This window comes from Streptomyces sp. 3330, assembly GCF_031456635.1.
In the GTDB taxonomy this organism is placed as follows: domain Bacteria; phylum Actinomycetota; class Actinomycetes; order Streptomycetales; family Streptomycetaceae; genus Streptomyces.
This window is the reverse complement of sequence record NZ_JAVDVA010000008.1, coordinates 115,344-230,686: the sequence shown is the minus strand read 5'-3', so window position 1 is coordinate 230,686 and position 115,343 is coordinate 115,344. Positions and strand designations below refer to the sequence as shown.

Below are 115,343 nucleotides of genomic sequence, written 5' to 3'. Positions count from 1 at the left end.
GGACAGCCTGCACGCTCCGGACAGCCCGGCCGGTCCGGACAGCCCGGCAGCGAAGTGGTCACGAGTGTGGGGGGCGCGCGACACGCACACGTGCGCGTGCGTGATGATCCTTCGAGCACCGTCACGAAACCCTAGGGATCACTCATGCGCGCCGTTCCCCTCACCGTCACCGCTCTCGCCGCGGCCCTGCTCCTCACCGCCTGCGGCGGCGGGGACGACAGCGGCTCCGGCACCGACGAGAGCAAGGCCGCCGAATCGACCGGTACCACCGGCAGCGCCTGCGACCTCGGCCAGGAGGTCGGCCCCGTCAACGCCGCTCCCGCCGCCGGTGACAGCGGCAACGTCACCGTCACGCTCACCAACAAGGGCGCGGAGTGCACGCTGGACGGCTTCCCCACCGTCGAACTCACCGCCGACGGCGCTTCGGCGACCGTGCCGAAGGACGAAGCCGCCGAGGCCCAGACGCTGACCATTCCGGCGCAGGGCACCGCCACCTTCACGATCACCTACGTGCGCGGTGAGGACGGCGGCGACAAGAGCCTCGCCGTCAAGACGGTGAAGTACGGCCTGCCGGGCGGCTCGGCCGACCAGAGCTTCCCCTGGTCGTACGGCGATGTCGCCCTCAAGAGCGGGAAGACGCCGGACGCGACGGTGAGCGCCTTCCAGCAGGCGGGCGACTGATCCACCGGGCGCCGGGGGTCCGGCGCCGACCGGGACCGGGTACTGGGACCCCTGCCGGGTATCGGGTACCGGACCTCCACGAGGGATCGCGCGGCCGCCAACCGGGAGTGTCACGGCAGCCGGGATCCCACGGCAGCCGGGATCCCACGGCGGCGTAGGAGGTAACGGCGGCGTGGGAGGTCACGGCAGCCGGTATCCCACGGCAGCGCGCGGTGTCAGGGCAGGCGGGATCCCACGGCAACGCGCGGTGTCAGGGCAGGCGGGGCCGGGAACGCATCCTGGCCCGGTCCGCCGCTTCGGCGCCCTCCGTCCAGCCCGCCTCGTCGGTGACTCCGCGCAGACGGGTGGAGACCGTCTCCGGGAACATCCGGTCCGTCGCGGCGGTGACCGCGACCGCGCGGGAGGCGAGCACCGGCAGCAGTTCGTCGGTCACCTGGGTCTCGGCGGCGGCGGTGACCTCGCCCAGGCGGGCGCCGATGCGGTGGGCGTAGGCGGCGAGGAAGGACTGCCGGAAGGTCTTGGTCCGCTTGCGGCCGCCGGCCCGCTGGGCCGCCTCCGCCTTCGCCATGGCGGACTGCGCCTGCACCAGGAGCGACGTGTAGAGCAGCTCCACCGCCTCCAGATCGGCCTCGAAGCCGACGACCGTGGAGAACGCGAAGGTCTCGTTCCACACCGCCCGGCAGTGGTTCGCGTCGGCGACCGCGCCCAGCAGCACCGCCTTCGCCTGCTCGTACGGCGGCTCGACGCCGATCCGGCAGGCGCCCGGCGCGTCCGGGGCCGGGGCCTGGGCGTCGAGCAGCGCCTCGTCGACGCTGTGCCGGGCCATCAGTTCCTGCGCCTTCGCCGTGAGCGCCTCCGCCTCCTGCGCGAACCCGGTCGCCTCGGCCTTCGCGAGCAGCGCGCGGATGCGGGTGAGCATGCGGGAGTGCGATCCGGGGCGGGACTGCCGGTGCGGTTCGGACTCCTGGAGGGGCTCCAGGGCGGGCAGGCGCAGCAGCAGGCGGTAGAGCTCCAGGACCGTGGTGGCGTACGAGAAGCGGTCGGTGGCGGGCCGGGGCGCTGTGTCGGCGGACAGCTCCGCCAGCTGGGCCGCCCAGCGCCGCCCGCGCGCCCGGTCGTCGCGCGCGTGCGTCCGGATCAGCTCCGCCACCAGGGCTACGTGGACGTCGTCCAGCTCGCGCCGAACGAACCGTACGAGATCGGCGGGCTGCCAGCCCCGCCGCCAGGCCGCCGCCACGAACTCCACGCCCCGCCGGACCAGTTCGGCGTCCGCCGCGCGGTCGGCGGCGAGGAGCGAGGCGCCGGTGTCGAGGCCGGCGTCGGCGGTGTCGTAGAGCGCGGCCCGGAAGGCGCGTTCGACGGTGCCGGCGGGACCGCCGGACGCGTTGGCGGACGAGCCGCCGGGCGTGTCGCCGCTGGTCCTCCCGGACGCGCCGCCCCGGGGTCCGCCGGACGCGTCGCCTTCGGAGTGGCGGAACGCGTCGTCGCTCGGGCTGTTGTGGTCGGTGCTGCTCACCGGTCGATCGTGTCACGGAGTGGGGCGACGGAGCCCACGGGAGTGACAACCTCGGGTTGACACTCCCCTACTGTCAACCTACGGTTGACACATGACGTCTCCACGACCCGGCACCACCTCGTCCGTCCGTCTCGACGACCTCATCGACGCCATCAAGAAGGTCCACAACGAGCCGCTCGACCAGCTCCAGGACGCCGTCATCGCCGCCGACCACCTCGGCGACGTGGCGGACCACCTCATCGGTCACTTCGTCGACCAGGCCCGCCGCTCGGGCGCCTCCTGGACCGACATCGGCCGCAGCATGGGCGTCACCCGGCAGGCCGCCCAGAAGCGTTTCGTGCCGAAGGAATCGACCGACCTCGACGCCAGCCAGGGCTTCACCCGCTACACCCCCCGCGCGCGGAACACGGTCATGGCCGCGCACAACGCGTCCAAGGCGGCCGGAAACGCCGAGGGGCTGCCCGCACACCTCGTCCTCGGTCTGCTCGCCGAGCCGGAGGGCCTCGCGGCGAAGGCGATCACCGACCAGGGCGTCTCCCTGGACGCGGTCCGCGAGGCCGCGACCGCCGCGCTCCCGCCCGCCGTGGAGGAGGCGCCCGAGCTGGTTCCCTACGGCCCGGACGCCAAGAAGGTCCTGGAGCTCACCTTCCGCGAGGCGCTCCGCCTCGGCCACAACTACATCGGCACCGAGCACATCCTGCTGGCGCTGCTGGAGTTCGAGAACGGTGAAGGCGTCCTCAGCGGCCTCGGCATCGACAAGACCGGCACGGAACGGTACGTCGCGAAGGTCCTCGCCACGCTCTCGGTGAAGCCTGAGCCTGAGCAGGGGCAGGGGCAGGGGCAGGACGCGGAGTAGCAGGTGGAGGGGGCAGGGGCCTGAGCGGCCGACGGAGGCGTTGTCAGACCCCCCTGCCACACTCGCAGCATGGCCGACCGGTGGGCACTCGCTCCGGCCGAGGACGGTGGCGTGGAACTCGCCCCCCTCGGTCCAGGCGGGCTGCCCATCGGTCCGGTGCTGCGGGAGCCGGACCTGGCGCGGGCCGTGCGCGAGCGGCCCGAGGTCAGCCGGTGGGTCTGGCGTTCCACGGCCGAGGTGTATCCGCGTCTGCTCGCCACGGGGGTGCGAGTGGAGCGGTGCTACGACGTCGAGGACGCCGAGACCCTTCTCCTGGGTCACGAGGGGCGCTCCGGGGAGCCCCGCTCGGCAGCCGCCGCGCTGGCCCGGCTGCGCGGCGGCCCCGTACCGCCGGACCCGCCGCAGCGCTCCGCCGCGCCCGGCGCGCAGTCCTCGCTGTTCGAGGCGCAGGAGACCGCCGTCCGGCTGCCCCTCGATGACCTCCTCACCGTCTACGCCGAGCAGCAGCGGCGTCACGAGCGGGCCGAACACCCGGCGCGGATGCGGCTGCTGACGGCGGCCGAGTCGGCCGGGATGCTGGTGGCCGCCGAGATGAACCGGGCCGGGCTGCCGTGGAGCGCGGAGGTGCACCGCGCGGTCCTGCACGACCTGCTGGGCGAGCGGTACGCGGGCGGGGGCGAGCCCCGGCGGCTGGCCGAGCTGGCCGACGAGGTGTCGGCCGCCTTCGGGCGCCGGGTCCGCCCCGACCTGCCCGCCGACGTCGTCAAGGCCTTCGCGCAGGCCGGTGTCCGGATCAAGTCGACCCGGCGCTGGGAGATCGAGTCGCTCGACCATCCGGCCGTGAAGCCGCTGATCGAGTACAAGAAGCTGTACCGCATCTGGGTGGCCCACGGGTGGTCCTGGCTCCAGGACTGGGTCCGGGACGGGCGGTTCCGGCCGGAGTTCCTCGCACACGGCACGGTCACGGGACGCTGGGTGACCAACGGCGGGGGCGCCCTCCAGATCCCCAAGGTCATCCGGCGGGCCGTGGTCGCCGACCCGGGCTGGCGGCTCGTGGTAGCCGACGCCGACCAGATGGAACCGCGCGTGCTGGCGGCGATCTCCCGCGACCCCGGGCTGATGGAGGTCGCCGGCCGGGAGACCGACCTCTACCAGTCCGTCTCCGACCGGGCGTTCTCCGGCGACCGCGCCCAGGCGAAACTCGCCGTCCTCGGCGCGGTCTACGGCCAGACCTCCGGGGACGGTCTGAAGAACCTGGCCGCGCTCCGCCGCCGCTTCCCGCGCGCGGTGGCATACGTCGACGAGGCGGCGCGGGCGGGCGAGGAGGGCCGGCTCGTGCGGACCTGGCTGGGCCGGACCTGTCCTCCGGCCAGCGGGTCCGGGGACGAGGGCACGGAGGAGGCCGGCATCCCCGTCGACTCCGCCGCCGGTCCCGGCAGCCCTGGCGGTCGCGGTGGTTCGGGCGGTCGCGGTGGTCTTGGTGGTTCCGGCGGAGACGAGGAAACCGGCGCGGACCGCCAGTGGGTGCCGGGGTACGCCTCGACCGACGCACGCGCGCGTGGCCGGTTCGCCCGCAACTTCGTCGTCCAGGGCAGCGCCGCCGACTGGGCGCTGCTACTGCTCGCGGCCCTTCGGCAGGCCTGTGCGGGGATGGCGGCCGAGCTGGTCTTCTTCCAGCACGACGAGGTGATCGTGCACTGTCCGCAGGAGGAGGCCGAGACGGTCGTCGCCGCGATCCGTGAGGCGTCCGCCCTGGCCGGACGGCTGACGTTCGGGGAGACCCCGGTGCGGTTTCCGTTCAGCACGGCGGTGGTGGAGTGCTATGCCGACGCGAAGTGACCGGGCTCGGCCGGGGGGTGGCTGAGCGATTCGGGCTGAGGAGTCGGGGAGCCCGCCAGCGCGGGTTCGCCTCACTGACCTTCGCAGCGTCGGATTTTCGCGCGCTCGGCCTCCGCCCCGCCGGATGCCTCGCCGCCGGCTTTCGCGTCATCGGCCCCTCGCGTCGTCGCCCCTCGCGTCGTCGGCCCTCGCGTCGTCGGCCCTCGCGAGCTCGCGGGCGAAGTCCCGTACCAGGTCGTGTGGGGTGTAGTGGCCGTACGCGTGCTCCTCCAGGAGTGCCACGTCGACGAGTCTGTTCAGGGCTGCCTCGGCACGGGGTTCGTCGGTGCCGGTGAGACGGGCCAGGAGGGGGACGCCGTACGTGGGCAGGTCCAGCGCGCCGATGCGGCGCAGGGCGAGCGCCGCGTCCCGGTCGGCCTCGCGCCCGGAGGCGGCGAGCGCGTCATGGGCCACGGCGAGGGAGCGGCGGACGCTGAGATCGTCGTACTCGAGGTGGGGCAACCTGTTCTCGGTGTCGGCCAGTTGCCCGGCCAGGCCGTCCGGGGTGAGGGCGCTGCGCGCGGCGAGTCGGGCGGCGACGACGCGCAGGGCGAGCGGGAGGCGACCGGTGAGGCCGATGAGGGGATGGGCGGCGTCCAGCCCCGCGCGCCCCTCGCCCGGCCCGGACGCCGCGCGCAGCAGGGCCGCGCTGTCCTCGCCCGACAGCGGCCCGAGCGGCAAGCGGTGGGCGCCGTCGAGCGTGGTCAGCGGCGAACGGCTGGTGACGATCACCGCGCAGCCGGGGCCGGCCGGCAACAGCGGGCGGACCTGGGAGGCGGTCGCGGCGTCGTCCAGTACGACGAGCGTGTGCGTCGGCGCGAGCAGGGTCCTCAGCAACGCGGAAGCCGCGTCCGGGTGTTCGGGGATGTGCCGGGGTTCGGTACCGAGGTCGCGCAGCAGGACGGCGAGCGCCTGGGACGCGGTGAGGGGCGCCATGCCGGGGGTGGCGCCATGCAGGTGGAGGTACAGCTGCCCACTGGAGAAACGTTCCTTCAAAGCGTGGGCGACATGCAGCGCGAGCGCGCTCTTGCCCACTCCGGCCATACCGCTGAGCACGGCGATCCGGCTGCCGCCCGCAAGGGTGCGGTGGAGAAGGCCCAGGGCCTCGACGCGGCCGGTGAAGTGGGCCGGCGGCGGGGGAAGTTGCGCCGGTGGGGTGCGCGGGCGATCGAGATGGGGCGCGAGCCCGGATGCGGGCGCAAGCTCGTCCTCCGGCTCGGGCGCGAAGGCATCCTTCGGATCGGGCTTGAGCACCACCTCGGCCTCGGGTTCGGGCTCGGACTCGGGCGCAGGCTCGGGCTCCGGGGCGGGCGCAGGCTCGGGCTCGGGCTCGGGCTCGGGCTCGGGCTCGGGCTCGGGCTCGGGCTGGGGGGCGGGCGCAGGCTCGGGCTCGGGCCGGGGGGCGGGCGCAGGCTCGATGTCGGGCTCGGGCTCGGGCTCGGGCTCGGCGGCGGGCGCAGGCTCGGGCTCGGGGGCGGGCGCAGGCTCGGGCTCGGGCTCGGGCCGGGGGGCGGGCGCAGGCTCGATGTCGGGCTCGGGCTCGGGCTCGGGCTCGGGCTCGGGCCGGGGGGCGGGCGCAGGCTCGATGTCGGGCTCGGGCTCGACCAGGGACTCCGGCTCGACCATGGGCTCGGCCGCCAGGGAGGGCGGTGAGGTCCGAACCTCAGCCGCAGGGACAGGTGCATGCGCAGCCGCAGCCGCAGCCGCAGGATCAGGATCAGGATCAGTCGGAACCAAGATCGGAACAGGAGCGGGAGCGAGGACAGGGACGGGAGCAGGCTGTGGCTTCGGTGTCGACGGCCGGTGGTCGACGGCCGTCGGGGCCAGAACCTCCACGTGGGCATCGCGTATCGACGGGCCCGGTTCGATGCCGAGTTCCTCGACGAGGCGGGCCCGCAGGTCACGATGGACGGCGAGGGCCTCGGCCTGACGGCCGGTGCGGTGCAGGGCGAGCATCAGCTGACGGTGGTACGCCTCGCGCAGCGGATGTTCGGCGGCCAGAGCCGTCAACTCCGGGACGAGCCGGTCGAACCGGACTCCGCCGAGGGCGAGTTCGGCGTCGTAGCACCACTCCAGCAGGAGCAGCCGGGCCTCCCGCAGGCGTCGTACGAAGGCGTATCCCCCCAGGTCCGCCTGGAGTCCGCTCAGCGGGGCGCCTCGCCACAGCGCGAGTGCCGCCGCGCACTCGCGCGTGACGCGTTCCCAGTCACGGGCGGCATGGGCCCCGCGTGCCGCGGCGACGTGCCGCTCGAACACATGGACGTCGAGTTCGCCGTACTCGACCCGGAGCCGGTAGCCGGGCGGCACCGCGCGCAGTCGTTCGGGGTCGTCGAGCAGCCGACGCAGCCGGGTCACGTGATTGTGCAGCGACGCCTGCGCGGACGCCGGCGGCGCGCCGCCCCACAGCGCCTCCTTGAGCGACTCGACGGGGACGATCCGGCCCGCGTCGAGGAGCAGGGATGCCAGCAGCGCTCGCACCTTCGGGCTCCGGACGGTGTCGTAGGGAGGGACGCCCGCCTCGCACTCGGCATCCGACGCGTCGGCCGTGTACAGGACCGGTGGGCCCAGCAGCCCGAACCGCAGCCCGTACCGCCGCATCACGCCGTCCGTCACCTTCCGCGCCCGGTCCGTACCGAGCGCCCGTAGCTGAGTCACCTTGCAGAGTCGTATCGCCGAGTCGCCCGGGCCGGGCCGCTCCGCCGGGCCGCCTTGCCGAGTTGCCGCGTCAGGTCGCCGTGCCCAGGGGCTCGGGCGGGTCCCGCTGCCGAGTCCCCTGAGCGGATCTCTCTGCCGAGTCGCTCGGGCTGGAGCCGTACCCGACTACCCGCCGCCCACGGCCCGCCGTTCGCTGCCCACGGCCAGCCGCCCGTCCGCTGCGCGCCGCCTGCCGCCTGCCGTCCGCCGCCCTGCGAGAACATCAAGTGACCAGCGGAGACGCGGGAAACGGTTGGCGACATGTTAGCGATTCGTTGGCGCGATCTGATGTGATCACATCATCGGAATCGGCCCGACGGTGCGCGCGTGTCGACGCGCAACTCGGGGGAGTGCCGCCGCCGCGGCCGGATCCGGGGGTGCGCGGGGTCTCGGTCGGCGGAGGTGACCGGCCGGGCCCTGCGCCCCGCTTGCATGCGCGCCGGTCCGATCAAGTCCGTTGGCCGAAGATCCTTTTGCAGCACGGTCCATCGCAGCACGGTCCATCGCAGCCCGGTCCATCGCAGCCCGGTCCACGGCGATCCGAGCCGTCGGGCCCCATGGCGTTGAGGTCCGAGCCGGTGGGCCGGTGGGGGCCGAGCCGGTGGGGGCCGAGCCGTTGAAGCGCGTTTCCTTACCGGTCCGGTGCTGGGCCGACGGGTGCTCAGATGACCGGCGGCCTTCCCAGCCGGGTCAGGCGCCACACCGTCCGCCACTTCATCGGTCGCCGGTGTCCGGCCGGCTTGCGCAGGCCCTCCGCGAACCCGCCGAACCACGCCTTGAGACCGCCGAGCGAGCGGGTCCGCAGCAGGGTGACGGCGATCCAGACCCCCAGGTGGACGGGGATGAGGGGCAGCGGAAGGTTGCGGCGGACCAGCCAGACCCGGTTCCGGGCCGTGACACGGTGGTATATGGCGTGCCGGGCGGGTGAGGTCTTGGGGTGCTGGAGGAGCAGCTCGGGCGCGTAGAGGATCTTCCAGCCGGCGTCGGTGGCCCGCCAGGCGAGGTCGGTCTCCTCGTGCGCGAAGAAGAACTCGGCGGGCCAGTCGCCGGTCTCCGCGAGCATGGCCATGCTCAGGGCGTGACCGCCGCCGAGGAAGCCGGTGACGTACCCGCCCTGCATCGGGTCCGAGGCGCCGACGCGCGGCACGTGCCGGCGCTGTGTCTCCCCGTGTTCGTCGGCGATCCGGAAGCCGACGATGCCGAGGCGCGGGTCGGCGGCGTACAGGTCGCGGACGCGGCTCAGCACGTCGACGTCGACGAGCAGCCCGTCGTCGTCCAGCTCGACCACGATGTCCACGTCGCCGTACTCCCTCAGCCGGGCGAGGGCGACGTTGCGGCCGCCGGGGCAGCCGAGGTTCTCGTCGACGTCGATCGCGGTGACCTCGCCCGGCAGGAACAGGCGTTGGGCGAAGTCGGGCAGCTCGCAGCCGTTGCCGACGATCACGATGCGGGCGGGCGCCAGGTCCTGCTTGGCCACCGACTCCAGCAGCGCGTCGACCTCGGCGGGCCGGTTGCCCATGGTCACCACGGCCACGGCGATCCTCGGCTCCGCCGCGTCCCCGATGTCACCCACGTCCACCACGTCCCTCACTCCGTCCGGCCCTCGACGTGACCGCGCCGTCCCGTCCACGCGCGGGCCCGTCGTTCACCTAGATGTTGCCTCAGGTGCGGACGTTGCTCCGACGCCGCCTCATTTTGCTTCCCTTTGATGCCGGTTCTGCCTGAACACGCTTCCGCGTGAGCCGGTTCCACCTGTCCGCCTGTGCCGGCGTACCTGTCCCAGTGTCCGACCCGATGGGGCCCCGGCTCCGCCGACCCGGCTCTCAATACGTCGGCGCCTGACGCGTCGGTTCAGCCGCGTCGGTTTTCCCTGCGTCGGACGAACTTGAGCCCCGACCAGTCCTCGCCCAGCGCGGCGACCTTCACGTCCACGACGCCGAGGGGGAGGAAGAGGTCGCGGAGGGCGTTCTCGGTGATGTCGCTGACATGTCCGGCCGCCTTGCCGGGCCAGGCGACCCAGAGCATGGCGTCGTCGGCGAGGTCACGGACGAGAACCGGGGTCTCGGCGGCGAGGTCGGCGTGCTCGCGGTAGAAGGCGACGGTGATGTCGGCGTCGCGGGGCCCGCCCGGGGCGAGATGGACGTCGTCGGGGAGTCCGGGCACGTCCCAGCCGGGCGGGGCGTGTCGCAGCCGCACGCGGTGCCCGGGCCTGACGCCGAGCTTCTTGGCGAGGGGGGTGCCGGAGCAGCCGCCGGTCGCGGCCGAGTCGCTCACGGTCCCACCGTAGCCTCGGACCCGGACCGCCCCCGGTCGGAATCACCTCACCTGGAGGAAAAGCCGTGCCCTTCCGCTGTGCCGTACTCGACGACTTCCAGAACGTCGCGACGACTCTCGCCGACTGGTCGGCACCTGAAGCGGGCGAGGAGGTGGAGGCCGTCCCCTTCACCGAGCACTTCGGCGACGAGGAGGAACTCGCCGCGGCGCTCGCCGACTTCGACTGTGTGGTCACCCTGCGCGAGCGCGTCCCCTTCCCGGCGTCGCTGCTGGACCGTCTCCCCCGGCTGCGTCTGCTGATCGCCTCCGGCATGCGCAACTCGGTGATCGACTACGCGGCGGCGAAGGCGAACGGCGTCACGGTGTGCGGCACGGAGAGCTCCTCGACTCCGCCGGTGGAACTGACCTGGGCGCTGCTGCTGGGTCTCGCGCGCGGGCTGGTGCAGGAGAGCACCGCGCTGCGCGAGGGCGGGCCGTGGCAGTCCACGGTGGGCGCGGACCTGCACGGGCGGCGGCTCGGGCTGCTGGGCCTGGGCAAGATCGGCGCGTCGGTCGCCCGGGTGGGCCTCGCGTTCGGCATGGAGGTGAGCGCGTGGAGCCACCATCTGACGGCCGGGCGGGCGGCTGAGGTGGGCGTGCGGTGGGCCGCCTCGAAGGAGGAGCTTCTCGCCGAGAGCGACTTCGTGTCGATCCACCTCGCCCTCGGCGACCGCACCCGGGGGCTGCTCGGCCCCGCCGAGCTGGCCCTTCTCAAGCCGACGACCTACCTGGTGAACACCTCGCGGGCGGCGATCGTCGACCAGGACGCGCTGCTCGCGGCGCTGCGCGAGGGTCGTATCGCGGGCGCCGGCGTGGACGTCTTCGACGTCGAGCCGCTCCCCGCCGACCACCCGATGCGAACGGCTCCCCGCCTGCTGGCGACTCCCCACCTGGGATACGTGTCCCGCGCGAACTATGAGCGGTACTACGGGCAGGCGGTGGAGGGGGTCCGGGCGTATCTGGCGGGGGCGCCGGTACGGGTGCTGGGCTAGATCCGGCCCGTCCCGCACCCTCACGCACACATCCGGGCTCCCCGACAGAGTTCCCGGACCGAGCTCCCCGACAGAGTTCCCGGACCAAGCTCCCGGACCGAGTTCCCGAACCAGGCTGCCGGTCCGTGGGCCGAGGCCCTACGCCCGATGCCGGGCCCGACGCCTCGCGCGACGAGCGGGGGGGGCGTCCGCCAGGGGGCGGCCGGCGTCGCGGTGATCCGCCTACGACTCCGACCGTGATCCGCCGGGCAGACCCCGGCCCTGTGCGTCCGGCTTCCATTCCTGGACGAGGAGACCGAGCAGCACCTCGTCGAGGAACTCCCCCATCACCCAGGCCGAGGAACGCAGCACGCCCTCGCGGACGAAGCCGTTGCGCTCGGCGGAGCGCAGCATCGCGGCATTGTCCGACAGCGTCTCGATCTGCAGCCGCTGCAAGCCGCGCACGACGAAGCCGTAGTGGCACAGCACCGCGACCACATCGGTTCCGTAGCCCTTGCCGCGCGAGGACGGCAGCAGTCCCAGGCCGATGTGCGCGGACCGGTTGTGGGTGTCGATGTTCCACAGCACCGCGGTGCCGACCAGCGTGCCGCCGTCCAGCTCCACCACCGAGAACGGGACGTGCCCTTGCTCCTTGTCGTCCACCACGAGCCGCGAGTCGTTCGAGCCGGGGGTGATCGGCCGCCATGGCCGGCCTTCGGACCGCGCGGAGTTGACCACGTCGTCGTAGAGCTCGGCCCGCAGGATCGGGATGTCGTCCTCGTGCCGGGCCCTGAGCCCGACCTTGTCGCCCCTCAGCATGCGCACTTCCTATCGGACGGCACTCGCCGTCAGCAAACGATTTGGGCGGCCGCACGGGAGCGCCCCCCTGCCCCGCTGACTGCCTACAGAATGACTGCCTGCCGGCTGCCGGCTGCCGATTGCCGCCCTGGGCGCACGGAAGCGGCCAACGACAGGATCATCACCTTGCTGATCACCACGGCGGCGCTGATCACCGCCCGGCCGACGATCACCACGGGCGCGGCGACCCTGCCACGCCTCCCCCGGCGACCGCACGCGCTCAGCGCCCACGCCCTACGCACCAAAAGCAAAAGCCCCAGGTCACGGCGAGTGAGTCCTGAGGCTTCCACAGAGCCGCCTTCGGGATTCGAACCCGAGACCTACGCATTACGAGTGCGTTGCTCTGGCCATCTGAGCTAAGGCGGCGCGCTGTCCGCACCATGGTGCGATCAGCAACGTCGGTAAGTCTACACAGTTTCCAGGGGTGCTCCGAACAGGCCCCGGGAGCGGTCCCGCCGGGGCCCGCGGCCGTGGCTACTTGCAGCGCTTGCCGTCCGCCGGAGGGGTTCCGTGGAGCAGATAGGTGTCGATCGCGGCGTCGATGCAGGCGCTGCCGCGGCCGTAGGCGGTGTGGCCGTCGCCCTCGTAGGTGAGGAGACGGGCCGAGGTGAGCTGGCGGGCGAGGGAGCGGGCCCAGCGGTACGGGGTCGCCGGGTCGCGGGTGGTTCCGACGACGACGATCGGGGCGGCGCCCTTCGCCTCGATGCGGTGCGGCTCGCCCGTGGGCCGCACCGGCCAGTAGGCGCAGTTCAGGGAGGCCCAGGCCAGGCCCTCGCCGAAGACCGGAGACGCCTTCCTAAAGGACGGGAGCGCCTTCTCGACCTGGCCGGGAGTGGAGAAGGCCGTGGGGAGGTCGAGGCAGTTCACCGCCGCGTTGGCGGCCATGAGATTGGCGTAGCGGCCGTCGGCGTCCCGCTCGTAGTAGCTGTCGGAGAGGGCGAGCAGGCCCGCGCCGTCCTTGTCCTTGATCGCCGAGGTCAGGGCCTCGCGCAGCTGTTCCCAGGTGCTCTCGTCGTACATGGCCGCGATCACGCCGGTGGTGGCGAGGGACTCGCCGAGCTTGCGGCCGTCCCGGTCTCCGGTGGGGATCGGGCGCGCGTCGAGTGTGCGGAAGAAGGCCTTGAGGTTCTCGCCGACCTTGGTGGGAGCCGTGCCCTTGCCGCCGAGCGGGCAGTCGGGCCGCGTGACGCAGTCCTTCGCGAACGACTGGAACGCCGTCTCGAAGCCCGCCGTCTGGTCCAGGTTCAGCCGGCGCGCGGGCAGCGAGGGGTCCATCGCGCCGTCCAGGACGAGCCGGCCCACCCGGTTCGGGAAGAGCCCCGCGTAGGTCGCGCCGAGGAACGTCCCGTACGACGCCCCCACGTACGTCAGCTTCTTGTCCCCGAGGACGGCACGCAGGATGTCCATGTCACGGGCCGCCTCCACGGTGGAGACGTGCCGCAGCAGCCGTGCCGAGTGCGCGCCGCAGCCCTCCGCGAACCCCTTGTAGGCGTCGACGAGTTCGTCGGTCTCCCGCCGGTCGTCGGGGGTGGTGTCCGTCTGGGTGTATGTGTCCATCGCCCGGCCGTCGAGGCACTCCACGGGCTCGCTGCGGGCCACTCCCCGCGGGTCCACGGCGACCATGTCGTAGCGGGCGCGGACCCCGGCGGGGTAGCCGATGCCGGCGTACTGCTGGAGGTAGCCGACCGCCGAGCCGCCCGGCCCGCCCGGGTTCACCAGCAGCGAGCCCAGCCGCTTGCCCGGGCCCGTCGCCTTCTTGCGGGCGACCGCGAGCCGGACGTCGCCCGCGCCCGGATCGGCGTAGTCGAGCGGCGCCTTCAAAGTGGCGCACTCGAAGCCGGGCACACCGCAGCCGCGCCAGCTCAGCTTCTGCCCGTAGTACGGCGCGAGCGCCGACGGCGTGGCCCGCGGCAGCGCGACGAGCGCCGCCACCGCCGTGGAACCGGCGGAGCTCGTCGACTCGGCGGCGGAACAGCCGGAGACGAGCAGCGCGGCGAGCGAGAGGAGGGTGACGCCGGCACGGGACCTGCGGAGAGAGCGCCTGATGTACATCCAGCGAGCGTAACTGTGCGCAACAGCGCGAACGCCTAACGTACACGATGGGACACGGACGAGTGACGCCGTCAACCCGAGATCGGGTGCCCCGAGCCGGTGCCCGCGCCGCGCCTCGGTCGGCCGCGGCCCGCTCGCCGTCAGGTCCGGCCGACCCGCCCTCCGTCGTCGGTGTCAGCCCGCTCTCAGGGAAAGGGTCATCGCCTCGACCGCCAGCAGCGGGGCCACATTGCGGTCGAGGGCGTCTCTGCACCCGGCGATGGCCTCGATACGGCGGAGGGTGGATTCCGGGCTGCTGTTCCGAGCCAGCCGTTCGAGGGCGTCCTCGGCGTCCAGGTTGGCGATCGCGACGCGGGAGCCGAGCTGGAGGGCGAGGACGTCGCGGTAGAAGGCTGTCAGGTCGGTGAGCGCGAGGTCGAGGCTGTCGCGCTGCGTACGCGTCCTGCGGCGCTTCTGCTTGTCCTCCAGGTCCTTCATCACGCCCGCCGTGCCGCGGGGCATCCGGCCGCCCTGGGCCGCGCCCATCGCCGCCTTCAGCTCCTCGGTCTCCTTGCCGTCCCTCTCCTCCGCGAGCTGCTTGGCGTCCTCCGACGCGGCGTCGACCAGCTCCTGGGCGGCACGGAGGCAGCCGCCGACGTCGTCGACGCGCAGGGGCAGCTTCAGCACGGCCGCGCGCCGCTCGCGGGCGGCGGGGTCGGTCGCCAGTCGGCGGGCCCGGTCGACGTGTCCCTGCGTGGCCCGGGCGGCGGCCGCGGCGACCGCCGGCTCGACGCCCTCGCGCCGGATGAGCATGTCGGCGACGGCCTCCACGGAGGGCGTGCGCAGGTTCAGGTGCCGGCAGCGGGAGCGGATGGTGGGCAGCACGTCCTCCAGGGAGGGTGCGCAGAGCAGCCATACCGTCCGCGGGGCGGGCTCCTCGACAGCCTTCAGGACGGCGTTGGCGGACTTCTCGTTCAGCCGCTCGGCGTCCTCGACGAGGATGATCTGCCAGCGTCCCGTCGCGGGCGAGGTGTACGACTTGCGGACCGTGTCGCGCATGTCCTCGGCGAGGATCTGCGAACCGACCGCGGCGACGGTGTTGACGTCGGCGTGGGTGCCGATGAGCGCCGTGTGGCAGCCGTCGCAGAACCCGCAGCCCGGGACACCGCCGAGCGCCCGGTCGGGGCTCACGCACTGGAGCGCGGCGGCGAAGGCCCGTGCCACCTGGGCGCGACCGGCGCCGGGCGGGCCGGTGATCAGCCAGGCGTGGGTCATGCTCGACGCCTCGGGCGGCGCTACGGCGGAGCCTGCCGCGGTGACGAGCGCGTCGGCGTCCCGAGCGGCAGCGGCGAGCTGCTCGCTCACCTTCTCCTGCCCGACGAGGTCGTCCCACACGGTCATGCGTCACGCCGCCCTTTCGTCACGTTTCGCGTTGCGGCTTCCATTGTGCGGGGAGCCACTGACAATCGAGCCACGGGTGAGGCCGGCGTCCCGCGCCGACGACCGGCGGCGGGACGCCCGGCGGCGCCGGCACGCTCAGCGGCGTCGGCCCCGCCCGCGGCCCTCGTCGTTCCCGTTCTCGTCGTCCCGGCGCGGGCCCAGCAGTTCGTCCGCCAGCGTCGGCAGATCGTCGAGCGGGGTCTCCTCGGCCCAGTCCGGCCGGGGTCGCTGGCGGGGCGCGCCCTCCTCGTCGACCTGCGGCAGCTCGCGCGTGCGGTCGTCGGCCCCGTCACGTTCGTCGCGTTCGTCGCGTTCGTCGCGGAAGTACCCGGGCGGCACCCGGTCCGAGGGGTCCCGGTCGCGCACGGGAGGCAGCACGGCCGTCTCGTCGGCGGGGTTCTCGTCGCGTACCGGAGGCAGCACGGCCGTCTCGTCGGCGGAGCCGTCGCCGCGCACCGGAGGCAGTACCGCGGTCTCGTCGGCGGCCCCCGGCGGGATCGAGGGCTGGGGCAGCTCGGCCGTCACCTCGGCGTCGGTCCCGGCCGCGGCGCCCGAAGACCTACCGGCTCGGGACGCGTTCCCGGACGGCCGGGCGGGCTGCTCGGGCTCCTTGTCCATGCGGATCGGCGGCAGCACCGCCGTCTCGTCCACCGGCCCGCCCGACGCGTTCGTCGGCGTCACCACGGGCGTCGGCACGGTCACGGCCTCCGGCGGGACCGCCGGAGCAGCCGGAGCCGCGGGGCGCGTCGGCTTCGGTCCGACCTGGGCCGCGGCCGCCGCCTGCTCGGCGGCGCGCCGGGCCTGCTCGGCCCGCAGCAGCGCCTCCTCGGCCTTGCGCTGCTTCTCCAGGCGCCGGGCCTCGGCCTCGGCGCGCAGCCGCGCCTCCTCCTCGGCCTGCCGGCGGCGGCGCTCCTCCTCCGCCTTGCGGCGCTCCTCCTCCTCGGCGCGGGCCTTCTCCTCGGCGAGGAGCCTGACCCGCTCCTCCTCGGCACGCCTGCGTGCTTCCTCGGCGCGCAGCCGCGCCTCCTCGGCCTGCCGTTCGGCCTCGCGGCGCTGCGCCTCCTCCAGCTCGCGCCGCTTGCGCTCCTCCTCCTCGGCGCGCAGCTTGGCGAGCTGCTCCTGGCGCTCACGCTCCAGGCGCTCCTCCTCGGCCTTGCGCGCGGCCTCCTCCTCGGCCTTGCGCCGGGCCTCCTCCTCGGCCTTCCTGCGCGCCTCCTCCTGGGCCCTGATCTCGGCCTCGGACAGGGGCAGCAACTGGTCGAGCCGGTGCCGGACGACGGTCGTGACCGCCTCGGGCTCCTGGGCCGCGTCGACCACCAGGTAGCGACCCGGGTCGGCGGCGGCCAGCGTGAGGAAGCCGGAGCGCACGCGCGTGTGGAACTCGGCCGGCTCCGACTCCAGTCGGTCCGGCGCCTCCGTGAACCGCTCGCGGGCGGCCTCGGGCGACACGTCCAGCAGGACCGTCAGATGCGGGACCAGGCCGTTCGTCGCCCAGCGCGAGATCCGCGCGATCTCGGTCGGGGACAGGTCGCGGCCCGCGCCCTGGTAGGCCACGGACGAGTCGATGTACCGGTCGGTGATGACCACCGCGCCCCGTTCCAGGGCGGGCCGGACGACCGTGTCGACGTGCTCCGCGCGGTCCGCCGCGTACAGCAGCGCCTCCGCGCGGTGCGAGAGCCCGGCGCTGGAGACGTCCAGCAGGATCGAACGCAGCCGCTTGCCCACGGGCGTGGCGCCCGGCTCGCGCGTGAGGACGACCTCGTGGCCCTTGGCCCTGATCCACTCGGCGAGCGCCTCGGCCTGCGTGGACTTGCCGGCGCCGTCACCGCCCTCCAGGGCGATGAAGAACCCGGTCCCGGCCGGTACCGGAGCCGGGTCGTCGCCGCCGAGCAGCGCGTCCCGCAGGTCCTGCCGCAGGGGTACGCCGGAACGGTCGTCGACCTTGGCCAGCACGAGGGCGGCCACCGGCAGCAGGAGCGCGCCGACCAGCATGAGCGTGAACGCCGCCCCGCCGTGCGTGAACACGAACTTGCCGTTCTCCAGCCGGTGCGGCCCGATGAGCGCCGCCACCAGCGGGGCGATCACCACGCCCAGCGCCACCACGACCCGCACGACGGCGTGCAGGTGCTCCGTCGTCCGCGTCCGGCGGTGTTCCTCGGTCTCCTGGTCGAGCAGGGCGTGCCCGGTGTTGGCGGCGACGCCCGCGCCGACGCCGGCGAAGCCAAGGATCAGCAGCACGCTGGTGACGTCGGGGACCAGCCCGGCGGCCAGCAGCGCCACGCCGGTGAAGGCGATGGCCAGCGCGAGCAGCCGGCGCCGCGACAGCGACGCGAGGACCTTCGGCGCCGTACGGATCCCGACGACGACGCCGCCGGTCAGCGCGAGCACGAACAGCCCGTACATGACCGGGCCGCCGCCCAGGTCCTTGGCGTGCAGCACGGCCACGGCGACGGCGGCCGCGACCGCCCCGGCGACCGCGGCGCAGGCGAGCACCAGCAGCGGGATCGCGCCGGTGCGGCCCGCGTCGACGCCGGTGGCTGTCCTGGGGCGGCGCAGCCCCTCGAGCGGCGACCGCGCGCGCGGGGTGCGCAGCGCGGGCAGCTCCAGGAAAGTCACGATGGACAGCGAACCGGCGAAGAGACCGCCGGCGACGTACGAGGCGAGGGCGGCCTGGTGCTGTCCGAACCAGTCGATACCGGCGCCCAGAAGATTGTTGAACAACGCCGCGACGACCAGGGTGGCCGCACCCAGCGGAATCGTCACGAAACCCGTGCGCAGCGACAGACGGCGCAGGGCGTCCATGTGGTCGGGCAGCGGCCGTACGGTCGCGCCCTCCAGCGGCGGGGCGGGCAGCAGGGCCGGGGACGCGCTCTCGCGGGCGACCGTCCAGAACCGCTCGGCCACCCCGGTCACGAAGACCGTGACGAGCAGCAGGGCCAGCGCGTCGTCCGGCGTCCAGTCGATCCACAGCGGGGCGACGATCAGCAGCGCCGCGCGCACACCGTCCGCGCCGACCATGGTCCAGCGGCGGTCGAGCGGGCCGTCCGGCGACGTCAGAGAGGTCAGCGGGCCCAGGAGGACCGCGCCGAAGAGGAGGGTGGCCAGAATGCGCACCGCGAAGACCGTCGCCACCGCGAAGGCCACGCCGCGGTAGCCGCCCCCGAAGGCGCCCTCCACGATGGCCGCCTGGAGGACGAGGAGGACGAACACCAGGAGTGCGAGGGCGTCTCCCACCCCGCTCACCAGCTGTGCGCTCCAGAGCCGCTTGAGCTGCGGCTCGCGCAACAGGGCGCGCACAGCGCGCTCGCGGGAGTCCGCCACCAAGGCGTCGTCCGGTGCCGGGTGGTGGGCCGTTGGCTGCTCGGCTCGCGTCATGCATTCAGCCTATCGGCCGCGACTGACACCCTGTCGCCCCCGTCCACGCGCGCGACCGCCCCGACACCAAAGTGATGCCGGGGCGTGGGTTTGACGGACCGCCGTTGAGGAACGGCGACCGAACTCCGCGGTGATCGGGCGGCCCGCCGGTCGTCCCGACGGGCACCCGATCCCTCGGTCGCCGAGCCGGACGGCCGGCCGACCGACCAGCCGGGCGACCGGCCGTGCGGTCAGTCCTCCGACGAAGCCGGTGAGGCCGCCGCCTTCTTCGCGGCCGCCGTCTTCGCCGTCGTCTTCTTGGCCGTCGTCTTCTTGGCCGTCGTCGTCTTCGTGGCGGTCTTCTTGGCGGCCGTCTTCTTCGCCGGGGCCGCCTTCTTCGCCGTCGCCTTCTTCGCGGGCGCCTTCTTGGCCGTCTTCTTGGCCGGCGCCTTGGCGCGCTTCTCGGCGAGCAGCTCGAAGCCGCGCTCCGGGGTGATCTCCTCGACGCTGTCACCGGAGCGCAGGGTCGCGTTGGTCTCCCCGTCGGTGACGTACGGCCCGAAGCGTCCGTCCTTGACGACGACCGGCTGGCCGCTGACCGGGTCCGCGCCCAGCTCCTTCAGCGGCGGCTTGGCGGCGGCACGGCCACGCTGCTTGGGCTGGGAGTAGATCTCCAGCGCCTCTTCGAGGGTGATCGTGAAGAGCTGGTCCTCGGTCTGGAGCGACCGCGAGTCCGTGCCCTTCTTCAGGTAGGGGCCGTAGCGGCCGTTCTGCGCGGTGATCTCCACGCCCTCCGCGTCGACGCCGACGACACGCGGCAACGACATCAGCTTGAGGGCGTCCGCCAGCGTCACCGTGTCCAGCGACATCGACTTGAACAGCGAGGCCGTACGCGGCTTCACGGCGTTCTTGCCGGTCTTCGGGGTGCCCTCGGGGAGCACCTCGGTGACGTACGGGCCGTAGCGGCCGTCCCTGGCGATGATCTGGTGGCCGCTCTCCGGGTCGGCACCGAGCTCGAAGTCGCCGCTCGGCTTGGCGAGCAGCTCCTCCGCGAGCTCGACGGACAGCTCGTCCGGGGCCAGGTCCTCGGGCACGTCCGCCCGCTGGTGGCCCTCGGCGTCCTTCTCTCCGCGCTCGATGTAGGGGCCGTAGCGCCCGACCCGCAGCACGATGTCGTTGCCCACGGGGAACGACGACACCTCGCGCGCGTCGATCGCGCCCAGGTCGGTCACCAGCTCCTTGAGGCCGCCGAGGTGGTCCCCGTCGCCGTTGCCGGCGTCGGCCGCGCCGCCGTGGCCCGCGCCTTCGCCGAAGTAGAAGCGCTTCAGCCACGGCACGGCCTGCGCCTCACCGCGGGCGATGCGGTCGAGGTCGTCCTCCATCCGGGCGGTGAAGTCGTAGTCGACCAGCCGGCCGAAGTGCTTCTCCAGGAGGTTGACCACGGCGAAGGACAGGAAGGACGGCACGAGTGCCGTGCCCTTCTTGAAGACGTAGCCGCGGTCGAGGATCGTGCCGATGATCGACGCGTACGTCGACGGGCGGCCGATCTCGCGCTCTTCGAGCTCCTTGACCAGGCTGGCCTCGGTGTAGCGGGCCGGGGGCTTGGTGGCGTGCCCGTCGACCGTGATCTCCTCGGCGGTCAGCGGGTCGCCCTCGCCGACCTGCGGCAGCCGGCGCTCGCGGTCGTCCAGCTCGGCGTTCGGGTCGTCGGCGCCTTCGACGTACGCCTTCAGGAAGCCGTGGAACGTGATCGTCTTGCCGGAGGCGCTGAATTCGACGTCCCGGCCGTCGGCCGCGGCGCCGCCGATCTTCACCGTGACGCTGTTGCCGGTCGCGTCCTTCATCTGCGAGGCGACCGTCCGCTTCCAGATCAGCTCGTAGAGCTTGAACTGGTCGCCGGTCAGACCCGTCTCGGCGGGCGTGCGGAAACGATCACCCGAGGGGCGGATCGCCTCGTGCGCCTCCTGCGCGTTCTTGACCTTGCCGGCGTACGTGCGCGGCTGCGGCGGCAGGTAGTCGGCGCCGTACAGCTGCGTGACCTGGGCGCGGGCGGCGGTGATGGCCGTCTCGCTCAGCGTCGTGGAGTCCGTACGCATGTACGTGATGTAGCCGTTCTCGTACAGCTTCTGCGCGACCTGCATGGTGGCCTTCGCGCCGAAACCGAGCTTGCGGCTGGCCTCCTGCTGAAGCGTCGTCGTACGGAACGGGGCGTACGGCGAGCGGCGGTACGGCTTCGACTCGACGGAGCGGACGGCGAACCGCGTGTTCTCCAGGGCGGCGGCCAGGGCGCGGGCGTTCGCCTCGTCGAGGTGGAGGATGTTCGCGCTCTTGAGCTGTCCCAGGGAGTCGAAGTCGCGGCCCTGCGCGACCCGCCTGCCGTCGACGCTCTGAAGGCGGGCGACCAGCGACGACGGGTCCGACGGATCCCCGGCGCGGCCGGTCGAGAAGGTGCCCGTCAGGTCCCAGTACTCGGCGGAACGGAACGCGATGCGCTCGCGTTCCCGCTCCACCACGAGACGGGTGGCGACGGACTGGACACGGCCGGCCGACAGGCGCGGCATGACCTTCTTCCACAGGACCGGCGAGACCTCGTAGCCGTAGAGGCGGTCGAGGATGCGGCGGGTCTCCTGGGCGTCGACGAGCTTCTGGTTGAGCTGGCGCGGGTTGGCGACGGCGGCCCGGATCGCGTCCTTGGTGATCTCGTGGAAGACCATCCGCTTGACCGGGATCTTCGGCTTGAGGACCTCCTGGAGGTGCCAGGCGATCGCCTCGCCCTCGCGGTCCTCATCCGTGGCGAGGAAGAGCTCGTCGGATTCCTTGAGGAGGTCCTTGAGCTTCTTGACCTGCGCCCGCTTGTCGGCGTTGACCACATAGATCGGCTGGAAGTCGTGTTCGACGTCCACCCCGAGACGGCGGACCTCGCCCGTGTACTGGTCCGGCACCTCCGCGGCGCCGTTGGGAAGGTCACGGATGTGCCCGACGCTGGCCTCGACGATGTAGCCGGGGCCGAGGTAACCCTTGATCGTCTTCGCCTTGGCAGGCGACTCGACGATCACGAGTCGGCGGCCGCCCTTCGCGGTCTCGCTGGTCGGGGACAACTTCGCTCTTCTCTCCGGTCGACGCTGGGGGCCTCACCCAGGCCTTGCTCCCGGGGTCGGGTCATGGTGACGCTGCGGAGTGTGACGGTACATCCCGCCCCCGTGTCAAACGGGAAAAGCCCGCAACGGCCACTCGAACGGTAACCCGACTACCGCCATTCCTGCCGCCCGGAGTGCCGACCGGCCCTTTTCCCTACGACCGGAACCCGTCTTCCCCTTTACCGGCGGGACCGCGTCCACGCGGTTCGAACGGGGGTCCTGCGAGATCCGCGAAGGCGGCCCCGGAGTCGGCTCCGTGGGTGGTCCCCCCGGTGGTCACGGCGCCGGCTTCAGAGCCGGGTGAAGCACCACACCCCGACCGCCAGCGCTCCGACGGAGGCCAGGGTCGCCAGGGCCGCCGATGCGACGGGGCTCACATCTTCGGCCACGGGCTCACGGTGTCGCACCCGGATCGCCGTCCACATCAGCAGTGCGCCCCCGAACAGGGCGAACACCGTTCCCGTGAAGATCGTCGGCCCGCTCTCCATTGTCGTCCCCGCCCCTTTTCCTCGGCCCGCGCCTGCCCCGGCCCCGGGAGGCTGTCACGCGCGGGCGGCGCCCCGGCGAACCCGAGGTGAACGCCAGGCCCACGGGCGGGGTCGGAGATCCCGGCGAGCCGCCGGAGGGGTCCGTCGAGACCCGCCGGGACGCGCTGGACGTGCCGGGACGCGACCTGCGGGCGCCCCTCGGGGCACGGCGCTGAGCGAGCCCGGAGTGCGATGGGGCACACCGGGCCGGGGTGCGGGCCTTTCCGGCCGTCTTCGCGGTGGTCGCGGTCATCGCGGCGATCACCCTGGTCGCCGTGGTCGCCCTGGTCGCCGTGGTCGCCGTGGTCGCCGTGCTCATCGCTGTCGATCGGCTCACACTGCATACGATCTTGGCGAATCCGTGCCGAGAGCGAAGAGGACAGGGAGAGCGGCGAAGATCCGGCCCGAGCGGACCCGCGTGACCCGCGTGGCCGGTGCGGCGCGTGGCCGGGCGAAGCTCCGGAACATTTCCGGGTGAAGTCCCGGAACGTCCCGGGGGCAAGGCCCTCGAAACGTCCCGGGGTCAGTCCGGAAGGCGTCGTCGCCGCGCCCTCCCGGGGGTGAATTTTCGGACGGTGTCCGGGAGCCCGCTCCGACGGTTCGGGGTCGTCCGGATCAGGTCGGGTCACTCGGCCGGTTCGAGGAAACCCTGCTCCACCAGAAGGCGGATCTGGGCCGGAGTGCGGTCCCGCAGCAACACCGGATCCTCGCCGACCAGTTGGGCGATGGCGTCGAGAATGCGACCGGCGCTCAGCGAGCCGTCGCACACGCCGGCGAAGCCCGCGCCGACCGTGTCGACCTTGGTGGCCCGGCGCATCCCACGGTGCTGGCGCAGCACGACGTGCTCCGGGTCCTCGGCGCCGGGCAGCCCGACCTGCTCCTGGACGACCTCGGTCACCAGCCGGAAGCGCCCGGCCAGCAGCGCCGCGTCGTCGTGGGCCCGCAGGTAGTCCAGCCGTGCGAAGTGCGCCAGGACCGCGTCGCCCAGCGGCTGTTCCACCGCGTGCGGCCACTCCTCCACGGTGATCACGGGCTCCGCGGCCGTCGTCCTGCGCAGGGTGATCCAGCCGAAGCCGACGGCCTTCACCTTGCGCGCTTCGAACTCGTCCAGCCAGGAGTCGTAGTGCGCCTGATACCGGGCCTGGTCGCCCCGGTGATCACCGGCGTCCCTCAGCCAGAGCTCCGCGTACTGCGTGACGTCCTGCACCTCGCGCTGCACGATCCACGCGTCGCACCCGCGCGGCACCCAGGACCTGAGCCGGTCCTGCCAGTTCTCCCCTTCCACGTGCTGCCAGTTGGCGAGGAACTGCGCGAACCCGCCCTCGCTCAGCCGTTCCCCCGCTCCTTGAACGAGCGAGCGGCACAGATCGTCCCCGCCCATCCCGCCGTCCCGGTAGGTCAGCCGGGCGCCCGGCGAGATCACGAACGGCGGGTTCGACACGATCAGGTCGTACGTCTCGTCGTCCCGGATCGGTTCGAACAGCGAGCCCTCGCGCAGGTCCGCCGCCGGAGCGCCGGACAGCGCGAGCGTGAGCGCGGTGATGTGCAGCGCCCGCGGGTTGAGGTCGGTCGCCGTCACGCGCGTGGCGTGCTGGGCGGCGTGCAGCGCCTGGATGCCGGAGCCGGTGCCGAGATCGAGGGCGGCGGAGACCGGCGTGCGCACGGTGATGCCGGCGAGGGTCGTCGACGCGCCGCCGACGCCGAGCACCACGGCCGTGTCGGCCTGGCCGCCCTCGTTCCCGCTGCCGCCCGCGCCGCCGACCGCGCACCCGAGGTCGGACACGATGAACCAGTCCTCGTCGGCCGGCCCGCCGTACGGCCGTACGTCCACGGTCGCGGCGACCTCGTCCTCACCCGTGGGGACCAGCCAGCCGCTCTCCACGCACGCGTGTACGGGCAGGAACTCCTCCACGCGCGCGTGCGACACGGGCTGCTGGAGCAGGAAGAGGCGGACGAGGGTCTCCAGCGGCGTGTCCCCGCGGGTCGCGCGCAGCGCGGGCACGGTCTCGCTGCGGGCCAGGGCGGCGTAGGCGGGCGCGCCGAGCAGTTCGAGGAGACCGTCCGCGGTGAAGGAGGCCGCGAGCAGCGCCTCGCGCAGCCGGGCGGCCACGTCGGGGCGGTCGGCGGAGGGCAGGGGGGAGAGGGTGGCGTTACTCACGCCCCCCATTGTCTCCCGTCACCCGTCGGCGCGCGTTCCCCTCAGCACCCGGCGCGCGTTCCGCCGGATCGCCCCCGGACGCGCCGGCTCAGCTGGTCGTCGCACGGGCCGAGGCGGAGGAGGCGACCTTCTTGCAGCTGGCCTGGTTGGCCATGGCGTTCTTGACGTCACCCTGCTCGAGGTTCTTCAGCGCGGTGTTGCCGCTCTTGCTGAGCTCGCCGAGGTCGGTGGCGATGTCCTGGAGGCCGTCGGCGAACTTCGCCTGGTCCTTCGTGTCCAGCGCGTCGACCTGCTTCTTCAGGCCCGCGTAGGAGGTGGAGAGAGTGGTGAGCGCCGAGACGGCGTCCTTCTGCTTCTTCTCGCCGCCCTCGACACCCGGCGGCGTCCCGGCCTTCTTGACGGCCAGGGCGAGCGCTCCGTAGGCGTCGGACATGTCCTGGAAGGCCTGGGAGTCGGTCTTCTGGACGTTCGCCGGGGCGTTGTTGTCCGTGGCGGCCTGCTTGATGGCGGCGTTGGCCGCGTCGACCTTCGCGTCCTGGGCAGGCAGCGCGTCGCAGACCTGCTTGGCCCAGGCGTCGAGCTCCTTGTTGCCGTCGTCGTCACTGCTGCATCCGGACAGCGCCAGTACCAGTACCGCACCGCCGGACACCATGGCCGCGAGCTTCTTGTTCACCGGGTTGGTCCCTTCCATGGCTCTCGGCCCCGGAACATACACGGCATCGGTGCGAGAACCCCAGAACGAATGTCCGCTATGTAGGTTATTACAGCCATTTGCACCAGGAGAGAGAAGGCTCACGGCTCGGGCACACACCTCACACAACGGGCGGGTGACGCGACAACGCGCGTCACCCGCCCGCCCTTTGAGCTGGGCACCGGTGAACGGCCTACGAAATGACCGCCGGATCGGCGGACTTGGACGACGAATCGGCGTTGTTCTCGTCACCCACGGCGATCCCGCGCCGCTTGGAGACGTACACCGCGACGACGATGACCGCGAGCGCCAGGACCGCGATCAGGATCCGCACGCCGATGCTCTTGTCCTCTCCGTAGCTGAACTTGATCACGGCGGGTGCGATGAGCAGCGCCACGAGGTTCATGACCTTCAGCAGCGGGTTGATGGCGGGACCCGCGGTGTCCTTGAAGGGGTCGCCGACCGTGTCCCCGATGACCGTGGCCGCATGGGCCTCGCTGCCCTTGCCGCCGTGGTGACCGTCCTCGACGAGTTTCTTGGCGTTGTCCCACGCGCCGCCGGAGTTGGCGAGGAAGACGGCCATGAGCGTGCCGGAGCCGATCGCGCCCGCGAGGAACGCGCCGAGGGCGCCGACTCCGAGGGTGAACCCGATGAAGATGGGCGCCAGCACGGCGAGCAGTCCGGGAGTGGCCAGCTCGCGCAGGGCGTCCCGGGTGCAGATGTCGACGACCTTGCCGTACTCGGGTTCCTCGCTGTAGTCCATGATCCCGGGGTGCTCGCGGAACTGCCGCCGCACCTCGAACACCACGGAACCCGCCGACCGCGACACCGCGTTGATCGCCAGCCCCGAGAAGAGGAAGACGACCGCCGCGCCCGCGATGAGGCCGACGAGGTTGTTGGGCTGCGAGATGTCCATCATCAGGCTCATCGGCGCGCCCGCGCCGGAGAGTTTCTCCCCGACGTCCTGCGCACCGGTCGTGATGGCGTCCCGGTACGACCCGAAGAGCGCCGACGCCGCCAGGACGGCGGTGGCGATGGCGATGCCCTTGGTGATGGCCTTGGTCGTGTTGCCGACGGCGTCGAGGTTGGTGAGCACCTGCGCGCCCGCGCCCTGGACGTCCCCGGACATCTCGGCGATGCCCTGCGCGTTGTCGGAGACCGGCCCGAAGGTGTCCATGGCGACGATCACGCCGACCGTGGTGAGCAGGCCGGTGCCGGCCAGCGCCACCGCGAACAGCGCCAGCATGATCGACGTACCGCCGAGCAGGAACGCCCCGTACACGCCCAGGCCGATCAACAAGGCGGTGTAGACGGCCGATTCGAGGCCCACGGAGATGCCGGCCAGGACGACGGTCGCGGGGCCGGTGAGCGACGACTTGCCGATGTCGCGCACGGGCCGGCGGCTCGTCTCGGTGAAGTAGCCCGTCAACTGCTGGATGACCGCCGCCAGGACGATGCCGATCGCCACCGCGACGAGGGCGAGGACCCGCGGGTCGCCGTTCTTGCCCTGGATCGCCGCGTCGGTGACGCCGTCGAGGTCGGCGTACTTGCCGGGGAGATAGAGGAAGACGGCCACCGCGACCAGCGCGAGCGAGATCGCCGCGGAGATGAAGAAGCCCCGGTTGATCGCGGTCATGCCACTGCGATCGGTACGCCGCGGCGCGACCGCGAAGATGCCGATCATGGCCGTGACCACGCCGATGGCGGGAACGAGCAGCGGGAAGGCGAGCCCGGCGTCGCCGAAGGCCGCCTTGCCGAGGATCAGCGCGGCGACCAGGGTCACGGCGTACGACTCGAACAGGTCGGCCGCCATGCCCGCGCAGTCGCCGACGTTGTCGCCCACGTTGTCGGCGATGGTCGCGGCATTGCGCGGATCGTCCTCCGGAATGCCCTGCTCGACCTTGCCGACCAGGTCGGCGCCGACGTCGGCGGCCTTGGTGAAGATGCCGCCGCCGACCCTCATGAACATGGCGATGAGGGCCGCGCCGAGTCCGAATCCCTCCAGCACCTTCGGCGCGTCGGCCGCGTACACCAGCACCACGCAGGCGGCGCCGAGCAGACCCAGCCCCACCGTGAACATGCCGACGACGCCGCCCGTGCGGAATGCGATCTTCATTGCTTTGTGCGAGACGGCGGTGAGATCCTTTTCCGGTTCGCCCGCCGCCGGAGTCGCCTCCCGCGCGGCCGCGGCGACGCGCACATTACTGCGCACGGCCAGCCACATGCCGATATATCCGGTGGCTGCGGAGAACCCGGCACCGATCAAGAAGAAGATCGATCGTCCGGCGCGCTGATTCCAGTCGTCCGCGGGCAGCAGCAAGAGCAGGAAGAACACGACGACGGCGAATACACCGAGTGTGCGCAACTGTCGGGACAGATACGCGTTGGCGCCTTCCTGGACCGCTGCCGCGATCTTCTTCATGCTCTCGGTGCCCTCGCCCGCCGCGAGCACCTGGCGCACCAGTACGCCCGCAACCACGAGCGCGGCCAGTGCCACGACCGCGATGACCACCACGAGCAGGCGGTTGCCGTCGGTCAGCACTGCGGCTGCGAAGGTTGTGGAGTGGTCCAACCGATGAGGGGTAGGAAGCCCCGCCATTCGTCCTCCTTGACGCTTGGGCTGAGCTCAAGATGTGGACGGATTGTAGGTACCGGAACCTGATCAAAACAGTGTGCGGCAAGCGGAATTCGCCTTCGCAGGCAAAACCCGCACGATCTCGCTCGGTAATGCCTTCAGGGCATTCGGCTTCGTGAATTGATTCACGAAATTCATGTCAAGATTCACTGTGCCGAGATTCGCCGCACCGAGATTTCAAGATTCATTTCACGGAACCACTGTAAGCGCGGTCGCGGAGGTCCGCACATGCCGAAGGGCCCTACGAGGTAGGGCCCTTCGGGTGAACGAATCGCGAGGTTCGGTCAGGACAGCGTCGCGGTCGCCGGCGTGGTCGGCCAGGTCATGCGGATCAGTCCGCCGTGCCGGCCCGCGGAGACCTCGACGTCGTCGACGAGACCGCTGATGACCGCCAGGCCCATCTCGTCCTCCTCGGCCTCCACGTCGACGCCCGCGCCGGAGCCGGGCGCCCGGTCACCGGGGGCCGAGCGCGGCGCCTCGTCGCCGACCTCGATGGAGAACTGTTTCTCCTCCTCGATCAGCGACACCTTCACCGGCGCGGTGATGCCGCCGGCCTGATGCAGTCCGACAGCACGGGTGCAGGCCTCGCCGACGGCGAGCCTGACCTCGTCTAGGACGGCCTCGTCCACTCCGGCCCTGCGCGCCACCGCCGCCGCCACCAGCCGGGCGGTCCTGACATGCTCGGGCAGCGCGCTGAAGCGGAGTTCAACGGTGGCCATGCGTCCCCCTCGGAACTACGGGCGTGCTGTCGGGGGGCCGGGCGACCAAGCCCGGACCCCCTCTTTGTTCAACCAGCCGTGCCGGGCCGCGCGGGCCCGGGACGACATGGTCAGTCGGTGGCAGCGACCGCTTCGTCGACCGAGGTGTGGATCGGGAACACCTTGGTCAGACCGGTAATGCGGAAGATCTTCAAAATACGCTCCTGGTTGCAGACCAGACGGAGCGAGCCCTCATGGGCGCGCACCCGCTTCAGTCCGCCGACCAGCACGCCGAGCCCGGTGGAGTCGAGGAAGTCCACGCCCTCCATGTCGACGACGAGGTGGAAATTCCCGTCGTTCACCAGCTCGACCAGCTGCTCGCGCAACTTGGGCGCGGTATATACGTCGATTTCGCCACCGACCTCGACGACCGTACGATCGCCGACGGTACGGGTCGACAGAGACAGGTCCACGGATCCTCCAGCACCTTGCTATCGAGCGGTCGCCCCTCGGAACACCTGGGCAGGAGTCCCCGGGACGGTACGCCAGCCGCCATGGCATTCAATCACTTACCGGCAGGCGTGCACGACGCCTTGGCTCCATTGTCCGTCACGCCAGTGACACACTCGGTGCCGATGGCCAAGAATCACCGATCCGATCGATCCTCGTCCGAGGCCGTGCCCCGCCTGCCCCCGGGCGCGGTTCTGGACCGGCTCGCCCCGGGACCGAGCCGGGCATCGCGCATCACTCATACGGAGCACTTGCCCCCGCGTGCGGGCCGCCATGCCGTCTGGCCGGACCGGATTCGCTCCGAGGTCATCGCGGCCGTGCAGGCCTGCGGCATCGAGGACCCGTGGGCCCACCAGGCCCGGGTCGCCGAGCACGCCCTGGACGGCGAGTCGGTGGTCGTCGCCACGGGCACCGCGTCCGGCAAGTCCCTGGCGTACCTCGTCCCGGTCCTCTCGGCCCTCCTGGACGGCTCCGAGGCTCCGAACGGCCGCGGGGCCACCACCCTCTACCTGGCCCCCACCAAAGCCCTGGCAGCGGACCAGTGCCGCTCCGTGAAGGAACTTTCACAACCGCTGGGCAACGCTGTCCGGCCGGCCGTGTACGACGGCGACACCCCGTTCGAGGAGCGGGAGTGGATCCGCCAGTACGCCAACTACGTCCTCACCAACCCGGACATGCTGCACCGCGGGATCCTCCCGTCCCACCCCCGCTGGTCCTCCTTCCTGAAGTCCCTGAAGTACGTCGTCATCGACGAGTGCCACACCTACCGCGGCGTGTTCGGCTCCCACGTCGCCCATGTGCTGCGCCGGCTGCGTCGCCTGTGCGCCCGCTACGGCGCCTCGCCCGTCTTCCTGCTGGCCTCCGCCACGGCCGCCGAACCCGCCGTCGCCGCCGGCCGCCTCACCGGCCTCCCGGTGGTCGAGGTCGCCGACGACGCCTCGCCCCGCGGTGAACTGGTGTTCGCCCTGTGGGAGCCTCCGCTCACCGAGATGGTCGGCGAGAAAGGCGCACCCGTCCGGCGTACCGCCACCGCCGAGACCGCCGATCTGCTCACCGACCTCGCCGTCCAGGGCGTGCGCACCGTCGCCTTCGTCCGCTCCCGGCGGGGCGCCGAGCTGATCGCGGTGATCGCCCAGGAACGCCTCGCCGAGGTCGACCGCTCACTGGCCCGGCGTGTCGCGGCCTACCGCGGCGGCTACCTCCCCGAGGAACGGCGCGCCCTGGAACAGGCCCTGCACTCGGGCGAGCTCCTCGGCCTCGCCGCGACCACCGCCCTGGAGCTCGGCATCGACGTCTCCGGACTCGACGCCGTCCTGATCGCCGGCTACCCGGGCACCCGCGCGTCCCTGTGGCAGCAGGCCGGCCGTGCGGGGCGGGCCGGACAGGGCGCGCTGGCGGTGCTCGTCGCCCGGGACGACCCGCTGGACACCTTCCTGGTCCATCACCCGGAAGCGCTGTTCGACCGCCCGGTGGAGTCGACCGTCCTCGACCCCGACAACCCCTACGTCCTGGCCCCGCACCTGTGCGCGGCGGCCGCGGAACTCCCGCTGACCGACGAGGATCTGGCCCTGTTCGGCCCCGAGGCCGAGGGGCTGATGCTGCAACTGGAGGCCGCGAAGCTGCTGCGCCGCCGGACCAGGGCGTGGCACTGGACCCGCCGGGAACGCGCCGCCGACCTCGCGGACATCCGGGGCGAGGGCGGCCGGCCCGTCCAGGTCGTCGAGGCCGGCACCGGCCGGCTGCTCGGCACGGTCGACGCGGGCTCCTCCCACACCGCCGTCCACGAGGGCGCCGTCCACCTCCACCAGGGCCGCACGTATCTCGTGCGGTCGCTGGACCTGGAGGACTCCGTCGCCCTCGTCGAGGAGGCCAACCCCCCGTACTCGACGGTGGCCCGCGACACGACGTCGATCTCCGTCCTGGAGACGGACGTCGAGATCCCCTGGGGCCAGGGCCGGTTGTGCTACGGCTCCGTCGAGGTCACCAACCAGGTCGTCTCCTTCCTGCGTCGACGTGTCATCACGGGTGAGGTCATGGGCGAGTCGAAGCTCGACCTCCCTCCTCGTACGCTGCGCACACGTGCCGTGTGGTGGACGGTGACCGAGGACCAGCTGGACGCGGCCCGGATCAACCCCGAGATCCTCGGCGGGGCCCTGCACGCCGCCGAACACGCCTCGATCGGCATGCTGCCCCTCTTCGCGACCTGCGACCGCTGGGACATCGGCGGCGTCTCGGTCCCCCTCCACCCCGACACCCTGCTGCCGACGGTCTTCGTCTACGACGGCCATCCCGGCGGCGCGGGCTTCGCGGAGCGGGCCTTCCACACGGCCCGCGCCTGGCTGACGGCCACCCGCCAGGCCATCGCCTCCTGCGAGTGCGACGCCGGCTGCCCGTCCTGCATCCAGTCCCCCAAGTGCGGCAACGGCAACGACCCACTGCACAAGCGAGGAGCCGTACGACTGCTCACGGAACTCCTGCGGGAGGCTCCCGAGGAGACGGCTCGGGAGGCCACGGATCGGCAGGGAACACCTCCGGAGGCGCCAGCCCGGGAAGGGGTGACTCGGGTGGGGGCGCCTCAGGAGGAGCCGGCACCGGAGGAGACGGCTCAAGGTGAGAAGCCCCAGGAGGAGGCGGAGCCGCCGACCGACCCGGAGCGGGGTCCGGAGGCGGGGACGGGTGCGACCGCAGGGGCATCTGCGGGAGCGGCACCACGTCGGCAGGCCCCGCCCGCGCCCTGACCTCGGTCGCGAACAGCCCCCGTCCCGACGCCGCCGTCACGTCCGAGACCTCACCGACGACCACGCACCGCACCAGTCGCGCTCCCTGCGCCCCGGCCACCCGCTCGGCCCGGTCGCAGGCACGCGCGGGGCCGTCCACGGCGTGATCGGCGGCCGCGAGCGCCGCGAGGTCGGCGGCGCCCGCGGCGCGATGCCGGGCCGCCACCGCCTGTCCGAGCGCGAGCAAGATCCCGAACACCACGCACAGCACGGCGATCGCCCCCACACTCCAGACGGTGGCGGAGCCCCGGTCCGTCTCCCCGTCACGTCCTCCGCGGACCCGGGCCCACACGGCCGCCCCGCCTGCACGTGCCATGCCGCTCACGGCAGGTCTCCCGACGACTGCCCGTGCCCGGCGTCCGCCGCCGCCCTTGGAGGGGCGTCCAGCGCGCCTCGTGGGTCTGGGCCATCTGGTGCACGCGGGTGGTCCGGGGCCCCGCGGGGGACGCCTTGCATGCCTTGGCGGTCATCTGCCGCGTCGGTGTGGTCCGGCGCGCCTCGGGGGGCCTCTGAGGCGCGGGCACCACCCGGCACGCCCTGAGCCTTCTCCGCCCCTCCCACGGCCGTCTCAGCCGCCCCTGTGGCGTCCCCTGCGGTCTTCTCCTTCGTCTCCGAGGCCTTCTCGGTCGCCCTCGCGGTGTCCTCGGTCGTCCCCGCGGTCGGCTCCGTCGCCCCTACGCCCTCCTCCGCCGCCGCGACGGCCTCCTCCCGTACCTCGAAAGGGAGGCCACGCAGCGCCGGCGGCCGGGCCACGACCACGACACGGACCTGGTCGCCCTCCCTGCTGACCGTCACCTCCGCTCCGCGCGGCGCCGTCGCGCGGGTCACCTCCAGGACCGCGTCGGCCGGATCCTGCCGGGCCGCCGCGCGGGCGCCGGTCCTCGCCGCGTCCACACACCGGATCTGGGCCGCCATCACCAACAGCCCCCACACCAGCGCCGTCGCGAACACCACCAGCACCGGCAGCACCACGGCCGACTCCGCCGTCACGAACCCCCGGTCCCCGGCGCACACCCACCGGCTCGCGCGCCGAGGCTGCCGTCCACGGCCCCGTGGGCGTCCCCGTCCGCGCTCACGCCCCCGCACTGAGTGCCCGCTTCACGATGGCCTGGAGCTGAGCCGCGACCACCTCGCTCGTCACCACCTGGTAGAGGAGCACCGCGAATCCCACGGCCGCCACGATCCCCATCGCGTACTCGGACGTCACCATCCCCGCGTCATCGCGCGCCGCACGCATCCTGCACACCAGGGCGCTCAGCCTCGCCCACACCGCTTTGTACATCTCAACCCCCGTGAGGTTCCGTTGCGTTGATCTCTGTTCTGGTTCTGGTTCTGTTTCTGGTCTGGTTCTGTTTCTGGTCTGGTTCTGCTTCTGGCGCCGGTTCGGTCCTGCTTCTCAGGGGTCCTTCGACCACTCGCCGCTCAGCCGCTCAGCCGGTCAGCCGGTCAGCCGGTCAGCCGCCCGATGGTCTATGGCCGACGGCAGGCTCTTCGCCGCCTGTGCACCCGAGCCGTCACCCTCGGTGTTCACGTCGTCCGCGCCCTCATCGACCACCTCCTCCCAGCACCCCGCCCGCGAGCCCGATGACGATGGGCAGCACACCCACCGCGATGAAGGCGGGCAGGAAGCACAGCCCCACCGGCACGGTGACCATGACGGCCGCCCGCCGGGCCCGGGTCGTCGCGGCGCGCGTCCAGTCGGCTCGGGTGTCGGCGGCGAGCCGGGCGACCGGTCCGGCGGCGGGCAGTCCCGAGACGTCGGCCCGCTCCAGCAACCTGGCCAGGCCCGCGGCACCCGGTATCGACGCCAACCTCCGCCAGGCGATGGCCGGTTCACCGCCCAACCGCACCTCGGCCGCGCCACGCGCCAGCCCCTCCCCCACGGGACCACCCAGCGCCTCCCCCACGGCCTGCGCCGCGATCACGGGACCGGCTCCGGCGGCGATGCATGCGGCCAGCAGGTCTGCCGCGAGCGGGAGTTGGCGCGCGGCGAGCCGGCTCTCCACCTCGTTCATCGCGTCCGCGCCCACCGCCGCCTGTTGCCGACGGCGCCAACGACCCAGTCCCGCCGCACCGATCAGCCCCAGGACGAGACCGGCGACACCACCGACCAGGATCCATCCGGCACCGACCACCAGGACGTCGGGAAGCCACCGCCGTACCGTCTTCCACAGCCCGGCCCCTCGGACGGTCGCCGCCCGATCCGATACGAGCAGCTCGGTCACGCGCCGCCGTGCCCAGCGTCGGCGTGACGCGGTCTCCCACCACCGCGTCAGCCCCCAGAAGGCCGTCACGATCCCCACGGCCGCCCCCAGCCTGTGGACAACTTCCGCACTCATGGCTGCTCCGTCCACATCGCCCGCCTCCCTCTCGTCGTCCTCACGTCGCCGCCGCGTGGCGGACGATCCGCAGGGCCCACCACGTCCCCACGCCCTCCAGCACTCCGCCGACGAGCAGGCAGCCCAGCCCGGCTCCGGTGTGCAGCAGGACATGCAGCGGGTCCGCCCCGAGCGCGGCGCCCAGCAGAAGGCCCAGGACCGGCAGACCGGCGAGCATCACCACCGTGGTGCGCGGTCCGGACAACTGGGCCCGCAGATCCGCACGTTGATCGCGTTCCGCACGCAATGCGGCTTCCAGCCGGTCGAGTCCGGCGGCGAGACCGGCGCCCTGGTCCACCGCCACGCGCCAGCACGCGGCGAGTCCGAGCAGGCCGTCGGCACCCGGTTGCCGGGCGGCGGCCGCGAGCGCCGTGGGCACGTCCCCGCCGAACCGTGCCGCCGCCAGCACCGCGGGCTGCGCCGCGCCCAGGCCCCCGGAGTCCTGGGCGGCCCGCCGCAACGCCTCCCCCGGCTGCCGCCCGGCGAGCACCTCCCCGGCCAGCGCCGCGCACAGCGCGATGACCGCGTCCCCCCGGCGCTCCCCCGCGCGCCGGATCTCGGCGGCGCGCCGCGCCCGGCGCAGCAGGGGCACCCCGGCCGCCCCCGCGACGACCGGCAGCACCGAACCCCCCAGCACCGCCAGGACGAGGCCGGCGACCGGCGCCCACCACTCGGGTCGCCAGCGTCCACGGAGCCTGCGGAGTTCGCCGGTGAGCTGCCGCCAGGACGGGGGCCCGCTGCCCGCCGCGCCGCCGCCGGCCAGGAGCAACTGCGCCCGCCTGGCCCCCGGGTGGTGTCCGCCCAGCAGCCAGGCCGCCGCTCCGGCACAGGCCACGGCCGCGGCCGCGGCCATCGGCATCTCACTCATCACGCCCGCCCGTCCCTTCGTTCCCCTCGCCCCGCAGGAGCTCTTGGAGCCGCTCCCATCCCCGCTCACGGGCGAAGGCGTCCGCCCGCCACCGCAGCGCCGGCACGGTCCGCACCAGCCCGGACGGGTCCCGCTCCAGCACGTGCACCTCGGCGATCCGCCGCCGCCCGGCGGGATCGCGCACGAGATGCAGCACCACCGACAGGGCCGCCGCCAACTGGCTGTGCAGCGCGGTCCGATCGAGCCCGGCCGCCGTGCCGAGGGCCTCGAGCCGGGCGGGGACGTCCGCCGCGGCATTGGCGTGGACGGTCCCGCAGCCGCCCTCGTGGCCCGTGTTGAGCGCGGCCAGCAGATGGACCACCTCCGGCCCGCGCACCTCTCCCACGACCATCCGGTCGGGCCGCATCCGCAGGGCCTGCCGTACCAGGTCCTCCAGCGTGACCAGCCCTGCTCCTTCCTGGTTGGCGGGTCTGGTCTCCAGGCGGACGACGTGCGGGTGATCCGGTCGCAGTTCCGCCGAGTCCTCGGCGAGCACGATCCGCTCCCCCGGCCCGACCAGGCCGAGCAGCGCGCTCAGCAGGGTCGTCTTGCCGCTGCCGGTGCCGCCGCTGACCAGGAAGGACAGCCGCGCCCGCATCAGGTCCCGCAGCACCCTGTCCCCGCCCGGCGGCACGGTGCCCGCGGCCACCAGCTCGCCGAGCGTGAACGCCCGGGGCCGTACGACGCGCAGCGACAGGCAGGTGCATCCGACGGCGACCGGGGGCAGCACCGCGTGCAGGCGGGTCCCGTCGGGCAGCCGGGCGTCTGCCCAGGGCCGCGCGTCGTCCAGGCGCCGTCCGGCCACGGCGGCCAGACGCTGCGCGAGGCGCCGTACGGCGGCCGCGTCGGGGAAGGAGACGCCGGTCAGCTCCAGGCCGCCGCCGCGGTCGACCCAGACCCGGTCGGGCGCGGACACCAGGACGTCGGTCACTCTCGGGTCGGTGAGCAATGGCTCCAGCGGCCCGCTGCCGATCAGTTCGGACCGCAGTTGCTCGGCCGCGCCGAGGACCTCCGCGTCCCCCAGGACCCGCCCCTGCTCGCGGAGTGCCTGCGCCACGCGCGCGGGTGTCGGTTCGGCCCCGCTGTCGGCGAGCCACTGCCGTACGCCGTCGAGGAGTGTCCCGGATCCTTTCGCCCGTTCGAGGGCGGCCGGCGTGCTCATGAGCCACCCGCCTCGGTGAGCGCGCGCTCCCAGAACTCCTTGCAGAAGCGGGCGAGCGGCCCGCGCGCGGTCGCCCCGGGGGGCGCCTTGCCGCCGTCCGGGCGGAGGAGCCCCGGCTCGACGGGCACCTCGCCGGCCAACGGCAGGCCGAGCAGTCGGGCGACCTCGCTGTCGTCGAGTCCGGGGGCGTAGGGGCCGCGGACCGCCACCCGCAGGTCGCGCAGCACCATGCCGACGGCGGAGGCCACGCGCTTGCCGGCCGCGACGGCGCGCAGTTCGGCGGGGACCACGAGGAGCCCGAGGTCGAGCTGGGCGAGGATCTCGGCGACGCCGTCGTCGATCCGGCGCGGGAGGTCGACGACGACCGTGCCGCCCCGGCGCCGGGCCGCCGCCAGCACCGCGCGTACGGCCTGGGGCGCGATGGCCACGCAGTCGCCGCGGTCCCAGCTGAGCACCCGCAGCGAGTGCAGCCTGGGCAGCGATTCCTCCAGAGCGCCGCCGCCGACCCTCCCGCGCGAGGCGGCGAACGCGGGCCAGCGCAGGCCCTCCGCGCTCTCGCCGCCGAGGAGGACGTCGAGTCCGCCGCCGAGCGGATCGGCGTCGACCAGCAGGGTGCGCAGCCCTTCTCGCGCGGAGGTGACGGCGAGGGCGCACGCGAGCGTGGACGCTCCGGCGCCGCCGCGGCCGCCGATGACGCCGACGGTGAGCGCGGGCCGTCCGACGCCCTCGGCGACGTCGGCGATGCGGTCGACCAGCCACTGTTCGCCGTCCGGCAGCATCAGGACGTGGTCGGCGCCGATCTCCACGGCGCGTTGCCACACCCCGGAGTCGTCCTGGTCGCGCCCGACGAGGACGACTCCGCGCCTGCGGGCGGCCCCGCGGACCCGGCGTGCCGCGTCGTCGCCGACCAGGACGAGCGGCGCCGACTCCCAACTCCCCCGGCGGTCCGGCACCGAGTGGTGCACCTCCGGTGTGGCGCCCGCGGCGGCGCACAGGCGCAGCAGATCGTCGAGGAGTTCCGCGTCCTCCGTGACGATCAGTGGCTTGCCCGGTCCGCCTCCGGTCGTGGGCGGCGGGTCGTGTGTGACGGCTCCGGTCACGATTTCCATCCCCCTTCACTGCGGGGCGCGCAGTCGCTGCGGTCCCGCGATTCCCGAACGTGTGAAGAACCGGCAGCCGGTCTCCATATGAACGGCCGACAGAATCCGGCCGAACGCCCCCGGCAAACGGAACCGGCCGTGTGAAGCCGGCCCGGAGCGGACGCGTTGGAATCACCGTGCGGCTAGCCCGGAAATCATGTGGATCTTGGTGGAAAACTGTGGACAAGCGAGTGGTTGTGAATATCGCCGTCACCCATACCGGTGAGCCCCGCACCATCTGCTGTGCGACTTCCGCAGAGGAGTCCGACGACTACGCACGGTGACCAGGAGCGGGCAGACGAAAGAGGCGGCCGAGGCCGCCTCGATGCGGCGCAACGGCCGCGTGCAGAACCTGAAAACCCGCCCGGACATGCGACGACCCCCGCCGGGGGGGAGAGCGGGGGTCGCCTTCACGGCCGACTCGGGGGGGGAGGAGTCGGACCGCGTTAGCACGGTCGCGAACGATCCGTGACTTCCATGGTGTACCCGAGAGCCTTCTCAGGCAAACCCACGCGCCCACCTTACGCCGAATGGGCTGCCCCTATGCTCATGGTTGTGGAAAACCACTCCTTGCCCCGCACAGCGGCCTTCTTTGACCTGGACAAGACGGTCATTGCGAAGTCGAGCACGCTCACCTTCAGCAAGTCCTTCTACCAAGGCGGTCTGATCAACCGCAGGGCCGCCCTGCGGACCGCATACGCCCAGTTCGTCTTCCTCGTGGGCGGTATGGACCACGACCAGATGGAACGGACCCGCGAGTACCTGTCCGCCCTCGTGCGCGGCTGGAACGTCCAACAGGTGAAGGAGATCGTGGCCGAGACCCTTCACGACCTCATCGACCCCCTGATCTACGACGAGGCGGCCTCCCTGATCGAGGAGCACCACACGGCGGGCCGTGACGTCGTGATCGTGTCCACGTCGGGCGCCGAGGTGGTGGAACCGATCGGCGAACTGCTCGGCGCGGACCGCGTGGTCGCCACCCGCATGGTCGTGGGCGAGGACGGCTGCTTCACCGGCGAGGTGGAGTACTACGCCTACGGCCCGACCAAGGCGGAGGCGATCAAGGAACTGGCCGAGTCGGAGGGGTACGACCTCTCGCGCTGCTACGCCTACAGCGACTCGGCGACCGACCTTCCGATGCTGCAGGAGGTGGGTCACCCACACGCCGTGAACCCGGACCGCGCCCTGCGGCGCGAGGCCGTCGCCCGCGGGTGGCCGATTCTCGACTTCCACCGGCCGGTGCGCCTCAAGCAGCGGATTCCCTCGTTCTCCGTACCGCCCCGCCCCGCGCTCGTCGCGGCCGCGGCGATAGGAGCGGCCGCGGCCACCGCGGGCCTGGTCTGGTACGCGAACCGACGCCGGGCGGCAGCCGTCTGAACGGGGACCCGCGCGTAACGACCGCCCCTCAGGGGTGACCGTTTGGAACCCGTTTGGGAGCAAAAGCAAAGAACTGATGCCACCACTTCCGCTTGTCGGGGTCCAGGAGTACAAAGGACGTATCGGCCCGCGAGACCAAGGACATCCGAGAGGATCACCTTAATAACGCATTTGGCCCCACGGACCGCGCATGACCACTGGGCACCCACGCGACGTCGACCCGTCGATTACGGGCCAGCCGCACCAGGTCACGGGCAAAGTTCCCGGCCTGATGGGCAATATATCGAGGACGCTTGGTAACCGGGTGAGCATGCCAGCGGCGGTACGAGAACTCGTACCGCCGCAACCCTTTGCAGGGCCCCCGAAAGGGGGCCTTTTCCCTACCCGGGCTTCACGCGCGCGTGCGGCTCACGCCGCCCCGCGCTGAAGCGCCTCGCACACCGCCGTCGACTCGCGGGCGCCCAGTTCGACCGCCCTGCCGCAGTGCGCGATCCAGGCCGCCATGCCGTCGGGGGTCCCGGAGACATAGCCGTCCAGGGCCGCCAGATAGGCCGCCCGTCCCAGTTCGGCGTGCCCCACCTCGGCCGGGCAGACCGACTTGGGGTCGAGGCCGCTGCCGATCAGGACGATGCGCTCGGCGGCCCGGGCGACCAGGCCGTTATGGGAGGTGAACGGGCGCAGGGCGAGCAGCTCGCCATGGACGACGGAGGCGGTCACCAGGGCGGGCGCGGAGCCTCCCGCGATGATCAGCTCGGACAGCCCCTCGAGGCGGCCGGCCACCTCGGCGGCGTCCGGCAGCGGCAGCTCGATCAGCGGCTCGTCGACCGACTCGCCCGCCTGGCGCGGACGTCCGACCTCGTCATCGCTGGTCGCCGCGGCCACCAGATGGAGCCGTGCCAGCACCCGCAGCGGCGACTGGCGCCAGATGGACAGCAGCTGGCCCGCCTCGGCGGACAGCCGCAGCGCTGCACCCATGACGCGGGCCTCGTCGTCGGCGCCGAAGTCGGTGCGGCGGCGCACCTCTTCCAGCGCCCAGTCCGCGCCGGACAGGGCCGCCGAGCCACGGGCTCCGCGCAATGCGGCCTCGGAGGTGATCTCGTTGCTGCGGCGGCGCATGACGCGGTGGCCGTAGACCCGGTCCACGGCCTTGCGCATGGTCTCGACGGACTCGGCCACACCGGGCAGGGAACCCAGGGCCGCGAGCGGATCGGCGGACGCGCCTGTCGTACTCATGAGTACGACCCTACGCAACCAGCGCGCGCACCCCACGAAGGAGTGGTCTTCTTCACGCACGCCTGCCACCCACGGCTATCGCGCCACTACCCTTGGTGAACATGAAAATTGCTTTCGTCGGGAAGGGCGGCAGCGGCAAGACCACCCTGTCCTCCCTGTTCATCCGCCACCTCGTCGCCGACGGCGCGCCCGTGATCGCGGTCGACGCGGACATCAACCAACATCTGGGGCCCGCCCTCGGCCTCGACGAGGCGGAGGCCGCCGGACTGCCCGCCATGGGCGACCGACTGCCGCTGATCAAGGAATACCTGCGCGGCACCAACCCCCGCGTCGGCTCCGCCGAGACGATGATCAAGACCACGCCGCCCGGCGGGGGCTCCCGGTTGCTGCGGGTGTGCGAGGACAATCCGGTGTACGACGCCTGCGCCCGGCCGGTGGAACTCGACGGCGGCGCCGTCCGTTTGATGGTCACGGGACCCTTCACGGACGCCGACCTCGGGGTCTCCTGTTACCACTCGAAGACGGGAGCGGTGGAGCTGTGCCTGAACCACCTGGTGGACGGCCCTGACGAGTACGTCGTGGTCGACATGACCGCGGGCTCGGACTCCTTCGCCTCCGGCATGTTCACCCGCTTCGACGTCACGTTCCTCGTCGCCGAGCCGACCCGGAAGGGGGTCTCCGTCTATCGCCAGTACAAGGAGTACGCCCGCGACTTCGGCGTCGAGCTGAAGGTCGTCGGCAACAAGGTGCAGGGCCAGGACGACGTCGAATTCCTGCACGCCGAGGTCGGGGACGATCTGCTCGTGACGGTCGGCCACTCGGACTGGGTGCGCGCCATGGAGAAGGGCCGGCCGCCCCGGTTCTCGTTCCTGGAGGACACCAACCGCACCGCGCTTCGCCTGCTCCGGACGACCGTCGACTCGGCGTACGCCAGGCGCGACTGGGAGCGCTACACACGGCAGATGGTGCACTTCCATCTGAAGAACGCCGAGTCCTGGGGCAATGAACGCACCGGGGTCGACCTGGCGGCGCAGGTCGACCCCGGATTCGTCCTCGGCGAAAGCCTCACGGCCTCCGTGTGACGGGTGCCGCGCACCGGCTTTCCCGGGGGACAAGGTCCCAGCTGCCGCCCGACGGGTTCTGCCGGTGACGGTTGCCGTCGGATCCCCGACCGCCTCGGGTCCCCGATCCTGTCCGGTCACCGATCGCCGTCGGGGCGCCATCCGGCTGCGGCACCCGTCGGTCCGAGCGCCTACTGCCTGACCGCGGGAGCCCCGGGCACACCCTTCGGGGCCGGGGCGGGGCCGCCGGACAGGAAGGACGACCAGCCCGGCTTCGGGGACTCGCCGACCTCCAGCGTGCGCAGCTTGGCCAGGACGTTCGGGTCCTGGGCGTCCAGCCAGTCGGCGAGCTGGCGGAAGGACACGCAGCGCACGTCCGGCTTGTTGCAGACGTTCTCGACGACCTCCTCGACGGCGCGCATGTACGTGCCGCCGTTCCAGGACTCGAAGTGGTTGCCGATGATCAGCGGCGCCCGGTTGCCGTAGTAGGCCCGGTCGAAGCCCTTGAGCAGGCCGTCACGCATCTGGTGACCCCAGAACTCGCGCTTGTCGGGGTCGCCCTGGCTGGAGGTGCCGGACTGGTTGACCATGAAGTTGTAGTCCATGGTGAGCTGCTCGTAGGAGTGGCCGGGGAACGGCACGAGCTGCATCGACAGGTCCCACAGGCCCTGCTTCTTGCCGGGCCACACCTGGTTGTTGACGCCACTGGTGTCGTAGCGGAAGCCCAGTTCGCGGGCGGCCTTCATGAAGTTCTTCTGGCCCTCGAGGCAAGGGGTGCGGGCGCCGATGAGTTCCTTGTCGTAGTCGAAGGGCAGCGGCGACGCGTCCTTCAGGCCGGTGTTGGTCTTCCAGGTCTTCACGAACTGCTTGGCCTGGCCGATCTCCTCCTTCCACTCCTCGACCGACCACTCGCCGACGCCGCCGTTCTTCCCGCAGAAGTGGCCGTTGAAGTGGGTGCCGATCTCGTTGCCCTCCAGCCACGCCAGGCGCAGCTGCTTCACGGTGTCGGCGATGCCCTGCTCGTCGTTGAAGCCGATGTCGGAGCGGCCCGGCGAGTGCTGCGGCGGCTTGTACAGGTCGGCCTTCTCCTCCGGCAGCATGTACACGCCGCTGAGGAAGTACGTCATCGTCGCGTGGTTGTCCTTGGACACCTGGCGGAAGTGGGAGAACAGCTTCTGGCTGTCCTCGCCCGCGCCGTCCCAGGAGAAGACCACGAACTGCGGCGGCTTCTCGCCCGTCTTCAGGCGCTCGGGGCGGGGCAGGTGGGGCTGTGCCCCGGTGTACGCGGTCGAGCCGTCGCCGATCAGGCGGACGACGCTCTTGGGGGCCGGCACCGGTTTGGCCTTCTGCGGGCCCGGCACCCCCTCCCCCGATCCGTCTGACCCCCCGGTTCCCGTCGCGCAACCGGCGAGCGATGCGGCGACAGCCGCGGCGGCTACTGCGCCGACGGCGATCCTCTGGGTGGCGGCCATCTTCCGCCCACCTTCTTCCTTCTCTCGGCCAACGCCGACGAGGGCGTTCTCTGGTGACGCGCCGGGACGAGCCGGCAGCGCCGTCAAGGTCGCATGGAGTCGAGAAGGAATTAGTACGACAAGCCGATAAAAAGGCCACTTCACTCTCGGGGGTGATTAGCTGCCCCATTTGCCGCAAAAATTCAGGCTTGGCCTTTACTCTGCATTACGATCTATTTACCGAGCGTTGATTTTTCATCCCGCCGCTGCACGCCGTGACCCACGGCCGCGACCGCCCCCGCCCAACGGGGGACCACATGTTCCGCGACCGCGCTGCCCCGGAGGAGACGGGAACCATGTCCGCCTGCGCCCCCACCCGCACCGATCACTCGACGCACACCCACCAGGTCCACCCGCCGCACAGCCCCCCACCGGCCCCGCACCGCCGCTTCCACATCGCGGGCGCGGACGTGTCGGCCTCGATCGCGGTCTTCCTGATCGCCCTGCCCCTGTCCCTCGGCATCGCCCTCGCCACCGGCGCGCCGCTCCAGGCGGGCCTCGTGGCCGCCGCCGTGGGCGGGATCGTCGCCGGACGGGTCGGCGGCGCGCCACTCCAGGTCAGCGGCCCCGCAGCCGGACTGACCGTGGTCACCGCCGAACTCATCCAGCGCTACGGCTGGCGGACGACATGCGCCATCACGGTCCTCGCCGGGCTCGCCCAGCTGGGCCTCGGCTGTCTGCGCGTGGCGCGCACCGCCCTCGCCGTCAGTCCCGCCATCGTGCACGGCATGCTCGCCGGCATCGGCGTCACCATCGCCGTCGCCCAGCTGCACATCGTCCTCGGCGGCACCCCGCAGAGTTCGGTCCTCGACAATCTCCGCGCCCTGCCCGCCCAGTTGGCCGGACTGCAGCCGGCGGCCGTGGCCGTGAGCGCGCTGACCCTGACGCTGCTGCTGCTCTGGCCGCGCATCCCCGGCCGGATGGGCCGCCTGGCCCAGAGAGTGCCCGCCGCACTCGTCGCCGTCACCGGCGCCACCGCCACCGCCGCCCTCGCGGGCCTCACCCTGCCCAAGGTGGACCTGCCGTCCTGGAGCAGCCACGCGCTGGCGGGGCTGCCCGAGGGACCGGTGCTCGGGCTCCTGGCCGCGGTCCTCACCACCACCCTCGTGTGCAGCGTGCAGTCGCTGCTCGGTGCGGTCGCCGTGGACAAGCTGATCGCCTCGCGGCCGGACCTGCTCAGCGTCCGCTCCACCCGTGTCGGCCGCTCCGATCTGGACCGGGAGCTGCTGGGCCAGGGCGCGGCCAACATCGTCTCCGGAGCCCTCGGCGGGCTGCCGGTCGCGGGGGTGGCCGTGCGCAGTTCGGCAAATGTCCAAGCCGGTGCCGTGAGCCGGAACTCGACGATGCTGCACGGCGTTCTCGTAGTAGTCGCCGCGTTGCTGATGGTCCCGATCCTGGATCTCATCCCGCTCGCCTCACTCGCCGCCCTGGTGATGGCCGTCGGCATCCAGATGGTCTCCCTGCACCACATTCGCACGGTGACCCGCCACCGCGAGGTGCTGGTGTACGCCGTCACCACCCTCGGGGTGGTCGTCCTCGGCGTCCTGGAGGGCGTGACGCTCGGCATCGCCGTGGCCGTGGCCGTCGCCCTGCACCGCCTCGCCCGCACCCGGATCACGCACCACGAGAAGGAAGGAGTCCATCACGTACACGTCAGAGGCCAGTTGACGTTCCTCGCCGTGCCGCGGCTGAGCCGCATCCTGCACCTCGTACCCCAGGCCACCCCGGTCGTCGTCGAGCTGGACGGCTCCTTCATGGACCACGCGGCGTACGAAGCCCTGCAGGACTGGCAGAAGACGCATACGGCCCGCGGTGGCTCCGTCGAGCTGACCGGCCGCCGCTCCGGCACGGCGCTCGACACCGGACACGACATCGAGGCGGACGCCGAAGCAGGTCCCGGCGGCTCTCGCAGCTCCCGCACCGGTACCGACACCTCCTCCGGCACCGGCGACGCTGGTGGAGACCCGACCACTGCCCCCGCTCCGGAACCCGTTCGCGCCGGCGAGGTTCCGATCGCGGACTGCCGCTGCCGCCCCTGGACGCCCTGGCGCAACCACCAGTGCGAAGTCCCCCGGGCAACCACACAGACACCACAGACACCACCGGCGACGCAGCCACAGACGTCGGCACAGACACAGACACAGACACCGGCACAGACACCGGCACCGGCACCGGCACCGGCACCGGCACCGGCCCAACAGGCAATGCAGCAAGCAGGATCGACCGGTGACGACGCCCCGGGGGCAGCGACCACGACAGCTACGCCCGGCGCAGCCCGGAGGAGGGACACGACAGAGACGAAGGAATCAGCCACGTCGGGAGAGCCGGGGCCGCCGGCCCAACCGCCCCGGCCTGGCCGGCCGAACCAGGAAGGCCAGGAGAACCAGGAAGGCCGACCGGGCCAGGAAGGCCGACCGGGTCAGGAAAACCAGCCGGGTCAGGAAGACCACCCGGACCGGGGAGCCCGGGCCGGCCAAGGGCGGCAGTCGGTCCAGGACGGGCAGTCAGGTGCGGCCGTCGAGCCGGGCGGGCATCAGCTGGTGCGTGGCATCAGCGCGTTCCAGCGCAACACCGCGCCGCTGGTCCGGGGTGAGCTGGCGCGACTGGCCCGGGAGGGACAGCGGCCCACACAGCTCTTCCTCACCTGCGCCGACTCCCGGCTGGTCACGTCGATGATCACCTCCAGTGGTCCGGGCGACCTGTTCGTCGTGCGCAACGTCGGCAACCTCGTGCCGCCGCCCGGCGAGGAGAGCGGGGACGACTCGGTGGCGGCCGCGATCGAGTACGCGGTGGACGTGCTGGAGGTGCGGTCCATCACGGTCTGCGGGCACTCCGGGTGCGGTGCCATGCAGGCGCTGCTGGGCGCCGAACCGGGCGGCACGCGGACCCCGTTGCAGCGGTGGCTGCGGCACGGTGTGCCGAGTCTGGAGCGGATGGCCGACGACGGCCGTGCACACGTCCGGCTGGCCGGGCGGGCGCCGGTGGACGCGGTCGAGCAGCTCTGCCTGACCAACGTGGTCCAGCAGTTGGAGCATCTGCGGGCCCACGAGTCGGTGACCCGGGCGCTGCGGAGCGGGACGCTGGAGCTGCACGGGCTGTACTTCCACGTGGGTGAGGCACAGACGTACCTGCTCACCGAGGCGGCCTCGGACGACGGCGCGCTGTTCGGCCACGTGGGCGAGGCGGACGTGTCGGCCTGACCGGCGCGACGGCTCTCGACGAAGCGCCGGAGCGGGCGGGGATGTGAAAGGCGTTACACCGGCTGAACTCCGTCCGCTCCGTGTCCGTGGGTACGGATGTCCCCTGGGTCGCCCCGGGGGACGGCCTCCGGCCGCCGTGAACGGGGCCGGGAAGCGACGGCCCCTACAGGTCTAAACCAATTTTTGGTCGGGCCTTGTCACCGGACCCCTGGGTCTGATGAGCTGTGGCCTGGGACACAACGGACACGGACACCCTTCGAGAGGGAGATGTCGTGAGCAACGAATCCTTGGCCAACCTGCTCAAGGAAGAACGCAGGTTCGCGCCGCCCGCCGATCTGGCGGCCGACGCCAACGTCACGGCGGAGGCGTACGAGCAGGCCAAGGCGGACAGGCTCGGCTTCTGGGCCGAGCAGGCCCGTCGCCTGACCTGGGCCAAGGAGCCGACCGAGACGCTGGACTGGTCGAACCCACCGTTCGCCAAGTGGTTCAAGGACGGCGAGCTCAACGTCGCCTACAACTGCGTCGACCGGCACGTGGAGGCAGGGCACGGGGACCGGGTCGCCATCCACTTCGAGGGCGAGCCGGGCGACAGCCGCGCCATCACCTACGCCGAGCTCAAGGACGAGGTGTCGAAGGCCGCCAACGCCCTGCTGGAGCTGGGCGTCCAGAAGGGCGACCGGGTCGCCGTCTACATGCCGATGATCCCCGAGACCGCCATCGCGATGCTGGCCTGCGCCCGGATCGGCGCCGCGCACTCCGTCGTCTTCGGCGGCTTCTCGGCGGACGCGCTGGCCACCCGTATCCAGGACGCCGACGCCAAGGTCGTCATCACGTCCGACGGCGGATACCGGCGCGGCAAGCCGTCCGCGCTGAAGCCCGCCGTCGACGACGCGGCCGACCGCGCGGGCAACGTCGAGCACGTGCTCGTCGTCCGGCGCACGGGCCAGGACGTCGCCTGGAACGGCGAGCGTGACGTGTGGTGGCACGAGATCGTCGAGCGTCAGTCGGCCGAGCACACGCCCGAGGCCTTCGAGGCCGAGCACCCATTGTTCATCCTCTACACCTCCGGCACCACGGGTAAGCCGAAGGGCATCCTGCACACCTCCGGCGGCTACCTCACGCAGACGGCGTTCACGCACCACGCGGTCTTCGACCTGAAGCCGGAGACCGACGTCTACTGGTGCACGGCGGACGTCGGCTGGGTCACCGGGCACTCGTACATCGTCTACGGGCCGCTGGCGAACGGCGCGACCCAGGTCATGTACGAGGGCACGCCCGACACCCCCCACCAGGGCCGCTTCTGGGAGATCATCCAGAAGTACGGAGTGACGATCCTGTACACGGCGCCGACCGCCATCCGGACGTTCATGAAGTGGGGCGACGACATCCCCGCGAAGTTCGATCTCAGCAGCCTGCGGGTGCTGGGCTCCGTCGGTGAGCCGATCAACCCCGAGGCCTGGATCTGGTACCGCAAGCACATCGGCGGCGACCGGACCCCCATCGTCGACACCTGGTGGCAGACCGAGACCGGCGCGATGATGATCTCGCCGCTGCCGGGCGTCACCGAGACCAAGCCCGGTTCGGCGCAGCGCCCGCTGCCCGGCATCTCCGCCACCGTCGTCGACGACGAGGCGAACGAGGTGCCCGACGGCGGCGGTGGCTACCTGGTCCTCACCGAGCCGTGGCCGTCGATGCTGCGCACGATCTGGGGCGACGACCAGCGGTTCCTCGACACCTACTGGGCCCGTTTCGAGGGCCGGTACTTCGCCGGCGACGGGGCGAAGAAGGACGACGACGGCGACATCTGGCTCCTCGGGCGGGTGGACGACGTGATGCTCGTGTCGGGCCACAACATCTCCACCACCGAGGTCGAGTCGGCGCTCGTGTCCCACCCGGCCGTCGCCGAGGCGGCCGTCGTCGGCGCGGCGGACGAGACGACCGGGCAGGCCATCGTCGCCTTCGTCATCCTGCGGGGCACGGCGAACGCCGAGGACGAGCAGCTCGTCGCCGACCTGCGCAACCACGTCGGCGCCACGCTCGGCCCGATCGCCAAGCCGAAGCGGATCATGCCGGTCGCGGAGCTGCCGAAGACGCGGTCCGGCAAGATCATGCGCCGGCTGCTGCGGGACGTCGCGGAGAACCGTCAGCTCGGGGACGTCACCACCCTGACGGACTCCACGGTCATGGATCTCATCCAGGCGAAGCTCCCGGCCGCGCCCAGCGAGGACTGAGCAGGTCGGACCAGGGCACCCGGCGGCAGCCGCGCCGGGTGCCCTTTTCGCACCTAACGTGGGGATCACCGGATTCCTCCCCGCGTACCTTAGGTAGACTAAACAAAAAGGTGCGCCGGGAAGTCTGGTCGGCATGTGTTCCGTGCTGCCCACCGACCGGAGGCCCCCACCGTGTCCGCGCCCCGCAACACCACCCCCCGCAAGGTCTTCGGACGTCTGTCCCTGCCCGAGCGGAACTTCGTCGCGGAGGCGCTGCGCACCGAGACCGTCGGCGGTGTGCTGCTGCTCGTCGCCGCCCTCGCGGCGCTGGTCTGGGCGAACGCCCCCGGGCTGCACGACAGCTACGAGAGCGTCAGCCACTTCCACCTCGGTCCCGAAGCCCTCGGGCTGAACCTCTCGATCGAGCACTGGGCGGCCGACGGACTGCTCGCGATCTTCTTCTTCGTCGCCGGCATCGAACTCAAGCGGGAACTCGTCGCCGGTGATCTCAAGGACCCCAGGGCCGCCGCGCTCCCCGTGGCGGCCGCGCTGTCCGGGATGGCCGTGCCCGCGCTCGTCTACACGCTCACCAACCTCAGCGGCGGGGGCTCGCTGGACGGTTGGGCGGTGCCCACGGCCACCGACATCGCGTTCGCCCTGGCAGTGCTCGCCGTCATCGGCACGTCCCTGCCGAGCGCGCTGCGCGCCTTCCTGCTCACCCTGGCGGTCGTCGACGACCTGTTCGCGATCCTGATCATCGCCGTCTTCTTCACGAGCTCCATCGACTTCGTGGCGCTGGGTGGCGCGGCCGTCGGTCTGCTGGTGTTCTGGCTGCTGCTGCGCAAGGGCGTGACCGGCTGGTACGTCTACGTCCCGCTCGCGCTCGTCATCTGGGCGCTGATGTACAACAGCGGCGTGCACGCCACGATCGCTGGGGTCGCGATGGGCCTGATGCTGCGCTGCACGAGGCGCGAGGGCGAGGAGCACTCCCCCGGCGAGCGCATCGAGCACCTTGTCCGGCCCCTCTCCGCAGGCCTCGCGGTGCCGCTGTTCGCCCTGTTCAGTGCCGGTGTGGCGATCTCGGGGAACGCGATCGGCGACGTGTTCGGCAAGCCGGAGACGCTCGGAGTCGTCCTCGGCCTGGTCGTCGGCAAGACGATCGGCATCTTCGGCGGGACCTGGCTGACCGCCCGCTTCACCCGGGCTTCGCTGAGCGAGGACCTCGCCTGGGCCGACGTCTTCGCCGTCGCGTCCCTCGCCGGCATCGGCTTCACCGTGTCGCTGCTGATCGGAGAGCTCGCCTTCGAGGGCGACGCGGTGCTGACCGACGAGGTCAAGGCCGCCGTGCTGCTGGGCTCGCTGATCGCGGCGACCCTCGCGACGGTCCTGCTCAAACTGCGCAACGCCGAGTACCGCCGGATGTGGGAGGCCGAGGAGCGCGACGACGACCTCGACGGCATCCCGGACGTGTACGAGGAGCACGACCCGGCCTACCACCTGCGGATGGCGGAGATCTACGACGGCAAGGCCGCCGAGCACCGCCGCCGGGCCGAGGAGATCGCCCGAGAGGCCGCCCGCGAGAACGGCCGCGAGGGGGCCGTCGAGGAGCCACGGGGCGAGCCCGGGGAGGGGCCGACACGCGCCACGGGCCTGCCGAAGTGACGGGCGGGGCAGGCGAGGAGGGCAACCGTCCGGCATGATCTGACGGGACGGTACAAAAGAAGCCAGAAGCAGCACAGCAGCAGGAGAGGGAGAACGCGATGAGCGCACCCGACGGCAGCCCGGTCGGCGCCGAACGCAGCATCGGCCAGCTGTTCGCCTCGGCGACGACCGAATTGTCGGCGCTGGTGCACGACGAGATCGCGCTGGCGAAGGCGCAGCTGAAGCAGGACGTCAAGCGCGGAGCGGCGAGCGGCGGGGCGTTCTCGGTCGCCGGCGCGGTCCTGCTGTTCTCCCTGCCGATGCTCAACTTCGCGCTGGCGTACGGCATTCGGACCTGGAGCGACTGGAACCTCGCGATCTGCTTCCTGCTCTCCTTCGCGGCGAACGTGCTGGTCGCGCTCGTCCTCGTCCTGATCGGCGTGGTCTTCGCGAAGAAGGCGCAGAAGGGCAAGGGCCCGCAGAAGGTCGCCGCGTCCATGAAGGAGTCGGCGGGCGTCCTGCAGAACGCCAAGCCGCACCCGCGGTCCGAGCTCCCGAAGGACCGGGTCCCGGAGGCCATCGAGGCTGTGGCACGCTCGTCGTCATGACGGACCCCGCCACTCCTCCGGCCCAGCCCGCTTCGGTCGTCCGGCCGGACGCCGTCTGCGGCGTCAAGGTCACCCACCGCGAGGTCGCCGCGAACGGCGCCCGCTTCCACATCGCCGAGCTCGGCGACGGTCCGCTGGTCATGCTCGTCCACGGCTTCCCGCAGTTCTGGTGGACGTGGCGGCACCAACTGGTCGCGCTGGCCGACGCGGGCTTCCGGGCCGTCGCGATGGACCTGCGGGGCGTGGGCGGCAGCGACCGTACGCCGCGCGGCTACGACCCGGCCAACCTCGCCCTCGACATCACCGGCGTGATCCGCTCCCTGGGCGAGCCCGACGCCGCGCTGGTCGGCCACGACCTGGGCGGCTACCTGGCGTGGACGGCGGCCGTGATGCGCCCCAAGCTCGTCCGCAGGCTCGCCGTCGCCTCGATGCCGCATCCCCGGCGCTGGCGCTCGGCGATGCTCGCCGACGCCCGGCAGACGACCGCGAGCTCCCACATCTGGGGGTTCCAGCGGCCGTGGATCCCCGAGCGGCAGCTCACCGCCGACGACGGCGAACTGGTGGGCCGCCTGATCCGTGACTGGTCCGGGCCGCGCCCGCCGGAGGACGAGGCGCTGCAGACCTATCAGCGCGCCATGTGCATCCCGTCCACCGCGCACTGCTCCGTCGAGCCGTACCGGTGGCTGGTGCGCTCGATGGCCCGGCCGGACGGCTTCCAGTTCTACCGGCGCATGAAGCGGCCCGTGCGCGTGCCCACGCTGCATCTGCACGGGTCCCTCGATCCGGTGATGCGCACCCGCAGCGCGGCCGGCTCCGGGGAGTACGTCGAAGCGCCGTACCGCTGGCGGCTGTTCGACGGGCTCGGCCACTTCCCGCACGAGGAGGATCCGGTCGCTTTCTCCACCGAACTGGTCAATTGGCTGAAGGATCCCGAGCCCGATCGGTGACCGAACGGTCGCGCCCGGCACCCACTCCTGAACATCTGTACGACGAACAGCCAAATGCCCGGCGCATAGGCCAATTGGCCGCTCCGAGCGCGGTTATCGACCTTGGGGCAGGGGCAGACGTCGGTGTATGGGCTGGACGCACGACTACAGTGATGCAGCACGCAACCGTCGCTCGGGCAGTGGCCTGAGCCCCCACCGACGAGGTGCCGACCCGCAACTGCCGGGCTCGGACCTCCGAGTGGGTATTCCGCGCATCCTGCGCCGCCGGGCCCGCTGGGTCTCGGTCCGCCTGCGTCATCCTCGAGGCTGACCCGGCGGAGCATCTCCGAGGGTCCCGCGGAGAGTTCTCTCCGCGGGGCTCCTGTGCGAGGCCCTCCCCGCGGCTCCTCAAAGAGCGCAGCTGTCGCTGTCCACCTGCTGGCCCGCGGTACGCCCCTCGGTGATGTCCTGCTGGATCTCGTCCGCGGTGAGGGCGTAGCCGGTCTCGGCGTCGTCGAGGGACTTCGCGAAGACCACGCCGTACACCTTGCCGTCGGTGGTGAGCAGCGGTCCTCCGGAGTTGCCCTGACGGACAGTCGTGAACAGCGAGTACACGTCGCGGCGCACGGTGGTGCGGTGGTAGATGTCCGGCCCGTTGGCTGTGATGCGCCCCCGCACCCGCGCGGCACGGACGTCGTACGACCCGTTCTCGGGGAACCCGGCGATGATCGCGTCGTCGCTGCTCACCGCGTCCTTGGTGGTGAACTGCAGGACGGGCGCGTCGAGATCGGGCACGTCCAGGACGGCGATGTCGCGCTTCCAGTCGTAGAGGACGACCGTGGCGTCGTACTTGCGGCCCTCACCGCCTATCTGGACGGTGGGTTCGTCGACGCCGCCCACAACGTGCGCGTTGGTCATGACGCGGCGCTCGCCGAAGACGAAGCCGGTGCCCTCCAGGACCTTGCCGCAGCTCTCGGCGGTGCCCATGACCTTGACGATGGAGCGCTGCGCGCGCTTGGCCACCGCGCTGTTCGCCAGGGCCGGGTCGGGCGGCTGGACGTCGGTGATCGGCTCGTTGGAGAACGGGCTGAAGACCTGCGGGAAGCCGTTCTGCGCGAGGACGGAGGAGAAGTCGGCGAACCAGGTGTCGGCCTGGTCGGGCAGCGCGTCGGAGACCCCGTGCAGCACCTTGGAGCTGCGGACCTCCTTGCCCAGCGTGGGCAGGGTGGTGCCGGCCAGGGCGGATCCGATCAGCCACGCCACCAGCAGCATCGCCACGACGTTGACCAGCGCTCCGCCGGTCGCGTCCAGCGCGCGGGCCGGGGACCAGGTGATGTAGCGGCGCAGCTTGTTGCCCAGGTGGGTGGTGAGGGCCTGGCCGATCGACGCGCAGACGATCACAACGATGACCGCGACGACGGCGGCCGTGGTGCTCACCTCGGAGTTGTCGGTCAGCGCGTCCCAGATCACGGGCAGCAGGTAGACGGCGACGAGGCCGCCCCCCAGGAAACCGATCACCGACAGGATGCCGACGACGAAGCCCTGGCGGTAGCCGACGACCGCGAACCAGACGGCCGCGACCAGCAACAGGATGTCCAGCACGTTCACCGCTTCGCGCCTCGCCTCATCAATTCGCGGTCACCACAGGTCGGCCGGGGGTCCGACCCGCCGCGAAGCGGCGATGGGGCAGAGCTTGCCCCCGGCAGACACAGCACGGTGGACACCCTGTCATGACCGCCAGTCGAGCGGGACCTGCTTCTCGCGGTCCCAGGGGTGCTCCCAGCCCGCGAAGTGCAGCAGGCGGTCGATCACACCGGCCGTGAAGCCCCACACAAGGGCGGATTCGACCAGAAACGCCGGACCGCGGTGACCGCTGGGGTGCACGGTCATGGCGCGGTTCTCCGCGTTCGTGAGATCCGCCACGGGAACCGTGAAGACGCGGGCCGTCTCCGCCGGATCGACGACGCCGACCGGGCTCGGCTCGCGCCACCAGCCCAGGACGGGGGTCACGACGAAACCGCTGACCGGGATGTACAGCTTGGGCAGCACACCGAAGAGCTGGACGCCGGCCGGATCGAGGCCGGTCTCCTCCTCGGCCTCGCGCAGGGCGGCCCGCAGCGGCCCGTCGCCGTGCGGGTCGCCGTCCTCCGGGTCGAGGGCGCCGCCCGGGAAGGAGGGCTGGCCCGCGTGGGAACGCAGGGAGCTGGCGCGCTCCATGAGCAGCAGCTCGGGGCCGCGCTCACCCTCGCCGAACAGGATCAGGACGGCCGACTGGCGACCCGCGCCGTTCTCCGGGGGCAGGAAGCGGCTGAGCTGGAGCGGCTTGACCGTCTCCACGGCGTGCACCACCGGGTCCAGCCAGGCGGGCAGGCCCTCTTTGCTGAGCGTCACCGCACCGCCCTGCGTGTTGCTCGCGCGTGTCATCGCCGCACCACCCCCCGTTCTGCCCTGTCCAACGCCCGGGAACCGACAGATCGTTCCGCGAGCCGTCCCCCGAGCGTGCGTGTCCGTGTCCTGTGGCTCGCACGTGCCGTGCGGGTCGCGCATGGCCTCCATGCCGTGCGGGTCGCGCATGGTCTCCATGCCGCGCATGGCGTGCATGCCGTGCGGGTCGCGCATGGCGTGCATGCCGTGCGGGTCGCGCATGCCGTGCGGGTCGCACGCACCCTGCCGGTCGTCATGGTCGTACGCGTCGTACGTGTGCTCCGGGTCGCGGGTGTCGCGCGCAGACATGAGGCGTGCCGCCCCGCGCCGGCCGGCCGTCCCGCGTCGGCCCGTGCAGCCCGTTCGTTCCGTTCCACCCGTACCGCCCGTTCCGCGCGGACCGCCCGGGCATCCCGTTCGGCCCGTGCCGCACAGGCGTCCCGTCCGGCCCGCGCGGCCCGTTCGGTCCGGGCCGCCGTCAGCCCTTCCGTCATCCGGCCCCCAGCGGCGGGGCGGGACGGCCGCCCGCGTCCAGGTAGGACTGAGGCGGCTTCAGGCGCTGGCCGGGGAAGCCGCCCTTCTCGTACTTCAGGAGCTTCTTCGCCTTCTCCGGGTCCGTCTCGCCCTCGCCGTACGCCGGGCAGAGCGGCGCGATGGGGCAGGCGCCGCAGGCGGGCTTGCGGGCGTGGCAGATGCGGCGGCCGTGGAAGATCACATGGTGCGAGAGCATCGTCCAGTCGCTCTTGGGGAAGAGCGCGCCGACGGCCGCCTCGATCTTGTCGGGCTCCGTCGCCTCGGTCCACTGCCAGCGCCGTACGAGCCGCTGGAAGTGCGTGTCCACGGTGATCCCGGGCCGGCCGAACGCGTTCCCCAGCACCACGAAGGCCGTCTTGCGGCCGACGCCGGGCAGCTTGACCAGGTCCTCCAGGCGCCCGGGGACCTCTCCGCCGAACTCCTCCACCAGCGCCTTGGAGAGACCCATCACCGACTTGGTCTTGGCGCGGAAGAAGCCGGTGGGACGGAGGATCTCCTCGACCTCCTCCGGGTCGGCGGCGGCCAGATCCTCGGGGGTGGGGTACTTGGCGAAGAGGGCCGGGGTCGTCTGGTTCACCCGGAGGTCGGTGGTCTGGGCGGACAGGACCGTGGCGACCACCAGCTGGAAGGGGTTCTCGAAGTCCAGCTCGGGGTGGGCGTAGGGGTAGATCTCGGCAAGCTCGCGATTGATGCGCCGGGCGCGCCGGACGAGAGCGGTGTGCGACTCGGGCTTCTTGACGACGGCGCCCTTGTTGCCGGAAGTCTTGCTCCGGGAAGTCTTGCTCCCGGAACCCTTTTTCACGGGCTGCTCGCTCACGGTGTCCTTGTCTGCGGAGTCCTTGGCCGCGATGCGCTCGGCCGCGACCTTCTTGACGGCCGTCTTCCCGCTGTCGGCCGCTTTCTTCGCAGGCATTTCGTTTGTCACCTTTGCCGTTTTCCTACCACGACCGGGGTCCTGTTCGCCCACAGCGGAAACGCGACGTACAACCACCCGCCCAGCCCCCTTGGCCTGTGCTCTCACCGGCGATTTGGACACTCGGCCAGCCTAAAGCCCGGCACGGACATCCGCCCCGGACCCTGAAGATCGGCCCCCAATTGGACCCCTGCCGCTTACCTCGGGACACGTGTGCGGCATCCTTGTGACAGATCACACTGTTTGGACCGTCCAGCAAAATGGGGAACACGGTCCCCTGGTAAGCGGGGGAGCAAGATCCCCTGAGCAGGTCGACAAGGAGAGAACTCGTGGACGACGTTCTGCGGCGCAACCCGCTCTTCGCGGCACTCGACGACGAGCAGGCCGCGGAACTGCGCGCCTCCATGAGCGAGGTGACCCTGGCCCGTGGCGACTCCCTTTTCCACGAGGGCGACCCGGGCGACCGGCTCTACGTCGTCACCGAGGGCAAGGTCAAGCTCCACCGCACATCCCCGGACGGCCGGGAGAACATGCTGGCCGTGGTCGGTCCCAGCGAGCTCATCGGTGAGCTGTCGCTCTTCGACCCGGGCCCGCGCACGGCGACGGCCACCGCCCTCACCGAGGTCAAGCTCCTCGGCCTCGGCCACGGCGACCTCCAGCCCTGGCTGAACGCCCGGCCCGAGGTGGCCACCGCGCTGCTGCGCGCCGTCGCCCGGCGCCTGCGCAAGACCAACGACGCCATGTCCGACCTGGTCTTCTCCGACGTCCCCGGCCGCGTGGCCCGCGCCCTGCTGGACCTCTCGCGCCGCTTCGGCGTGCAGTCCGAAGAGGGCATCCACGTCGTCCACGACCTGACGCAGGAGGAGCTGGCCCAGCTCGTCGGCGCGTCGCGCGAGACCGTGAACAAGGCGCTGGCGGACTTCGCCCAGCGCGGCTGGCTGCGCCTGGAGGCGCGGGCGGTCATCCTGCTGGACGTGGAGCGACTGGCCAAGCGGTCGCGCTAGGCGCCTGCTGGACGAGGGGGAGACCGATCGGGGTGACCGGCGTTCTGGTCGGCACAGTGCTCCCATGACGGGAACGGTCTCCTCCCGAGGTCTCGACTCCCACGGGCACATCGCCCGCGAGGGCTCCCTCGCGGGCGTGGCGGATGCTTTTCGGCCCGTCGTCGCGGCGGCACGGGACCGGATCCCGGGCGTCTTCGGCACTCGGCTGCACAGCGCGTACCTCTACGGATCGATCCCGCGCGGCACCGCGCGCGTGGGCCGCAGCGATCTGGACCTTCTGGTGGTCCTGCGCGAGGAGCCGGCCGACCCGGACCGGGCCGCCGCCCGTGCGCTCGACGAGGCCCTCGACCGGGATTTCCCGCAGATCGACGGCGGCGGCACGCTGCTGGTCGGCCACGCGCGCGTGCTGAGCGACCTGGAGAGGCACGACCTGGGATGGTTCCTGGCGTGCCTGTGCACGCCGCTGCTCGGAGAAGACCTCGCCGCGCACCTCCCCCGCTACCGCCCGGACACGCTGCTCGCGCGCGAGACCAACGGCGACCTCGCCCTGCTCCTGCCGCGCTGGCGCGCTCGCATCGCCGCCGCGGAGGACTCCGAGGAGGCCCTGCGGCCCCTCGTCCGGTTCATGTCCCGCCACCTCGTGCGCACCGCGTTCACGCTCGTCATGCCCCGCTGGAACGGCTGGACGAGCGACCTGCGCGAGATGGCGGAGGCCTTCGGCGCCTCCTACCCGCGGCGCGCGGAGCAGCTGCGGGCGGCGGCCGTCCTCGGGTACGAGCCCAGCGGCAGCCGGGCCGTCCTCTCGTCCTACGTCGACGATCTCGGCCCCTGGCTGGCCGCCGAGTACACGCGCGTGCACGGCGTGAAGGCCGCCAGGCCGGACGGGCCGTGACCGACGGACCTTACGCCGGTCCCTGGATGAGCCCGTGCTCCCTCAGGTACTCCATCTGCGCCCGCACGGACAGTTCCGCGGCGGGCCACAGGGAGCGGTCGACGTCGGCGTACACGTGGGCGACGACCTCGGCGGGGGTGCGGTAGCCGTTCTCGACGGCCGTCTCGACCTGGGCGAGGCGATGGGCGCGATGGGCGAGGTAGAACTCCACGACGCCCTGCGCGTCGTCCAGGACCGGTCCGTGGCCCGGCAGGACGGTGTGGACGCCGTCGTCGACCGTGAGGGACCTGAGCCGCCGCAGGGAGTCCAGGTAGTCACCCAGACGGCCGTCGGGATGCGCGACGACGGTCGTGCCCCGGCCGAGGACCGTGTCGCCCGTCAGCACGGCCCGGTCGGCCGGGAGGTGGAAGCAGAGGGAGTCGGCGGTGTGGCCGGGCGTCGGGACGACCCGTAGCTCCAGGCCGCCCACGGTGATCACGTTCCCGGCGGCCAGGCCCTCCTCGCCGAGCCGCAGCGCCGGGTCCAGGGCCCGCACCTTCGTGCCGGTCAGCCCGGCGAAGCGGACGGCGCCCTCGGCGTGGTCGGGGTGGCCGTGCGTCAGCAGGGTCAGGGCGACGCGCTTGCCCGCCCGCTCGGCGGTGTCGACGACCGCGCGCAGATGGCCGTCGTCCAGCGGGCCCGGGTCGATGACGACCGCCAGGTCGGAGTCGGGCTCGGAGACGATCCAGGTGTTCGTGCCGTCCAGGGTCATCGCGGAGGCGTTCGGCGCGAGGACGTTGACCGCGCGCGCGGTGGCCGGGCCGGAGAGGACCCCGCCTCGCGGCTGGCCGGGGAGAGCGGCTGCGTCGGTCATGCGGAGGGGCCTTCCCTAGGGCTGGGCGGAACGTCATCCCGGCGGCGGACGGCCGGCGCGGCGCATCCGGACGCTCCGGGCGGCATGAGGAGCGCGAGGAGCCGGCTGGAGACCCGTCCTGCGCCGGGCGGCCGGCTCCGAGGACCGCTCGCGCCCGTCCGCCCGCGGACGACCGTCATGCGGGGCCCCCGGGCGTCGCGCCGGTCGCGCCGGTCGCGCCGGTCGAGTCGGTCGAGTCGGTCGCGCCGACCACGGCAGCCGCCTCGGCCGCTCCGGCCGCTCCGGTCGCTCCGGTCGGGATGTGCTTGGTGAACTCGTCGTGCCCGGGCCACGACAGCACGACCTCGCCCTCCTCCAGGCGGGCCTGCGCCAGGACGGGCGTCAGGTCGCGGTCGGGGGCGGCGGCGAGGGCCTCGGCGGCCGTGGTGTACGGGACGAGCCGGCGCAAGGTCGCGACGGTGGGCGGCATCATCAGCAGCTCGCCCTTGTCGTACCCGGCCGCCGCGTCCGCCGGGCGGATCCACACCGTGCGGTCGGCCTCGGTGGAGGCGTTGCGGGTGCGCTGCCCGTCGGGGAGCGCGGCCACGAAGAACCAGGTGTCGTAGCGGCGGGACTCGAACTCCGGGGTGATCCAACGCGTCCACGCGCCGAGCAGGTCGGAACGCAGGACCAGGCCGCGACGGTCGAGGAACTCGGCGAAGGACAGTTCCCGGGCTGCCACCGCGGCCCGGTCGGTCTCCCAGTCGGCGCCCGTGGTGTCACCGACGACGGAGTCGGGCGTCGGCCCCGCGAGCAGGACGCCGGCCTCCTCGTAGGTCTCGCGTACGGCCGCGCAGACGATCGCCTGGGCCGCCGTCTCGTCGACGCCGAGCCGCTCGGCCCACCACGCGCGCGTGGGGCCCGCCCAGCGGACGTGCAGGTCGTCGTCGCGCGGGTCGACGCCGCCGCCCGGATAGGCGTACGCGCCTCCGGCGAAGGCCATGGAGGCGCGTCTGCGCAGCATGTGGACGACAGGGCCGCCGTCGGTGTCCTTCAGGAGCATGACGGTGGCCGCGCGCTTCGGGACGACCGGGGTGAGAGTGCCGGCCGCGAGCGCGCGGATGCGTTCCGGCCAGTCCTGGGGAAACCACTGCCCATTCGCCATGGGCGCGAGGCTATCCCGTGGTGCGCGAATGTTCGAGAGGTCCCCGAGGTCAGAGCGTCCGCGGGAGGCTCCGGGGACGCCCGCGGGAGGCCGGTGGGGCCCCCGCGAGAGACGTCCGCAAGGCACCTACAGGGCGAAGGCGCCCACGGGACGGAAACGACCACCGGACGGCGACGGGACAGCGCCCGCCGGGCAGCCGCCGGACGGCGGCTGCGGAACAGGAGCGGCTACGGAACGAGCTCCACCTGGATCTCGACCTCGACGGGCGCGTCCAGCGGCAGCACCGCGACGCCCACGGCACTGCGCGCGTGCACGCCCTTGTCGCCGAGGACCTCGCCCAGCAGCTCGCTCGCGCCGTTGAGGACGGCGGGCTGGCCGGTGAAGTCCGACGCCGACGCCACGAAGCCCACGACCTTCACGACGCGCGCGATGCGGTCCAGGTCGCCCGCGACCGACTTGACGGCGGCCAGGGCGTTCAGCGCGCAGGTGCGGGCCAGCTCCTTGGCCTCCTCGGGCGTGACCTCGGCGCCCACCTTGCCGGTGATCGGCAGCTTGCCGTCCACCATGGGCAGCTGGCCGGCCGTGTACACGTACGGGCCGGACTGCACGGCAGGCTGGTAGGCCGCGAGGGGCGGCACGACCGCCGGCAGGGTCAGCCCCAGCTCGGTGAGCCTCGCCTCGACCGCGCTCACGCCTTCGCCCGCTTGAGGTAGGCGACGAGCTGCTCCGGGTTGTTCGGCCCGGGCACGACCTGGACGAGCTCCCAGCCGTCCTCGCCCCAGGTGTCCAGAATCTGCTTCGTTGCGTGGACGAGCAGCGGCACGGTTGCGTATTCCCACTTGGTCATGGGCCGACTGTATCCGCTGTCGCCGGAGGCCCCGTTCCACAGGCCATGTGGCCGATATCGCCCCCCCTTGTCCACAGCCTCCCGATTGCCTCGGGCGTCGAATGGTTACGCTCGAAGACGTGAGCAGGCTTCAGGTCGTCAGCGGCAAGGGCGGGACCGGCAAGACGACGGTCGCCGCCGCCCTCGCGCTGGCCCTCGCCACGGCGGGGAAGCGGACGCTTCTCGTCGAGGTGGAGGGCCGGCAGGGCATCGCACAGCTCTTCGAGACACAGGCGTTGCCCTATGAGGAACGCAAGATCGCCGTCGCCTCGGGGGGCGGTGAGGTGTACGCACTGGCCATCGACCCCGAACTGGCCCTTCTGGACTACCTCCAGATGTTCTACAAACTCGGAGGCGCCGGACGGGCTCTGAAGAAGCTCGGCGCCATCGACTTCGCCACCACCATCGCGCCCGGTCTGAGGGACGTCCTCCTCACCGGCAAGGCGTGCGAGGCGGTACGGCGCAAGGACAAGAACGGGCGGTTCGTGTACGACTACGTCGTCATGGACGCCCCGCCCACGGGACGCATCACCCGCTTCCTGAACGTCAACGACGAGGTCGCCGGGCTGGCCCGGATCGGCCCGATACACAATCAGGCACAGGCCGTGATGCGCGTGCTGAAGTCGCCGGAGACGGCCGTGCACCTGGTGACGCTGCTCGAGGAGATGCCCGTCCAGGAGACCGCCGACGGCATCGCCGAGCTTCGGGCGGCGAAGCTGCCGGTGGGGCGGGTCATCGTCAACATGGTGCGCCCCGAGGTGCTGGACGAGACCGGGCTGGAACTCTTGCGGGCCGTGACCCGTTCTTCCGTCGCCCGGTCACTGTCCGCCGCCGGGCTCGGCGGGGCGCGGCGCGGGGGGCACGCCGAGCGGCTGGTGGATCCGCTCCTCCAGCAGGCCGAGGAGTACGCCGAGCGGTACGCGCTGGAGCACGAGCAGCGCGCGGTCCTCGGCGAGCTCGATCTGCCGCTGCACGAACTGCCGTTGCTCGCCGAGGGCATGGACCTCGCGGGGCTGTACCAGCTCGCCAACGAACTGCGGAAGCAGGGAATCGCATGAGTCCGGACCAGGCCGACGACCAGGGAAGCACCCGGCGCCGTCTCTCCCCCGCGCCCGTGCTGGACCTCGATCCGCTGCTCGACGACCCGGCGACCCGCATCGTGGTGTGCTGCGGCTCCGGCGGCGTCGGCAAGACGACCACCGCGGCGGCGCTCGGGCTCAGGGCGGCCGAGCGGGGCCGCAAGGTGGTGGTCCTCACCATCGACCCGGCCCGCCGGCTCGCCCAGTCCATGGGCATCGACTCGCTGGACAACACCCCGCGTCGCGTCAAGGGCGTCGAGGGGGACGGCGAGCTGCACGCCATGATGCTCGACATGAAGCGCACCTTCGACGAGATCGTCGAGGCGCACGCGGACGGCGACCGGGCGGCCGCGATCCTGGGCAACCCGTTCTACCAGTCGCTCTCGGCGGGCTTCGCGGGCACGCAGGAGTACATGGCGATGGAGAAGCTGGGCCAGCTGCGCGCGCGGGACGAGTGGGACCTGATCGTCGTCGACACACCGCCGTCCCGCTCGGCGCTGGACTTCCTGGACGCGCCGAAGCGGCTCGGGTCGTTCTTGGACGGCAAACTCATCCGCGTCCTGCTCGCGCCCGCCAAGGTCGGCGGCCGCGCGGGAATGAAGTTCCTGAACGTCGGGATGTCGATGATGACCGGCGCGCTCGGCAAGGTGCTCGGCGGGCAGTTGCTGAAGGACGTGCAGACGTTCGTCGCGGCGATGGACTCGATGTTCGGCGGCTTCCGCACGCGCGCGGACGCCACGTACAAGCTGCTCCAGGCGCCCGGCACGGCGTTCCTTGTGGTGGCGGCTCCCGAGCGGGACGCGCTGCGGGAGGCCGCGTACTTCGTCGAGCGGCTGGCCGCCGAGGACATGCCGCTGGCCGGCCTGGTGCTGAACCGCGTGCACGGCAGCGGCGCCGCGCAGCTGTCCGCGGAGCGGGCGCTCGCCGCTGCGGAGAACCTCGACCTGTCCCATGCCCGCGCGGCGGAAAATCTTGAAGAGCCCCGCATTGTGGATCAGGACGGCGGGAAAGCTGGTCTTCGTAACTCTCCCGACACGTACGGCAGTTCAGAATCTCCCGCAGCCGATCCGGAGCGCGACGCCCCCACCGGCGCGAACCGGCCCACGGCCACCGACACGGACCGGACAGCGACCGCCGACGCGAACACCGGCACGGACGCGGACCGGACCGTGGACGACCTCACCGCAGGCCTGCTGAGGCTGCACGCGGAACGCATGCACCTGCTCTCCCGCGAGCAGCGCACGCGAGACCGCTTCACCGCACTGCACCCCGAGGTGGCGGTGTCCGAAGTGGCCGCGCTGCCCGGCGATGTACACGACCTCACGGGGCTGCGGGACATCGGGAACCGGCTCGCGACCAACCGGCCGGAGCTGCCCGAGGCTGCCGACGCCTGAGCCGAGGGTTCTCCTCAGCCCACCGCCGCGTAGTTCTCGTAGATCTGGTCGTCGTCGAGCGGCAGGATGCCGGCCCCACGCTCGTACTCCGAACGCGCCGTCTCCAGGAGGCGGCGCCAGGAGGTCACAGTCGGACGCCTGCGCAGCAGTGCGCGGCGCTCGCGCTCGGTCATGCCTCCCCACACGCCGAACTCGACGCGGTTGTCGAGCGCGTCGGCCAGGCATTCGGTGCGTACCGGACATCCGGTGCACACCGCCTTGGCCCTGTTCTGCGCTGCTCCCTGAACGAACAGTTCATCCGGATCGGTAGTGCGGCAGGCAGCCTGCGCACTCCAGTCGGTTACCCAGCCCATACCGGCGCCGTCCTCTCCCGAATCGAGGCTCCCCCACGGCGGCAGCGGCATATTCACCGCCGCCAGTTGAGGACGTTACGGAAGGTGGGCACAGCGCAACACCCCCTTCGGGCCCAATCTTGAATGGCCCGAACGGACTATGCGTAAGCGGCAGATCACCCGGGGGAGTGAGCCCGCGACATATGCGACTTTCCCGGCAACCGGGACAGTTCAGTTGAGTCACAACGGACGCCTGGTGACACACAAGGCGGATTCGGACACGTCCCCACCAGAAAGCCGGGGAACCTCCGGAACGATTCGGGGTCGTCGGACGTATTGATACGTAGTCCTGCTGCTGTGACAGTTGAGAGCAGCTTAGGCCAAGGCATTGACGCGTGTCCGGCGAATGAGAACGTAGGCTGCCCTCATGCCAAAGAAGCGCTCGGGCGGTGGTCTGTCGCCAACGCAGCAGGCCGCCAAGTTCCTCGGTGTCAGTGTGCTCGCGGGAGCCGTGCTGGCCGGTATCGCCCTGCCCGCCTTCGGCGCGCTGGGCCTCGCCGCCAAGGGGTCGGTGGAGTCGTTCGACGAACTCCCGGCCAACCTCAAGACGCCCCCGCTGAGCCAGCGCACCACGATCCTCGACGCCGAAGGCGGCCAGATCGCCACGGTCTACTCGCGGGACCGCACGGTGGTCGATCTCAAGAACATCTCGCCGTACATGCAGAAGGCGATCGTCGCGATCGAGGACTCGCGCTTCTACGAGCACGGGGCGATCGACCTGAAGGGCGTCCTGCGCGCGCTCAACAAGAACGTGCAGAGCAGCGGGGTCTCCCAGGGCGCCTCGACGCTCACCCAGCAGTACGTGAAGAACGTCTTCGTGGAGGAGGCCGGCGACGACCCGACGAAGGTCGCCCAGGCCACCCAGCAGACCATCGGCCGCAAGATCAAGGAGCTGAAGTACGCGATCCAGGTCGAGGAGGAGCTCGGCAAGAAGAAGATCCTCGAGAACTACCTGAACATCACGTTCTTCGGTGAGCAGGCCTACGGCGTCGAGGCGGCCGCCCAGCGCTACTTCTCCACCCACGCCAAGGACCTCACCCTCCCCCAGGCGGCGCTGCTGGCCGGCATCGTCCAGTCCCCGTCCCTCTACGACCCGGTCAAGGACGACGTCACAGCCACCAACCGCCGCAACGTCGTCCTGAAGCGCATGGCGGAGGTCGGCGACATCACCCAGGCCGAGGCCGCCAAGGCGCAGCAGGCCCCGCTGGGCCTGAAGGTCACCCAGCCCAAGAACGGCTGCATCACCGCCGTCCAGGGCGCGAGCTTCTTCTGCAAGTACGTGGAGCGCGTCTTCCTCAGCGACCCGGTCTTCGGCAAGACCAAGGAGGAGCGGGCGAAGGTCTGGAACCAGGGCGGCCTGACGATCCGGACGACGCTCGAGCCGCAGGCCCAGAAGTCGGTCCAGGACTCGCTCAAGGACCACGTCTACAAGTCGGACAAGGTCGCCGCGGCCGCCACGCTGGTCGAGCCCGGCACCGGCAAGATCCTCGGCATGGGCCAGTCGAAGCCGTACGGCTACGGCAAGAACGAGACCGAGTACAACTACTCCGTCAACGCCTCCATGGGCGGCTCGAACTACGGCTTCCCGACCGGCTCGACCTTCAAGCCGTTCGTGGCCGCGGCCGCGCTGGAGGAGGGCCGCCCGGCCAACCAGAGCTACCCGGCGCCGTACGAGATGCCGTACCCGGACACCGTCCAGACGTGCAGCAGCAAGCCGTGGACCAACGAGGGCAACGACAAGCTGGAGAACGAGAGCGAGTCCGAGAAGGGCCCGTACCAGCTGAAGAAGGCCATGGAGCTCTCGGTCAACACCTACTTCGTGCAGATGCTCGCCGACATCGGCATGTGCCCCGTGGTGAAGATGACCGACAAGCTGGGCGTCGTCCAGGGCAACGGCGACAAGGTCCCCGAGGTGCCCTCGTCGATGACCCTCGGCTCCACCGGCCTGTCCCCCCTGACGATGGCGAGCGCGTACGCGGCCTTCGCCAGCCGGGGCATGTACTGCACCCCGGTCGCGATCGAGTCGATCACCCAGACCGTGGGCGGCACCAAGAAGTCGCTGGAGGTGCCGAAGTCGACCTGCTCGCGCGCCATGAGCGAGAAGACCGCGGACACCGTCAACACGCTGCTCAGCGGTGTGACCGACTCCGGCACCGGCCAGCAGGCGGGCCTGACCGGCCGCGCCAACGCCGGTAAGACGGGTACGACGGACTCCCGCAAGAACGCCTGGTTCGTCGGCTACACCCCGAACCTCGCGGGCGCCGTCTGGGTCGGCAGCGCCACCCAGAAGGTCGAGATGACCAACATCACCATCGGTGGCGTCTACCACTCCCAGGTCTACGGCGGCGACACCCCGGGCCCGATCTGGCGCGACGCCATGACCGGCGCGCTGGAGGGCAAGGAAGCCCCGTCCTTCAACCTCGTCAACATCCCGAACCCGCCGGACAAGGACCGCGGCAACGAGAACGACGACGGTGGCAACGGGGACGACAACGGCGACAACGGGAACGACGACGGCTTCCTCACCGGTCTGCTCACCAACGGCACGACGAACGGCGGCAACTCCACCGGCGGCAACGACGGAGGCACCTTCTTCCAGGGCCAGAGCAACGGCAACGGAAACGGCGGCGGACGCGGCTGACACCGCGCACACGGTCCGGCCGCCCGGTCCCCGCAGACCGGCGACATGACGAACGGCCCCCGCTTCTCGTACGGGAACTCTTCTCGTACGGAGAGGCGGGGGCCGTTCGTCATGCAGAGCCGTGCTGGGCGGTGCGGTGCCGTACGGGGACGGGGTGGTGGCCCTGGCGGTCGGTGGCCCTGCCGGGGGCGGGGGCCTGCCGCGGCCGTCAGACGACCGGGGGCGCGAGTGGCCACCGTCGCCGCCAAGGCCACGGTGGCCGTCGCCCATGGCCGTCAGACGGCCACACGGGCGGTGCCGGGCCGTCGTCAGCCCGCGAGCAGCTTCTTGACGACCGCGGCGACGCGGCCGCCCTCGGCCAGTCCGGCCACCTTCGGGTTCACGATCTTCATGACGGCGCCCATCGCCCGCGGCCCCTCGGCGCCGGCCGCCTTGGCCTCGGCGACGGCCTGGGCGACGATGTCGTTCAGCTCCTCCTCGCTGAGCTGCTTGGGCAGGTAGGTGGCGAGCAGCTCGCCCTCCGCCTTCTCCCGCTCGGCCGACTCGGCCCGCCCACCCTGCGCGAAGGCGTCCGCCGCCTCGCGGCGCTTCTTCGCCTCCTTGGTGATCACCTTGAGGACCTCGTCGTCGGAGAGCTCGCGCTTCTCCTTGCCCGCGACCTCCTCCTTGGTGATCGCGGTGAGCGTGAGCCGGAGCGTCGAGGAGCGGAGCTCGTCGCGCTCCTTGATAGCGGCGTTGAGGTCTTCCTGCAGCTTCGACTTGAGCGTGGTCATGGGGTTGATTGTCGCAGGTGTCGGCGGCCGTACGCCCGCCGATTTAAGGGGCGGCGGGGCATGGGCTGTTGGCGGCGTCTGACACGATGGGCGTATGCGCGCGCGATACGGAGTACCTCTGTCCCTTGCGGCGGCCGGCGCCGCCGGTCTGGTGTACGCGGCGGGCTTCGAAGCCCGCTCCTTCCGGCTGCGGCGGGTGACGGTCCCCGTCCTGCCGGCCGGGATGCCTCCCCTGCGCGTGTTGCAGGTCTCGGACATCCACATGGTCGGCGGGCAGCGCAAGAAGCAGCGCTGGCTCCGCTCCCTGGCCGGCCTGCGCCCCGACTTCGTGATCAACACCGGCGACAACCTGTCCGACCCGGACGGCGTGCCCGAGGTCCTGGACGCCCTCGGCCCGCTGATGGAGTTCCCGGGCGCGTACGTCTTCGGCTCGAACGACTACTACGGCCCGACGCTGCGCAACCCCGCCCGCTATCTCTTCGAGAAGGTCCAGGGACGCCACGGCCTGAACGGCAACGCGCCCGCCGTCAACGTGGTCCACAACCCGTGGGAAGACCTGCGCGACGGCTTCGACGCGGCGGGCTGGCTGAACCTGACGAACACCCGGGGCGTGCTGAAGGTCGAGGGCGTCTCGGTCGAGCTCACGGGCCTGGACGACCCGCACATCAAGCGTGACCGCTACGCACGGGTGGCCGGCGGCCCGTCGCCGTCGTCCGACTTCTCGATGGGCGTGGTGCACGCGCCGTACCTGCGGGTCCTGGACGCCTACGCGGCGGACGACTACCCCCTGATCCTGGCCGGCCACACGCACGGCGGCCAGCTATGCATCCCCTTCTACGGCGCCCTGGTCACCAACTGCGACCTGGACACGGAGCGCGTGAAGGGCCTGTCGACGCACACGGCGGAGGGGCGTACGTCCTACCTGCACGTGTCCGCGGGCTGCGGAACGAGCCGCTACACCCCGGTGCGGTTCGCCTGCCCGCCGGAGGTGACCTTGCTGACGCTGGTCGAGAAGGAGTAGGGCGGGGAGCAGCAAGGGCCAGAATCGGACACGAGGACCGGGCGGGAGAGGACCGGACGGGAGAGGACCGGGAAGGCGCCGGCGGCGGGCTTCTCAGCGTGAGGACCACTGGGCCGACCAGGCACCCCCTCCCCTCGCCCCGTCCCCTCGCCCCCTCCCTCCCTCTCGGCCCGTGGGCCCTTGGCCTGTCCCGGCGTTCCCCCGAACGGCTCTCCCATATCGCCCGTTCTGTCCCGCTTGCCTAGCTTGAGGGTATGACCGCGCCGATACCCAGGGACATCCCGGATCTGCCCGCGATCCCGCGGACCCACGCGCTACTGCTCTCCTCCGTCCCCGCCTCGGCGGTGGTCGCCCCCGCACGCCGCCCCCTGGCCGCCGTGCTGCGCCTGCTCCTGGCCGCCACCGCGGCCGCGGGCGTGACGCTCGCCCTCCTGCTCGGCAGCCCCTTGCGCGTGCTGAGCCACTTCGCGATCCAGAGCAACATCCTGCTCGCTCTGGTCACGCTGCTGTCCGCCCGCCGCGCGTGGACGGCCCGCCGACCCCTCCCCGCCGCCCTGACGGGTGCCGCACTGCTCTACGTCACGATCACGGGCCTCGTCTACCACCTGCTCCTGACGAACGCGGCGGCCCCCTACTCGGTGACCGGCACGACGACCGCCCCCACGGGCTGGCACATGGTCGCCGGCCACCTCGTCCACACGGTGACGCCGACAGCCGCCGTCCTGGACTGGCTGCTGCTGACACCCCCGGGCCGGATGCGGCTGCGCCGGGCCGCCACCTGGATGATCTACCCCGTGGTCTACCTGGCCTTCTCCCTCACTCGCGCCCAGCTGATCCCCACGGGCACCCCGGGCCGCTACCTCTACCCCTTCTTCGACGTCGAGGCCCACGGCTACCGACACGCCCTCGCCAACGCCCTCCTCCTCGGCCTCTCCTTCTACGCCCTCGCGGTCCTCCTCGTGGCCCTCGACCACGCCCGCCCGAACCCGATCAGCCACCGCATCAAAACCGGATTTCGTCTCGGGCCACCGGTGGGCTAAAGTAAACGACGTCGCCGCGACAAGCAGGACAAGCAGCGACATCGGGGTGTAGCGCAGCTTGGCAGCGCGCTTCGTTCGGGACGAAGAGGTCGTGGGTTCAAATCCCGCCACCCCGACAGATGAAACACCAGGTCAGGCCCGGTTCTGAGAGATCAGAACCGGGCCTGATTTGCTTTGTGGGCCCAGTTTGGGAGCCATTTGGGAGCCGACCTCAGTGAGCGGCTCCCGGGCGGCTCCCCGAGTCCTAGCGCCAGGGGAGAGACGAGCGTCCAGCCGACGTGGGCTTCCACCCCGCTTCAGACATCGTCGCCTCCGATTGTCAGTGGCAGTCCTTACTCTGAGACGTGCTCGGCCGCACATCTCCAGGAGCACCCGTGGACTACTTCTACAAAGACCTCGGCAACCTCAAGAGAGGTTCCACGGTCATCGTCACCCTGCGCAACCAAGCCAACGTCCAGGTGATGACGCGCAGCGAGTACAGCAAATACAAGTCGGGGAAGAGATACCGGTACCTGGGCGGTCGCATCACTCGCTCGCCTCACCAGATCACCATCCCCAGTAACGGACAGTGGGTCGTGGCCATCGACCTTGGCGGCTATTCCGGTCGCATCTCTGCGTCTGTCCAAGTCCAGCCACCTCCGCGGGGCTTCCTGCCCCCGGCCCGCGACCCACAGGGCAGTCCGGCCCGCTCCGTCGCGGTCCATGAACCGGAGGAGCCTACTGGCGACATACTTGGTGGCCAGACCTGGGACGTCTTCATCTCCCACGCGTCCGAGGACAAAGGAGCTGTTGCCCGCCCCCTTCGAGACGCGCTTACCAAGCTGGGTGTGACTGTCTGGCTCGACGAAGCCCAGATGCGGATCGGCCACAGCCTCCGCCGCAAGATCGATGAAGGGATCAGGGCGAGCCGCTTCGGCATCGTAGTGCTCTCGGCCCCCTTCTTCGCCAAGGGTTGGACCAACCACGAACTCGACGGACTCGTCACCCGTAATGTGGCCGGGGAGCAATCACTCCTGCCAATCTGGCACAACCTGAGTGCAGAAGACGTCCGGCGCTACAGCCCCTCCCTCGCAGACAAAGTGGCGATGAGCACCAGCGACTACTCCATCGAGGAGATCGCGCAGCAGATCGCTGACGTGGTTCAGGAGGAAAGCGCCGCTTAGCTCCAGAGCACCAGCACGCCGCTTCGGTGTGCACCGGTTCCAGCGAGTCGTGGGCTTGTGCCGGAGAGACCACAGACGGTACGACGATCGCCATGCACCCTTGGTCTCCGTTAAATGACCGGCAGCTCGCACTCCTCACCCGCATCGGGGGCGGAACCGACCCCGTCACGTCCAACAGCCCCGAGCTCGCCGTCACGGCTCGCGCGCTCAGGGACCGGGGCTTGGTGACCATGCCCAGGAAGAAGGGGAGGTGGCAGGCGGAGATCACTGACGCGGGACGCTTCTACCTGGAGCACGGGCATCATCCCGACCGTCCGGAGTTGGCTCCACGCAAGCCTCGCGCGGCGGCGTCTGAAGCCGGGGCGCCCGTTGCCGCTGGTCCGTCGCAGGATGCCGATCCTCCGGCCGAGACAAAGCCCGCCCCGAAACGGGCTGTGAAACCCCCGCGCCCGTCGCCAGCAGCTGTCGGGCCGGCGCTCATCGCGCAGGTGCAGGAGGCCGGACGATTTCTTCGGATCCCTGACCCCAGCGCGGAGGAACGGGCTCGGTATCGCAGGGCGTTCGACGCAGCCCGGCAGTGCGCTCCGGATGGGTACCACCTGAAGTACAGCGGGCGGGCGAAGGGGGACTTCTTCCTCGGTCTGCTGAGGGTGTCTGGCGAGGACGACACCGAGTGGAACCGAATCCGACTGGCGCGAAGCCGAGTGATCACCGATATCGAGGACGTGCTCGCCGCGGTCACCAAGGACCACAGCGCCTTCGAGATCTCCGACGAGGTCCTACCGAGGGTGCTCGCGCTGCTCCGGCTGCTCGCCGAACAGGCCCTCGCGCGGTACGGCGAGATCGCGGTGTCCAAGAAGCGCAGGCAGCCGAGGCCGCTGCTCACTGTCCACGGCAGGACGTACGAGGTCGGCTTCCGTGAGCGGCAGAAGCAGGTCCGCTACGTCCCCAAGCAACCAGGTCGGCGCACGTACGACTGGCAGCGGGTCACGCCGACCCACAAGTTCGAGCCGTCCGGCGAACTGGAGCTGCTGGTCAGCGAGAACTCGGGTTACAGCTACAACTACGGCTGGAAGAAGGAATGGGCCGACACGGCCAAGAAGCCGTTGGAGGAGCAGATCGCCTCAATCTTCCGGGCGTTGAAAGCACGTGCGGAGGAGCAGGAGCGGGCCCGGCTGGAACGAGAGGCCGAGCAACGGCGTCTGCGAGAGGAACGGGAGCACCAGGAGGCCGAGCGCCGACGACTTGCAGCGGAGCGGGAGGAACGCGAGCGGCGGGAGTGGGAGGCCGCGGTAAGTGCGGCCTCGATCAAGGCGGTTCACGCGGTACGGGCCGAGCACTTCGGCACGGCCCTGGAGCAGTGGCGGGCCGCCGGTGAGATCCGGGCCTTCTGTGCTGCGCTGGATGACGTCGCCGCCGCATCGGAGGACGCCCTCGAAGTTGAGAGGCTGCGCGAGTGGTCGGCTTGGGGGAACACAGAGGCCGATCAGCTCGACCCCACGACGAATGGCAGGGGTCTGGCCGCCGGTGACTTCAACGTGGAGCCGACGCAGAAGCAGCTGCGACCGTTCCTCGACGGCTGGCGGCCGGACCGGCCGGAGAAGGAGCCTCCGGCTCAGCCAACGCTTCCCAAGCCGGAGCCGGACTCATGGCGCGGCGTCATCGACGCACATCAGGATCAAGGGTGGCGATATGGACGCCAAGGTCGCGCTCAATGGTGGAAGCGATGACGCCGTGACCTCGGTCGCGTAGAGCCTTGACCGCCTTCTCGACGAGTCCCCCGAGCCTGATGACCTCGGCGCGAAGGGCGACCAACTCGTCGTAGCGGTCGGCCTTGTCTTCGCCGCACCAGGCCCGGACGGTTCGCAAGACAGCTGCCTCTGCGTCCAGCTTCCGGTCGTCCCGCCGGCTGTAGGAGTACCAAGAGGACTGGGCACGCTCCTGTTCGATGCCCTGCTGCTTGCGGTCCACCTCCGGAAGGATCTCGTCGGCGAGACGGCCGGCCACTTGGCGGGCGACGCGCTCGGTGACCGGCCACCCAGCCAGACACATGCCGTGGCGGTTCTCGTGCACCATGGCGTCACCGCGGAGTTCAGCTGCGTCGATGCCGATGAGCGGTGCCGTCTCGTCGAGGCGGCTCAGCTCCAGGACCCCGGCGTCGGCCACTGTTCGGCGCAGGCGGAGCCTGTTCTTCGGACGGACGAAGCCGAGGATCATGCGGGCGGCCTCGAAATCCGTGCTGCCCCGGACGTGGCGAGAGGACTCCGCCAGCACCAGCTCCGCCGCGTCATCCGCGCGGAACGTATCAACATCCGCCCACGGCGCTACGAGAGAGCCGGAACTGACCCACTCCTGCAGGCCAGCGGCATCGCCTTCGAGAAACCGCACGTGGATCCAGCCAGACCTGCCGGAGCTGCCCACGCGTATGACCTCGACCTGGCGGACCTCGCTACCCAGGTCCTTCGGCCTCGCGCGGTACGCCCAGTGCTCGCCAATCTCCATGTGCCTATTGAGCCAGGTCCCTTGGCCCTCTCACCGGGCGTTTGCCATAACCTCCGGAGCGAGGTGACCTCCACGAGGTTGACGCTGCCCCCGCAAGGTGTCGCCGGAGACGGGCTGTCCCTCTGGTGGTGACCACCATAGGTGCAGCAGCAGTCACCGCTGGGACTCCGCAGGCTTACGTGATTCCCTGCGCGCACGTAGGAGATCATCGAGTACGCGCACGGGTGACGTGGGGCTCATCGCCAGGCGGGTGTCGAGTGCCGCCTCCCACTGCTCGGTCAGTCCAAGCATGAGGCGTTTTCGCATTCCGGGTGTGACGTGGGCGTAGCGCGCGGAGACCGAGCCGTCGATGTGGCCCATGCGGTCGTCCATGAGGACCTTCTCGGTGCCGAGGTCCTCCATCACGGTCCGGTGGGTATGGCGGAGGCCGTGGGGTGTAAGGCCCTTGGCGATCGGGAGCCAGCAGGCGTCGGCACGGTCGCTGGCGCCACGCCCCCGGGCTGGGACGCCGGGCCACGGCTCGCCGAGGAGAGGTACGGGGCGGGCTTCCTGCGGCGCCTTCTTTGGGTACCAGCCGGAGACCGCCGGGGTGAACAGCCAGGTGGCAAAGCCGTTTCGGCGCCAGTGGGCTGCGTGCTGCGGTACCGCGCCGCCGCGCACGAATCCCAGGTCTGCGATGGCCTGTTCCACCCTGACCCGCTTGGCTTCGGTGACGCGGTCGGGGTGGTTGAGGACGTTGGACACCGTGCCGGTGGAGACTTCGGCTCGGCGTGCGACGTCGACGAGCTTTGCGCCGTGGTGGCCGCCGGTGCGGGCCGTGCCCTGGCCCCGGAAGACGTAGGTCTTGCCGTGGCACGAGCAGGGTTTCGGCTTCGTGCGGGCGACGTGGTTGGCGACCAGGGCCGACAGCCAGTCCATCACGTCGATGGTGCGGTAGCTGTCGTCCTTGGGTAGGCAGTGAACCAGCTCGCCGGTGTCGAGTTCGTACAGCTGCCATTCGACGCGGACGGCCCCGGAGCGGGCGAACTCCGTCTCCAGGCCGACGATTTCGCCCCAGCGCATGCCGGTGTAGCCCTTGAGGACGACGGCGACGAACTCGTCGTCGCGGCCGGAGAGCAGGGCGGCTCGCTCCGCGGTCAGCAGGGTGCCGAGGGGGTCGGTGACGACCTTCTCCGGGCCGCGGTCGCGGGAGCGTCCGGCGCGCTTGCCACGTCCGCGCCGTCTGGCGGCCGGGTTCGAGGTGATCAGGCCCTCGTCGATCGCATCCTCGAAGATCAGGTGGAGCGTCGAGCGCCAGGTCTTGACGCCGGCCACGACAAGACCGCGCGTGAGCGGCTGCGGCACGTCGTGCGTACCGCGCTGTCCCACGCGAAGGATCTGGAGGAGTTCTTCAACCTGCTCGCCGATGCCGGCCTTCACGTCGAGACCCGCACACTGCCCTCCGGCGACCTCGGCGGCTACAAGGTCGCCCTGTCCGACGACGGCACGCCCATCTGGTTCTCCGGCTCCAGCCTCGCCACCGACCTGTCCCTCCCCCAGATCCAACAGCGCCTGACCGCCACCGAGGCGCAGCCCACCGCAGCCTCATCAGCTCGCCAGCACCGCCCCAGCCCATGGCATGTGGCCACCGCTGCCGCCGAACGCATCCCCCACCACCTCGCCCACGCCGACGACGGCGCCGTCCAGGCCCACCTCACCGTCTTCGGCGAAGTCCTCTACGCGCTACCCGCCCATGCTCCTGTCCGACTCCAGGCCGAACTCCACCGTGCGGCTGCCGCCTTCGAACACGCCGCCCACACCCGCGCCCGCGCCGACCACCAGCACGCCCGCGCACTGCGGGGCGCGCTCAAGGCCATGCGCTACCAGCCTGCGGACCACACCGGGCTGGCCATGCTCTTGGACGCCGCCATCCTCGTCGTCCTCGCAGTCCAGCGCCGCAGCGCACTGCACCACCACGACCGGCAGGTGGCCGCCGCCCGTCAGACGCTCACCCACCTGCAAGCCGCCTAGGACCAGATAGCCCCCACCAGCCTCACTGAACTCGGCAGGCACTATCCCTCCGACAACACCGTGCACCGGTACGTCCGCGCCCTGTACGAGGTCCTGCCCCGCCACGCCAAACAGATCCTCACGGAGAACGCCTGGTCCGCCCTCACCGCCGCCCTCGCCGCCGCCGAAGTCGCTGGCCACAACCCGGCCACCGTCCTCCAGCAGGCAGCCCAGCACCGCCCCTTGGACGACGCGAAGTCAGCATCCGAGGTCCTCGTCTGGCGCATCCAACGCCTCGGCGACCGGCATGCACCCGGCCCCGGCGCACGAGCCGCGCAGGCCCGCCGCCTTCCCGCTCAGACCGCCCCGCAGACCGATCCCGGGCTCCCGGGCGCGTACACGCCGCCTACATCCCACGCCGGACGGTCCCGCTGAGCCGGAGCCCCTGGCGCGGGCCACGAGAAACGACACCACGCGCAGCCACGGACCGGCACGAAGCCGACGGACTGTAGCTGCACATCCCCGGTTACCGAAACCGGGGATTCTCCGGACCCTATGTGTTGCCCCACCGCCCCACCCCTCAACAAGGAGCACCCGCATCCTCCTCATCGAACCCCGCCGACACGTCGTCGCTCAGCTGTGCGGCGCGTACTTCAAGTACCACGCCAGCACCAAGACCTGGCGCCACGACGATGGAGGCCCCTTCACCAAGGCGGAACAGGCCGCCGCCCTCGCGCCCACCATCAACGAGGTCAAAGAGGCGAAGAAGCAGATTGACCGGTATCACGAGTACCTGCAGACCTGGCTCGAAGCCCCCGAGGTCCTGGACCGCTTCCTCGCCCCCTTCCTGGACCAGCTCGACGAGCAGTCCTTCGGCAAGGCCATCGACATCATGAACAAGAACGAGCGGTTGAAGCTCCAGCGGCTGGTCAACGCGGCGGCCGAACCGGTCCGTCCGTTCACCCCGTACACCTTCTGACAGACGACGGCACCGACCGCACCCCCAGATGAGGAAGGGGGCCGGTGACCGGGAAACCATCCCGGTCACCGCACCCCCTTCGTGTCCCCTGCAGTCACCGTGTGCGCTGTACTTTGTCAACGGCCTTCGCCAAGTGCGCGTCGACAACACCCGGCGAGCCGGAAACGACCACGAGAACGTTGGCGATACGGATCACCGTCTGCTGGACAACGCTGCGCTGCCGGCCGACGGAATAGGTGAGCAGCTGGCTCCACTGCTCGTCGCCGAGAGGCGGCGCGGCCATCTCCTCGGTGCCCATGTCGACGGAGGTACTGCCCACGAAGACCTGGTACGTGGGGCAGGAGATCATTGCGTCGAAGATCCGGCTCACGCCCCTGGAGAGCTTTGCGGCGGAGTCGCTGTACAGCTCCTCAGCCACCTCCGAGTCACTGCCGCCCGTATAAGTGAAGGACGCCTTCGCCCTGCGGGGGAAGTCGAGGCTGTCGCCGACAGCCGCGTCACCGCCGAGCTTCTCCAACGCTGGGCAACCGGAAACGACGACATCGTCCTGCGGCCTGGGCTGCTGCGGCTTGCGGATGTAACCCTCGCCAAGATCACTCTCATCCAACAGGCGCTTGCTCAGCGCCGCCGAGGACAACAGCTCGGGCACCGGGGAGTGCTTGCCCTCCTGCTGTGTGGGCGCGGAGTCGGAGGAGACCGGATCGTCGGCGGGCGTACTGCCTGTGGTGCAGCCAGCCAGGGCCAGGACGGCGAGGGCGCTCAGGCTGCGAACGGTCGTGGTGTGAAGGCGCATGCGGAACCCCAAAATCGCTACGGAACGAACGGTCTGACCAGCCGGGCCTCCGGCGCCGGCGAAATGCAGGGGTATGGAGTGGGGTTTCGGGGGTCAGTGGCCGAGGTGGCGCAACCCGTCCTCAAGGGTGGGGTGCCAGTGATCGACCGGACCGGAGTTGCGGTTGTACCAGGCCGCGTCCAGACGGGGCTCCATCACCTGGTGGCCGGCCCGGCAGCGCAGCCACACCGAGTCGTCGCGAAGGCAGAAGACGATCCAGTCCCGGTACGCGCCGCACGTCGGGCACGCGCGGATCTCACGGTCGATGACGAGCGGCTGCATCCACCGCATCATCGCTCCCTCGACGTCCTGTCGGGACGGCGCCCGCAGGTCGGCTGGTGGGAAATCCGGCATCATGGTCACCGAGGCCGATCCGGTCGACATCGGCGCCTCGGCACGGACGATGTCGAATGGCAGAAGCTCGTGTGCATGCATCTGCAGCAGCGCGAACGCCTCACGTTGGGCCTCACGGAACTCGCGGTCTGCGCGAGCACGTCGTCGGAACATGCGGTCTCCATCTCGTCATCTGACGGACACAGGGGAACGTGTACTCAGGGGAATTGGCGACGAACAGCACAACAAGCACTGCAGGGCGCGGATCGTCAGCTGCGGCGGACGAAGTTGAGCCGACCCTCCGCGCTCTTGGGCACGGTGCGGCGGGGCACCGGGACCGGTGAGGCGAGCGAGGACGCGAATGCCGCGACCAGGTCATGGGGGACGCTGGCACTGAAGCTGGCGCACCACAGATATGGGGCGCCGAGAACGGGTTCCGCCCACGCCTGGGTGCGGATCCGCGTCCTGGACAAGCGGCGGCTGCAGTCCCAGGGAGACGGTGGCGGAGAACCCGGGGTCCATGGCGGTGGTGTGGGGGCAGTCCACGTCACGGATCCAGCCTTGGGCACCGACTGCGTTGAGGACCGTCTCGGGCCCTTCGAAGCCAGCGTCCGGCACCTCACGGTCGTCGAGCGCGACAATGAGATCAGCGAGCGCCTCGTACGGGACGCCGGCAGTGAAGTACGCGTTCCACTCCGTCATCGCGGAGGCAGCATGCGGGCGGGCACTCAGTTGCCAAGCAACGGGCAGTCCGCCCAGCTCGAACGGGTAGGCCGCGAGGATCCACTCGGCGCCGCGCAGCCCGTCCGGGCTCACATACAGCAGGGTGTGGCGGGAGGTGGGCAACATGCGCCAGCCGAGGCCGGCCAGGGTGTCGCCGATCCGCTCGGCGAGCGCGCCGTCGTCACCGGCAAGGTGGCGCGGAGTGACCCAGTACATCGGGTCTGGCATGTCGGAACGAGAGGGGTCACTGGGGTGGTGCGGGTGCAGGGGCGCCTCCGTGGGCTCGGACGTCAGTTCTTCTGGCAGGCGTTGTACGTTGACATGCCGTGCCGCAGCGCACCAGTCCTTTCAGGATCTTTCCTGTCTGCCCCCGGCGAACTGGTGTCTGTTGTCAACGAAGCCAGCCGCTTTGCCATCCAACCCAGTCGAATCGCGGTGATCTCTCGGTGTCGCCGCAATGGACACCGCCGCCATGGCGTTACGCGTGAGCTGCACGCTCTCGGATGGGACACTTGGTCACATGAAAGAGGTGCGCTGCGAGCGATGCGACAACATCATCGGCATGGGGTGCGCCTGCCCTCCTGATGGCAGCGTGCCCAAGGCGCACCCGGAGGAAAGGTGTGTTCGACAGGAGTGGCGGCGGTTCCCCGGCAACGCCATCTTGATCAAACAGAATGGTAAGGCGCACGTTCCAGGCGCCTGCGATCACATGACAGAAGACGAGGTGCGGCCTCCGAAGTGGGGTTGGATTCTCGATCCGTCCCCCGGAGATTGGGGCCGTATCAGCGAAAGCAGCCCAGCCATGGCCACTGAGGGGAACGCGCAGCTGCGGGCGACGAGCCGGTGCATGACGTGCATGGGGACTCTCGGCGGCTGATGAGCTGCAGGGCGTGCTGTGCTGTGGGATAGCTGACCAGAGGACCGACGGCTTGCCGTCGGCCCTCATTCGTTTCGTGGTTCTGGGCACGCCGGATGCGGCACGACTCGGTTCGATTGGAACAACTGGCGAAGGACAGATTTGCCCCGGTAAGCGGACTCGACTCACTGGAGGTCTTCCTTCAGATGCCCAGCTCCTCCTCGATCGCCATGGTCACGGCTGGCCATGGGACCTTCGGTTCACCGAACAGTCGCCAATAGCGATACGACGCGCGAACCAGGGAGCTGACACCCAGCCTCGCCGCACCCGGGTCGATCGTTCCGATCACCCGGCGGGTGATCCCGCCGGCTCCGCGCGCTGCGGGACGGACACCGTGTGCAAGGAGGAGAGTGGCCGTGCGGACGGCGTCCAGGGTCGGCGGGGGCGCCAGGGACGCGAACTGGCCGAAGACGAGCTCCCTCCACCTCAGCCTCGTCCTCGCCCAGGCCAGCCGTTCCAGCCCGGTGCCGAGGTCTACGGCCATGCGTGCGGGGTTGTCGGCATTCCAAAGAAGGACGATGTCGCCGAGAGGCAGATCGAGGTGGTTGAAGCGAAGAGTGATGCCTTCGACTTGGCGGCGCCGCCATGCTGCCACCTTGCCGTTGATGCTGATGTGGCGCGCGTGGAAACCCAGTCGCGACAGCACGCTGAGCCAGCCGTCCAAGATCCCCCCGTACTCGTCGATGCACTGAATCGGCTGGACGCGGGAGACGTTGACAAACGAGGTCAGAAACCCTTCCCGGAGGTCGCCCGTTGCGTCACGCTGCCCGGTGAAACGGACAACAGGCTGGGGCAGGAAGCCGCTGCGGTAGGTCAGCGGACGCCCGTCCTTGAGGAGGGGGTCAAGGGCTTGGACGGCCGAGATCGTCAGCTCGGTCTCGCGGCCCCACCGAATTGGCAGGCAGGCGTCCTGCGAGACGCCCTGGGCCGCGAAGCCCGCCTTGAGCCCTGCCAGTAGCTCTTCCCACGACGGGGCCTGACGAGGCGGACAGTACGGCGATCCTCTGTGCGCATGCTCAATCGCGATCCGTCCGTCGGAGACGGTGAACTCCCATTGCGCTCCGAGGGCTTGACGGAGGACCGCAGGCAAGCGGGCCTCCGAACGGGCCGACGGCCCGAGTACGAGCTCTCTGGAACCGCTCGTCAGCATGACCGAGTCGACATCGCGGTGAAGTGGCGGGCCGGATCGAAGCGATGCATCCCGACCTCTTGGACCTCCGTGTGCTTGAGGCCCTCGGCCTGCTCGATCGCAAGGGCGAGAAGCTCCGCTGCTGTCTCGTCGTCCTCGTCGGGGTCGGCCACCGTGATCACGCCCGTCTGATCGCACAGGGCCGCCTCGGCGCAGGTTCCCCCACGCCAGGTGAGCGCGGCCATGGGGGTGCCGGCGCGGAGGGACTCACCGAAGACGGCGGCGCCGGCCTCCACGTACGTACGGGCGTAGGTGTAGACGAAGACGGAGGCGTCGCGGATGGCTGCCGTCTTGGCGGGGCCGCCGAGTTCGCCGACCCACTTCACGTGACCTGCGCTGAAGAGGCGTTCGTGGCTTCGCACGTATGCCTCGTCGAAGACGGGGCCGACGATCTGTATCCGGCGGCCGAGGATCTGGGCGGCTCGGACGGCGATGTGGGGCGCCTTTTCCTCGTCTATGCGGCCGAGCCACACGAGGTCGTGCCCCGCGGCGGCAGGCGGCTCCTCCTCGTTTAGGCCAAGGTGTACAGCGAGTTCAGGAATCGGCTGATGGTCTGCGTACCGCTCGATCATCTCGGGCGAATAGCAGTAGAGCCGTGACTGTTTGCCGTCGAAGGCTGTGTCGGCGTGCTGGAAGACGGGCGAGTGCTGGAACGTGGCGACGTCGCAGCCCAGCTCGTTCCAGGTACGCGTCCAGGCTGGCAGCGACGGGTACTCGTGCCCGACGACCAGGAGGTCGTATCCGGTGCTGCGGAGATCGCGCTCGGCGAGGGATCCCGTGGTGAGGTCCTCCAGGCGGACCGGCCGACGAACCCAGTCGTTCTCCAGGTCCGTGAGCCAGCCCGGCCCGAGGAGGTGTACGTCGGCGCCTGCGGCTCGGGCGCCTACGGCGACCGCCCACAGCCATCGTTCGATCCCGCCGTAGCCGGCGGGTGGAAAGGCGTAGCTACCAGGGAAGTCGCAGACGCCGACGAGCACGTTATGCCTCCGGTGTTCCGTCCGCCGAGATACGGCGGAAGCCGAGGTACGGGACGAGCGATTCGGGCAGGACGATGGAGCCGTCCTGTTGCTGGCACTGCTCGAGGAGAGCGGCCAGGGTGCGGCCGACGGGGAGGCCGGAGCCGTTGAGTGTGGCGACGAGCTTGGGCTTGCCGTCCTCGCCGCGGGTCCGGATGTTGGCCCGGCGGGCCTGGAAGGTGCCGAAGTTGGAGACCGAGGAGATCTCTCGGTACGTGTTCTGGCTCGGGATCCAGACCTCGATGTCGTAGGTGAGCTGGGCGGAGAAGCCGGTGTCGCCGGCGGCCAGCTTGACGACGCGGTAGGCGAGGCCGAGTTCCTTCAGGCACGCCTCGGCGTGGCCGACCATCGTCTCCAGCGTGGCGTCCGCGTCCGCCGGGTCGACCATCTGGACGATCTCCACCTTGGCGAACTGGTGCTGACGGATCAGGCCCCGGGTGTCGCGGCCGTACGACCCGGCCTCGGACCGGAAGCACGGCGTATGCGCGGTGAGCGCCAGAGGCAGCTCAGCCGGAGGGATGATCTCGTCCGCGTAGAGGTTGGTCAGCGGCACCTCGGCCGTCGGGATCAGGAACAGCTCGCGGTCGGCGACGCCGGTCTTGAACAGGTCCTCCTCGAACTTCGGCAGCTGCCCCGTGCCGGTCATCGTCTTGCGGGTGACCAGGAACGGGACCGCGTGCTCGACGTATCCGTGCCGACGGGTGTGCAGGTCGAGGAACAGTGTGGCCAGGGCACGCTCCAGCGCTGCTCCGGCGCCGCGCGAGACCGCGAAGCGCGGTCCGGACAGCTTCGTCGCCCGAGCGAAGTCGAGGATGCCGGTGGCCTCACCGAGGTCGACGTGGTCCTTAGGCTCGAACGGGAAGGCCGGCGGAGTGCCGACCCGCCGGATCTCGACCGCGAAGTCTTCGGAGTCGCCGTCCGGGGCCGCGTCGTCCGGCAGGTTCGGGATGCTGAGGAGGAGGTCGCGGAGCTGTTTCTCGACCTGCACCTGCCCGGCCTCGATGTCCCGGATCTGGTCCTTGAGCTCGCGGGCGCGCTCCTTCAGTTTGGAGATGTCGCCGCCCTGCTTGGCCGTCTGCTGGACCTCACTCGCCACCCGCTTGGACTCAGCCCGCAGCTCGTCGGCCGAGCGGATGTTCTGGTTGCGCCGAGACTGGAGGGACTCCAGCTCGGAAAGGTCCAGGGAGTAACCGCGACGAGCGAGCCGACGAACCGCTTCGGCACCCATTTCGATTAGGGCGCGGGCATCATGCATGAGGAAGATCCTTTTGATCCGGCTGGTGGGATACGGAATCGACGGTAGCAACCGCCGAGCCCTCACCGATCCGGAATATGTCCGCGCCACCGCGGTCGGCGCGACCTCCGGAAACGTCCCTGTCGAGATCACTCATCAGCGCCGTGATCCAGTCCGGCAGCTCGTCGTCGGGTATGGCGATCGGCTCGACGTACGGCGCCTCGGGGAAGAAGAGCGGCATGGCCTCCTTCGGAGATCGGTTCTGATGCCAGAGGAGCACGGAGGCCAAAAGGCCGTGGCCTACGAGAACGTGGGGTCCGGGTCGCTCCAGGGTGGCGAGCAATCCGGTGAGCATCCTCCGGATGCCGGCGCGCTGGGACTCGGTGCCACCCGCAGGCCGCTCGTTCGGACCCTGGGCGTCAAGCCAGACCGCGTACTCCAAGAACGGGCGGCCCTCGAACTCTCCGTAGTCGAGTTCATTCAGGCGAGGATCGATGACCAGCTTCGCCGCCGGCACTCCCATCAGCAGAGAAGCCGTCTGCTGGGCACGAGGGAACTCGCTGGTCAGCCACGTCCTCACGGTGTGGAGGGGGAGGGTGGACCAGCCCAGGCTCAGCGATTGCCGACCCTCCTCAGTCAGGTGGATGGGTTGGGACGGGTCGCCGTTGACAAGGTACCGCTTGCTGTAGTTCGTCTGGCCGTGGCGGAGGACGTAGGTGGTCACGAGCCCCTCCTCGAGGTCGACGCGGAGAGGCCGGCGAGCACTTCCGCCATCTGCGGTGCTCTCGGGTCCCCGGCCTCCAGGTAGTAGAGGAGTCCGTCGAGGGCCAGCGCTCTGCACCACGGCGCGAGTACGGGAACGGGGATCCGCGAGATCCGGGCGGCAGCGGCCAGCCGCCCGTCGGTCGCGTGCCCAAGGTCGTAGTAGACGGTCCAGAAGGCCCAGTCGAATGCCGCGTCGCCCAGCATGGGCAGCGGATCGAGTAGGCGAGGGTGCCCCAGACAGTCGAACGGCACGTTCTCCCGATACAAGTCCGCGTGCAGGACAGTCGTCCTGCCTGGGTCTTCCTGCAGTCCTGCGAGCGCCGGGAGCGCGGCGTCGATGAGGAGATCCCATGCGTCGAGGTCGAGCGTCTCCATCCGTCGCCGGATCCGCGGCAGCATCTCCGTGCCGAGGTGGTCGGTGAGCAGCAGGAAGCTGTTCGGTCGCCTTCGGCGCTGGCCGAGGATGTGCAGCCCCTGAAGAGCAGCCGCCACCATCTGAACCTCGCGCTCTGGCCGCTGGGCGCCACCAGGGCGCCCTCCCACCAGCTCCAGGGCGGCCACCGCCAGGTCGTCAGCGGCCTCGATGACGTCCGCCGTCGGTCCGCCAGCCCACAGCCGCAGTGCACTCACTTCGTGGCGATACCGGGTGGGGTCGGTCCATGCCTTGAGGAGTAGCGGACGCCCGTCAAGGGCGGTCGCTGTCGCGATCACCGAGGCGTGGCCGGCGTCGTGATAGTCGCCGAGGGACAACTGCCAGCATTCGGCGGCCTGTTCCAGCAGGGCCGGTGCTGCATCCAGCCACGCCTGGGCTTCCGGCCCGTAGTGCGCGAGTAGCCGCTGTCGGCACCCTGCGGGAACCTCTCCGAGCGTCCGCAGCACCATCAGCTCAGCACGATCCCGTCGGAAACCAACTCGTCCGTCAGGGCCGGGAACTCGCCGAGCGCCTCGGTGACCAGGGCCTGCACCTTGTCCACCTCGACGTCGGGAGAGGACAGGCGGACAAGGACACGCCAGGGCTGATCGAGTCGCTGCCCGGTCGTGCTCACCAGGTGAACCTCGGCGTGCCCCTCGGTCGCCTCATGGAGCCGGGTGGCGAGTCGCTGCGCGGCAACGTTGTACAGCTTGCCGACGTGGTAGACGGGATTCTTGCCGTTGGCGCCCTCCAGGTTCATCGGCCGCAGCGGTGTGATCAGCCCGTTGACCCGGTTGCCTCGCCCCACGACGCCTTCGTCACCCGACTCGATCGAGCTGCCGGTGTACGTCAGGTACAGCTCGTCCTTCTCCGGGACGTCGCGGGCATTCAGCCGGAAGCGGGCCTCCGCTCCGGGCAACCGGAGTCCGGCGAGGCGGTGGCACTCGGCGAGGACCATCTCCGCGTTGCGGACGTACTCCGCCCGGCTGGCGACGTGACGCGACTTCTGGGGGACGCACAACACGATGTCGACCTGGGCTCCGTCCCAGTAGCCCATGAGTTTGACGTCCGAGCCGCACCAGGCGTGGGCGAGCGTGAACTCGCTCTTCCCGGAGAAGTGGTCCACCAGTTCCCGGACGAACGACTCGAAGGGGTTCTCCGGCGCCCAGCCGGTGCCGAGGGACGTGTCGTTGGAGAGCCGTACCCGCCGCTCGCGGAGATCTTCGACGGAGCGCGGGTTGAACCAGCGGGTGCGGTCGGGCACCCCGTCGCCGGTGAGTACAGCACCCGGGCTCGAATTGCTGGTGATGTTGAAGACGATGTCGAGGTGGGCCGAGACCTCGGGCAGTCGCTCGGCGAAGAACGCCCGAACTTCGGCCTCCACTATGTCCTCGACCGGTATCCGCTCGCCGCCGCACAACGGCGCGGCCCTCCCATTGACCAGGACCCGCACCGGCGACGTCATCCGACCGGCGCCGTACCGCACCTCGCTGGCTCCACCGAGGAGGGCGAGCTTGTCGAAGTTGTGGTGCAGTACAGCGCCGAAGTGCTGAACGGTGTAGCGGCTGTAGGCGCGGGACAACCGCTCGGCGAGATGGTCGGCCAGGGTGTCCGGATGCCCGAGACCCTTGCGTTCCACGATGGTCGTCGCGTCCGGCTGAGCCATGCCGGTGTCGATGACGATGTAGCTGTTGTCGATGGTCGTGCTCGTACGAGGCATCACGAACTCCCGTTCAGGGGTGGATAGAAGGGGATGAGCGCAGGCGTCAGCACGCCTGGACGAGCGGTGGAGCGGAGGATTCAGCGAGGGACGCCGGCAGCGCGGAGGAGCGCGACCGTCTGAGCGAGCGACCGGTACACGGAGGCAGCCTGTTCCTCCGCCGCGAGTCGATAGATGTCGTGGACGGTGATGAGGTCGATGTCCTGCATCCGACGGCGATCGAGCCAAAGGAGCAGGCGCCAGGCAAGGGCCGGCCCGCTGAACGGCAACCGGGTCAGGAGATCGACCGGGATGCGTCCGGGCGGCACGCCCCCGTACAGCAGGTCGCGTACGAGGTGGAAGACCACATCGGTGTAGTCGAGGACGGCCGGTCCGCAGGCGCTCGCCTCCCAGTCGACGACGTGCAGGCACTCGCCGTCGACGAGGAGGTGCTCGGGCTTGAGGTCACCGTGCAGGCGAACGACCGGATGGGAATCGGTCGGTTGGAGGGCCTCTCTCAGCACCGCCCACCAGGGCAGTGACCGGCAGCGAGGAGAGAACTGATCGAGCAGGAACTGGTGCGGGGAAACGACACCGGCTCGCCGAGCTTCCCAGCCAGATCCGGGAGTGGCGTCGCCAACAGGCCGGTGCAGCCTGCGACTCACAGCCACGACGTGACCGATGTACTCCTCAATCGCTGAGTGCGTGCTTACCGAGCACGGCGTGCCATCCACAACCCGGAATGCCGTCCAAGACCCTGCCTCATCGTTTCCCGTGGCCAGGACGGCCGGGACCGAGATACCCCACAGGGCAGCGCGCTCGATCGTCGCGACCTCACGCTGGCGCCGACCCTCGGGGTCGATGCCCACGTAGATCTTCAGCAAGGCGCTGCCGTCCGTGGCGAACCGCGTTCTGGAGTACGGCTTGAGAGCTGCCGGGCCGAACGGGCCGAGACCCTCCTCGGTCCACGGCTCCGCCGTCTTCGTGCTGCGCACCCTCCACACCTCCAGTCCGTATCAGCGAGCCGTGCCCTGCTCCCATTTGAGAAGCAGGACCGATCACCAAAGCCAGCCGAAGCGGAGGGAGTTGACCACATTGCCCGGCGGCTTTTTCGATCTACTGCGACAGTAGGTACGGCACCCCGCAGCACCCCGGAAAATCCTTCCGGGGTCGATTCCGGCCACGAGGTGATGCTCAGGACATGCGAGGGATGACAGAGAACCTGACCATCGGCGAGCGCGTCGCCTGGTACCGGCGCCGACGCGGACTTTCCCAAGAAGTCCTGGCCGGCCTTGTGGGGCGGACCACGGACTGGCTGAGCAAAGCGGAGAACAATCGGATCGAGCTCGACCGGCTCTCGGTGATCACCTCACTCGCCGAGGCCCTCGACGTCTCCCTCGGAGACCTGCTCGCCGAACCGACCCTCATGGAGTGGTCCAACGACAGCGGCCGCCGCACGGTCCCCGCCCTGCGCGAAGCCCTCATGGACTACAAGCAGCTCACGCCTCTGCTGGGACCTCCGCCCGATGACGAACCGCCCGCCCTGAAGGACCTTCGGGCCAGCGTGAAGGAGATCCTCGACGCCTATCAGGCGTCCCGCTACGGCTTCGCCACGCGACGCCTTCCCCTCGTACTGGCCGATGCCCTCGCCGCATCCCGCGGGTACTCGGGGCGCAAGAGGGAAGAGGCTCATGCCCTGCTCGCTCTGACCTACCAAGGAGCGGCCATGGTCCTGGGCAAGGTTGGGGAGTCGGAGCTGGCATGGATCGCCGCCGACCGCGGCCTGGCGGCTGCGCAACACAGCGGCCAGAGTGCGGTGACGGGCTCGCTCTTCCGGGCGGTCACACACTGTCTGCTGGCCACCGGGCGCTTCACCCCGGCGGTCCAGCTGGTGAACGATGCGGCGGCCGTGATGCAGCCCGGCTTGGGAACCGCGAACGATGAGTACCTATCGGTCTACGGCACGCTCTTCCTCGCCGGCGCTATGGCGGCCGCCCGAGCGGAGGACCGGGCGACGACGCAGACTTTCCTTCGGGAAGCCGACGAAACCGCGCAGCGGTTGGGCGCCGACGCCAACCACCTGTGGACGGCCTTCGGCCCAACCAACGTGGCCATCCACTGCGTCGCCACCGCCGGAGAGCTCGGAGACATCCAGATAGCTGCCGACCTCGGACAACGCATCGACACCAGCGACCTGCCTGTGGAACGACGTGTGAGGCACAGCTTGGAAGTCGCCAGAGCACTCAGCGCCTGGAACCGGACCGATGAAGCCCTGGCCACCCTGTTGGCCGCCGAGCAGGCTGCCCCGGAACAGGTGCGCCACCACTACCTGAGCCGGGAACTGGTCATCGGCTGGATCCGAGGCACTCGAGGCCGCCCGTCCCAGCCAGTGGCAAACCTGGCACGCAGGCTCGGCGTCGTCGGCGGTTAGAGTCCGTCCCGTGAGCGAGAACGAGCACGAAGCGAAGATGGCCCACCCGCGTATGGCAGCCGGCGCACTCTTCTTCGACGACGCCGACCGAGTCCTGCTCGTCGAACCCTCGTACAAGGACTACCGCGACATCCCCGGCGGATACGTCGAGCAAGGGGAGTCTCCCCGGCGAGCCTGCGTCCGCGAAGTCCACGAGGAGCTGGGCATCAAGCCCCACATCGGCCGCCTGCTCGTCGTGGACTGGGCGCCGAATCCGGGGGAGGGAGACAAGGTCCTCTACCTCTTCGACGGCGGCCGTCTCAGTGCGGAACAGCGCCAGCAGATCGCCTTGCAGGCCGACGAGCTCCGCAGCTACGACTTCCACGACGCCCAGCAACTGCCAGAACTCACCATTCCACGCCTCGCACGCCGGATCACCGCCGGGATCCAGGCCCGCGCAGCCGGCCTGACCGCCTACCTGGAACAAGGGGTGTCGCCAGAAATAGGGGCTTGACCAGGGGCCGCTTGGTCTCAGCCCCGCGTGACGATCCTGGCACGAATGTTCACCGGCGCCCAGTCGGCATCGATCGACTTCCAGCTATGGGCGGGGCAGTGCACCAGAGGCGGCATTCCCTCCCGCCACCGACGTGCGGATACTGACCGCCATGACTTCGCATCCGCTGGACGAGATCGAGTGCGCTGCTCAGGTCATCACGGACCTACACATCGCGACGGTTCCTGGTGACCACGCGCAGGCAGCCAGCCACGCTGCGGCCAACCTCTGCTCCGGCACTGGCTCAGGGCTCTTGGTGGCGCCGACACAGCTGCAGAAGCTGATCGCCGAGGCAATCGAGATCGGGTACGCGACTGCCCTGCGTGATGTACGAGAAGGGAATTTCGACGGCGACCTGCAGGAATGGCGGCCTGATCTTTTCCAGGGGTAGGGCGAGGCGGGGTGGAGCGACGCGGACAACGGAGCCCCCTGCGCCTCCACACGCGTCCGTCCACGGTGCCCTCATAGGCTCCGGATCATGACCAGAGATGGGCAGGCGGTAGGCGCGGTGAGTAGAAGTCGTCCGGGGTGGCGCCCGGACAAGCTGAGACAGCAACGCGAAGCCCACAGCCTGACGCTCGAAGGCGCGTGCGAGCAGCTAAACGAGGTGGCCCGGGCCGCGGGGCTCACAGTGCCGGCCGCCAACTTCCAGACTCTGTGGCAGCACGAGCAGGGTGAGGTCTATCCCGGACCGCACTACCGTCGCGCGTACTGCCTTCTGTACCGCGCGACCGAGCCCGAGCTCGGCTTCCGTAACGCTCTGCCCGACGAGGCCACGAAGCTCAAGTTCACCGCGTCGAGCGAACCGCAGAACGGCGCCCACGTCCTGGCCGTGGAACGGGCGTTGCACCAACTGGCGCCGAGCGCGGAGGACGCCGACGGTCTTGGCGTCCAGCAGCGAATCCTCGATGCCTGGAAGCGGCGTCACACCGGCGGTGATCCGAACCGGCCGACGCTGATGATGGTCGGCGGCTACGCGGGCAGCGGGAAGTCGGAGTTTGCCCGCTTCGTATCGCAACTCACTGGATGGCCCGTCCTCGACAAGGACCCGATCACGCGCCCGCTCGTCGAGCGCCTCCTTGTTGAAATGGGCAGCGAGCCCAACGACCGGCACACCGACCTCTACCGGGAGAAGGTCCGCCCGCTGGAGTACCAGTGCCTGCTGGAGACCGCGTACGCGAACGTCGACTGCGCGATCAGCACGGTCCTCTCTGCGCCCTTCATCGCCGAGACCACCGACCCTCGGTGGATGCGGCGCCTGATCAACCGCTGCGAAGCACGCGGCGTCACCGTCGCTGTCGTCTGGATTCAGTGCGACCTCGACACGATGCACGAGTACATCAGCTTCCGGTCCGCCGCCCGCGACAGCTGGAAACTCCAGAACTGGGACACGTACGCTGCAGCGATCGATCTCGAGCTGCGGCCCGTCGTGCCGCACTTGGTTGTCGACAACCGGCTTGGCGCCGCGATTTCGCTCACGGACCAGGTGCGCCAGGTCTTCGGGACGGTGTTCCAGTGAGGCAGGGCATCCTGCTGTACGGGCCGCCTGCGGCGGGCAAGGACACGATCACGGCGGCACTCACCGAACTCGACGCACGGTACGTGCTGTTCACCCGGCTGAAGATCGGGAGCGGGAAGACCAAGGGCTACCGGATGGGCACACCGGAGCAGCTGGCTGACCTTGAGGCACGCGGCGTGTCATCTACCGCAACGACCGGTACGGAAACATCTACGTCGTTGACCGGCCCGGCCTCGAACAGGCCATGGAGGGTGGCAGGACCCCCGTCGTCCACCTCGGCCAGATGGCGGGGATGGAGCAGGTGACCGCCCTCTACCCGGCGCGCTGGGTGCGCGTTCTGCTGTGGTGCTCCAAGGAGACCACCGCTCGACGCTCACCACAGCGCGGTGACACCGACACGGTGGTCCGGCTGGCCGCGTGGGACGCCACTCAGGCCGATCTTGCGGCTCACCGTCGAGCCCAGTGGGAACTGCGCGTGGAGACGGACGCGACGGCACCCCATGAAACCGCACAGAGGATCGACGGCATCGTCCGCACCACGCCACCTCGCTCCTGACGGCCAGGACGTCAGCGCCCCAGCGGACGCGACCTGCTCAACTCGGGTTGCCCGGGTCCCGCTCAAGACGCAGAGCTTCCAGGGCCTCAGCGATGTCCGGCTGCTCGTCTCTGTTCCCGTCCCACCGGGCAAGCGTCACGGCAGCCGCGTGCATAAGAGAATCCGGCAACCCGGCGTCGGCGAGAAGGGCCGCCGCGTCCTCAAGCTCTGGGCCCCAACGCCAGGCGCGGGCAGCGGTCTTGGGGATGTAGTCGGTCTCCACGAGGTAGCTGCGGGTGCGCTTGGCCGCGATCAGCAGCAGCTCGTCCGCAACCCCGTACGTGTCCGCCGCCCCGTAGGCCACGGCAGCCAGCACTCGGGAGACCTTCTGGTAGCTGGAATACGCGAGCTTGAGTGCGGAGGCTTTGCCGATGCTGTCGCCCAGGACGTGGGTCCGCACATCGGTGCCGGCGAAGGGTTCGGCGATCCGGTCGGCCTGCTCGACGGCGCCGGAAAGGTAGAGCGTCGGGGACTTGCCGCCCACTGGAGGCGAACCGACCACCGCTGCATCGATGACCGGCATCGGGGCCAGGCGGTCGGCGATACTCACCACGCGCGACGGTGAGACGGCGTTCGCGTCGACATAGATCGTGCCCGCTTCGGACATGCCGAGCTCGGCTACCTGGCCGGCGGTCTCCTCCGCCGCGGCGGGAGGGCACAGTGAGAGCAGCACATCGGAGCGGGAGACAAGCTCAGGCAGCGCCGCGGCTTCGAGGCCCGCGCGCTCGGCCCGGCGGCGGGTTGTGTCGCTGCGTCCGTCGGGGCACCACAGCACGATGTGGCCTCTCGCGCGCAGCTGGGCGCCGAAGGCGGATCCCATACTGCCGGGGTGCAACAGCCCAATGGTGCTCGTCATGCCGCGGTCCTTGTGTGGTCGAAGGAGTGCAAAAGCAGCAGGTCGATGGCGGCGCGTGCATGCGGCACCACGTGGTCCGGTCCGGGAACGTCCGGCGGCCAAGAACGGCCGTTGCCGATCCAGATGGTGCGCAGTCCTGCGGAGCGTCCGCCGCCGATGTCGGTGACCGGGTTGTCCCCGACCATCCAGCCGCTGTCGCCCAGGACTGTGCCGCAGCGGGCCGCCGCCAGGGCGAAGTGCCGGGTCTGCGGCTTGCGCGCGTCAGCCTCCCCGGAGACGAAGACGCCGTCCACGCGCTCGGAGATACCGGTGGCCCGCAGCTTGGCGCGCTGGATGTCCGCCGCACCGTTGGTCGCCACCCCGACCCGCCAGCCGGCCGGCCGCACGCAACTCCTCCAAGCCGTTGAGGACCCCTGCCTGGCACGACACCAAGGCTGCGATGTCGGTGCAGTACGTGTGCCACAACTCCGCAGTCGACATAGGCAGTCGGTACCGGGTGCGGATCGCCTCAAAGGTGGACGGATAGGCCCGCTCGGCCATCATGTCCAGGACGTTCGCATGATCTTCGTCCTCCAGGCCGTGCTGGGCGGTGAACTCTGCGGCCCAGACAGCGAGGGTTCCCCGCCGGTCCACCAGGGTGTTGTCGAGGTCGAAGAGAACCAGAGGCGGCTGCACATCCCGCACCCTAATGCGCGGCGGTCAGCTGTGTGCTCGGGGCTGCGGGGCGGGTCGAGTGACCCTTCCCGCTGCACTCTGCGCCGCGCATCGTTCCTTCATACTGCCAAAGTGATCAACCTAGACCGATGGCGCCTACGGCTGCGCCGAGCCCAGGGCGGCATCCTTGTCCCGGCCGGCCCAGCCGAGGTGGGTGCGCCAGAGGAGGTGGACACCGTAGACGGCGAGCAGAGTTTCGGCGGACCAGTCCTCGGCCGGCGGCTCGGTGAGGACCAGGTAGAGACGGTCGGCGGGGGCGGCCAGGGTGTGGTTGATCTCCAGGAGGCGGGCGGCACCCGAGCGGAGGTCGATGTAGGCGGAGTGACCGGCGCCGAGGATCTCGTATAGGAAGTCGCCATCTTCGGCCGTGCGGCTGACATCTACGACTTGGGATGACGTCGCCTGTTCGTCGGCCTCGAACAAGGCCGACATCAGGGCGTGGCGCACCGCTTCGTGCTTCTTGCACGTGCGGTCGGCGGCCGCGGTGGTCTCCAGCGTGTGCAGAAGATTCGTCGCGGACGGTGTCGTTACGGCGGTGTCCTCGGCGGATGCCATGGGCTCGGTTGCTTCCTGCTCGGGCTGCGGTGCGGAGGGTGTGGGTGTGGTCTCGGCTGTCGGCTCGGTCAAGGTGGTCATGCGGTGCTGAAGCGTCTCCCGGGCCTGGGCCAGAGAGGGGGACCAGTCCGTTCGCGCCAGGTTCTCGCGGAGACGACTCACGTCCAGGCTGTCGTCCTTGAGGGCGCGATTGGTTTCGGCGGCGAGGTCGCGCAAGAGGTTCAGACGCTGTCTGTCGGGTGAGCCGAGCACTCGTCTTACGTCCACCCAGTCCGTCTGGTCGCGGCGGAGTACGCGGTTGGCCATGCCCTTGAGCTCGGAGAGCCGTTCACGGGCGTTCTCCGGTAGGGCGACGCCGTCGGCGGTCAGTTCGTCGAACACACCAAGCGCCGCCAGGTAGCGCTCGGCCATCTTCGCCGAGATGGGCTGGCGTCCACGCTGGTCCGTCGTGAGCAGGCAGTGGTTCCTCTCCTGCGCGAAGACCCAGCAGTCCAGCTTTTCGCCGGGGCGGGGCGGAGTCGATCCGTGGCGGACGGTCAGGACCAGCGGGACCTTGACCGGCGGGGAGAGCGCTTTGACCTTGTAGCGGCCGCCTGTACCTCGGTCGAGGACGCGGACACGAATGTCGGTGCCGATCTCGGGGACGTCAGCGGCCGCCATCGACGGCTCGGTGGGGGTGGTTCCAGGCCCGGGAGTATCGGTGGTGTCCATGAGGGCATCCGGGAGCGGGGAGGTGTGCAGGACGGCCCGGCTCGGCCTTGTCAGGAAGGCCCGCACCTGCTCGGCGACAACAGACCTGAGGAACTCCCCCACCATGTCGGCGAAGAACACCTGATAGAGGTCGCACAGGATGTCCCAGGTGAAACCACCGCCGCCGGCGCCTCCGCCCATGGCGTCGTCCAGCTCGGGATGTCTGCTCCGGACATCGCGGACCGCCGCGGCCATCCCCCTGCGCACCGCGGCGTCGGCGAGTGTGCCGCCGTCCCCTCCGACCTCCGATACGAGACGTGCAACAAGCGCGTCCTCCGACTCCGCACCCTCTGTAGCCAGCGATCCCAGAGCCCCAGCGAGCCGTTCGCCGGCCGCACAGGCCGTGTCGTACAACCCGAAGGCCGATCGATCTGCACGGATTGTCTCGTGCAGGGCGCTCAGGTGGTCCGCCGCAATCTCCTCCAGCCGCTGATCCGCGTTGCGCGAGTCATCCCGCCAGCGCGCCAGCCGCCTCCCGGCCGAGCTCCACGGATCGCCGTTCGGCCCCTTCCATCGCGTGGATGTCCCCACATCGCCCCCAACGATGGTGCTCCGACCTGCACTTCGTCCATGGCATCAGACCGGACGATCCCCAGGTAGGGCGGGACTCGGCCAGGGCCTCACGGACCAGCCAGGTGCTGAAACAGCCGGGGGCATCACTTCCCGTGACACCTACACCTAGAAGCGTGACCAGTCGTAGCGCTGAGTCACAGACATCACGCAGATCCCCGTTCAGGGCAGGTGCCGGGCTGCCAAGATTGCCCCTTGCGTCATATGCCCTGCTGTTCATGCCCTCTGTAGAGGGCTCGCTGACGGCATATCAAATCAGCAGCCTCCGACTGCCCGCACCGGACGCCATCAGTCGCCTGAAGGCCGCTTGCGATCCGAGCCCGGTCGCAACGTGTCATCCGGCACACGGGCAGGCGGCAAACGGGGCGGCCACGCCAGCATGGATTCCGCGGTCCGTGCACAGGAACCCGGCGCAGCGGAGGGTGAAGCCCATGGCCAAGCTCACGGAGGAGCAGAAGCGGCAACGAGCCGCCGAGCGTGCTTTGCGCTCGGCCCTCGAAGCCGAAGCGGATGACCGGCGGCGCCGCGAGCGGGATGAGCAGTGGGAGCGAGAAGGTACACGCCTCAGCTGGGCGGAGTACGTGGCCGGTGAGCCCTGCCGCGGTTGCGGACTGCCCATGACGGATGAGCTGGGGAGCTGGCCACCCCTCCTGAAGCTGTCCGAGGCGGAGAAGCTCGAATACGAGGAAGCCAACCAGAGGTTCCGGGAGCGGCACGTCGACTGCCGGGACGCCCGGTGGACCGTCAGCGGTTCTCGGGTAACACACTGCTGTTTCTGTTGCCCGCCACCTCCGATGGGGCCGAAGCAGGTGGAGAAGCTCGCCAGGCTGTTCGCTTCCTGGCCCTCACGGTAGAAACGCAAGAAGGACCTCGATAGTTGGGATCTCACTCTCCGTTGCGACCACGTGGTGCCTTACATTCAGCATCGCGAGAACACCCGCGTCTCCACCCGCGTCGTCGACTGCCCAGAATGCGGAGAGCGTCGCGGCGTAGTGAGCAGTGAGCGGGGAGGGCCCGCGTACCGCGATGACGGGACCATCCGTGAGCGGGCGGCAGCTGATCGAGAGCAGCTCGCCCGGGAACTGGCCGCCGCCGAGGCGAAACTGACCAGTCAGCAGAAGAACGCGGCGGCAACCCAACGCCGCATCGCCGAACTCCAGGAAGAGCTCGGCAGTGAGTCTTGATGAGACGAAGCGCAGGCGGCGATGCCAGATCATTTCCCGGCAACGCTTCCCATGGGGTACCGGCCGGGAACCCTCGTGTATCGAGGCGTCAGGACTTGGCGGTCGAATCGCGGCCAGGCCAGTGCTTCGGCGGGGCGACGGCCGGGTCCGTGATCTGGAGGCGCTTCTGCCGGGTTGGGTCGATCGACGTCAGAGAGACGAGACGCTGGCCGTCAGCTGCTTCGAGTTCGGACAGGGCGTGAGGAAGGGCCGCGCAGACAGTGGCGATCGCCGTGCCCAGGCCCACCAGGCCACCGTGCTTGTTGTTCTGGCGGCACTCGATGCGATGCAAGCCCGACTGTGCGATGGCCGCCACTTCGAGTGGCCGGCTGAGCTGCTTGGTGTCGTTGGTGATGACGACCTCGAAGCCGTCGGCCTTGGCCTTGACGTACAGCTCGATGTCCTTCGTGCCCGTCCAGCCCTTGAGCTCGTGGACGTGGACGACTTCATGTGCCTTCAGCAGGATGCGCACGATCTCGGCCATGGGACGGGGCACGTTCTCGTCGAGCAGCAGTTTCAAGCGACAACCTGCCGGGGCTCGCTGCTGCCATAGCTGTCGACGTACTCGCTGAAGTCGGCGGCGTCCCGGGCGGCCTCGGCCGTCACGCCTGGGTAGAACTCACCGATCTGGTCCGGCGGGATGCCGTCTCTTACGAGAGCAGCGACATCTGAGGCTGGGATCCTGGTGCCTTGGATGACCGGTTCTCCGCCGCGGACCGACTCGTCGACCGCGACGTGCTCACGGGGGGTGAGCAGAGCGGGAATGCTACGGCCGTCCTTATAGAAGGGCGCGAGAACATCCACCATCTGGTGGATGACCACGTTGCCCCCCTTGATCAGGTCTACGGCGTGGTCGGGTTCAGCCAGATAGATCGTGTCCGGGCCCGCGACGAGTTTGTACGAGGAGAGGTGCTCCCACTCGCCGAGGTCTTCCCGAAGCGTGTTCAGCGCACGGCGGATCTTCTGCAACGAAGCTTCTTCGCGCAGCTGCACGCAGATGCGGAGTGCGACAACGTCGCGGAACGAGTAGAGGATCGGCCTCTCGCTGGAGATCTCGGGGACGAGCACGGCGCCTTTGGGCCCGGAGGCTCGGCGCCAGTGGGACAGCTGGCGCAGAGTCGCGCCGGAAAGAGCCGCGGCGAGTTTGGGTTCGTATGACACCGCGTGCCTCCTTCCGTCTCCCGCCCTCATCGATATCGGCCTGAACGTACCCCATTCTCCTGGAGGCCACGCGGCACAGAAACCGAAGGGCCCATTCAGGGTGAGCCGGGGACGCCGGACGCCCCCATGCCGCACAGGCCGCTGCCACGGGAATCGCCACGGGCCGGCACACGTCCGTGGCATTTTCGGCCACCCACCGGCGGCGCTCAGTTGCGCCGCGTAACCTCACGGGCATGGGGGCATCAGTATCCGGTGCAGGTCAGGACGCCGACGAGGAGGCGCGGCGGCGGCTAAACGCGTACACGTACCTCAGCGCGCCCGAGCGGCTGGAGCACGTCGCGATCATGCGGGTCTTCTGCGGAACGCTGCTGGCGGATCTCGCAGTCCCGGACATCATGGCGAAACTGCGCCAGACCGGTGCTTCCGCCTCAGGACTCGACGCCGACACCCTCACAGTCCGACTGGAACAGCTGGTCCAGTGGGGAAACCTGCTCCGCAGCAGCCACACGGTGAACGCGTCCAGCATCAGCGAGTACCAGCGTTCCCGCTCGCGCTACCAGCTGTCGAAACTGGGCGAACGTATCCAGCGGGACGCCGACGGAGTCCTGGCCGAAGCCGACGCCGCCCGCGAGGTGAGCAACGAACTGCTGGCACTGGTCGAGCGCGGACTACGGGAGCTGGCCGACCTCGTGACCGCGCCGGGCGGCGTCGAGCCGCAGGACGGACTGGAGCGGATCAGCACGCTGTTCGTGCAGTTCACCGAGTTCGCGGACTCCATACGCGACTTCTACGCCTACCTCGGCCAGGTGCTGTCCCGCTACGACCTGGACAGCGCCGAGTACCAGGGCTTCAAGGAGCTACTCCTGGACTACGTCGAGGCGATCACGGAGGACGTGGCGTTCCGCGCGCCCCGGATCTCGGCGGCGTTGGACACCCTGTGGCCGCACATCCCGGCTCTGCTGGACCGGCTAGATTCCCACGCCCAGGGGCTCACCGGGCTCTCGACGCAGGCGCAGGGCGAAAGCCGCCCCGAGGTCCGGATCCAGCGCAGCCGGGGCCGCGAATTCGCCGACTGGGAGGGCCTGCGCGGCTGGTTCAGCAACACCGACGGCCAGGGTAGCCAGGTCGACCAGCTACGCGACGCCACCCTGCGCGCGTTGCAGTCTCTGCTCGCCAACGCCAAGCGGATGCTGCGGTCGGCCACCGGGGAGATGTCCCGGCGCAGGGATCTGCTGCGGCTGGCCCGCTGGTTCGACGAAGCGGCGCCGCGGGACGCACACGACATCGCCGTCGCCGCCTTCGGGCTGTACGGCGCCCGCCATCTGGGCATACCTCCGGCCACCGACGAGGTGGTGCCCGCCTACACAAGCTGGTGGACCGGTCCGATGGTCGAGGTGCCGGTGGCCCTGCGCGAAAGAGGAAGCCGGGCCCAGCGTGGCCGGGCCTCAGCGGTGGAGGACCACTCCGCGCAGAAGCAGCTGCTGAGGGAGGCAGCCCGTCAGCGGGCAGCGGCCAGAGCAGCGGCGGCCGACGAACTGCGCAGTGCGTCCGGCCGGTTCGGCGAGGTACGCCTCACGTCAGCGGCGCTCGGCCTGCTCCTGGAGCTGCTGGCCACAGCGCTCGGAAACGCACAGCTCAGCAGGCCCGTCAGCACGGACGGGGAGAGGACGGCGGGGTTCGACCTCGACTCGGCCAGCAGTGAAGACGCCGAACTGCGTATCCGCCTCACCGTGCGCCGGACGGCGGGCACGCGAACGGTGCTGTACTCGGCCGACGGCGACCTGCTGCTGGACGACCTGGAGCTGGACATCGGTCGCACCTCCGCCGCGGTCGACGGCGAAGCGGAGGCGAGCGTGTCATGACCCTCCCCTCGACTCACGACGTAGCCCTGGCCGCCGAGCGCCGCACCGCCGCCCGGCTGCTGCTCGCCCACCCGCTGGTCGCGTCGGACGGCCCTCATGCCGACCTCTTCCCGCTGATCCGCAGGCACGTCGACTGGCTGGGCAAACGGTTCCAGCAGGTGCTCGGCTACCGCCTGCTGGTCGACAGCTCCTACGCCCGGCTGTTCAAGGCGGGGCTGGGGGCGGGTTCGGGTCATCGGCTGGAGCGCTCCACCGGCACCCCGTTCACCCCACACACGTACGCCTGCCTCGCGCTGGCCCTGTCCGTGCTGGTGACCGCGCCCGAGCAGATGCTGCTGTCACACCTGGTCGCCGATATCAGGGCTGCCGCAGCCGACGCCGGGATTGAGCTGGAGGAAACGGGCCGGGCGGCCGGGAAGCGGACCCTGGTCGCGGCTCTGCGCCAGCTCGTCGACTGGGGCGTGCTCATCGAGACCGAGGGCCATGTGACCGCGCTTGCGCAGGAGGCGGGCGAAGAAGCCCTGATCACGATAGATCGGGAGCTGGCACGCGTGGTTGTCGCCGGCCCGCTCTCCCAAGCACGGGACGGCGCCGACCTGGTCCGGCGGGCTGCGGACCCGGGCTTCGGCGGACCACGCACCTACGTGCGCCGGATGCTCGTCGAGACACCCGTCGTCCACCTCGACGAGCTGACCGACGCCGAGCGTGACTGGCTCCGCACCCGGCAGCGCCGGGAAGCCCAGGCTTTCTCCGAACTCCTTGGTCTGGAGATGGAGATCCGTGCCGAGGGCGTGGCACTGGTGGACCCCGAGGAGGAGCTCACGGATCTGCACCTGCCGGGAACCGGGACCGTCGCACAGGCCGCGCTGCTGCTGGCGGAACGACTCGTGGAACGGCTTCGGCCGCAGGAACCGGGGCATCCGGCGACCGGCGGGACGCTCGTCATCGGGGTGGCCGTCCCGGACGGCCTGGTGGATGAGGTGCTGGCCGAGCTGATCGCCGAGTACGGGCAGCGCAGCAACTGGCAACGCGGCTACCTGGAGGGCCTTCCCTCCCTGCGAGAGGCCGTACTGGACCTGCTGGTCCGCATGCGGCTGATGGCCCGCGCGGGCCAGCTGCGCGCCGAGGGCGAAGGACTTCCGGAGGGGTACGTCGAAGAGGCGTCGGAAGGACGCACGGTGACCGATGTCCATGGCGCACGGCCCGGCGGCGACGGCTGGGTACTGCTGGCCGCAGCGGCCCGCTACGCCACCCACGTCACGGTGCGCCCGGCTACTGCAGCAGGCAAAGGCACTGACGTTCAAGAGGAGTTGCCGCTATGACCACCGACGCGCGTGGCCTCGTTCCGCTGCCGCGTTCCGGCGCTGCGACACCCGCCGGCCCTGCGACGACCGCCGGCACCCGCTTCCGGCTGCACCGGGCGGGCATCCAGAACGTCTGGCAGTACGACGAGCAGGAGTTCTCCTTCGGCGACGGACGGCTGCTGCTGCGCGGCAAGAACGGCGCGGGCAAGTCCAAGGCCCTGGAGATGCTGCTCCCGTATCTTCTGGACGGCGACTCCCGGGCACTGGACTCGACAGGCACCGGCCGCACCACGCTTGCCTGGCTGATGCTGGACGGATTCGAGCAGACCAACCGTCTCGGGTATCTGTGGGTGGAGTTCCGGGGCACGGCCGACGACGGCGGTCACCGCCACCTGACGCTCGGTGCCGCCATCCGCGCCTCGAAGTCGACGCAGAAGGCGCTGCCGACATTCTTCGTCACCCCGCTGCGGATCGGTGAGGACCTGCACCTGGTCGAAGCCGGTAAGCCGCTGCCGGTCGACCGGCTCAAGGAGATCGTCGGCTCCGACAACACGACCGACCGTGCGGTCGAGCACCGCTCACGCGTGGCCCGGGAACTGTTCGGCATCACCGACACGACGCGCTACCGCAACCTCACCCAGCTCCTCCACCGGCTGCGGCGCCCGACGGTCGGCGACCGGATCGAACACGGGGGCCTGGTCTCCCTGCTGAGCGAGACCCTGCCGGGGCTCGACGAGGACGTGGTCGAGAAGGTGGCGCGCAACCTCCACGACCTCGACGCCGTACGGGACGAACTCGGCCGCCTGGAACGCACCGACGCGGCCTTGCGCACGTTCCTCACCAGTTACCGCGGCTACCTGGCCGGGGTCCTGCGCACCTCCGCCAAGAGAGTGAGCCACGAGCTGGGCGTCCTCGCTCAGCGGCGCCGGGCGGCCGGAGACGCCGCACAGCGGACGAGCGACCTGAGGACGCAGGAGGAGGAGTCGGAGGGCCGACTGGAGACCCTGCGCGAGGAGGAACAGGCCGCCCGGACCGACCTGGCCGCCCTGCACGCCAGTCACGCCTACCACAGCCTGCGCGAACTGTCGGAGCGCCGCGGCACGGTGGAGGCGCTGCACACCGCCGCCGCGGCCGCGTTCACCACCCTGCGGAACGCAAATGACGCGGAGGAGGGCTCGGCGGAGCGGCTGGCCGAAGGTGTCGAACACCTCGGAAGCCGACTGGCCGAGCTGGGAACCGAACACCGGGAGCTGCTGACGCAGGCGGAGAAGGCCGGGCTTCCCACCGGCCATCTCGGCGAGGCGGTGGCTCTGCCGCGCATGGTTCTCGCCCAGGCCACCGAGACCGAGCTGACGACTCCGGACGGGGAGACGCATACCGTACGGCACCGGTCGGTGACCCGTGTGGACACGGTCACGGCGCAGGAAGGGCTGCGGTCCTGGCAGACCCAGTTGGAGGACGCCGAGGCGGTCGCGAGAAACCGGGCCCGGATGGTTCAGGAGGTGACCCGCCTCATCTCACGGGCAGACGAGGCCCGCGCCGCGGCGGCTCAGTCCGATGCCGAGCGGGAACGGCTGGAGGGCGAGGCGGAAGAGGCCGCCGGTCATCTGGAGGGCAGCCGTCAGAAGGTCGCCGAGGAGAGCGGCGCCTACGCCCGCCAAGTCGCCGACTGGGTGGCGCGCACGCGGACCGCGCTGGGTATCGACTGCCCGTCACTCGATGCCGTCCACGCCACCGTCGGCCACGAGACCTCCACCGACGCGCCGTTCGCGGACCGCACACTGCCGCCCGACATCGACAACCAGGCGTGGCGGACAGCTCAGGCCGCGTTGGAGCCGTACGGCGAGGAACTCACCGGACGCCGGGACGCCCTGGCACTCAGCGTTAACCGGCTCGGCGAGGAACTCGACCACCTGGCGAAGCAGAAGCGGGACTGGGAGCAACGTACCGACCCCGAGCCGCCCGCCCCGCACCATCGCGCCGCCGCAAGGACGCCGGGCAGTGGAGCACCTTTCTACCGGCTCGTGGACTTCGCGGAAGACCTGGCTCCGGCCGACCGAGCTGGTCTGGAAGGGGCGCTGGAGGCGAGTGGCATCCTGGACGCGTGGGTGAGCGCGGGCGGCGTCCTTCTCGACCCGCGCACCCGGGACACCCTTCTCCAGCCGGGTCCCGCGCTGTCCGACTGGCCGACTCTCGCCTTGGCCTTGCGCCCAGCCCCTGAACCGGGTTGCGGCGTCACGGCCGAGCAGGTGGAGAGTCTGCTGGCCACCATTGCACTCGCATCGGCACAGGAGACCTCCGCGCACAATGCGGTGTTTTACGACGGCAGTTGGCGTTTGGGCGTACTCAACGGTCGTCACGACAAGGGCGACACCGAGTACGTGGGGGCCGCCGTACGCGCCGAGACTCGGCGCCGCATCCTCGCAGAGTTGGAGGAGCGGATCGCGCAGACGGAACAGCGGCTGGCCGATGTCCGCGAAGAGCTCACCGTAGCCGATGCCACGCGTCGGGCTCTCACGCTCGCGGAACGGGATTTCCCCAGGGCACGGAATCTCGCGGACGCATGGAGCAGGACTGAATCAGCAGAGCGGACCCTGCGCGAACTGACCGCCAAGGCGACCCGGGCGGCGCGGCTGGCCGAGGAGACACGCGCTCTCGCGGTATCGGCGCGGACCGAGGCGGATTCCACTGCGACCGCCCACGACCTGCCCGGCGACCCCGCCTCCCTGGACCGTGTGCGCACCGCACTGGCTGGTCTGCTCAGCGGTATCGGACATTTGCGCAGGGCCGTCAGCGGCACGGGCGAGCGGCTCGGTACGAACCAGGCCGATGCCGACCGGTACGGACGCGCCCGAGAGGATCGCCTGGCCGCGGACGAGAGCTACCGGCTCCACCTCGCCGGGCTGCGCACCGCTGAGCAGGACCTGCGCACCCGCGAGGAGGCCATCGGGTCGTCCGAGGAGGAAATCCTCTCCCGCGAGCAGAAGTCCAAGCAGCGCATCGCGAACGCCGTCCAAGCGCTCCCCGCGGCACAACGAGCTCGTGACGATTTCCACGACCTGCGCGTGCGCGCGGAAGAGGACGAGAAGCGCCTGCGCGGGGGCCTGGCGGACCAGGAGACGGTGGTCATCGACACCGGCAGCGCTCTTCGCGGTGCTCTCGGCCGACCGGAGGTGGTGCTCGGCGCCGGCCTTGACCGGTCCTCGCTGCCCGAGTACGTATCGGATGATCCCGGCGCGGACGTCCGCAGCCGTCTGCGCGCGCTGCGGGCCCTCGCCGAAGCCGTGGAGCAGGCCCTCGGCCGCCCGAAGGGCGAGGTGTCGGACAGCACCCTGCTCAACCGTCACACCGATCTGCGCGACCAACTGGCCGGCGGGTTCGATGCGCAGCTGGAGGAGCGCGACGGGATCAAGGTGTGCCGCCTGGTCGACGACCACGGGTCCCATGACGTTGCGGCCGTGGGCGAGCGGATCGCGGTTCAGGCCGCGGAGGCCCGGGGGCGGCTCACCGAGCGCGAACGTGAGGTCTTCCAGCGGTTCCTGACCGGTGAGCTCGGGGACCACCTCTCGGCGCAGGTCATCACCGCGGCGAACCTGGTCGCGGCTCTCAACGACACCCTGAGGACCGTACGCACCTCCCACGGACTCGGCGTCGAGCTGCTGTGGAAGCTGGACGAGGACGTGGACGCGGATGTGCGCGCGGCCGTCGAGCTGCTGCGCAGTCCGTCGAGCCTCAGGACGCGCGACCAGACCGAGCAGCTGCGCGAGGTGCTGCAACGCCGGATCGAGGACGCCCGCCGTGCCGACCCGTCAGCCGGTTACGCCGCCCATCTGCGGACCGCGCTGGACTACCGCGACTGGTTCCGCTTCCACACCTTCGTGGTCGAGGACGCGGCCCCGGGCCGCCGTCGGAAACTGACCGGCCGGACCGGGCTCAGCCAGGGCGAACAACGCGTGCTCTCCTACCTCGTGCTCTTCGCCGCAGCTGCCGCCCACTTCACGAGCCTCGCCGAGTCGGCACCGCACGCGCCACGCCTGATCCTCCTGGATGACGCCTTCGCCAAGGTCGACGAGCCCACCCACGGCCGGCTGGGCCGTATCCTCGTCGACCTCGATCTCGACTTCGTCCTCACCAGCGAGCGGCTCATGGGCAACTGGCCCGAGGTTCCGTCCCTGCACATCTACGAGTGCCTCCGTGATCCCCACGTACGCGGCGTGGCCACCCTGCACTACACCTGGAACGGCCGGCACCGGCGTCTGGTGTCCGTATGAGCGGGCTGCCCGCCGCGACGCGCGACTGGCTGACGGGACCTGGACTCACCCGGCTCTGGCAGGGGGCACGCAAACGCCTGGAGAGCAACGGCGTACAGGCCACAGGTTCGCTCCGACTGACCGCGATGAACGCCCAGGAACGCAACGACCTGTCTCTCCTGCTGGGCAAACCCCTCACAGGTGCCGCCGTGACCATACGGCTCGACGTGCTCGACGCACGGCTACGCGCCTCGGCCGCCGGACTCGGCCTCAGACAGACCCTGGAGGAACTCGGCCCGCCACTCACCGACCGCCGTGCCGCCCGCGCGGACGTGGCGGCACGGCGGGAACAGGTGTGGTCGTCTCTTGCTTCGTCACTGGACGCCTCCCCACTCGCCGACCAGGAATGGCCCCGGCAGTGGTACGACCTGCTGCGCCGTTCCGGTGTTCCGAGAGGAGTGACGCCCGAAGCGGCGATATGGACACTCCAGCAGGCGGTCCAAGTCCTCACCGCTCTCCTCGGACCCGACGGACCCGAACGCAACGGCACACGCGGTCGAGGAGAACTCGCCGCCATGACGACCGGCTCCGCGCACGGCCTGGACGACGGCACCTGGCTCGCACGTCTCGTCCAACGCGGCGTCGCCCTCGCCCACGGCACTGAGTTCCCCGACGACGCGGCCGGTCGACGAGCTCTGTGGCGGCTGGTGTCCGTCACTCCGGACGAGGTTTCCAGCACAGTCCTGACGTACGGGCTGCGGCCCGACGGCGAGGGCTGGCGGGAGCGCGCCCTACGGGAGCGGGCCGACCATCACGCCGAAGTTCACGTCACACCACGCGACCTGCATGACCTTCGGCTGCAACTGCCCGCCGGAACGCTGATCCACATCTGTGAGAATCCGCGCGTGGTGGAAGCCGCGGCGGACGCGGCCTGCGTCCAGCCCCTCGTGTGCACGTCCGGCAGCGCCGCCACCGTGGTCTTCACGCTTCTTGACGCCCTCGCCGCCACGGGTTGCCGCTTCGCGTACCACGGCGACTTCGACTGGCCGGGGATCGCTCTGGCCAACCGGGTCATCCGCCGCTACGAAGCCCGGCCGTGGCGCATGGGCACCGCGGATTACGAGCATCTGGCCGCTCGCAGTCAGGCCGAGGACATCCCTCAACTGGCACTCGACGGCCAGCCGGTCGACGCGGGCTGGGACTCGGATCTCGCCCCTGCCATGACCGCCCTCGGCGTCGCGCTCCATGAGGAGGCCACTCTCGACCTCTTGGTGGGCGACCTGTCACGCCAGGCGTAGAGACATCGGCACTATGCCGGGCCCCGGGAGCCGACCTGTTCCGAAGGCCCCCGGCCTGGGCGGGTTTCCGACTCGGACACCGCCCCGGAGTCGGAAGCGGCACCAGAGCCAGCGCCATGCCGCCCCCCGGAGCCCTGTGACGGCGGCGTGCCTCCACCCTGGCGCCAGGCCGAGTAGAGAACGGCCGCGGCGGAGGTGCTCGCGATGACTTGATCGGAAGGCAGATTCAAGGCGATCAGAGCAGCGGGCGTGCCGACGATGATGGCGAAGGCGAAGAGATCGGCCGTGCGCTGACGCATCGACGTCCTTTCTCACGTAGCGATTTGCGGCTGGGGTGACCACGGTGCCGGACGTCCACGACGCCCGGAAGTTCGATCTTCCGATCAGATAGATTGAATACTCTTTTGAGGAGATCGAAGGGGCGGGGGCGAGGACGTGGCGCGCCGAAGACGGGGCGGTCAGTGGTCAGAGGTGGACACGGAACTCTGCATGCCCATGCGGGAGATCGTGGGGCTGCTGCGTGATCTGGTCGACAGCAGCGGAGTCCAGCTGAAAGGGCTGCAACAGCTACTGCTGGCGCAGCACCGGGAAGGCCCGCGCCCTCCGTCGTATCAGGTGCTCTCGGACCGGCTTCGAGGCAGAGGGCTCCAGAACAACGCCTCGTTGATCTACGCGATCATCGCGGTACTCGCTCCACCAGAGCGTAAGGAAGGCATGACCGAGGAGGTCAGGCAGCACCTGGTGAACGCGCGGGCCACGCTGGCAGCCGGCAGTACACAACCATCGCAAGAGCCGACGCCCGATAGCCCGGATCCGGAACTCCTGGACGTGCTGCGAGAGAACCGCGACCTTCGCAGCAAGGTGGAACGGATCGAGCGCCGCCTGGCGCGCAAGGAGAAGCGCCTCCAAGCACTGCGCGACGAGCTGGCCGCCGCCGAGCGCCGAGCTCCGGCTCCGTCCGTCGGCCCGGCACGGGATGAACCGACCACCGTGATCCCGTCCTTTCCGGACGAGGGTGTCGCAGCGACCCGCTTGGCAGACTCCGACATCGCAGCCGCGACCAGCAGCCCTTCTGCCGCCGCCGCAGGAACTGAAAGCAGCTCTGGCTCCTCTGACGTGGCTACCGTCGCGGATGCCCTCCGCGGCATGCCGGACTTCGAGGCAACAACGGCGAACGCCCTGCGCCACGCATTCGACAGCGTGCTCGACGGACGGCGAACGGGGCGATTCGACCCGGCCACACTCGGGAAATCCGAGAAGGTCTACCTCGGCGCCAAGGTCACTCACGAGCTCACGGCGGCCTGGGGATTCCCGCCTGGCCAGGAGACCACCGACCTCCCGATAGGACGCCAGCAGGTAGTACTGAAGTTCACCACTGGTGCGACATGGACGATTACGCCCGGGGAGGTCGGGAGGGTGTGTCTGCTCGTGTCAGCCAACGACGAGCGGTCCTGCTGGAGCCTCGGACTGATCCGGATCGGACCCGGCCACCTCAGCGGAGCAGCCAACCGCGACTTCAAGCGCACGCTCTCGGCCGCAGGCCGACAGGCCGTCACCTGGCTCTTCCACAACGCGCATCTGCCGGAGAACACCCTTCTCCACCTTCCGGCGCCGCTTCGAGAGAAGATTTTCGCCACCGAAGTGAGCCGGCGCGGCAGCCAGGCCCGGGTGAACAACCTCTTCAGGCTCGCGCAAGGACGGCTACTCAACCGAACCACGATCTCCACCGTCGCCGTGACCGCAGATGGCCCGAAGCGAGTTCGAACTGCCCGGGAGACATTGCGCGGCGATGGCATCCTCGTGCTCGGCGGCGCCAGTCGACAGGCGACGATCGCCCGTAGCCTCGGCCTGCCCGTGCCGCGCGACGGTGAATGGGTCAGTCAACGGGTCACCCGCCGACGCCCCGAACATGGCGATGCACCGAGCATCGCCCTCTCCGATGAGGTGTGGACACTGGCTGGACCAGACGACCCCATCGAGGAGGCTCCGTCGCTCGCGAAACTCTGGTAGCGCTGAAGGAAACGTCGGCGAACCCGTCCTGGAAGGCGAGGGTGTCCGATTATCCGGTGGAGCTACCGCTCCGGAAGCCCGCCTGTCGCTGGAGGCACTCCGGAATCTGATCGACGGCTAACTGCGGTTCCTTCGAGCACAGCCCGGGGAAGAACCGTGAACCGACTGGCTACGTCAGACGAAGGCTACTGATACGAGGGGGACATGAACCAGTTCGAACTACGCCATGTGGAAGGGCAGCTCCGCGAAGCGCTGCAAGACACCGCCCTAAGTTGGGTGCTCGACGATGTCGACGCGGCAATCGCCGCGGGAGTACCGGAGGAGAAGATCCTCCGCCGACGCCAGCAGCGCCGCGGCGATAACCTCCCCGCCACGAGTCCGGCTGCAGCAGCGGCTCGATACGAGGTCGTTGACCGCAGCATGCTTGGCCTCGGAGAGTACGAGTCTTCACGCAAGGGAGGGACCCTGGTCATCGCCACGCGAGCCATGACAGAGGAGGAACGTGTGCAACTCCTCCTTGATGCGGTAAAGCGCGTGCTCGTCGACCTGCCTGAAATGGAACTGGAGGTGCTGAAGACGCTCCGGTCTGAGCCCGAAGGCGACGCTGGCAGCCGGAGCATGGCTGAGGGGGTCGTGTTCGAGCCAGACGAAAGCACTCGAACGCGCCGTAGCCGAACTGAGTTCCGGGGAGATCGGGTGCCGGCTGAGCGACGTACACGCGTCAGCCAGCTACTGTCCGAAGTGACGAGGGAGGTGGTCAGTTGAGCACGGTCGATGACCTAGTCAACGAGATCAAGACCCTTCTGGCTGCGGGGGCGGTGTCGTACGACTCCGCTTCGAAGCCGTCCGACGTCTACGAGGGCTTCATCTTCTCCCTGATCGTCGCCACCGCGAGTCGGCATGGTGCCACTGTCACCTACGAAGACGTCTATGGGGCGAAGGCCAGCAATCTTGTTTTCCGGACAGGGCCCGGTCACCTGTACGGCAACAGCCAGCCCTTCACCCACGCCGTGATCGAGTTCGACGGTGCCCCCGCCCTTGAAGTCCACCTCGGCGTCTATGTGACCGGCTCCTCGGGCGTCCTGCACGAGTGCGACGTGTTGGTGCTGCCAGCCGAGGAAGCCGCCCTGAGCCGAGCGCAGGGCATCGCACCACGAGGCAGTCAGAGTGTCCTCATCGTCGAGTGCAAGTACTACGTCTCCAACCTCGGCATCGGCCTCGCACGGAACTTCGAGGGGCTGCGCGCCGACATCCGCACCCAGAACGAACTCTTCGTCGCCAACACCAGATCGTCGAGCATCGTGCGGTACCTCGATGCCCGAAAGAGAGGCTTCGAGCCCGACGTGGTACCCAACTCACCGCAGGCAGGCTATCTCCAGGCCGAGATCAGGAAGACCTTCAAGAGCTACCTGAGCAAGCACGCTCCCTCAACGGTGATCTGAGCCGTCGCACGAGCGTCGCGCACACGTATTCAGCGCGTGCCGATGTGGCGGGACAGGTGGCCCCAGCGACCGTTGGCTACGGTCCCCTTGGGAGCCATCTGGGAGCCGACCCGCTCCCCGAGCCTCTTCGAGGCCACCTGTGACCACGACATCCCGACGCCCTGAACAGCGCAAACGCCGTCTACGCTGGCAAGATCACCACCCGAACCTCATTCGGGACGAAGAGGTCGTGGGTTCAAATCCCGCCACCCCGACGCTGGTCAGAGGCCCATTCACGGGATCGTGAATGGGCCTCTGTCGTGCGTACGGCAGCGGAGTGCGGCAGCCCTTGTGACTCTTGCTGACCGTCCTCGGCCTCCCGCTCTTCCGGGTCGGAAGCGCGCACCACATCCGCAGGGTGTGATCGGTCCGGCTGCCCCTTGTGGCGCGCGGGGTCCTGCCTGAGGGCGATGGCGTTCTTCGTGATCGTGCGCATCAACCAGAAGATCTTCCGTGCAGCCGGCAGGAGCATCCGCAGCGAGTAGCTGAGCTGCGTCGGCCCATCCCAAGCGTGATTGTCTTCAAGAGCCTTGAGGGGATGGGTAGTTCGTGGCAGCAGCCTACGTCTGCCCCGACTACGCTCCTGACTTGTCATGCTCGCCGCCAGTCGCGAGCAGGCTCGAACAGTTGATCTAGTTTTGGAGGTTCGATGAAGTCCGTCATCCGGAAGGTCGCAAGCTTCGCAGGGGTGAGCGTGGCCGTCGCGGCCATCTCCGTGACCGGCGCGTCCGCAGCCCATGCGGAGGCCCCCACCCACGGCTGTCCGTACCCCTACGTCTGCTTCTACGTGGACAACAACGCCCTGCTCGCGGGCACGCCGATCTCGAAGTACAAGGACGTCACCAGTACCTACCAGGCCGTCACGCCCCGGCCGCACTACGGCGTCATGAACACCCGGAACGACGACGTGGTGTATCTGCGGCTCCAGGACGGCACCTCGATCTGCCTTTCTCCGAACAGCTCGACCGTGTTTGCCAACGCCTACAGTGTCACCGGAATAAAGATCTCCAGCAGGTCCACCTGCTGAATTCGCTGGAAAGGCCGGCAGGCGCGCCGGATCGCGCCCGCTGGCCGGACGACGGGCACGGGTGCGTCGTTCTCGCGATGTCACCGGGGTGGGGCACGCGGTGTCTGGAGTGGGGCAAGTGGGCGGGGTTGCGGGCGCGGTGGCGAAGACCTGCGGCGATGTCGGGTGCGGCCGACGAGTGGGAGTGCACCGATGGCCAGGCGCCTCAGGGCGGCCATCGCCCGGGACGGGGCGCCGGTTCTCACGCGGGAGGCAACCTTCTCCATGGTTGAGGTCTCTGGCGTGACGGAGATCCGGGGTACTGCGCCGACCCTGGGATCCTCACTGCACCACCCATATCAGTGGCGCCAGCCGATCTCTGTTCCGGCCGTGGACCATCGGTGGGCTCGGCCCGCCCGATCCGGCGCACTCAGGGCGGTGACCTGCCGTGACCTGCCGCGTTGCCCGACTGCCAACAGGCCTCCCGAGCCGTGTGCCCGGGTTCGTCCCGACACCAGCGCAAACGCTGAGGGCGGGGTCTTCGCGTATGTGCAGGCGTGTCCGGCTCGAGGCGGCGCACGTCGGGGTCTGTGGACCGGGCGGGGCGGGATGTTGGAACATGACCGCAGGTGAACCCAGAAAACAAGGTGGCTGCTACGCCAAGCCAGGAGCGAGGCCGGCCACCGGTTGTCGTCCCCGTGGCCGGGCCGTGGAGCCCGATGTGGCAGGGAGAGGTCGGACATGGGGATGTTCCAGAATTGGGCGCGCAAGCGCATGACTCAAGGCGCTCTCGCGGCACGGGAACGGGGTGACACCACCTACGTTCACCGACTGGCCAGTTCGGATCAGCGGATTCAGAACCGCTACACCTCGGTGATCGAATCGGAGGGCTGGCAACTGGCCGGGGTCCATGAAGATTCCTCACGCCCTGAGGAGCGCTGGGTGATGACCTTCAAGCGCGCAGGTGAAGCTGGCGGGACGGCTACCCGATCGGCCGAGCGCGCCTAGCCAGGCGGATGCCGCTCCCCCACCCGGCCCGGCTCGAACGGGCTGGTCCCCTCCACAACGGGCCGGCACGGGGGGAAGCAGTCACCGACCGACGCGGGTCGCGTCGATCGTAGGCCCGATGCTGATCAGGCTGTGTCGCCCCCGGGCGTTCACGCGGCGGTGTCTCTCCGTCGACGTTCCTGAGTGCCCGGCGGGCAGCACTGCGGGTGTTGGCTGCGGCTGGCGGAGCGCGCGCCGGGGAGGGGATGAGCGTCCGGGACAGGTGGCGGTATGCGGGGGCTCGGCGAGGCACCCACTTGGGTCAGGCTGACGTGCACGGTGGCTGCCGGGCCGTAAGGCTGGAGCAACGTCGCACGGCTAGGGAGCAACATGCCTCACGAACAGTGCCAGGCAGCTAAAGCCAAACTCGAGCACGCGAAGCAGCGGAAGAAGGGCCTGCAGAGAGACCTGACGGAAGACGAGGCGAAGCTCGCCCACTTGAAGGCGCAGTCGCCTCCGGACACGGCGGCGATCGAGGCCCAGGAGCGCATGGTCGAAATCGACCGGAGAGTGCTGGGAGCGGCCGAAGTGGAAGTCACCGGCTTCGAGGAGCTGGTTCACGCCCTCTGTGATGACCTCCCGTAGTCAGGTAGTTCCGCAGTCACTTGTCCATGCCGCGCAGGGCGGCTTGAGTTCCTCTGCCGCAGCGGCCGGGGAGGGACCGGATCGTCAGCGGTCGCCCATCGCCCTGGCCCCGGTACGGCGGCGGTCGTCGGGGTCTTTTTCATGCCTCTGTTCACGGACGCCGGGTGTCGCCGGTCAGTGATCGGCCAGGAGTGGAGCTCCTGCTGTTCGGAGGCCGCACCGATCGTGCTCGTCGCTGGTCAGGCAGGGATGGGGCGGAGTGAGCATCCGGCCGCGTGACTTCACCGGCGTCGACGGTGTTCTCCGGTACGGTCGCTGGCCATGGTGAGTGGCGGCGGCGTGCCGGAGAAGGTGGCGTGGGTCCTCGTCCGGGACGAACGGGTGCTGGTGACGCGCAGTCATGGCAGGGATCGCTTCTACCTCCCGGGCGGTCATCGGGAGCCGGGCGAGTCCGACGGCGAGACGCTGGTCCGGGAGATCGACGAGGAACTGCGGGCGACGATCGACCCCGGTTCCATGGTGCGCTTCGGCACGTTCGAGATCGGCGAGGGCCATCCGGATCACGATCCCTTCCGCATGATCTGCTACACCGCCGATCACCGCGGTGAGCTGATCCCGTCGAGGGAGATCGCCGAGAAGGCGTGGTTCCGCCACGCCGATCGGGACCGGGTCTCGGCCGTGGACGAGCTGGTCTTCGACGCGCTTCACGAGGCCGGGCGGCTCCCCTGATCCTCGGGGTCCCGGTGCGGCCGTGGGTCGGCGGGTCTCGCGGCTCGGCGGGGGTGTGTCCGGGCGTCGGTCGAGGGAGCCGATGAGGAGTGGCATCACCTGGATCTCCTCGTTCGGGGTGTGCGCGGCACGTCGGCGGCGGCTCACGGCGAGGCTGCGGCTGGGGACTGACCGCCCCGCAGACTCACGGCGAGGCTGCGGCTGGGGACTGACCGCCCCGCAGACTCACGGCGAGGCTGCGGCTGGGGACTGACCGCCCCGCGTCACCGGCGACACGAGACGGCGGGGCGGGGCGGGGAGAGGGCTCGGCGGGGCAGGACAGGACGGGGCGGGCTCGACGGCCTGACGGCCTATCCGTCCGGAGTGTCTCGTCGCGTCGGTCTCGTCCGGCCGTCGGGGACGCTCGGCTCCGGCCGGCCGCGAGTCTTCCGCGGCGTCGCCGGAGACCGGACCCGTGCCGGTGCCGGGCCCGCGACGGGCGATCCGGAGCGGGCGTAGTGGAAGGCGGCGGCACGGTCCTCGTGCAGCGCGTTGAGCCGGTGGATGAGCAGCACCCCGACGGCGATCATCGCGAGGATCGCGACCACGGTGAGGAACGTCTCCACGGCCCTCACCTCGCCGTCGGCTGATGCGGCAGCGGGCCGGTGACGTCCGGGATCCGTGGACCCGCGGCCCCGGCGCCGGCCGCGTGTCCGACGTCGGATTCCCCGGCCGCAGGTCCCCCTTCGGATTCCCGGACCGCCTCCACGGCCGCGCCGCTCTCGGACGAGGTCCGCAGACGCGCCGCCTCTTCGATCAGGCGGCTCGCGGTCGACGTGCCCAGGGGGTCGCTCGCGGCGGACATCAGCCAGGCGGCCGAGGCGGGATCCGTCCGTGGCGGGACCACGAGGAGGTTCCAGCGGCCCACGCGGTAGGAGAGCAGCAGCAGTTCGTGCGGGTCCTGCTCGGTCAGGAACCAGCCCACCTTCACCACGTGCCCGGCGACGGGCACCTTGCGCGGGACGACCGGCCAGTGGGTGGGGTTCACCGTGACCCGGGTGATCCGCCCCCACCGTGGCTCCAACGCGGCTGCCAGGGAGGGGAGTTCGGCCGCCAGGTCGCGGGAACGGGGCCACCAGGCGCCGTCCAGCAGCGCCGGGACGGGACCGGCGGGAGCAAGCGACAGACGGAGCGGGGACGAGGAGCTCCGGTCTTCGACTTCCGGTGTCGGTGTCGGCGAGGGGAAAACGGTCGCGGTCATGAAAGCCGACCCTGCCCCGGGCCGGTGGTGACCGGCCCGGCATATTGAATCGCCGAAAACGACACGAGCGTGAAAGCCGGTGCGCGAAGAATCCTCGGTACCTCCAGGCTACTCCTCGGCGGGACCGGCGGACCGGGCCCATCGGCTGAACAGCCCGCGCGGCTGAACCGGCACGCGCACGTCGGGCGTTGTCAGGAGGGGGTGCCCGTCGGGCGTTGTCAGGAGGGGGTGCCCGTCGGGCGTGGTCAGGAAGGGGTGTCCGCCGCGGCGGTCATGAACGACAGGGCGGCCTCCTCGGTGGTGTCCGGAGGGACGACCAGCAGATCCCAGCGCCCTTGGCCGGGCGCGAGCAGGACGACGGTGTCCGGGGCGGTCGCCGCCACGGTTCTGCGCAGTCGTACGACCTGATTGCAGACGAGCGTCCGGCCGGGCGTCGCGGACCACTTCGCCCCGCTGACGGTGACGCTGGTGATGTGACCCCACTCGGGCGGCAGTCCGCCGAGGAGACGGGGCAGCTCCGTGAGCAGGTCGTAGGAGCGGGGCCACCAGGCGCCGTCGATGGGCCGAGGCATGGTGCCGCGGGGCGCCAGGCTCAGGCGGAGGAGGGGCTGGGACGGAAGCGGGGGCTCGAGTGCGGTGGTCATGTCTGCTCCTGTCGGCCGCCGTGCGGCGGTCGGATCAGTGGCCGGTGGCCGGTGGCCGGTGGCCGCGGGCGGTGGTCTGTGGGCGGCGAGTCGACGGTCGGTGACCGGCCGTCGGCGGCCGGTCGTCGGCGGTCGCCCGCTCTGCGCGAGTGACCGGGGCCGGTGGCCGGGGGCAGGGCGCGCGGATCCGGGGCTCGCCGGGCGCATGACGGCCGCCGGGACGGCCAGGCCGGGCAGTCCGGACAGGCGCACGTGCCGCGGGGACGGAGGTGTGCCGCGGAGGCGGCTGTGCCGAGGGACGGCGGTCAGCGGGTCCTGCCGTCCGCGTCCGGCCTGGCGCGCGAGCCGCCGTCTTCGCGCCCCGCGGGGGATCCCCCGGATTCCTCGCAGGCGAAGAACCAGCGGAGCGCGTCGGCGACCTGACGGGCGACCGCCGGGTACGACGACACCGTCGGCGCGGCCGGGGCACGAGCGGAGAGGTGAGCGGCTTCGGCGGCCATAGGGCGGAACCTGCCTCGAGCGCGAAGCACCCGGTGTGGTCGAACCAGGAGGACGAGACCGGCCTGAACGCCGGTGTGCGAAGGATCCTCGCCCTCCAAACTACTCCCCCCGCGTCCCGGAGCGGCGGGGATCGAGGCGGTTGCCCGGCGCAGGCCCGCGCCGACGGCGGGAGGGCCGGGCCGGGAGCCGGGAGCCGGGAGCCGGGAGCCGGGAGCCGGGGGCCGGAACCGGATCGGCGGAACCGCATCGGCGGAACCGGCAGATCGCCCACATCGGCCTCTTCGATCATGCCGGGATCGTTCGCGGCTCGAGAGGTGCGGGTACTCGGGGGCCGCACGGATCATCGAACAGGGGTCGAGGCGATCGTCATGACCGACAACACCACCAGCACCACCAGCACCACCAGCACCACCGGCAGCACCGGCAGCACCGGCTCGGGCGACCGGCCCGGTGCGGGCGTGAGCACGCTGAAGGGCCGCACCGGAGCGGGGGCCCCGGCGGAGACCCGGGGCAGGACGTCCATCGCGGACGGCGTGGTGGCCAAGATCGCGGGCATGGCCGCCCGCGAGGTGCCAGGCGTCCACAGTCTCGGCGGGGGTGTGTCCCGCGCCTTCGGCGCCATGCGCGAACGGGTCCCCGGTGGCGGCGGCAGTGGCGTCTCGCGAGGGGTGAAGGTCGAGGTCGGCGAGCGTCAGGCGGCCGTCGACCTGAACCTCGCCGTCGAGTACGGCGTCTCGATCGTCGACGTGACGGGTGACGTGCGCTCCAACGTCATCGGCGCGGTGGAGCGGATGACGGGTCTGGAGGTCGTCGAGGTCAACATCGCCGTCGACGACGTCCACCTCCCCGACGAAGAGGAGGAAGAGGAGCCCGGAGCGGGCGAGAACCGTGTGAGGTGACAGGTCCACCCGGGTGGACCTGGTGCGACGGGTGACTCGGCCGTCGGCCGGGTGATCCCGGGACTCCCGCAGCAGGACCGGCGTTTCGCCGCCCGCTCGGCCGGGCTCTCGGCGCAGGGTGGACGTCGCCGTCCCGCCGCGGCACGGTCGGAGTCGGACGTGCGCGGGCGAGGGGCCGCGGTGGCGGGTCGCCGTGCCGGTGGAGCGAAGGAGGCCCGGGGTGGGCAAGGTCGTGCTGGACGTATCGGTGTCCCTGGACGGGTTCACGGCGGGACCCGACGTCCGTCCGGAGGAACCCATGGGGGACGGCGGCGAACGGCTGCACGAGTGGATGGCCGGGGAGGGGCCGTACGGCGCGGTCGACGCGGGCGTCCGCGAGGAGGTGGACGCGCGGGTGGGGGCCGTCGTCCTCGGACGGCGCACCTTCGACCTCGGTCTGGGCCTGTGGGGCGGCACGCCGTGGCCCGGCGTCCCCAGCTTCGTGGTCACCCACCGGACGAGGGAGGACCTCCGCGGCGACAACGGCGGGACGTTCGCGTTCGACGGGCTGACGGCAGCGGCCCGTCGGGCGAAGGAAGCGGCGGGGGACAAGGACGTCCTGGTCCTGGGGGCGGACGTCGCCCGGCAGCTGCTCGGGGCGGGGCTGCTCGACGAGGTGTCCCTCCATCTCGTGCCCCTGCTGCTGGGGCGGGGCACGCCGCTGTTCGCCGGGGAGCGGGCCGAACTGGTCCCGCAGGGCGCACCCCTGGCGGGATCCGTGACCCACCTCCGCTACCGGGTAGTCCGACGGCGGTCCTCTGCCGTCTGACGGCACCGTCCGACGGCGGTCCTGGTCCTCTGTCACCCGCGGTCCTCGGTCGTCCGGCTGCGGTCCTCGGGCCGCCGGCTGCGGTCCTCGGTCGCCTGCCTGTCGGTCGCCTGTCGGCCGCGGTCATCTGTAGGCCGCGGTCATCCGTCGTCCGCGGTCATCCGTCGGCCGCGGTCATCCGTCGGCCGCGGTCATCCGTCGGCCGCGGTCCCCGGTCGGTGCCGTACGTCCGTCCTCAGGCCTCCTCGGCGGGCAGTCGGCCCTCCTTGATGGCGGTGACGAGGGCCTCGTGGTCGCGCTCGTTCTGGTTGGCGTACTGCTCGGCGAACGTCACCAGCGCCCGGTCGAAGCTGTCGCCGCCGCCCAGATAGGCGGCGATGGCGATCCGGTCGCCGGATCTCGCGTGGGCCCGGGCGAGCGTCGCGCCGCACAGCGCGCCGAAGGTGCGCATGCCGCGGGGCACCATGTCCTCGGCCACGGGGACCCACTTCCAGTCCCGCAACTGCCGTACGTAGAAGTCCCGTCGTCGGCCGTCGATGCCCTCGACGCGCTCCCAGCCCAGGAAGATGTCGCTGGTGGCCTGCATCAGCCGTTGCCCTGCCACCACCCGCTCGCCCTGCGTCCGGTACGCGCTCGCCCCGGCGAAGGGCGCGAGCACCGACTCGTCGGCCTCCTTGGCCTGGAGGAAGAGGGGATCCTCGTCGTCCTTGCCGAGCAGCAGCACGATCCAGCAGCGGGTGCCCACGCTGCCGACGCCGACGACCTTGCGGGCCATGTCGGCCACCCGGTACTGCTCCAGCAGGTACCGCCGGTCCGACTGGATGGACTGGCCGTAGTGCTCGATCAGTCGGCTCAGGACCTTCTCCACGTCACCACCGCGCGCCTCACCGGCCAGCAGGTCGTCGAGCCGGGTGACGAGCGGCGGGTCGGGGGCGATGAGCCGTCTGCCGTCG

Annotated in this window: 97 protein-coding genes, 2 tRNA genes and 4 pseudogenes (1 of these 103 only partly in view); 45 read left to right on the top strand and 58 right to left on the bottom strand. The window is 70.6% G+C overall.

Annotation, left to right across the window (positions count from 1 at the left end; genetic code table 11):
- Positions 1 to 144: 144 nt before the first annotated feature.
- Positions 145 to 681 carry a DUF4232 domain-containing protein gene (locus J2X68_RS16370; protein WP_310433267.1) on the top strand — a complete coding sequence of 179 codons (537 nt, stop codon included), beginning with the start codon at positions 145 to 147 and terminating at the stop codon, positions 679 to 681.
- A 250-nt stretch (positions 682 to 931) separates the two neighbouring features.
- On the opposite strand, the gene J2X68_RS16365 is transcribed toward J2X68_RS16370, so the two are convergent.
- A complete protein-coding gene (locus tag J2X68_RS16365) occupies positions 932 to 2,197 on the bottom strand; it encodes a DUF2786 domain-containing protein (RefSeq protein WP_310433266.1) in 1,266 nt (421 codons plus the stop codon).
- A 91-nt stretch (positions 2,198 to 2,288) separates the two neighbouring features.
- On the opposite strand from J2X68_RS16365, the gene J2X68_RS16360 reads away from it, so the two are divergent.
- Positions 2,289 to 3,053 (top strand): Clp protease N-terminal domain-containing protein, encoded by a 765-nt coding sequence (locus J2X68_RS16360; protein WP_310433265.1) that lies wholly within the window; start codon positions 2,289 to 2,291, stop codon positions 3,051 to 3,053.
- A gap of 69 nt (positions 3,054 to 3,122) precedes the next feature.
- The gene (locus tag J2X68_RS16355; protein ID WP_310433264.1) at positions 3,123 to 4,892 is read left to right on the top strand and encodes a bifunctional 3'-5' exonuclease/DNA polymerase; all 1,770 of its coding nucleotides are present in this window, start codon (positions 3,123 to 3,125) and stop codon (positions 4,890 to 4,892) included.
- Between the two features lie 147 nt (positions 4,893 to 5,039).
- Here the strand turns inward: J2X68_RS16355 and J2X68_RS16350 are convergent, their stop codons facing one another.
- The 3 genes from J2X68_RS16350 to J2X68_RS16340 form a co-directional block, all read right to left on the bottom strand.
- Positions 5,040 to 7,529 (bottom strand): BTAD domain-containing putative transcriptional regulator, encoded by a 2,490-nt coding sequence (locus tag J2X68_RS16350; RefSeq protein WP_310433344.1) that lies wholly within the window; start codon positions 7,527 to 7,529, stop codon positions 5,040 to 5,042.
- Positions 7,530 to 8,286: 757 nt separating this feature from the next.
- Positions 8,287 to 9,207, bottom strand: coding sequence for a glycosyltransferase family 2 protein (locus J2X68_RS16345; RefSeq protein WP_399040088.1), 921 nt, complete (start codon positions 9,205 to 9,207; stop codon positions 8,287 to 8,289).
- Positions 9,208 to 9,476: 269 nt separating this feature from the next.
- Positions 9,477 to 9,899 (bottom strand): DUF3052 domain-containing protein, encoded by a 423-nt coding sequence (locus J2X68_RS16340; protein WP_310433263.1) that lies wholly within the window; start codon positions 9,897 to 9,899, stop codon positions 9,477 to 9,479.
- Between the two features lie 65 nt (positions 9,900 to 9,964).
- Between J2X68_RS16340 and J2X68_RS16335 the strand changes: the two genes are divergently transcribed.
- Positions 9,965 to 10,930, top strand: coding sequence for a D-2-hydroxyacid dehydrogenase family protein (locus J2X68_RS16335; RefSeq protein ID WP_310433262.1), 966 nt, complete (start codon positions 9,965 to 9,967; stop codon positions 10,928 to 10,930).
- A 222-nt stretch (positions 10,931 to 11,152) separates the two neighbouring features.
- Here J2X68_RS16335 and J2X68_RS16330 read toward each other — a convergent pair whose 3' ends face one another.
- From J2X68_RS16330 to bldG, 13 genes are all read right to left on the bottom strand, one after another.
- Positions 11,153 to 11,728, bottom strand: a complete 576-nt coding sequence (locus J2X68_RS16330) for a GNAT family protein (protein ID WP_310433261.1) — start codon at positions 11,726 to 11,728, stop codon at positions 11,153 to 11,155.
- An 83-nt stretch (positions 11,729 to 11,811) separates the two neighbouring features.
- The gene (locus J2X68_RS16325; RefSeq protein WP_310433260.1) at positions 11,812 to 11,943 is read right to left on the bottom strand and encodes a hypothetical protein; all 132 of its coding nucleotides are present in this window, start codon (positions 11,941 to 11,943) and stop codon (positions 11,812 to 11,814) included.
- Between the two features lie 116 nt (positions 11,944 to 12,059).
- A tRNA-Thr gene (locus J2X68_RS16320) sits at positions 12,060 to 12,133 on the bottom strand.
- Positions 12,134 to 12,241: 108 nt separating this feature from the next.
- Entirely contained in the window at positions 12,242 to 13,819 is a 1,578-nt protein-coding gene (locus J2X68_RS16315) for an alpha/beta hydrolase (RefSeq protein ID WP_310433259.1), read from the bottom strand.
- Positions 13,820 to 13,993: 174 nt separating this feature from the next.
- Positions 13,994 to 15,199: a DNA polymerase III subunit delta' gene (locus tag J2X68_RS16310; RefSeq protein ID WP_310433258.1), complete on the bottom strand. Its 1,206-nt coding sequence runs from the start codon at positions 15,197 to 15,199 to the stop codon at positions 13,994 to 13,996.
- A gap of 135 nt (positions 15,200 to 15,334) precedes the next feature.
- Positions 15,335 to 18,613 (bottom strand): dTMP kinase, encoded by a 3,279-nt coding sequence (tmk, locus tag J2X68_RS16305; RefSeq protein WP_310433257.1) that lies wholly within the window; start codon positions 18,611 to 18,613, stop codon positions 15,335 to 15,337.
- A gap of 230 nt (positions 18,614 to 18,843) precedes the next feature.
- Positions 18,844 to 21,690, bottom strand: a complete 2,847-nt coding sequence (gene topA, locus J2X68_RS16300) for a type I DNA topoisomerase (protein ID WP_310433256.1) — start codon at positions 21,688 to 21,690, stop codon at positions 18,844 to 18,846.
- Positions 21,691 to 22,019: 329 nt separating this feature from the next.
- Positions 22,020 to 22,217: a hypothetical protein gene (locus J2X68_RS16295; RefSeq protein WP_310433255.1), complete on the bottom strand. Its 198-nt coding sequence runs from the start codon at positions 22,215 to 22,217 to the stop codon at positions 22,020 to 22,022.
- A gap of 664 nt (positions 22,218 to 22,881) precedes the next feature.
- Positions 22,882 to 24,423: a methyltransferase gene (locus J2X68_RS16290; RefSeq protein ID WP_399040083.1), complete on the bottom strand. Its 1,542-nt coding sequence runs from the start codon at positions 24,421 to 24,423 to the stop codon at positions 22,882 to 22,884.
- A gap of 79 nt (positions 24,424 to 24,502) precedes the next feature.
- A complete protein-coding gene (locus J2X68_RS16285; protein WP_310433253.1) occupies positions 24,503 to 25,105 on the bottom strand; it encodes a small secreted protein in 603 nt (200 codons plus the stop codon).
- Positions 25,106 to 25,298: 193 nt separating this feature from the next.
- Positions 25,299 to 27,704, bottom strand: coding sequence for a sodium-translocating pyrophosphatase (locus tag J2X68_RS16280; RefSeq protein WP_310433252.1), 2,406 nt, complete (start codon positions 27,702 to 27,704; stop codon positions 25,299 to 25,301).
- Positions 27,705 to 28,024: 320 nt separating this feature from the next.
- On the bottom strand, positions 28,025 to 28,459 hold the full coding sequence (locus tag J2X68_RS16275) for an ATP-binding protein (RefSeq protein ID WP_310433251.1): 435 nt from the start codon (positions 28,457 to 28,459) through the stop codon (positions 28,025 to 28,027).
- 110 nt (positions 28,460 to 28,569) lie between these two features.
- The gene (gene bldG, locus J2X68_RS16270; RefSeq protein ID WP_009189842.1) at positions 28,570 to 28,911 is read right to left on the bottom strand and encodes an anti-sigma factor antagonist BldG; all 342 of its coding nucleotides are present in this window, start codon (positions 28,909 to 28,911) and stop codon (positions 28,570 to 28,572) included.
- Positions 28,912 to 28,992: 81 nt separating this feature from the next.
- On the opposite strand from bldG, the gene J2X68_RS16265 reads away from it, so the two are divergent.
- A complete protein-coding gene (locus tag J2X68_RS16265) occupies positions 28,993 to 31,686 on the top strand; it encodes a DEAD/DEAH box helicase (protein WP_310433250.1) in 2,694 nt (897 codons plus the stop codon).
- A 40-nt stretch (positions 31,687 to 31,726) separates the two neighbouring features.
- Here the strand turns inward: J2X68_RS16265 and J2X68_RS16260 are convergent.
- From J2X68_RS16260 to ssd, 7 genes and pseudogenes are all read right to left on the bottom strand, one after another.
- Positions 31,727 to 32,041 (bottom strand): annotated as a pseudogene (locus J2X68_RS16260) (Rv3654c family TadE-like protein); the annotation flags it as partial.
- A 356-nt stretch (positions 32,042 to 32,397) separates the two neighbouring features.
- A pseudogene (locus J2X68_RS16255) lies at positions 32,398 to 32,739 on the bottom strand (TadE family type IV pilus minor pilin); the annotation flags it as partial.
- 58 nt (positions 32,740 to 32,797) lie between these two features.
- Positions 32,798 to 33,007 (bottom strand): DUF4244 domain-containing protein, encoded by a 210-nt coding sequence (locus J2X68_RS16250; RefSeq protein WP_310433249.1) that lies wholly within the window; start codon positions 33,005 to 33,007, stop codon positions 32,798 to 32,800.
- A gap of 262 nt (positions 33,008 to 33,269) precedes the next feature.
- Positions 33,270 to 34,064, bottom strand: coding sequence for a type II secretion system F family protein (locus J2X68_RS16245; RefSeq protein ID WP_310433248.1), 795 nt, complete (start codon positions 34,062 to 34,064; stop codon positions 33,270 to 33,272).
- Positions 34,065 to 34,104: 40 nt separating this feature from the next.
- Entirely contained in the window at positions 34,105 to 34,971 is an 867-nt protein-coding gene (locus J2X68_RS16240) for a type II secretion system F family protein (protein ID WP_310433247.1), read from the bottom strand.
- Positions 34,964 to 36,172 (bottom strand): TadA family conjugal transfer-associated ATPase, encoded by a 1,209-nt coding sequence (locus J2X68_RS16235; protein WP_310433246.1) that lies wholly within the window; start codon positions 36,170 to 36,172, stop codon positions 34,964 to 34,966. The genes J2X68_RS16240 and J2X68_RS16235 overlap by 8 nt, the downstream gene beginning before the upstream one ends.
- Positions 36,169 to 37,281: a septum site-determining protein Ssd gene (gene ssd / locus J2X68_RS16230; protein ID WP_310433245.1), complete on the bottom strand. Its 1,113-nt coding sequence runs from the start codon at positions 37,279 to 37,281 to the stop codon at positions 36,169 to 36,171. The genes J2X68_RS16235 and ssd overlap by 4 nt, the downstream gene beginning before the upstream one ends.
- Positions 37,282 to 37,854: 573 nt before the next feature.
- Here ssd and J2X68_RS16225 point away from each other — a divergent pair.
- Complete coding sequence (locus J2X68_RS16225; RefSeq protein WP_310433244.1) at positions 37,855 to 38,688, top strand: HAD family hydrolase; 834 nt, start codon at positions 37,855 to 37,857, stop codon at positions 38,686 to 38,688.
- A gap of 408 nt (positions 38,689 to 39,096) precedes the next feature.
- On the opposite strand, the gene J2X68_RS16220 is transcribed toward J2X68_RS16225, so the two are convergent.
- Positions 39,097 to 39,921, bottom strand: a complete 825-nt coding sequence (locus J2X68_RS16220; protein WP_310433243.1) for an oxidoreductase — start codon at positions 39,919 to 39,921, stop codon at positions 39,097 to 39,099.
- Positions 39,922 to 40,022: 101 nt separating this feature from the next.
- Here J2X68_RS16220 and J2X68_RS16215 point away from each other — a divergent pair, with 101 nt between their 5' ends.
- Positions 40,023 to 41,003 carry an ATP-binding protein gene (locus tag J2X68_RS16215; protein WP_310433242.1) on the top strand — a complete coding sequence of 327 codons (981 nt, stop codon included), beginning with the start codon at positions 40,023 to 40,025 and terminating at the stop codon, positions 41,001 to 41,003.
- Between the two features lie 170 nt (positions 41,004 to 41,173).
- Here J2X68_RS16215 and J2X68_RS16210 read toward each other — a convergent pair whose 3' ends face one another.
- A complete protein-coding gene (locus tag J2X68_RS16210) occupies positions 41,174 to 42,454 on the bottom strand; it encodes a hypothetical protein (protein ID WP_310433241.1) in 1,281 nt (426 codons plus the stop codon).
- A gap of 335 nt (positions 42,455 to 42,789) precedes the next feature.
- Here J2X68_RS16210 and J2X68_RS16205 point away from each other — a divergent pair, with 335 nt between their 5' ends.
- From J2X68_RS16205 to J2X68_RS16180, 6 genes are all read left to right on the top strand, one after another.
- Complete coding sequence (locus J2X68_RS16205; RefSeq protein WP_310433240.1) at positions 42,790 to 45,693, top strand: SulP family inorganic anion transporter; 2,904 nt, start codon at positions 42,790 to 42,792, stop codon at positions 45,691 to 45,693.
- A 272-nt stretch (positions 45,694 to 45,965) separates the two neighbouring features.
- Entirely contained in the window at positions 45,966 to 47,924 is a 1,959-nt protein-coding gene (acs, locus tag J2X68_RS16200; RefSeq protein WP_310433239.1) for an acetate--CoA ligase, read from the top strand.
- Between the two features lie 171 nt (positions 47,925 to 48,095).
- Entirely contained in the window at positions 48,096 to 49,565 is a 1,470-nt protein-coding gene (gene nhaA / locus J2X68_RS16195) for a Na+/H+ antiporter NhaA (RefSeq protein WP_310433238.1), read from the top strand.
- 98 nt (positions 49,566 to 49,663) lie between these two features.
- Positions 49,664 to 50,152 (top strand): phage holin family protein, encoded by a 489-nt coding sequence (locus J2X68_RS16190; protein ID WP_310433237.1) that lies wholly within the window; start codon positions 49,664 to 49,666, stop codon positions 50,150 to 50,152.
- Positions 50,149 to 51,099 (top strand): alpha/beta hydrolase, encoded by a 951-nt coding sequence (locus tag J2X68_RS16185; protein WP_310433236.1) that lies wholly within the window; start codon positions 50,149 to 50,151, stop codon positions 51,097 to 51,099. Before J2X68_RS16190 ends, J2X68_RS16185 begins: the two co-directional genes overlap by 4 nt.
- A gap of 127 nt (positions 51,100 to 51,226) precedes the next feature.
- Positions 51,227 to 51,409, top strand: a complete 183-nt coding sequence (locus J2X68_RS16180) for a hypothetical protein (protein WP_310433235.1) — start codon at positions 51,227 to 51,229, stop codon at positions 51,407 to 51,409.
- A 77-nt stretch (positions 51,410 to 51,486) separates the two neighbouring features.
- Here the strand turns inward: J2X68_RS16180 and J2X68_RS16175 are convergent, their stop codons facing one another.
- The 3 genes from J2X68_RS16175 to nth form a co-directional block, all read right to left on the bottom strand.
- Positions 51,487 to 52,686 (bottom strand): MarP family serine protease, encoded by a 1,200-nt coding sequence (locus J2X68_RS16175; protein WP_310433234.1) that lies wholly within the window; start codon positions 52,684 to 52,686, stop codon positions 51,487 to 51,489.
- A 120-nt stretch (positions 52,687 to 52,806) separates the two neighbouring features.
- Positions 52,807 to 53,502 (bottom strand): CoA pyrophosphatase, encoded by a 696-nt coding sequence (locus J2X68_RS16170; protein WP_310433342.1) that lies wholly within the window; start codon positions 53,500 to 53,502, stop codon positions 52,807 to 52,809.
- A 490-nt stretch (positions 53,503 to 53,992) separates the two neighbouring features.
- Positions 53,993 to 54,949, bottom strand: a complete 957-nt coding sequence (gene nth / locus J2X68_RS16165; protein ID WP_310433233.1) for an endonuclease III — start codon at positions 54,947 to 54,949, stop codon at positions 53,993 to 53,995.
- A gap of 329 nt (positions 54,950 to 55,278) precedes the next feature.
- Between nth and J2X68_RS16160 the strand changes: the two genes are divergently transcribed.
- Positions 55,279 to 55,953, top strand: a complete 675-nt coding sequence (locus tag J2X68_RS16160) for a Crp/Fnr family transcriptional regulator (RefSeq protein ID WP_020129286.1) — start codon at positions 55,279 to 55,281, stop codon at positions 55,951 to 55,953.
- Positions 55,954 to 56,017: 64 nt separating this feature from the next.
- Entirely contained in the window at positions 56,018 to 56,845 is an 828-nt protein-coding gene (locus J2X68_RS16155) for a nucleotidyltransferase domain-containing protein (protein WP_310433232.1), read from the top strand.
- A gap of 10 nt (positions 56,846 to 56,855) precedes the next feature.
- Here the strand turns inward: J2X68_RS16155 and J2X68_RS16150 are convergent, their stop codons facing one another.
- The 4 genes from J2X68_RS16150 to J2X68_RS16135 all read right to left on the bottom strand — a co-directional run bounded on the left by J2X68_RS16150 (position 56,856) and on the right by J2X68_RS16135 (position 59,689).
- A complete protein-coding gene (locus tag J2X68_RS16150) occupies positions 56,856 to 57,698 on the bottom strand; it encodes an MBL fold metallo-hydrolase (protein WP_310433231.1) in 843 nt (280 codons plus the stop codon).
- Positions 57,699 to 57,873: 175 nt separating this feature from the next.
- Complete coding sequence (locus J2X68_RS16145; RefSeq protein ID WP_310433230.1) at positions 57,874 to 58,842, bottom strand: NUDIX hydrolase; 969 nt, start codon at positions 58,840 to 58,842, stop codon at positions 57,874 to 57,876.
- Between the two features lie 227 nt (positions 58,843 to 59,069).
- Positions 59,070 to 59,534, bottom strand: a complete 465-nt coding sequence (locus tag J2X68_RS16140) for a RidA family protein (protein ID WP_310433229.1) — start codon at positions 59,532 to 59,534, stop codon at positions 59,070 to 59,072.
- Positions 59,531 to 59,689 carry a DUF4177 domain-containing protein gene (locus J2X68_RS16135; protein WP_020129281.1) on the bottom strand — a complete coding sequence of 53 codons (159 nt, stop codon included), beginning with the start codon at positions 59,687 to 59,689 and terminating at the stop codon, positions 59,531 to 59,533. The genes J2X68_RS16140 and J2X68_RS16135 overlap by 4 nt, the downstream gene beginning before the upstream one ends.
- 119 nt (positions 59,690 to 59,808) lie before the next feature.
- On the opposite strand from J2X68_RS16135, the gene J2X68_RS16130 reads away from it, so the two are divergent.
- Together J2X68_RS16130 and J2X68_RS16125 are read left to right on the top strand one after the other, a co-directional pair.
- Positions 59,809 to 60,786 (top strand): ArsA-related P-loop ATPase, encoded by a 978-nt coding sequence (locus J2X68_RS16130; protein WP_310433228.1) that lies wholly within the window; start codon positions 59,809 to 59,811, stop codon positions 60,784 to 60,786.
- Positions 60,783 to 62,201: an ArsA family ATPase gene (locus J2X68_RS16125; RefSeq protein ID WP_310433227.1), complete on the top strand. Its 1,419-nt coding sequence runs from the start codon at positions 60,783 to 60,785 to the stop codon at positions 62,199 to 62,201. Before J2X68_RS16130 ends, J2X68_RS16125 begins: the two co-directional genes overlap by 4 nt.
- Positions 62,202 to 62,215: 14 nt before the next feature.
- Here the strand turns inward: J2X68_RS16125 and wblA are convergent, their stop codons facing one another.
- The gene (wblA, locus tag J2X68_RS16120; RefSeq protein ID WP_062651442.1) at positions 62,216 to 62,554 is read right to left on the bottom strand and encodes a transcriptional regulator WblA; all 339 of its coding nucleotides are present in this window, start codon (positions 62,552 to 62,554) and stop codon (positions 62,216 to 62,218) included.
- Positions 62,555 to 62,960: 406 nt separating this feature from the next.
- Between wblA and J2X68_RS16115 the strand changes: the two genes are divergently transcribed.
- Positions 62,961 to 65,234: a transglycosylase domain-containing protein gene (locus tag J2X68_RS16115; protein ID WP_310433226.1), complete on the top strand. Its 2,274-nt coding sequence runs from the start codon at positions 62,961 to 62,963 to the stop codon at positions 65,232 to 65,234.
- Between the two features lie 308 nt (positions 65,235 to 65,542).
- Here J2X68_RS16115 and J2X68_RS16110 read toward each other — a convergent pair whose 3' ends face one another.
- A complete protein-coding gene (locus tag J2X68_RS16110; protein ID WP_057601204.1) occupies positions 65,543 to 66,007 on the bottom strand; it encodes a GatB/YqeY domain-containing protein in 465 nt (154 codons plus the stop codon).
- Between the two features lie 94 nt (positions 66,008 to 66,101).
- Here J2X68_RS16110 and J2X68_RS16105 point away from each other — a divergent pair, with 94 nt between their 5' ends.
- The 5 genes from J2X68_RS16105 (at position 66,102) to J2X68_RS16085 (ending at position 70,961) form a co-directional block, all read left to right on the top strand.
- Entirely contained in the window at positions 66,102 to 67,028 is a 927-nt protein-coding gene (locus tag J2X68_RS16105; protein ID WP_310433225.1) for a metallophosphoesterase, read from the top strand.
- Between the two features lie 254 nt (positions 67,029 to 67,282).
- Entirely contained in the window at positions 67,283 to 68,068 is a 786-nt protein-coding gene (locus tag J2X68_RS16100) for a Pr6Pr family membrane protein (RefSeq protein ID WP_310433224.1), read from the top strand.
- Positions 68,069 to 68,110: 42 nt separating this feature from the next.
- A tRNA-Pro gene (locus J2X68_RS16095) sits at positions 68,111 to 68,184 on the top strand.
- Between the two features lie 258 nt (positions 68,185 to 68,442).
- Positions 68,443 to 69,231 (top strand): DUF1883 domain-containing protein, encoded by a 789-nt coding sequence (locus tag J2X68_RS16090; protein ID WP_310433223.1) that lies wholly within the window; start codon positions 68,443 to 68,445, stop codon positions 69,229 to 69,231.
- A 704-nt stretch (positions 69,232 to 69,935) separates the two neighbouring features.
- Positions 69,936 to 70,961, top strand: coding sequence for a hypothetical protein (locus tag J2X68_RS16085; RefSeq protein WP_310433222.1), 1,026 nt, complete (start codon positions 69,936 to 69,938; stop codon positions 70,959 to 70,961).
- Here J2X68_RS16085 and J2X68_RS16080 read toward each other — a convergent pair.
- Positions 70,891 to 71,733, bottom strand: a complete 843-nt coding sequence (locus J2X68_RS16080; RefSeq protein WP_310433221.1) for a PE-PGRS family protein — start codon at positions 71,731 to 71,733, stop codon at positions 70,891 to 70,893. The two genes, J2X68_RS16085 and J2X68_RS16080, sit on opposite strands and share 71 nt — an antisense overlap.
- A gap of 153 nt (positions 71,734 to 71,886) precedes the next feature.
- Positions 71,887 to 73,044 (bottom strand): annotated as a pseudogene (locus tag J2X68_RS16075) (LacI family DNA-binding transcriptional regulator); the annotation flags it as partial.
- Here J2X68_RS16075 and J2X68_RS16070 point away from each other — a divergent pair.
- Positions 73,012 to 73,743: a hypothetical protein gene (locus tag J2X68_RS16070; protein WP_310433220.1), complete on the top strand. Its 732-nt coding sequence runs from the start codon at positions 73,012 to 73,014 to the stop codon at positions 73,741 to 73,743. The pseudogene J2X68_RS16075 and the gene J2X68_RS16070 overlap by 33 nt on opposite strands.
- A 60-nt stretch (positions 73,744 to 73,803) precedes the next feature.
- On the top strand, positions 73,804 to 74,157 hold the full coding sequence (locus J2X68_RS16065; protein ID WP_310433219.1) for a hypothetical protein: 354 nt from the start codon (positions 73,804 to 73,806) through the stop codon (positions 74,155 to 74,157).
- Positions 74,158 to 74,302: 145 nt separating this feature from the next.
- On the opposite strand, the gene J2X68_RS16060 is transcribed toward J2X68_RS16065, so the two are convergent.
- The 11 genes and pseudogenes from J2X68_RS16060 to J2X68_RS16010 form a co-directional block, all read right to left on the bottom strand.
- Positions 74,303 to 74,770 (bottom strand): hypothetical protein, encoded by a 468-nt coding sequence (locus J2X68_RS16060; RefSeq protein WP_310433218.1) that lies wholly within the window; start codon positions 74,768 to 74,770, stop codon positions 74,303 to 74,305.
- Positions 74,771 to 74,795: 25 nt separating this feature from the next.
- Entirely contained in the window at positions 74,796 to 75,494 is a 699-nt protein-coding gene (locus J2X68_RS16055) for a hypothetical protein (protein ID WP_310433217.1), read from the bottom strand.
- A gap of 93 nt (positions 75,495 to 75,587) precedes the next feature.
- Entirely contained in the window at positions 75,588 to 76,040 is a 453-nt protein-coding gene (locus tag J2X68_RS16050) for a hypothetical protein (protein ID WP_310433216.1), read from the bottom strand.
- A 95-nt stretch (positions 76,041 to 76,135) separates the two neighbouring features.
- A pseudogene (locus J2X68_RS16045) lies at positions 76,136 to 76,805 on the bottom strand (DUF317 domain-containing protein).
- Positions 76,806 to 77,647: 842 nt separating this feature from the next.
- Positions 77,648 to 78,595 (bottom strand): hypothetical protein, encoded by a 948-nt coding sequence (locus J2X68_RS16040; protein ID WP_310433215.1) that lies wholly within the window; start codon positions 78,593 to 78,595, stop codon positions 77,648 to 77,650.
- A 53-nt stretch (positions 78,596 to 78,648) separates the two neighbouring features.
- Positions 78,649 to 79,671, bottom strand: coding sequence for a glycosyltransferase (locus tag J2X68_RS16035; protein ID WP_310433214.1), 1,023 nt, complete (start codon positions 79,669 to 79,671; stop codon positions 78,649 to 78,651).
- 1 nt (position 79,672) lies between these two features.
- Positions 79,673 to 80,965 (bottom strand): serine--tRNA ligase, encoded by a 1,293-nt coding sequence (gene serS / locus J2X68_RS16030; protein WP_310433213.1) that lies wholly within the window; start codon positions 80,963 to 80,965, stop codon positions 79,673 to 79,675.
- Positions 80,958 to 81,668, bottom strand: coding sequence for a histidine phosphatase family protein (locus tag J2X68_RS16025; RefSeq protein WP_310433212.1), 711 nt, complete (start codon positions 81,666 to 81,668; stop codon positions 80,958 to 80,960). The genes serS and J2X68_RS16025 overlap by 8 nt, the downstream gene beginning before the upstream one ends.
- Positions 81,665 to 82,591, bottom strand: coding sequence for a phosphotransferase (locus J2X68_RS16020; protein ID WP_310433211.1), 927 nt, complete (start codon positions 82,589 to 82,591; stop codon positions 81,665 to 81,667). Before J2X68_RS16020 ends, J2X68_RS16025 begins: the two co-directional genes overlap by 4 nt.
- Positions 82,591 to 83,841 carry a methionine adenosyltransferase gene (locus J2X68_RS16015; protein ID WP_128802542.1) on the bottom strand — a complete coding sequence of 417 codons (1,251 nt, stop codon included), beginning with the start codon at positions 83,839 to 83,841 and terminating at the stop codon, positions 82,591 to 82,593. The genes J2X68_RS16020 and J2X68_RS16015 overlap by 1 nt, the downstream gene beginning before the upstream one ends.
- An 80-nt stretch (positions 83,842 to 83,921) precedes the next feature.
- On the bottom strand, positions 83,922 to 84,815 hold the full coding sequence (locus J2X68_RS16010; protein ID WP_310433210.1) for an aminoglycoside phosphotransferase family protein: 894 nt from the start codon (positions 84,813 to 84,815) through the stop codon (positions 83,922 to 83,924).
- Between the two features lie 215 nt (positions 84,816 to 85,030).
- On the opposite strand from J2X68_RS16010, the gene J2X68_RS16005 reads away from it, so the two are divergent.
- The 5 genes from J2X68_RS16005 (at position 85,031) to J2X68_RS15985 (ending at position 88,858) form a co-directional block, all read left to right on the top strand.
- A complete protein-coding gene (locus J2X68_RS16005) occupies positions 85,031 to 86,251 on the top strand; it encodes a helix-turn-helix transcriptional regulator (protein WP_310433209.1) in 1,221 nt (406 codons plus the stop codon).
- A gap of 10 nt (positions 86,252 to 86,261) precedes the next feature.
- A complete protein-coding gene (locus tag J2X68_RS16000) occupies positions 86,262 to 86,744 on the top strand; it encodes an NUDIX hydrolase (RefSeq protein ID WP_128802539.1) in 483 nt (160 codons plus the stop codon).
- A gap of 151 nt (positions 86,745 to 86,895) precedes the next feature.
- Complete coding sequence (locus J2X68_RS15995) at positions 86,896 to 87,174, top strand: hypothetical protein (protein ID WP_128802538.1); 279 nt, start codon at positions 86,896 to 86,898, stop codon at positions 87,172 to 87,174.
- Positions 87,175 to 87,261: 87 nt separating this feature from the next.
- The gene (locus J2X68_RS15990) at positions 87,262 to 88,302 is read left to right on the top strand and encodes an AAA family ATPase (protein WP_310433208.1); all 1,041 of its coding nucleotides are present in this window, start codon (positions 87,262 to 87,264) and stop codon (positions 88,300 to 88,302) included.
- 244 nt (positions 88,303 to 88,546) lie between these two features.
- The gene (locus J2X68_RS15985; protein ID WP_310433207.1) at positions 88,547 to 88,858 is read left to right on the top strand and encodes a phosphotransferase-like protein; all 312 of its coding nucleotides are present in this window, start codon (positions 88,547 to 88,549) and stop codon (positions 88,856 to 88,858) included.
- A gap of 37 nt (positions 88,859 to 88,895) precedes the next feature.
- On the opposite strand, the gene J2X68_RS15980 is transcribed toward J2X68_RS15985, so the two are convergent.
- From J2X68_RS15980 to J2X68_RS15965, 3 genes are all read right to left on the bottom strand, one after another.
- Positions 88,896 to 89,753: a DUF1932 domain-containing protein gene (locus J2X68_RS15980; protein WP_310433206.1), complete on the bottom strand. Its 858-nt coding sequence runs from the start codon at positions 89,751 to 89,753 to the stop codon at positions 88,896 to 88,898.
- Entirely contained in the window at positions 89,750 to 90,139 is a 390-nt protein-coding gene (locus J2X68_RS15975; RefSeq protein WP_310433205.1) for an HAD family hydrolase, read from the bottom strand. The genes J2X68_RS15980 and J2X68_RS15975 overlap by 4 nt, the downstream gene beginning before the upstream one ends.
- Positions 90,140 to 90,563: 424 nt before the next feature.
- Complete coding sequence (locus tag J2X68_RS15965; RefSeq protein ID WP_310433204.1) at positions 90,564 to 91,967, bottom strand: hypothetical protein; 1,404 nt, start codon at positions 91,965 to 91,967, stop codon at positions 90,564 to 90,566.
- A gap of 806 nt (positions 91,968 to 92,773) precedes the next feature.
- Here J2X68_RS15965 and J2X68_RS15960 point away from each other — a divergent pair.
- Positions 92,774 to 93,196, top strand: a complete 423-nt coding sequence (locus tag J2X68_RS15960; protein ID WP_310433203.1) for a hypothetical protein — start codon at positions 92,774 to 92,776, stop codon at positions 93,194 to 93,196.
- A 51-nt stretch (positions 93,197 to 93,247) separates the two neighbouring features.
- Positions 93,248 to 93,526, top strand: coding sequence for a hypothetical protein (locus J2X68_RS15955; RefSeq protein WP_310433202.1), 279 nt, complete (start codon positions 93,248 to 93,250; stop codon positions 93,524 to 93,526).
- An 88-nt stretch (positions 93,527 to 93,614) separates the two neighbouring features.
- On the opposite strand, the gene J2X68_RS15950 is transcribed toward J2X68_RS15955, so the two are convergent.
- Positions 93,615 to 94,085 carry a DUF5615 family PIN-like protein gene (locus J2X68_RS15950; protein WP_310433201.1) on the bottom strand — a complete coding sequence of 157 codons (471 nt, stop codon included), beginning with the start codon at positions 94,083 to 94,085 and terminating at the stop codon, positions 93,615 to 93,617.
- Positions 94,082 to 94,726, bottom strand: coding sequence for a DUF433 domain-containing protein (locus J2X68_RS15945; RefSeq protein WP_097251353.1), 645 nt, complete (start codon positions 94,724 to 94,726; stop codon positions 94,082 to 94,084). Before J2X68_RS15945 ends, J2X68_RS15950 begins: the two co-directional genes overlap by 4 nt.
- Before the next feature lie 233 nt (positions 94,727 to 94,959).
- Between J2X68_RS15945 and J2X68_RS15940 the strand changes: the two genes are divergently transcribed.
- The 11 genes from J2X68_RS15940 (at position 94,960) to J2X68_RS15890 (ending at position 110,298) form a co-directional block, all read left to right on the top strand.
- A complete protein-coding gene (locus J2X68_RS15940) occupies positions 94,960 to 96,588 on the top strand; it encodes a TIGR02677 family protein (protein ID WP_310433200.1) in 1,629 nt (542 codons plus the stop codon).
- Positions 96,585 to 97,910, top strand: coding sequence for a TIGR02678 family protein (locus tag J2X68_RS15935; protein WP_310433199.1), 1,326 nt, complete (start codon positions 96,585 to 96,587; stop codon positions 97,908 to 97,910). The genes J2X68_RS15940 and J2X68_RS15935 overlap by 4 nt, the downstream gene beginning before the upstream one ends.
- Complete coding sequence (locus J2X68_RS15930) at positions 97,907 to 102,163, top strand: TIGR02680 family protein (protein ID WP_310433198.1); 4,257 nt, start codon at positions 97,907 to 97,909, stop codon at positions 102,161 to 102,163. Before J2X68_RS15935 ends, J2X68_RS15930 begins: the two co-directional genes overlap by 4 nt.
- On the top strand, positions 102,160 to 103,440 hold the full coding sequence (locus J2X68_RS15925) for a TIGR02679 family protein (RefSeq protein WP_310433197.1): 1,281 nt from the start codon (positions 102,160 to 102,162) through the stop codon (positions 103,438 to 103,440). The genes J2X68_RS15930 and J2X68_RS15925 overlap by 4 nt, the downstream gene beginning before the upstream one ends.
- 495 nt (positions 103,441 to 103,935) lie before the next feature.
- Entirely contained in the window at positions 103,936 to 105,450 is a 1,515-nt protein-coding gene (locus J2X68_RS15920) for a NaeI family type II restriction endonuclease (protein ID WP_310433196.1), read from the top strand.
- 204 nt (positions 105,451 to 105,654) lie between these two features.
- On the top strand, positions 105,655 to 106,215 hold the full coding sequence (locus J2X68_RS15915) for a hypothetical protein (RefSeq protein WP_310433195.1): 561 nt from the start codon (positions 105,655 to 105,657) through the stop codon (positions 106,213 to 106,215).
- Positions 106,212 to 106,892, top strand: coding sequence for a hypothetical protein (locus J2X68_RS15910; RefSeq protein ID WP_310433194.1), 681 nt, complete (start codon positions 106,212 to 106,214; stop codon positions 106,890 to 106,892). Before J2X68_RS15915 ends, J2X68_RS15910 begins: the two co-directional genes overlap by 4 nt.
- A gap of 688 nt (positions 106,893 to 107,580) precedes the next feature.
- Entirely contained in the window at positions 107,581 to 107,958 is a 378-nt protein-coding gene (locus J2X68_RS15905) for a hypothetical protein (protein WP_310433193.1), read from the top strand.
- 720 nt (positions 107,959 to 108,678) lie between these two features.
- Positions 108,679 to 108,945: a hypothetical protein gene (locus tag J2X68_RS15900; RefSeq protein WP_310433192.1), complete on the top strand. Its 267-nt coding sequence runs from the start codon at positions 108,679 to 108,681 to the stop codon at positions 108,943 to 108,945.
- Positions 108,946 to 109,314: 369 nt separating this feature from the next.
- Positions 109,315 to 109,569 (top strand): hypothetical protein, encoded by a 255-nt coding sequence (locus J2X68_RS15895; RefSeq protein WP_310433191.1) that lies wholly within the window; start codon positions 109,315 to 109,317, stop codon positions 109,567 to 109,569.
- A 321-nt stretch (positions 109,570 to 109,890) separates the two neighbouring features.
- Positions 109,891 to 110,298: an NUDIX domain-containing protein gene (locus tag J2X68_RS15890; protein WP_310433190.1), complete on the top strand. Its 408-nt coding sequence runs from the start codon at positions 109,891 to 109,893 to the stop codon at positions 110,296 to 110,298.
- 350 nt (positions 110,299 to 110,648) lie between these two features.
- On the opposite strand, the gene J2X68_RS15885 is transcribed toward J2X68_RS15890, so the two are convergent.
- The 4 genes from J2X68_RS15885 to J2X68_RS15870 form a co-directional block, all read right to left on the bottom strand.
- The gene (locus tag J2X68_RS15885) at positions 110,649 to 110,903 is read right to left on the bottom strand and encodes a hypothetical protein (RefSeq protein ID WP_310433189.1); all 255 of its coding nucleotides are present in this window, start codon (positions 110,901 to 110,903) and stop codon (positions 110,649 to 110,651) included.
- 5 nt (positions 110,904 to 110,908) lie between these two features.
- Positions 110,909 to 111,538 carry a DUF5994 family protein gene (locus tag J2X68_RS15880; protein WP_310433188.1) on the bottom strand — a complete coding sequence of 210 codons (630 nt, stop codon included), beginning with the start codon at positions 111,536 to 111,538 and terminating at the stop codon, positions 110,909 to 110,911.
- Positions 111,539 to 111,783: 245 nt separating this feature from the next.
- A complete protein-coding gene (locus J2X68_RS15875) occupies positions 111,784 to 112,182 on the bottom strand; it encodes a DUF5994 family protein (RefSeq protein WP_310433187.1) in 399 nt (132 codons plus the stop codon).
- 305 nt (positions 112,183 to 112,487) lie between these two features.
- Complete coding sequence (locus J2X68_RS15870) at positions 112,488 to 112,682, bottom strand: hypothetical protein (RefSeq protein ID WP_310433186.1); 195 nt, start codon at positions 112,680 to 112,682, stop codon at positions 112,488 to 112,490.
- 369 nt (positions 112,683 to 113,051) lie between these two features.
- On the opposite strand from J2X68_RS15870, the gene J2X68_RS15865 reads away from it, so the two are divergent.
- Together J2X68_RS15865 and J2X68_RS15860 are read left to right on the top strand one after the other, a co-directional pair.
- A complete protein-coding gene (locus J2X68_RS15865) occupies positions 113,052 to 113,582 on the top strand; it encodes an Asp23/Gls24 family envelope stress response protein (RefSeq protein ID WP_310433185.1) in 531 nt (176 codons plus the stop codon).
- A gap of 220 nt (positions 113,583 to 113,802) precedes the next feature.
- On the top strand, positions 113,803 to 114,390 hold the full coding sequence (locus J2X68_RS15860) for a dihydrofolate reductase family protein (RefSeq protein ID WP_310433184.1): 588 nt from the start codon (positions 113,803 to 113,805) through the stop codon (positions 114,388 to 114,390).
- A gap of 235 nt (positions 114,391 to 114,625) precedes the next feature.
- Here J2X68_RS15860 and J2X68_RS15855 read toward each other — a convergent pair whose 3' ends face one another.
- A protein-coding gene (locus tag J2X68_RS15855) for a DUF2252 domain-containing protein (protein WP_310433183.1) crosses the window boundary here: on the bottom strand, positions 114,626 to 115,343 show its 3' portion. The gene runs 704 nt beyond the window's last position; only the last 718 of its 1,422 coding nucleotides appear in the window; the start codon falls outside the window, past its right edge — the gene reads right to left on this strand; its stop codon occupies positions 114,626 to 114,628.

Coding starts and splice junctions, on each gene's coding strand:
- J2X68_RS16055 (WP_310433217.1), bottom strand. CDS start 75,494: ATGCGCCTTCACACCACGACCGTTCGCAGCCTGAGCGCCCTCGCCGTC.
- J2X68_RS16350 (WP_310433344.1), bottom strand. CDS start 7,529: ATGCGGCGGTACGGGCTGCGGTTCGGGCTGCTGGGCCCACCGGTCCTG.
- J2X68_RS16050 (WP_310433216.1), bottom strand. CDS start 76,040: ATGTTCCGACGACGTGCTCGCGCAGACCGCGAGTTCCGTGAGGCCCAA.
- J2X68_RS15880 (WP_310433188.1), bottom strand. CDS start 111,538: ATGACCGCGACCGTTTTCCCCTCGCCGACACCGACACCGGAAGTCGAA.
- J2X68_RS16170 (WP_310433342.1), bottom strand. CDS start 53,502: ATGACACGCGCGAGCAACACGCAGGGCGGTGCGGTGACGCTCAGCAAA.
- J2X68_RS16295 (WP_310433255.1), bottom strand. CDS start 22,217: ATGGAGAGCGGGCCGACGATCTTCACGGGAACGGTGTTCGCCCTGTTC.
- J2X68_RS16185 (WP_310433236.1), top strand. CDS start 50,149: ATGACGGACCCCGCCACTCCTCCGGCCCAGCCCGCTTCGGTCGTCCGG.
- J2X68_RS15915 (WP_310433195.1), top strand. CDS start 105,655: ATGAACCAGTTCGAACTACGCCATGTGGAAGGGCAGCTCCGCGAAGCG.
- J2X68_RS16360 (WP_310433265.1), top strand. CDS start 2,289: ATGACGTCTCCACGACCCGGCACCACCTCGTCCGTCCGTCTCGACGAC.
- J2X68_RS15925 (WP_310433197.1), top strand. CDS start 102,160: ATGAGCGGGCTGCCCGCCGCGACGCGCGACTGGCTGACGGGACCTGGA.
- J2X68_RS15980 (WP_310433206.1), bottom strand. CDS start 89,753: ATGACGAGCACCATTGGGCTGTTGCACCCCGGCAGTATGGGATCCGCC.
- J2X68_RS15905 (WP_310433193.1), top strand. CDS start 107,581: ATGAAGTCCGTCATCCGGAAGGTCGCAAGCTTCGCAGGGGTGAGCGTG.
- J2X68_RS16100 (WP_310433224.1), top strand. CDS start 67,283: ATGACCGCGCCGATACCCAGGGACATCCCGGATCTGCCCGCGATCCCG.
- J2X68_RS15990 (WP_310433208.1), top strand. CDS start 87,262: ATGACCAGAGATGGGCAGGCGGTAGGCGCGGTGAGTAGAAGTCGTCCG.
- J2X68_RS15985 (WP_310433207.1), top strand. CDS start 88,547: ATGGAGGGTGGCAGGACCCCCGTCGTCCACCTCGGCCAGATGGCGGGG.
- J2X68_RS15920 (WP_310433196.1), top strand. CDS start 103,936: ATGCGGGAGATCGTGGGGCTGCTGCGTGATCTGGTCGACAGCAGCGGA.
- J2X68_RS16250 (WP_310433249.1), bottom strand. CDS start 33,007: ATGTACAAAGCGGTGTGGGCGAGGCTGAGCGCCCTGGTGTGCAGGATG.
- J2X68_RS16275 (WP_310433251.1), bottom strand. CDS start 28,459: ATGGCCACCGTTGAACTCCGCTTCAGCGCGCTGCCCGAGCATGTCAGG.
- tmk (WP_310433257.1), bottom strand. CDS start 18,613: ATGACGCGAGCCGAGCAGCCAACGGCCCACCACCCGGCACCGGACGAC.
- serS (WP_310433213.1), bottom strand. CDS start 80,965: ATGCATGATGCCCGCGCCCTAATCGAAATGGGTGCCGAAGCGGTTCGT.
- J2X68_RS15960 (WP_310433203.1), top strand. CDS start 92,774: ATGGCCAAGCTCACGGAGGAGCAGAAGCGGCAACGAGCCGCCGAGCGT.
- J2X68_RS15935 (WP_310433199.1), top strand. CDS start 96,585: ATGACCCTCCCCTCGACTCACGACGTAGCCCTGGCCGCCGAGCGCCGC.
- J2X68_RS15890 (WP_310433190.1), top strand. CDS start 109,891: ATGGTGAGTGGCGGCGGCGTGCCGGAGAAGGTGGCGTGGGTCCTCGTC.
- J2X68_RS16265 (WP_310433250.1), top strand. CDS start 28,993: ATGGCATTCAATCACTTACCGGCAGGCGTGCACGACGCCTTGGCTCCA.
- J2X68_RS15900 (WP_310433192.1), top strand. CDS start 108,679: ATGGGGATGTTCCAGAATTGGGCGCGCAAGCGCATGACTCAAGGCGCT.
- J2X68_RS16015 (WP_128802542.1), bottom strand. CDS start 83,841: ATGCCTCGTACGAGCACGACCATCGACAACAGCTACATCGTCATCGAC.
- J2X68_RS16285 (WP_310433253.1), bottom strand. CDS start 25,105: ATGGAAGGGACCAACCCGGTGAACAAGAAGCTCGCGGCCATGGTGTCC.
- J2X68_RS16190 (WP_310433237.1), top strand. CDS start 49,664: ATGAGCGCACCCGACGGCAGCCCGGTCGGCGCCGAACGCAGCATCGGC.
- J2X68_RS16125 (WP_310433227.1), top strand. CDS start 60,783: ATGAGTCCGGACCAGGCCGACGACCAGGGAAGCACCCGGCGCCGTCTC.
- wblA (WP_062651442.1), bottom strand. CDS start 62,554: ATGGGCTGGGTAACCGACTGGAGTGCGCAGGCTGCCTGCCGCACTACC.
- J2X68_RS15870 (WP_310433186.1), bottom strand. CDS start 112,682: ATGGCCGCCGAAGCCGCTCACCTCTCCGCTCGTGCCCCGGCCGCGCCG.
- J2X68_RS16225 (WP_310433244.1), top strand. CDS start 37,855: ATGCTCATGGTTGTGGAAAACCACTCCTTGCCCCGCACAGCGGCCTTC.
- J2X68_RS15895 (WP_310433191.1), top strand. CDS start 109,315: ATGCCTCACGAACAGTGCCAGGCAGCTAAAGCCAAACTCGAGCACGCG.
- J2X68_RS16235 (WP_310433246.1), bottom strand. CDS start 36,172: ATGAGCACGCCGGCCGCCCTCGAACGGGCGAAAGGATCCGGGACACTC.
- J2X68_RS16110 (WP_057601204.1), bottom strand. CDS start 66,007: ATGACCACGCTCAAGTCGAAGCTGCAGGAAGACCTCAACGCCGCTATC.
- J2X68_RS16210 (WP_310433241.1), bottom strand. CDS start 42,454: ATGGCCGCCACCCAGAGGATCGCCGTCGGCGCAGTAGCCGCCGCGGCT.
- J2X68_RS16205 (WP_310433240.1), top strand. CDS start 42,790: ATGTCCGCCTGCGCCCCCACCCGCACCGATCACTCGACGCACACCCAC.
- J2X68_RS16240 (WP_310433247.1), bottom strand. CDS start 34,971: ATGAGTGAGATGCCGATGGCCGCGGCCGCGGCCGTGGCCTGTGCCGGA.
- J2X68_RS16115 (WP_310433226.1), top strand. CDS start 62,961: ATGCCAAAGAAGCGCTCGGGCGGTGGTCTGTCGCCAACGCAGCAGGCC.
- J2X68_RS16310 (WP_310433258.1), bottom strand. CDS start 15,199: ATGACCGTGTGGGACGACCTCGTCGGGCAGGAGAAGGTGAGCGAGCAG.
- J2X68_RS15965 (WP_310433204.1), bottom strand. CDS start 91,967: ATGGCCGCGGCGGTCCGCGATGTCCGGAGCAGACATCCCGAGCTGGAC.
- J2X68_RS16315 (WP_310433259.1), bottom strand. CDS start 13,819: ATGTACATCAGGCGCTCTCTCCGCAGGTCCCGTGCCGGCGTCACCCTC.
- J2X68_RS16245 (WP_310433248.1), bottom strand. CDS start 34,064: ATGAGTGCGGAAGTTGTCCACAGGCTGGGGGCGGCCGTGGGGATCGTG.
- J2X68_RS16290 (WP_399040083.1), bottom strand. CDS start 24,423: ATGGGGGGCGTGAGTAACGCCACCCTCTCCCCCCTGCCCTCCGCCGAC.
- J2X68_RS15875 (WP_310433187.1), bottom strand. CDS start 112,182: ATGACCACCGCACTCGAGCCCCCGCTTCCGTCCCAGCCCCTCCTCCGC.
- J2X68_RS16330 (WP_310433261.1), bottom strand. CDS start 11,728: ATGCTGAGGGGCGACAAGGTCGGGCTCAGGGCCCGGCACGAGGACGAC.
- J2X68_RS16155 (WP_310433232.1), top strand. CDS start 56,018: ATGACGGGAACGGTCTCCTCCCGAGGTCTCGACTCCCACGGGCACATC.
- J2X68_RS16280 (WP_310433252.1), bottom strand. CDS start 27,704: ATGGCGGGGCTTCCTACCCCTCATCGGTTGGACCACTCCACAACCTTC.
- J2X68_RS16005 (WP_310433209.1), top strand. CDS start 85,031: ATGACAGAGAACCTGACCATCGGCGAGCGCGTCGCCTGGTACCGGCGC.
- J2X68_RS16180 (WP_310433235.1), top strand. CDS start 51,227: ATGGGCTGGACGCACGACTACAGTGATGCAGCACGCAACCGTCGCTCG.
- J2X68_RS15865 (WP_310433185.1), top strand. CDS start 113,052: ATGACCGACAACACCACCAGCACCACCAGCACCACCAGCACCACCGGC.
- J2X68_RS16135 (WP_020129281.1), bottom strand. CDS start 59,689: ATGACCAAGTGGGAATACGCAACCGTGCCGCTGCTCGTCCACGCAACG.
- J2X68_RS16145 (WP_310433230.1), bottom strand. CDS start 58,842: ATGGCGAATGGGCAGTGGTTTCCCCAGGACTGGCCGGAACGCATCCGC.
- J2X68_RS15995 (WP_128802538.1), top strand. CDS start 86,896: ATGACTTCGCATCCGCTGGACGAGATCGAGTGCGCTGCTCAGGTCATC.
- nth (WP_310433233.1), bottom strand. CDS start 54,949: ATGCCTGCGAAGAAAGCGGCCGACAGCGGGAAGACGGCCGTCAAGAAG.
- J2X68_RS16105 (WP_310433225.1), top strand. CDS start 66,102: ATGCGCGCGCGATACGGAGTACCTCTGTCCCTTGCGGCGGCCGGCGCC.
- J2X68_RS16220 (WP_310433243.1), bottom strand. CDS start 39,921: ATGAGTACGACAGGCGCGTCCGCCGATCCGCTCGCGGCCCTGGGTTCC.
- J2X68_RS15930 (WP_310433198.1), top strand. CDS start 97,907: ATGACCACCGACGCGCGTGGCCTCGTTCCGCTGCCGCGTTCCGGCGCT.
- J2X68_RS16150 (WP_310433231.1), bottom strand. CDS start 57,698: ATGACCGACGCAGCCGCTCTCCCCGGCCAGCCGCGAGGCGGGGTCCTC.
- J2X68_RS16080 (WP_310433221.1), bottom strand. CDS start 71,733: ATGGAGATTGGCGAGCACTGGGCGTACCGCGCGAGGCCGAAGGACCTG.
- J2X68_RS16215 (WP_310433242.1), top strand. CDS start 40,023: ATGAAAATTGCTTTCGTCGGGAAGGGCGGCAGCGGCAAGACCACCCTG.
- J2X68_RS16370 (WP_310433267.1), top strand. CDS start 145: ATGCGCGCCGTTCCCCTCACCGTCACCGCTCTCGCCGCGGCCCTGCTC.
- J2X68_RS16020 (WP_310433211.1), bottom strand. CDS start 82,591: ATGGTGCTGCGGACGCTCGGAGAGGTTCCCGCAGGGTGCCGACAGCGG.
- J2X68_RS16355 (WP_310433264.1), top strand. CDS start 3,123: ATGGCCGACCGGTGGGCACTCGCTCCGGCCGAGGACGGTGGCGTGGAA.
- ssd (WP_310433245.1), bottom strand. CDS start 37,281: ATGGAAATCGTGACCGGAGCCGTCACACACGACCCGCCGCCCACGACC.
- J2X68_RS15940 (WP_310433200.1), top strand. CDS start 94,960: ATGGGGGCATCAGTATCCGGTGCAGGTCAGGACGCCGACGAGGAGGCG.